106 protein-coding genes and 2 pseudogenes (1 of these 108 running past the window's edge) are annotated in these 113023 nt (G+C 71.6%); 47 read left to right on the top strand and 61 right to left on the bottom strand.

Annotated features, from left to right (window positions below; genetic code table 11):
- The 4 genes from AB0M43_RS25380 to AB0M43_RS25365 all read right to left on the bottom strand — a co-directional run.
- Positions 1-107: the 5' end (the start) of an NAD-glutamate dehydrogenase gene (locus AB0M43_RS25380; protein ID WP_363728256.1), read on the bottom strand. Its footprint begins 4765 nt before the window's first position; the window shows 107 of its 4872 coding nt (coding positions 1-107); the start codon lies at positions 105-107; its stop codon lies off the left edge, out of view.
- Positions 108-337: 230 nt separating this feature from the next.
- The gene (locus tag AB0M43_RS25375) at positions 338-1405 is read right to left on the bottom strand and encodes an arginase family protein (protein WP_363728255.1); all 1068 of its coding nucleotides are present in this window, start codon (positions 1403-1405) and stop codon (positions 338-340) included.
- Between the two features lie 10 nt (positions 1406-1415).
- A complete protein-coding gene (locus tag AB0M43_RS25370) occupies positions 1416-2336 on the bottom strand; it encodes a tetratricopeptide repeat protein (protein ID WP_363728254.1) in 921 nt (306 codons plus the stop codon).
- A gap of 13 nt (positions 2337-2349) precedes the next feature.
- Entirely contained in the window at positions 2350-4023 is a 1674-nt protein-coding gene (locus AB0M43_RS25365; RefSeq protein ID WP_363728253.1) for a methylmalonyl-CoA mutase family protein, read from the bottom strand.
- A 192-nt stretch (positions 4024-4215) separates the two neighbouring features.
- Between AB0M43_RS25365 and AB0M43_RS25360 the strand changes: the two genes are divergently transcribed.
- A complete protein-coding gene (locus AB0M43_RS25360) occupies positions 4216-4899 on the top strand; it encodes an Asp23/Gls24 family envelope stress response protein (RefSeq protein WP_363728252.1) in 684 nt (227 codons plus the stop codon).
- Between the two features lie 41 nt (positions 4900-4940).
- On the opposite strand, the gene AB0M43_RS25355 is transcribed toward AB0M43_RS25360, so the two are convergent.
- From AB0M43_RS25355 to AB0M43_RS25330, 6 genes are read right to left on the bottom strand one after another with little or no spacing between them, the layout of a single operon-like run.
- Positions 4941-5591, bottom strand: a complete 651-nt coding sequence (locus tag AB0M43_RS25355) for an ATP-binding cassette domain-containing protein (protein ID WP_363728251.1) — start codon at positions 5589-5591, stop codon at positions 4941-4943.
- On the bottom strand, positions 5588-6955 hold the full coding sequence (locus tag AB0M43_RS25350) for an ATP-binding cassette domain-containing protein (protein WP_363728250.1): 1368 nt from the start codon (positions 6953-6955) through the stop codon (positions 5588-5590). Before AB0M43_RS25350 ends, AB0M43_RS25355 begins: the two co-directional genes overlap by 4 nt.
- Positions 6952-9999: a hypothetical protein gene (locus AB0M43_RS25345; RefSeq protein ID WP_363728249.1), complete on the bottom strand. Its 3048-nt coding sequence runs from the start codon at positions 9997-9999 to the stop codon at positions 6952-6954. The genes AB0M43_RS25350 and AB0M43_RS25345 overlap by 4 nt, the downstream gene beginning before the upstream one ends.
- Positions 10000-10059: 60 nt before the next feature.
- Positions 10060-11049 (bottom strand): methylmalonyl Co-A mutase-associated GTPase MeaB, encoded by a 990-nt coding sequence (meaB, locus tag AB0M43_RS25340; protein ID WP_363728248.1) that lies wholly within the window; start codon positions 11047-11049, stop codon positions 10060-10062.
- Complete coding sequence (locus AB0M43_RS25335; RefSeq protein ID WP_363728247.1) at positions 11046-11432, bottom strand: hypothetical protein; 387 nt, start codon at positions 11430-11432, stop codon at positions 11046-11048. Before AB0M43_RS25335 ends, meaB begins: the two co-directional genes overlap by 4 nt.
- Positions 11432-12616 (bottom strand): acetyl-CoA C-acetyltransferase, encoded by a 1185-nt coding sequence (locus AB0M43_RS25330; protein WP_363728563.1) that lies wholly within the window; start codon positions 12614-12616, stop codon positions 11432-11434. Before AB0M43_RS25330 ends, AB0M43_RS25335 begins: the two co-directional genes overlap by 1 nt.
- A gap of 37 nt (positions 12617-12653) precedes the next feature.
- On the opposite strand from AB0M43_RS25330, the gene mce reads away from it, so the two are divergent.
- From mce to AB0M43_RS25310, 4 genes are all read left to right on the top strand, one after another.
- A complete protein-coding gene (mce, locus tag AB0M43_RS25325) occupies positions 12654-13124 on the top strand; it encodes a methylmalonyl-CoA epimerase (RefSeq protein ID WP_363728246.1) in 471 nt (156 codons plus the stop codon).
- Between the two features lie 146 nt (positions 13125-13270).
- Complete coding sequence (gene ccrA / locus AB0M43_RS25320) at positions 13271-14596, top strand: crotonyl-CoA carboxylase/reductase (protein ID WP_363728245.1); 1326 nt, start codon at positions 13271-13273, stop codon at positions 14594-14596.
- Positions 14597-14715: 119 nt separating this feature from the next.
- A complete protein-coding gene (locus AB0M43_RS25315) occupies positions 14716-15966 on the top strand; it encodes a DivIVA domain-containing protein (RefSeq protein WP_363728244.1) in 1251 nt (416 codons plus the stop codon).
- 111 nt (positions 15967-16077) lie between these two features.
- A complete protein-coding gene (locus AB0M43_RS25310) occupies positions 16078-18255 on the top strand; it encodes a hypothetical protein (protein ID WP_363728243.1) in 2178 nt (725 codons plus the stop codon).
- A 488-nt stretch (positions 18256-18743) separates the two neighbouring features.
- Here the strand turns inward: AB0M43_RS25310 and AB0M43_RS25305 are convergent, their stop codons facing one another.
- Together AB0M43_RS25305 and AB0M43_RS25300 are read right to left on the bottom strand one after the other, a co-directional pair.
- Positions 18744-19883 (bottom strand): AI-2E family transporter, encoded by a 1140-nt coding sequence (locus AB0M43_RS25305; protein WP_363728242.1) that lies wholly within the window; start codon positions 19881-19883, stop codon positions 18744-18746.
- Between the two features lie 9 nt (positions 19884-19892).
- The gene (locus AB0M43_RS25300) at positions 19893-20606 is read right to left on the bottom strand and encodes an alpha/beta fold hydrolase (RefSeq protein ID WP_363728241.1); all 714 of its coding nucleotides are present in this window, start codon (positions 20604-20606) and stop codon (positions 19893-19895) included.
- Between the two features lie 269 nt (positions 20607-20875).
- On the opposite strand from AB0M43_RS25300, the gene AB0M43_RS25295 reads away from it, so the two are divergent.
- From AB0M43_RS25295 to AB0M43_RS25285, 3 genes are all read left to right on the top strand, one after another.
- Positions 20876-21589, top strand: a complete 714-nt coding sequence (locus tag AB0M43_RS25295) for a hypothetical protein (RefSeq protein ID WP_363728240.1) — start codon at positions 20876-20878, stop codon at positions 21587-21589.
- Between the two features lie 81 nt (positions 21590-21670).
- On the top strand, positions 21671-22378 hold the full coding sequence (locus AB0M43_RS25290) for a hypothetical protein (protein WP_363728239.1): 708 nt from the start codon (positions 21671-21673) through the stop codon (positions 22376-22378).
- Between the two features lie 190 nt (positions 22379-22568).
- A complete protein-coding gene (locus tag AB0M43_RS25285; RefSeq protein WP_363728238.1) occupies positions 22569-24191 on the top strand; it encodes a hypothetical protein in 1623 nt (540 codons plus the stop codon).
- A gap of 183 nt (positions 24192-24374) precedes the next feature.
- Here the strand turns inward: AB0M43_RS25285 and AB0M43_RS25280 are convergent, their stop codons facing one another.
- The 6 genes from AB0M43_RS25280 to AB0M43_RS25255 are packed head-to-tail and all read right to left on the bottom strand — an operon-like array spanning position 24375 to position 30172.
- Positions 24375-25616 (bottom strand): Coenzyme F420 hydrogenase/dehydrogenase, beta subunit C-terminal domain, encoded by a 1242-nt coding sequence (locus tag AB0M43_RS25280; RefSeq protein ID WP_363728237.1) that lies wholly within the window; start codon positions 25614-25616, stop codon positions 24375-24377.
- On the bottom strand, positions 25603-26835 hold the full coding sequence (locus AB0M43_RS25275) for a polysaccharide pyruvyl transferase family protein (RefSeq protein ID WP_363728236.1): 1233 nt from the start codon (positions 26833-26835) through the stop codon (positions 25603-25605). The genes AB0M43_RS25280 and AB0M43_RS25275 overlap by 14 nt, the downstream gene beginning before the upstream one ends.
- Positions 26832-27521: an acyltransferase gene (locus AB0M43_RS25270; RefSeq protein WP_363728235.1), complete on the bottom strand. Its 690-nt coding sequence runs from the start codon at positions 27519-27521 to the stop codon at positions 26832-26834. The genes AB0M43_RS25275 and AB0M43_RS25270 overlap by 4 nt, the downstream gene beginning before the upstream one ends.
- Positions 27518-28138, bottom strand: coding sequence for a PIG-L family deacetylase (locus AB0M43_RS25265; protein ID WP_363728234.1), 621 nt, complete (start codon positions 28136-28138; stop codon positions 27518-27520). Before AB0M43_RS25265 ends, AB0M43_RS25270 begins: the two co-directional genes overlap by 4 nt.
- Positions 28125-28958 carry a sugar phosphate nucleotidyltransferase gene (locus tag AB0M43_RS25260; protein WP_363728233.1) on the bottom strand — a complete coding sequence of 278 codons (834 nt, stop codon included), beginning with the start codon at positions 28956-28958 and terminating at the stop codon, positions 28125-28127. Before AB0M43_RS25260 ends, AB0M43_RS25265 begins: the two co-directional genes overlap by 14 nt.
- Positions 28955-30172, bottom strand: coding sequence for a class I SAM-dependent methyltransferase (locus AB0M43_RS25255; protein WP_363728562.1), 1218 nt, complete (start codon positions 30170-30172; stop codon positions 28955-28957). Before AB0M43_RS25255 ends, AB0M43_RS25260 begins: the two co-directional genes overlap by 4 nt.
- 139 nt (positions 30173-30311) lie before the next feature.
- Here AB0M43_RS25255 and AB0M43_RS25250 point away from each other — a divergent pair, with 139 nt between their 5' ends.
- Genes AB0M43_RS25250 through AB0M43_RS25235 form a run of 4 tightly spaced genes read left to right on the top strand, consistent with a single transcriptional unit; the run spans position 30312 to position 34775 of the window.
- A complete protein-coding gene (locus AB0M43_RS25250; RefSeq protein WP_363728232.1) occupies positions 30312-31337 on the top strand; it encodes an NAD(P)-dependent oxidoreductase in 1026 nt (341 codons plus the stop codon).
- A complete protein-coding gene (locus AB0M43_RS25245; protein WP_363728231.1) occupies positions 31334-32479 on the top strand; it encodes a methyltransferase domain-containing protein in 1146 nt (381 codons plus the stop codon). The genes AB0M43_RS25250 and AB0M43_RS25245 overlap by 4 nt, the downstream gene beginning before the upstream one ends.
- Positions 32476-33321, top strand: coding sequence for a glycosyltransferase (locus AB0M43_RS25240; RefSeq protein ID WP_363728230.1), 846 nt, complete (start codon positions 32476-32478; stop codon positions 33319-33321). The genes AB0M43_RS25245 and AB0M43_RS25240 overlap by 4 nt, the downstream gene beginning before the upstream one ends.
- Entirely contained in the window at positions 33318-34775 is a 1458-nt protein-coding gene (locus tag AB0M43_RS25235) for an oligosaccharide flippase family protein (protein WP_363728229.1), read from the top strand. The genes AB0M43_RS25240 and AB0M43_RS25235 overlap by 4 nt, the downstream gene beginning before the upstream one ends.
- A gap of 106 nt (positions 34776-34881) precedes the next feature.
- Here AB0M43_RS25235 and AB0M43_RS25230 read toward each other — a convergent pair whose 3' ends face one another.
- Entirely contained in the window at positions 34882-35412 is a 531-nt protein-coding gene (locus AB0M43_RS25230) for a dTDP-4-dehydrorhamnose 3,5-epimerase family protein (RefSeq protein WP_363728228.1), read from the bottom strand.
- 361 nt (positions 35413-35773) lie between these two features.
- On the opposite strand from AB0M43_RS25230, the gene AB0M43_RS25225 reads away from it, so the two are divergent.
- Genes AB0M43_RS25225 through AB0M43_RS25180 form a run of 10 tightly spaced genes read left to right on the top strand, consistent with a single transcriptional unit; the run spans position 35774 to position 45956 of the window.
- Positions 35774-36784, top strand: a complete 1011-nt coding sequence (locus AB0M43_RS25225) for a Gfo/Idh/MocA family oxidoreductase (RefSeq protein WP_363728227.1) — start codon at positions 35774-35776, stop codon at positions 36782-36784.
- Positions 36781-37869, top strand: a complete 1089-nt coding sequence (locus AB0M43_RS25220; RefSeq protein WP_363728226.1) for a DegT/DnrJ/EryC1/StrS family aminotransferase — start codon at positions 36781-36783, stop codon at positions 37867-37869. The genes AB0M43_RS25225 and AB0M43_RS25220 overlap by 4 nt, the downstream gene beginning before the upstream one ends.
- Positions 37866-38570, top strand: a complete 705-nt coding sequence (locus AB0M43_RS25215) for a sugar transferase (protein WP_363728225.1) — start codon at positions 37866-37868, stop codon at positions 38568-38570. The genes AB0M43_RS25220 and AB0M43_RS25215 overlap by 4 nt, the downstream gene beginning before the upstream one ends.
- Positions 38570-39823 carry a glycosyltransferase family 4 protein gene (locus tag AB0M43_RS25210; RefSeq protein WP_363728224.1) on the top strand — a complete coding sequence of 418 codons (1254 nt, stop codon included), beginning with the start codon at positions 38570-38572 and terminating at the stop codon, positions 39821-39823. The genes AB0M43_RS25215 and AB0M43_RS25210 overlap by 1 nt, the downstream gene beginning before the upstream one ends.
- A 9-nt stretch (positions 39824-39832) precedes the next feature.
- Complete coding sequence (locus tag AB0M43_RS25205) at positions 39833-40669, top strand: hypothetical protein (protein ID WP_363728223.1); 837 nt, start codon at positions 39833-39835, stop codon at positions 40667-40669.
- Position 40670: 1 nt separating this feature from the next.
- The gene (locus tag AB0M43_RS25200; RefSeq protein ID WP_363728222.1) at positions 40671-42035 is read left to right on the top strand and encodes an O-antigen ligase family protein; all 1365 of its coding nucleotides are present in this window, start codon (positions 40671-40673) and stop codon (positions 42033-42035) included.
- Positions 42022-42864, top strand: coding sequence for a glycosyltransferase (locus AB0M43_RS25195; protein WP_363728221.1), 843 nt, complete (start codon positions 42022-42024; stop codon positions 42862-42864). The genes AB0M43_RS25200 and AB0M43_RS25195 overlap by 14 nt, the downstream gene beginning before the upstream one ends.
- Positions 42858-43625 carry a glycosyltransferase family 2 protein gene (locus AB0M43_RS25190; RefSeq protein ID WP_363728220.1) on the top strand — a complete coding sequence of 256 codons (768 nt, stop codon included), beginning with the start codon at positions 42858-42860 and terminating at the stop codon, positions 43623-43625. Before AB0M43_RS25195 ends, AB0M43_RS25190 begins: the two co-directional genes overlap by 7 nt.
- Positions 43622-44740 (top strand): glycosyltransferase family 2 protein, encoded by a 1119-nt coding sequence (locus tag AB0M43_RS25185; protein WP_363728219.1) that lies wholly within the window; start codon positions 43622-43624, stop codon positions 44738-44740. Before AB0M43_RS25190 ends, AB0M43_RS25185 begins: the two co-directional genes overlap by 4 nt.
- 10 nt (positions 44741-44750) lie before the next feature.
- On the top strand, positions 44751-45956 hold the full coding sequence (locus AB0M43_RS25180; protein ID WP_363728218.1) for a right-handed parallel beta-helix repeat-containing protein: 1206 nt from the start codon (positions 44751-44753) through the stop codon (positions 45954-45956).
- Here the strand turns inward: AB0M43_RS25180 and AB0M43_RS25175 are convergent.
- Genes AB0M43_RS25175 through AB0M43_RS25160 form a run of 4 tightly spaced genes read right to left on the bottom strand, consistent with a single transcriptional unit; the run spans position 45908 to position 49328 of the window.
- Complete coding sequence (locus tag AB0M43_RS25175) at positions 45908-46687, bottom strand: alpha/beta hydrolase (protein WP_363728217.1); 780 nt, start codon at positions 46685-46687, stop codon at positions 45908-45910. The two genes, AB0M43_RS25180 and AB0M43_RS25175, sit on opposite strands and share 49 nt — an antisense overlap.
- Before the next feature lie 10 nt (positions 46688-46697).
- Positions 46698-47018 (bottom strand): ATP/GTP-binding protein, encoded by a 321-nt coding sequence (locus AB0M43_RS25170; RefSeq protein ID WP_363728216.1) that lies wholly within the window; start codon positions 47016-47018, stop codon positions 46698-46700.
- A 52-nt stretch (positions 47019-47070) separates the two neighbouring features.
- Positions 47071-47526 (bottom strand): hypothetical protein, encoded by a 456-nt coding sequence (locus tag AB0M43_RS25165; RefSeq protein ID WP_363728215.1) that lies wholly within the window; start codon positions 47524-47526, stop codon positions 47071-47073.
- A 26-nt stretch (positions 47527-47552) separates the two neighbouring features.
- A complete protein-coding gene (locus AB0M43_RS25160; RefSeq protein ID WP_363728214.1) occupies positions 47553-49328 on the bottom strand; it encodes a 3-hydroxybutyryl-CoA dehydrogenase in 1776 nt (591 codons plus the stop codon).
- A gap of 233 nt (positions 49329-49561) precedes the next feature.
- On the opposite strand from AB0M43_RS25160, the gene AB0M43_RS25155 reads away from it, so the two are divergent.
- Entirely contained in the window at positions 49562-51067 is a 1506-nt protein-coding gene (locus tag AB0M43_RS25155; RefSeq protein ID WP_363728213.1) for an aldehyde dehydrogenase family protein, read from the top strand.
- A gap of 159 nt (positions 51068-51226) precedes the next feature.
- Here the strand turns inward: AB0M43_RS25155 and AB0M43_RS25150 are convergent, their stop codons facing one another.
- The 3 genes from AB0M43_RS25150 to AB0M43_RS25140 form a co-directional block, all read right to left on the bottom strand.
- Positions 51227-52048 (bottom strand): oxygenase MpaB family protein, encoded by an 822-nt coding sequence (locus tag AB0M43_RS25150; protein ID WP_363728212.1) that lies wholly within the window; start codon positions 52046-52048, stop codon positions 51227-51229.
- Between the two features lie 185 nt (positions 52049-52233).
- A complete protein-coding gene (locus AB0M43_RS25145) occupies positions 52234-53010 on the bottom strand; it encodes a methyltransferase domain-containing protein (protein WP_363728211.1) in 777 nt (258 codons plus the stop codon).
- Between the two features lie 58 nt (positions 53011-53068).
- A complete protein-coding gene (locus tag AB0M43_RS25140; RefSeq protein ID WP_363728210.1) occupies positions 53069-54232 on the bottom strand; it encodes an NPCBM/NEW2 domain-containing protein in 1164 nt (387 codons plus the stop codon).
- 124 nt (positions 54233-54356) lie between these two features.
- Here AB0M43_RS25140 and nucS point away from each other — a divergent pair, with 124 nt between their 5' ends.
- From nucS to AB0M43_RS25095, 9 genes are all read left to right on the top strand, one after another.
- Positions 54357-55016 (top strand): endonuclease NucS, encoded by a 660-nt coding sequence (gene nucS / locus AB0M43_RS25135; RefSeq protein ID WP_363728209.1) that lies wholly within the window; start codon positions 54357-54359, stop codon positions 55014-55016.
- 69 nt (positions 55017-55085) lie between these two features.
- On the top strand, positions 55086-55673 hold the full coding sequence (locus AB0M43_RS25130) for a DUF4126 domain-containing protein (protein WP_363728208.1): 588 nt from the start codon (positions 55086-55088) through the stop codon (positions 55671-55673).
- 9 nt (positions 55674-55682) lie between these two features.
- Positions 55683-56525, top strand: coding sequence for a polysaccharide deacetylase family protein (locus AB0M43_RS25125; protein WP_363728207.1), 843 nt, complete (start codon positions 55683-55685; stop codon positions 56523-56525).
- Between the two features lie 89 nt (positions 56526-56614).
- Positions 56615-56875, top strand: a complete 261-nt coding sequence (locus tag AB0M43_RS25120; RefSeq protein WP_363728206.1) for a hypothetical protein — start codon at positions 56615-56617, stop codon at positions 56873-56875.
- Between the two features lie 6 nt (positions 56876-56881).
- Entirely contained in the window at positions 56882-57730 is an 849-nt protein-coding gene (locus AB0M43_RS25115) for a hypothetical protein (RefSeq protein WP_363728205.1), read from the top strand.
- Between the two features lie 3 nt (positions 57731-57733).
- Positions 57734-60346: an FtsK/SpoIIIE domain-containing protein gene (locus AB0M43_RS25110; protein ID WP_363728204.1), complete on the top strand. Its 2613-nt coding sequence runs from the start codon at positions 57734-57736 to the stop codon at positions 60344-60346.
- A 1-nt stretch (position 60347) separates the two neighbouring features.
- Positions 60348-61010, top strand: a complete 663-nt coding sequence (locus tag AB0M43_RS25105; RefSeq protein ID WP_363728203.1) for a hypothetical protein — start codon at positions 60348-60350, stop codon at positions 61008-61010.
- Positions 61011-61077: 67 nt separating this feature from the next.
- The gene (locus tag AB0M43_RS25100; RefSeq protein WP_363728202.1) at positions 61078-61962 is read left to right on the top strand and encodes a helix-turn-helix transcriptional regulator; all 885 of its coding nucleotides are present in this window, start codon (positions 61078-61080) and stop codon (positions 61960-61962) included.
- Between the two features lie 105 nt (positions 61963-62067).
- Entirely contained in the window at positions 62068-64689 is a 2622-nt protein-coding gene (locus AB0M43_RS25095; RefSeq protein ID WP_363728201.1) for a hypothetical protein, read from the top strand.
- Between the two features lie 84 nt (positions 64690-64773).
- Here the strand turns inward: AB0M43_RS25095 and AB0M43_RS25090 are convergent, their stop codons facing one another.
- From AB0M43_RS25090 to AB0M43_RS25075, 4 genes are all read right to left on the bottom strand, one after another.
- Positions 64774-65337 carry a peptide deformylase gene (locus AB0M43_RS25090; protein WP_363728200.1) on the bottom strand — a complete coding sequence of 188 codons (564 nt, stop codon included), beginning with the start codon at positions 65335-65337 and terminating at the stop codon, positions 64774-64776.
- 109 nt (positions 65338-65446) lie between these two features.
- Complete coding sequence (locus AB0M43_RS25085) at positions 65447-66058, bottom strand: HAD family phosphatase (RefSeq protein ID WP_363728561.1); 612 nt, start codon at positions 66056-66058, stop codon at positions 65447-65449.
- A gap of 81 nt (positions 66059-66139) precedes the next feature.
- A complete protein-coding gene (locus tag AB0M43_RS25080; RefSeq protein WP_363728199.1) occupies positions 66140-68086 on the bottom strand; it encodes a methylmalonyl-CoA mutase family protein in 1947 nt (648 codons plus the stop codon).
- A 47-nt stretch (positions 68087-68133) separates the two neighbouring features.
- Positions 68134-68445, bottom strand: a complete 312-nt coding sequence (locus tag AB0M43_RS25075) for an STAS domain-containing protein (RefSeq protein ID WP_363728198.1) — start codon at positions 68443-68445, stop codon at positions 68134-68136.
- Between the two features lie 330 nt (positions 68446-68775).
- On the opposite strand from AB0M43_RS25075, the gene AB0M43_RS25070 reads away from it, so the two are divergent.
- The 3 genes from AB0M43_RS25070 (at position 68776) to AB0M43_RS25060 (ending at position 71919) form a co-directional block, all read left to right on the top strand.
- Positions 68776-69552: an ABC transporter ATP-binding protein gene (locus tag AB0M43_RS25070; RefSeq protein WP_363728560.1), complete on the top strand. Its 777-nt coding sequence runs from the start codon at positions 68776-68778 to the stop codon at positions 69550-69552.
- Positions 69549-70340, top strand: coding sequence for an ABC transporter permease (locus tag AB0M43_RS25065; protein WP_363728197.1), 792 nt, complete (start codon positions 69549-69551; stop codon positions 70338-70340). Before AB0M43_RS25070 ends, AB0M43_RS25065 begins: the two co-directional genes overlap by 4 nt.
- Before the next feature lie 172 nt (positions 70341-70512).
- Positions 70513-71919 carry an MFS transporter gene (locus tag AB0M43_RS25060; protein ID WP_363728196.1) on the top strand — a complete coding sequence of 469 codons (1407 nt, stop codon included), beginning with the start codon at positions 70513-70515 and terminating at the stop codon, positions 71917-71919.
- A gap of 120 nt (positions 71920-72039) precedes the next feature.
- Here the strand turns inward: AB0M43_RS25060 and AB0M43_RS25055 are convergent, their stop codons facing one another.
- Entirely contained in the window at positions 72040-72891 is an 852-nt protein-coding gene (locus AB0M43_RS25055; protein WP_363728195.1) for a 3-hydroxyacyl-CoA dehydrogenase family protein, read from the bottom strand.
- A gap of 147 nt (positions 72892-73038) precedes the next feature.
- On the opposite strand from AB0M43_RS25055, the gene AB0M43_RS25050 reads away from it, so the two are divergent.
- A complete protein-coding gene (locus AB0M43_RS25050) occupies positions 73039-73386 on the top strand; it encodes a hypothetical protein (protein ID WP_363728194.1) in 348 nt (115 codons plus the stop codon).
- Positions 73387-73454: 68 nt separating this feature from the next.
- Here the strand turns inward: AB0M43_RS25050 and murA are convergent, their stop codons facing one another.
- Positions 73455-74747, bottom strand: coding sequence for a UDP-N-acetylglucosamine 1-carboxyvinyltransferase (gene murA, locus AB0M43_RS25045; RefSeq protein WP_363728193.1), 1293 nt, complete (start codon positions 74745-74747; stop codon positions 73455-73457).
- A 26-nt stretch (positions 74748-74773) separates the two neighbouring features.
- Between murA and AB0M43_RS25040 the strand changes: the two genes are divergently transcribed.
- On the top strand, positions 74774-75349 hold the full coding sequence (locus tag AB0M43_RS25040) for a cob(I)yrinic acid a,c-diamide adenosyltransferase (RefSeq protein WP_363728192.1): 576 nt from the start codon (positions 74774-74776) through the stop codon (positions 75347-75349).
- A 21-nt stretch (positions 75350-75370) separates the two neighbouring features.
- Here the strand turns inward: AB0M43_RS25040 and AB0M43_RS25035 are convergent, their stop codons facing one another.
- Positions 75371-76279, bottom strand: a complete 909-nt coding sequence (locus AB0M43_RS25035) for a GNAT family N-acetyltransferase (protein WP_363728191.1) — start codon at positions 76277-76279, stop codon at positions 75371-75373.
- 32 nt (positions 76280-76311) lie between these two features.
- Here AB0M43_RS25035 and AB0M43_RS25030 point away from each other — a divergent pair, with 32 nt between their 5' ends.
- Positions 76312-77274, top strand: a complete 963-nt coding sequence (locus AB0M43_RS25030; RefSeq protein ID WP_363728190.1) for an ATP-binding cassette domain-containing protein — start codon at positions 76312-76314, stop codon at positions 77272-77274.
- Positions 77271-78068, top strand: coding sequence for an ABC transporter permease (locus tag AB0M43_RS25025; protein ID WP_363728189.1), 798 nt, complete (start codon positions 77271-77273; stop codon positions 78066-78068). The genes AB0M43_RS25030 and AB0M43_RS25025 overlap by 4 nt, the downstream gene beginning before the upstream one ends.
- A 71-nt stretch (positions 78069-78139) precedes the next feature.
- On the opposite strand, the gene AB0M43_RS25020 is transcribed toward AB0M43_RS25025, so the two are convergent.
- From AB0M43_RS25020 to prmC, 16 genes are all read right to left on the bottom strand, one after another.
- Entirely contained in the window at positions 78140-78559 is a 420-nt protein-coding gene (locus tag AB0M43_RS25020) for a DUF2550 domain-containing protein (protein WP_363728188.1), read from the bottom strand.
- A 17-nt stretch (positions 78560-78576) separates the two neighbouring features.
- On the bottom strand, positions 78577-78864 hold the full coding sequence (locus AB0M43_RS25015) for a F0F1 ATP synthase subunit epsilon (protein ID WP_363728187.1): 288 nt from the start codon (positions 78862-78864) through the stop codon (positions 78577-78579).
- Positions 78865-78956: 92 nt separating this feature from the next.
- Positions 78957-79562: a hypothetical protein gene (locus AB0M43_RS25010; RefSeq protein ID WP_363728186.1), complete on the bottom strand. Its 606-nt coding sequence runs from the start codon at positions 79560-79562 to the stop codon at positions 78957-78959.
- A 105-nt stretch (positions 79563-79667) separates the two neighbouring features.
- Positions 79668-81092 carry a F0F1 ATP synthase subunit beta gene (gene atpD, locus AB0M43_RS25005; protein ID WP_363728185.1) on the bottom strand — a complete coding sequence of 475 codons (1425 nt, stop codon included), beginning with the start codon at positions 81090-81092 and terminating at the stop codon, positions 79668-79670.
- The gene (locus tag AB0M43_RS25000) at positions 81092-82030 is read right to left on the bottom strand and encodes a F0F1 ATP synthase subunit gamma (RefSeq protein WP_363728184.1); all 939 of its coding nucleotides are present in this window, start codon (positions 82028-82030) and stop codon (positions 81092-81094) included. The genes atpD and AB0M43_RS25000 overlap by 1 nt, the downstream gene beginning before the upstream one ends.
- A gap of 9 nt (positions 82031-82039) precedes the next feature.
- The gene (gene atpA, locus AB0M43_RS24995) at positions 82040-83689 is read right to left on the bottom strand and encodes a F0F1 ATP synthase subunit alpha (RefSeq protein ID WP_363728183.1); all 1650 of its coding nucleotides are present in this window, start codon (positions 83687-83689) and stop codon (positions 82040-82042) included.
- A 74-nt stretch (positions 83690-83763) separates the two neighbouring features.
- Complete coding sequence (locus tag AB0M43_RS24990; RefSeq protein WP_363728182.1) at positions 83764-84588, bottom strand: F0F1 ATP synthase subunit delta; 825 nt, start codon at positions 84586-84588, stop codon at positions 83764-83766.
- The gene (locus AB0M43_RS24985; RefSeq protein ID WP_363728181.1) at positions 84588-85127 is read right to left on the bottom strand and encodes a F0F1 ATP synthase subunit B; all 540 of its coding nucleotides are present in this window, start codon (positions 85125-85127) and stop codon (positions 84588-84590) included. Before AB0M43_RS24985 ends, AB0M43_RS24990 begins: the two co-directional genes overlap by 1 nt.
- A 30-nt stretch (positions 85128-85157) precedes the next feature.
- Positions 85158-85391, bottom strand: coding sequence for an ATP synthase F0 subunit C (gene atpE, locus AB0M43_RS24980; protein ID WP_363728180.1), 234 nt, complete (start codon positions 85389-85391; stop codon positions 85158-85160).
- A gap of 69 nt (positions 85392-85460) precedes the next feature.
- Positions 85461-86243, bottom strand: coding sequence for a F0F1 ATP synthase subunit A (gene atpB, locus AB0M43_RS24975; RefSeq protein WP_363728179.1), 783 nt, complete (start codon positions 86241-86243; stop codon positions 85461-85463).
- A gap of 32 nt (positions 86244-86275) precedes the next feature.
- Positions 86276-86500, bottom strand: coding sequence for a hypothetical protein (locus AB0M43_RS24970; protein ID WP_363728178.1), 225 nt, complete (start codon positions 86498-86500; stop codon positions 86276-86278).
- Between the two features lie 132 nt (positions 86501-86632).
- Positions 86633-87049, bottom strand: coding sequence for a hypothetical protein (locus tag AB0M43_RS24965; protein WP_363728177.1), 417 nt, complete (start codon positions 87047-87049; stop codon positions 86633-86635).
- Positions 87050-87059: 10 nt separating this feature from the next.
- A complete protein-coding gene (locus tag AB0M43_RS24960; protein WP_363728176.1) occupies positions 87060-87644 on the bottom strand; it encodes a phosphotyrosine protein phosphatase in 585 nt (194 codons plus the stop codon).
- Complete coding sequence (locus tag AB0M43_RS24955) at positions 87641-88288, bottom strand: L-threonylcarbamoyladenylate synthase (RefSeq protein WP_363728559.1); 648 nt, start codon at positions 88286-88288, stop codon at positions 87641-87643. The genes AB0M43_RS24960 and AB0M43_RS24955 overlap by 4 nt, the downstream gene beginning before the upstream one ends.
- On the bottom strand, positions 88288-88935 hold the full coding sequence (locus AB0M43_RS24950) for an L-threonylcarbamoyladenylate synthase (protein WP_363728175.1): 648 nt from the start codon (positions 88933-88935) through the stop codon (positions 88288-88290). Before AB0M43_RS24950 ends, AB0M43_RS24955 begins: the two co-directional genes overlap by 1 nt.
- Positions 88936-88979: 44 nt before the next feature.
- Positions 88980-89798 carry a peptide chain release factor N(5)-glutamine methyltransferase gene (prmC, locus tag AB0M43_RS24945; RefSeq protein WP_363728174.1) on the bottom strand — a complete coding sequence of 273 codons (819 nt, stop codon included), beginning with the start codon at positions 89796-89798 and terminating at the stop codon, positions 88980-88982.
- 72 nt (positions 89799-89870) lie between these two features.
- Between prmC and AB0M43_RS24940 the strand changes: the two genes are divergently transcribed.
- Complete coding sequence (locus tag AB0M43_RS24940) at positions 89871-91400, top strand: GGDEF domain-containing protein (RefSeq protein WP_363728173.1); 1530 nt, start codon at positions 89871-89873, stop codon at positions 91398-91400.
- A 3-nt stretch (positions 91401-91403) separates the two neighbouring features.
- Here the strand turns inward: AB0M43_RS24940 and prfA are convergent, their stop codons facing one another.
- Positions 91404-92489 (bottom strand): peptide chain release factor 1, encoded by a 1086-nt coding sequence (gene prfA, locus AB0M43_RS24935; RefSeq protein ID WP_363728172.1) that lies wholly within the window; start codon positions 92487-92489, stop codon positions 91404-91406.
- 99 nt (positions 92490-92588) lie between these two features.
- Entirely contained in the window at positions 92589-92804 is a 216-nt protein-coding gene (gene rpmE / locus AB0M43_RS24930; RefSeq protein WP_197007320.1) for a 50S ribosomal protein L31, read from the bottom strand.
- 304 nt (positions 92805-93108) lie between these two features.
- Between rpmE and AB0M43_RS24925 the strand changes: the two genes are divergently transcribed.
- The 4 genes and pseudogenes from AB0M43_RS24925 to AB0M43_RS24910 all read left to right on the top strand — a co-directional run bounded on the left by AB0M43_RS24925 (position 93109) and on the right by AB0M43_RS24910 (position 95894).
- On the top strand, positions 93109-94188 hold the full coding sequence (locus AB0M43_RS24925; RefSeq protein WP_363728171.1) for a 2'-5' RNA ligase: 1080 nt from the start codon (positions 93109-93111) through the stop codon (positions 94186-94188).
- Positions 94185-95102 (top strand): AAA family ATPase, encoded by a 918-nt coding sequence (locus tag AB0M43_RS24920; RefSeq protein WP_363728170.1) that lies wholly within the window; start codon positions 94185-94187, stop codon positions 95100-95102. Before AB0M43_RS24925 ends, AB0M43_RS24920 begins: the two co-directional genes overlap by 4 nt.
- A gap of 3 nt (positions 95103-95105) precedes the next feature.
- Positions 95106-95216, top strand: a pseudogene (locus tag AB0M43_RS24915) (helix-turn-helix domain-containing protein); the annotation flags it as partial.
- A gap of 345 nt (positions 95217-95561) precedes the next feature.
- Entirely contained in the window at positions 95562-95894 is a 333-nt protein-coding gene (locus tag AB0M43_RS24910; RefSeq protein ID WP_363728587.1) for a hypothetical protein, read from the top strand.
- Positions 95895-95992: 98 nt separating this feature from the next.
- Here the strand turns inward: AB0M43_RS24910 and rho are convergent, their stop codons facing one another.
- A complete protein-coding gene (gene rho, locus AB0M43_RS24905) occupies positions 95993-98104 on the bottom strand; it encodes a transcription termination factor Rho (protein WP_363728169.1) in 2112 nt (703 codons plus the stop codon).
- 324 nt (positions 98105-98428) lie between these two features.
- A complete protein-coding gene (gene thrB / locus AB0M43_RS24900; protein WP_363728168.1) occupies positions 98429-99301 on the bottom strand; it encodes a homoserine kinase in 873 nt (290 codons plus the stop codon).
- Positions 99302-99394: 93 nt separating this feature from the next.
- Here thrB and AB0M43_RS24895 point away from each other — a divergent pair, with 93 nt between their 5' ends.
- Positions 99395-100012, top strand: a complete 618-nt coding sequence (locus tag AB0M43_RS24895) for a hypothetical protein (protein ID WP_363728167.1) — start codon at positions 99395-99397, stop codon at positions 100010-100012.
- Positions 100013-100259: 247 nt separating this feature from the next.
- Here the strand turns inward: AB0M43_RS24895 and AB0M43_RS24890 are convergent, their stop codons facing one another.
- From AB0M43_RS24890 to argS, 5 genes are all read right to left on the bottom strand, one after another.
- Positions 100260-101483: an MFS transporter gene (locus AB0M43_RS24890; protein WP_363728166.1), complete on the bottom strand. Its 1224-nt coding sequence runs from the start codon at positions 101481-101483 to the stop codon at positions 100260-100262.
- Between the two features lie 388 nt (positions 101484-101871).
- A complete protein-coding gene (gene thrC, locus AB0M43_RS24885; RefSeq protein WP_363728165.1) occupies positions 101872-102927 on the bottom strand; it encodes a threonine synthase in 1056 nt (351 codons plus the stop codon).
- A 75-nt stretch (positions 102928-103002) separates the two neighbouring features.
- Positions 103003-104277 carry a homoserine dehydrogenase gene (locus AB0M43_RS24880; RefSeq protein ID WP_363728558.1) on the bottom strand — a complete coding sequence of 425 codons (1275 nt, stop codon included), beginning with the start codon at positions 104275-104277 and terminating at the stop codon, positions 103003-103005.
- 38 nt (positions 104278-104315) lie between these two features.
- A complete protein-coding gene (lysA, locus tag AB0M43_RS24875; RefSeq protein WP_363728164.1) occupies positions 104316-105701 on the bottom strand; it encodes a diaminopimelate decarboxylase in 1386 nt (461 codons plus the stop codon).
- A gap of 4 nt (positions 105702-105705) precedes the next feature.
- Positions 105706-107343, bottom strand: a complete 1638-nt coding sequence (argS, locus tag AB0M43_RS24870) for an arginine--tRNA ligase (RefSeq protein ID WP_363728163.1) — start codon at positions 107341-107343, stop codon at positions 105706-105708.
- A gap of 110 nt (positions 107344-107453) precedes the next feature.
- On the opposite strand from argS, the gene AB0M43_RS24865 reads away from it, so the two are divergent.
- Together AB0M43_RS24865 and AB0M43_RS24860 are read left to right on the top strand one after the other, a co-directional pair.
- A complete protein-coding gene (locus AB0M43_RS24865) occupies positions 107454-108356 on the top strand; it encodes a DUF3105 domain-containing protein (protein WP_363728162.1) in 903 nt (300 codons plus the stop codon).
- 286 nt (positions 108357-108642) lie between these two features.
- Entirely contained in the window at positions 108643-109266 is a 624-nt protein-coding gene (locus AB0M43_RS24860; RefSeq protein ID WP_363728161.1) for a DUF305 domain-containing protein, read from the top strand.
- 83 nt (positions 109267-109349) lie between these two features.
- Here the strand turns inward: AB0M43_RS24860 and AB0M43_RS24855 are convergent, their stop codons facing one another.
- The 3 genes and pseudogenes from AB0M43_RS24855 to AB0M43_RS24845 form a co-directional block, all read right to left on the bottom strand.
- Complete coding sequence (locus tag AB0M43_RS24855) at positions 109350-109841, bottom strand: hypothetical protein (RefSeq protein ID WP_363728160.1); 492 nt, start codon at positions 109839-109841, stop codon at positions 109350-109352.
- Positions 109838-110806, bottom strand: coding sequence for a DNA polymerase III subunit delta (holA, locus tag AB0M43_RS24850; RefSeq protein ID WP_363728159.1), 969 nt, complete (start codon positions 110804-110806; stop codon positions 109838-109840). Before holA ends, AB0M43_RS24855 begins: the two co-directional genes overlap by 4 nt.
- Positions 110807-110904: 98 nt before the next feature.
- Positions 110905-112764 (bottom strand): annotated as a pseudogene (locus AB0M43_RS24845) (ComEC/Rec2 family competence protein); the annotation flags it as partial.
- Positions 112765-113023 lie beyond the last annotated feature (259 nt).

The raw sequence follows: 113023 nt of genomic DNA, 5'->3' as shown, positions 1-113023 counted from the left end.
AAACGATCGCGGTTCGGTACCGGCTCTGCGAGCTCGGCCTCGTCATCGACACCGATCCCAGACAGACTCTCTATGGTGTCTGTCACGGTCGCCGGACGCCGTTCCATATGGGTCCACTCCCCTTCGCCCACCGCGCTGTGTGCTGGATCCCAGCCTATGCGCTGCCCGGTCCCGACTGAACGGCCAGTCGGGTTTGGTCCACCCGGATGCCGTGTGCTGGCCGGATAGCCGATGACACATCATGGCGTACCGGACAATCACGCTTCCCCACCCTGGTACAACGCGCACGGAGCGTGATTGAATCGCACTCAGTGTGTGGTAACTCTCGGTGATCAACCTAGACTCCGAGCCCGTTGACCAGCAGCTGGACCAGCTCCTCGGCGTAGGTCCCGGTCGGGTCGTAGTCGGGGTCGAACACGGAGATGTGCAGGCCCAGGCACTCGGGCGCGTCCGTTAGACCCGCGATCAGCAGCTCCAGCTCCCCGTAGGCGATGCCGCCCGGGTCCGGGGCGTCCACGGCGGGCATCACCGACGGGTCGAGGATGTCGACGTCCACGTGCACCCAGTAGCCGGCGCAGTCGGCCAGCACCTCCCGGGCCCACGCGGCGCTGCGGGACGCCCCCTCGGCGCGCAGCGCCGGCACCGTGCGGTGCTCGATCCCCGCCGCGCGCAGGTCCATCCGGTGCTCGTCGTGCTGGCGGATGCCGAGCACCACGACGTCCTGGTCGTGCAGGTACGGCTTCAGGTCGTCGATGTCCGTCAGCGCCAACTGGCCCCGTCCGGTCGCCAACGCCAGGTTCTCCCCCGCCGCCGCCCCCACGAACGGCGCGTTGCCCTCGTGCCGGAAGTCGGAGTGCCCGTCGAGGTACACCAGGCCGTAGCGGGGGCCCTCGGGCAACTGGGGCGGCAGGACGGTGGCCCGCACGGCGGCGGCGACCTCCGCCGCGTACCGCTCCGGGTCCGTGTTCGACTCCGCCACCCGGGCCGCCTCCCGGGCCGCGTGCGCCGCCTCCTCGGCCGCCATGGCCAGCGACCGCCGGCGGAGCGCCAGGGCCACCCCCAGGGTGATCGAGCAGTCCCCGCCCAGGACCACCGGGAAGTAGTCCTGGTCGAGGAGGCCGCCGATCCGGGCCGCGAGGAGTTTCGAGTACACCGCGACGGAGCCCGCCTGGGCCACGCCGTCGCCGGGGCGCCACTCCCCGGGGTCGTACCGGGGCGGGGTGACGCACCCGGCGTCGTACGCCTTCAGCCGGTCCACGATCCGGGCGTCACGCAGCGCGCCGGGAGCCTTGCCGCAGCCCGGGACCGACCCGATGGTCGGCGGGCGGAGGCCGAGGTTCGACGGCGCGTCGAGCACCGCGATCCTGCGCGCGGTGCTCGGGTCGTCCGGTGGGCCGGAGGGCATGGCGGTCCTGTCAGAACAGCGCGCTGGCCAGGGCCCGGCGCGCCTTCGCGACGACCGGGTCCTCGGGCGCCGCGAGGGCGAGGAGGGAGATCAGGTGCAGCCTGGCCTGGTCGCGCTCGGCCCCGGAGGTGCGCCGGACGAGCCCGACGAGCCGACTGTAGCCCTGCTCGGCGTTTCCGGACAGCACCTCGATGTCGGCGGCCAGGGTCTGGGCGGCCACGTCGTCGGGGGCGGCCTCGGCGGCGGCCAGGGCCGCGTGCGGGTCGACCCCGGCGATCCGGCGGAGGAGCTCCACCTGCGCGAGCCCGGCCTGGGCCACCGCGTCCCCCGGGTTCTCCGCCAGGAGCTCGCCGTACGCCGCCGCGGCGGTGTCCAGCTCCCCGTCCATCAGCGCGTCCTCGGCCGCCAGCAGGCGCGGGTCCTCCGGCGCCTCGGCCGGTTCGCCGCCGCCCGCCTTGATCACGGCGTCCACGAACTGCTTCAGCTGGGCGTTGTCGATCACGCCCTCGAAGCCGGGGGTGGGCTGGCCGCCGATCACGGCGTACACCGTGGGGACGCTCTGGACCCGGAAGGCCTGGGTGACCCGTGCCTCCTTCTCGGCGTCGACCCGACCGAGGACGAACGCGCCCTCGGCCTCGGTGGCGAGGCGTTCCAGTTCGGCCCGGAGTTCGGCGGCCTCGGTCGCCCACTCGGTGCTGAACAGCAACAGGACGGGGACCGTCAGCGACCGCTCCATCACCTCCTGGAACGTCGCCTCGGTCACGTCGATGATCGAGCCGCCCGCCGGGGCGGGTTCCGGGGCCGCCGGAGCACCGGCCGCGGCGGCGGCTTCGGCTTTCGCCTGGGCCGCCGCCCGGTCCCGGATCGCGCCGAGGTCGACGGCGCCACGGGTGAACATCGATGGTGCGTTGCGCGGATCGAGCTGCTTCATGGGAGAAAGTCTGTCAGAAGCGGGCCGGCTCCCGGTACTCTCCCCACTCCGCCCGCAGGACGTCACAGATCTCGCCCAGGGTCGCCTCCGCGCGGCAGGCCTCCAGCATCGGCGGGACCATGTTCCCGTCGGTGCGCGCGACCGCCACGAGGTCGGCCAGCGCCGCCTGGACCCGGGCGTCGTCGCGCGCCGCCTTGCGGTCGGCCAGCAGCTTCTTCTGCTCGACCTCGACCTCGTGCGAGACGCGGAGGATCTCCAGCTCGTGGCTGATCGTCTCCGTGTGGCAGTTGACCCCGACGATCCGCTTGTCCCCGGACTCCAGGGCCTTCTGGTACACGAAGGCGCTCTCGGCGATCTCCGCCATGAAGTACCCGTCCTCGATGCCCTTGAGCAGGCCCGTGGTGATCGTGCCGTCGCCGCCGATCTCCAGGATCTTCGCGAAGATCCGCTCCGCCTCGGCCTCGACCTGGTCGGTGAGCGCCTCCACGTACCACGAGCCGCCGAGCGGGTCGGCCACGTTCGTCAGGCCCATCTCCTCCATGAGGACGGCCTGGGTGCGCATCGCGATCTCGGCCGAGGAGTCCGTCGGCAGCGCCAGGGTCTCGTCCAGGGCGTTCGTGTGCAGCGAGTTCGTGCCGCCCAGGACGGCCGCCAGGGCCTCGACGGCGGTGCGGACCACGTTGTTGTACGGCTGCTGCGCCGTCAGCGACACGCCGGCCGTCTGGGTGTGGAACTTCAGCCAGAGCGCCTTCTCGCTGGTCGCGCCGTAGGTGTCCCGCAGCCAGCGGGCCCAGATCCGCCGGGCCGCGCGGAACTTGGCGATCTCCTCGAAGAAGTCCACGTGCGCGTCGAAGAAGAACGACAGGCCCGGGGCGAACCGGTTGATGTCCATGCCGCGCGACAGGCCCAGCTCGACGTAGCCGAAGCCGTCCGCCAGGGTGTACGCCAGCTCCTGCGCGGCGGTCGCCCCGGCCTCGCGGATGTGGTACCCCGACACCGACAGCGGCTTGTACTTGGGGATCTCCGCCGCGCAGTACTCCATCAGGTCGCCGATCAGGCGCAGGTGCGGCTGGGGCGGGAACAGCCACTCCTTCTGCGCGATGTACTCCTTGAAGATGTCCGTCTGCAGCGTGCCGTCCAGCCCGTGGATGTCCACGCCCTGGCGCTCGGCCGCCACCAGGTACATGCAGAACACCGGGACGGCGGGGCCCGAGATCGTCATCGAGGTCGTGATGTCGCCGAGCGGGATGCCCTGGAACAGGGTCTCCATGTCGGCGGCGGAGTCGATCGCCACCCCGCAGTGCCCGACCTCGCCCAGCGCCTTCGGGTCGTCGGAGTCGCGGCCCATCAGGGTCGGCATGTCGAACGCGACGGACAGGCCGCCGGTGCCCGAGTTGAGCAGCAGGTGGTAGCGCTCGTTGGTCTGCTGGGCGTTGCCGAAGCCGGCGAACTGCCGGATCGTCCACGTCCGGCCCCGGTACCCGGTCGGGTAGAGGCCCCGGGTGTACGGGAACTCGCCCGGCCAGCCGATCCGCTCGAACCCGGGGTAGTCGACCCCCTCGGGCGGCCCGTAGGCCGGTTCGACGGTCTCGCCGGACAAGGTGGTGAAGTCCGCGTCGCGGACCCTCGACTTCTCGTACCGCTCCTGCCACCGGGCCCGGCCTGCGGCGATCTGCTCGGCGTCCACGACATCCCCCTGGGTTTGGGTCTGTACTCACAACAGGCGCGGTGGCGCCCCGCTCCGAATAGTAGGCCGGGCACCTTAACGATCGCTAGGGAGCCTCACCGTGTCCGCCAGTCGGGATTCGCCACCCGGCGCCCCGGCGGTTCGCCACCCGGCGCCCCGGCGACGGTTGACACCGGCCATAGGCTGCGAACTATGACGGAGCAGCCTGACGCGTCGGCCCCCCGCCTGGGTGGTTATGTCCCGGTCCCGGAGGAGTACGCACCGGTGAACACCAACAACTACCCCGTCGGCTACGTGCCCCCGGTGGTCGTCGAGCCCCCCACGGGGCAACACTCGCTGAGCGCCTTTCGCCGCGCCGAGCAGCAGCAGCTCGAACAGATCCCGGAGCAGCGCACCGAACCCCAGCGCGTCGACCCACCGCGCGCCGAGCGCCGGGCGGCCGCCGACACCACCCCGGAGCGCCGCGCCGGCGGGGCCCCGGACCGCCGGGGTACCGCCGAGATCCCGGCGAGCAGGGGCGTGACCCGGGTGGCCGACGAGGTGGTCGAGAAGGTCGCGGCGATCGCGGCCCGCGAGGTCGAGGGCGTGCACGACCTCGGTGGCGACGTGTCGCGGATGTTCCAGTCGGTCCGCGAACGGATCGGGCTCGGCACGACGGACGCCTCGGCGACCCGGGGCGTGGCCGTCGAGCTGACCGGCGGGCAGGCGGAGGTGCGCCTGACCCTGGTGGTCGAGTACGGGCACGTGGTGCTGACCGTGTGCGACGCCGTGCGGGCCAACGTGATCGAGGCCGTCGAGCGGATGCTGGGCGTGGCCGTGTCCGAGGTGAACATCCTCGTGGACGACATCCACACCCCGGAGTACGAGGAGAACTGACCGGGAGGCGGGGGCCGGCGCGGCCCCCGTACCCGTCGTCTCTAACCCCGGACGAGTTCCGCGCGGCCGTCGACCAGGTGCAGCTCCGCGTCGCACGCGGCCGCCGCCTCCGGGTCGTGGGTGGCGAACACGACCGCCGCGCCCCGCCGGGCCTCGGCCTGGAGCAGCTCGATCACCCGCTGCCGGTTCTGCGCGTCCAGCTCGCTGGTGATCTCGTCGGCCAGCACGATCGTGCCGTGCATGGCCAGGCCCCGGGCGATGGACGCCCGCTGCTGCTGGCCGCCGGACATCTCCTCGACCAGCTGCTCGGCCTGGCCGGTGAGGCCCAGCTTCTCCAGGCTGTCGGCGGTGCGCTGCGCGGCGTCGTTCGGGCTGACCCCACCCGCGAGCAGCGCGACCTGCACGTTCTCGTTGGCCGTCAGGATCGCGGCCAGCCCGTTGTCCTGCGGCATCAGCACCACGCCCTCGGACACCGCGTGGTCGCGGTCCCGCAGCGCCGCGCCGTCCACGGTGACCGCGCCGGCAGCGGGCTTCAGCAGCCCCGCCATCGCCCACAGCAGGGTGGTCTTGCCGGCCCCCGACGTGCCGGTCACCGCGAGGAGCTGGCCGGGCGCCGCGACGACGGACACATCGGTCAGCACGGCGTGGTCGTCGTACCTGACGGTCAGTCCGTCGACTACAAGGGTCTTCACTGGTCCTCCTGGGGCGGGGTCATCGCGTTCAGTCGTACCGTTCCGTCCGGTTGCAACTCAACCCGCATCAAGGTTCCAGGTGCATAAACCTCGAGTACCTCTGGGGGCAAATGGAGCGAACCGTCGCGCCCGATCACGGCGAAGTCCTCGCCGCGCAGCCCCTCGGCGCCGACCCGGCCGTCGCGGATCGTGACCGTGCGGCCCATCTGCGCGCCGACCTCGGGGTCGTGGGTGACCACCACGACGGTGGTACCCGCCCGGTTGACCGCGTCGAGGGCCCGGAGCATCTCGTCCCGGGACCGGGCGTCGAGCTGGCTGGTCGGCTCGTCGGCGAGCAGCAGGCCCGCGCCGTTGGCGATCCCGACGGCCAGGGCGAGGCGCTGGCGCTCCCCCGGGGTCATCTCCGACGGCCGGAGCCGGGCGCGCCGGCCGCTCATCCCGACGAGGCTGAGCAGCTCCTTCGGCTTGGGCAGGCCGCTGCGGTCCCGGCGGGCCGCGCCGCCCTGGGCGAAGTGGATGTTCTGCTCCGCCGTCAGGTACGGCAGCAGGTTGCGGCCCGCGCCCTGCAGGATCACGCCGATGTCGGCGGCCCGCATCCGCTGGAGTTCGACCTCGGTGGCCTTGGCCAGGTCATGCGGGCCGACCTCCAGCCGGCCGGCCGCCGGCGAGATCAGACCCGCGAGCAGGGACAGCAGCGTCGACTTGCCGGCGCCCGACGGGCCGACGAGGGCCACGGACTCGCCCGGGGCGATGTCGAGGTCCACGCCGGACAGGGCGACGACGTCGTAGCCCTCCAGGCGGTAGATGTACACCAGGCCCCGGCAGGTGACCGCCGCGCCGGCGACCCGGCGCACCAGGGGCACGCCCGAGGTGGTGTAGCCGGTGACGTCGCGGCGGGTCAGGGGGCGGTCGAGGTCGGTCAGGGCGGGAGCCGGGGTGGCGGGGGCGTGGTCGCGGAGCCAGGTGGGCTCGGGGGCGGCCGGAGCCTGTTCGCGCGGCCAGGTGGCCTCCGCGGGCGGCGGCAGGGCCTCGGGGCGGCGGACCGGGTTCCACAGGTCCTGGTCGGGCTCGCGGGCCGGGGCGGTCCACTGCTCGACGGGAGGCGCGGCGGGCCACGGCTCGCGGGCCGGGGGCTCGGCGGCGGGCGGCCACGGCTCGCGGACCGGCGCGGGGGTCTCCTGCGCGGCGGCGGGCGGCCAGGGCTCCCGGTCCGGGGCGGCGGGCTCGGCGGCCGGCCAGGGCTCCCGGGCGGGCGCGGCCGGAGCCCACTGCTCGGTCACCTGCTCCGCCTCCGGTTCCGGATCTGCCAACCAACCCCGGAACTCATGGGCCCCACCGTTCTGGTCGTGTCGGGGCTCGGTCATCGCTCACCCTCCCGCAGTCGGTGCGGGGACGCGCCCGCGAACATCCGGAGCACCACGGCGACGGCCAACCCGAGGCCGCACACCACGGCCACGAGCGCCACCGGCAGCCAGCCCGCGCCGAACGCGTCGGCCATCGTGCCCAGGCCGGCGGGGTCGCGGACCGAGACGAGTTGCAGGCCGGGCAGCATCAGGGCCGCCCCGCCGATCCCGGTCACCGCGCCGACGAGCAGCGGGATCCCGAGCAGCGCGCGGTACTCGCGCAGCACCCCCCGGCGCAGCGTGCGCGCGGGCACCCCGGCGAGCCGGAGCGCGGCGAGTTCGTTGAGCCGGGTGGTCGCGCCGACGTACGCGGTCAGCAGCACCGCGCCGACCGCGAGGAGGACGGCGGCGGCGCCCGCGAGCAGGTACAGCCGCAGGGACAGCGCCGGGGCCAGCCGTTCGAGCCGGGTCACCGTGCCGTCGATCGACTCGGTGCCGACCACCCGGGCGCCGGCCGCCGTGAGCCGGGCGCCCAGGTCGGCGGGGGCCTTCGGGGAGGCCCAGACCTCGTACCGCAGGGTGTCGGTGTCCGCGAGGCTCGTGGTCCGCTCGGCGGAGCGCACCGCGTAGTCCAGGTCGAACAGCAGCCCCCGGTCGCCGGCGCGGGGCAGCAGGTCGCCCCGGGCCGCGACGCCGAACTGCTGGGGCTTCTCGGTGAGCGCCGGGAACGAGAACGCGTCGCCCTTGGGCACGGCCCCGACGGCCACGGCCGGGATCACGTCGGGGGCGGACACGTGTTCGGCGATCACGTCGCCGGCGTCGCCGCTGCGGACGCTGAGGCCCAGGGCGGGGCCGGCGCGGACGGTCAGCTCGGCCTGCGGGGCGCGGGCGGCGAGCCTGCGCCACCGGCCCTCCGCGTCGAAGCCGGCGTCGACCGGACCGTCGGCGCCCCGGACGGCGTTGACCGCGAGGTCGACCGTGAACACGTCGGTACTGCCCGGGGTGCGCGACACGCCCAGCCCGAGCAGCCGGCAGCCGGTGGCGCAGCCGGGCAGCGGGGCGCCGTAGGTGTGCGGGCCGGTGCTGAGCACGCCGAGGCCCACGGTGCGGGGCGGTTCCCCGGCGGCGCTGACGACGGCGACCAGCCGCAGCGGCCTGTCCTTCTCCGTCTTCAGCCCGTAGATGACGGCGTCGACGTCGATCCGGTCCTTGACCACGACCGGGGCGACCGCGCCGGGGCGCAGCTTGCCGGCGAGCGCCGGGAGGTCCCGGCCGGCCCAGTTGGCGACGGCGGGGAGTTTGGCGGACTCGACGGCGAGGAGTTCGACGGAGCCGTCGCCGTAGTGGGCCTGGCCCCGGACGACGGCCATCGAACTGCCCGACGGGTCGGCCCGGGCGACGGCGGCGACGAGCGCGTCGGGGTGGGCGACGTCGACGGTGTAGACCCGGTCGGCGCCGACGGTCTGCCGGGCCCGTTCGGCCCGCGCCCCGGCGGCCACGTCCCAGGAGGTGGCGGCGAAGGTGAGCAGCGCGACGGCGACGGTGAGGACGACGACGATCCGGTGTCCGGCGGGGCGGCGGGCGAGCTGCGCGGCGGACAGCAGGGCGGCGAGCCGGCCCCGGCGGCCGGCGCGGCGGAGCGAGCTGCGGGCGTAGCCGGTGAGCAGCCGGGCGACGGCCATGCCCGCGACCAGGGCCAACAGGGGCGCGGCGACCAGGGCGAGCGCGGAGGACCGGTCCCGGAAGGCCTGGAACAGGGCCACCGCCGCCAACGTCGCCGCCGCCACCTCCAGCATCGTCGCCCGCCACTTCGCCCGGTTGGGTACCCGGCGGAGCAGGGCCAGTACCGGCCGGCCCAGGGTGCGCCAGCCGGCCCCGAGGGCGGCGAGCACGGCCCCCGCGACGGCGGCCAGGGCGGTGAGCAGCACGGCGCCCGACAGGTCGACGGAGGTGCCCGGCGCGAGGACCAGGGACGCGGCGGCCCGGACCAGCAGCATGCCGGCGACGAGCCCGAGCGGGGCGGCCAGCACGATCAGGACCAGGGTCTCGGCGAGCCCGAACCGGCCGGCGCGGGCCAGCGGGTAGCCGCGCAGCTTGGCCAGGGCCAGCTCGGGTGAGCGTTCCTCGGTCACGGCGGCGACCAGCAGGAACAGCACGAACAGGCTGAGCAGGACGAGCGGAATGGCCACGACGGGTACGTTGCGCGCGACCGCCTCCTGCTCCACCACGATGTCGTCGAGGACGCCGGGCAGCGCGGAGGTGACCTGCAGCCCGCCGGCCGACGGCAGGGCGCGGCTGAGGAGTTTGAGATCCTCGCGGGCGCCGGCCACGTTGTCGAGGTTCAGGGCGGTGGCCTTCAGCGGGTACTCGACCCGGACCCGCGCGTCGGTGCCGAGCGCCCGGACGTCGTCCTCGACGGAGGTGAACAGGGTGTCGGTCCGGGTGCTCGCGCCGTCGGGGCCGGGGACACCGGCGGTGAAGTAGGCGGTGCGGCCCCAGTAGCTCTCGGAGGCGTTCGTCGGGGTGTAGGTACCCGTGATGGTCAGGGTCCGGGCCTTGCCGGGCTTGCCGCGCAGGGTGACCTGCTGGCCGACCGCCAGGCCGTTGTCCTTGGCGGACCGGTCGCTGACCAGTACCTGGCCCTCGGTGGCCGGGCAGGCCCCGGTGACGACGAGGTGCTCGCAGACCCCGTCGCGGTACGCGAGCCGCGCGGCCAGCGCGTCGGACGGGTCACCGAACAGTGACTCGGCCTCCACGGACGCGACCGGCACGCCGAACGCGGCCTTCAGGGTCGGGTACCGCAGCAGCGCGTTGCCGATCGCGAGCTTGGTACCCGTCGTCGGGGCCGCCGCCGCGTCCGCCGGGGTGGCCGCGGCGACCAGCAGGCCGGTGGCGGTCGGGGGCGCGTTGGTCAGGCCGTCGAGGAGGACGGACTGCTGGGCGGCCCGCGCGTACGCCGGGGCCAGGACCGCGGCGGTCACGGCCACGGTGGCCAACAGCAGCACGGCGAGAGAGCGGCCCCAGCGGTACCTGATCCCACGCAGCGTGACGGTCCAAGCCGTCAACGTAGCCTCCCCTGATTCCGCGCCCGAGCCACATCGCAGGGGACCGCGCAGGGAGCTTAGCTACTGCGAAAGGCCAGCGAGAAGCGCGTCCGCGGCTGTGAACGGATCGAGACCTCCCGTGGCCACCTTTGCCGCCAGATCGGGCAATGCGGCCTCACCGCGCAGGTTGCCCAGCTTTGCCCGCAGAGTGGATAGTGCGAGGGCCTCGATCTCGGCCGATGCGCGGGCGGTACGACGCCGGTCGAGTTCACCGTGCGTGATCAGCCATTCGCGGTGGTTGTCGATCGCGCCGAGTACCAGATCGATGCCCTCGTTCTTCGAGGCCACGGTCTTGACCAGCTCCGGCCGCCAGGCCCCCGGACCGGGCGCGCTCAGGGCGACCATGCCCCGGATGTCGCGCGCGGTGCTGTCCGCGCCGTCCCGGTCGGCCTTGTTGACCACGAAGATGTCGGCGATCTCCAGGATGCCGGCCTTGACGGCCTGGATCCCGTCGCCCATCCCCGGGGCGAGCAGCACGAGCGTGGTGTCCGCGAGGGAGGCGATCTCGACCTCGGCCTGGCCGACGCCGACCGTCTCGATGATGATCACGTCGCAGCCGGCGCCCTCCAGGACCCGGACGGCCTGCGGGGTGGTCGCCGACAGCCCGCCGAGGTGGCCCCGGCTGGACATCGAGCGGATGTACACCCCGGGGTCGGTGGCGTGGTCCTGCATCCGGACCCGGTCGCCGAGGATCGCGCCGCCGGAGAACGGGCTCGACGGGTCCACGGCGAGCACCCCGACCCGTTTGCCGGCCAGGCGGTAGGCCGTGACCAGCGCGGACGTCGTCGTGGACTTGCCGACCCCCGGCGAGCCGGTCATGCCGATCACCGGCGCGCGGCCGGTGTGCGGGGCGAGTTCGGCGGCGATCTCCCGGGACAGCGGGCTGGCGTTCTCCACCAGGGTGATCAGCCGGGCCACGGCGCGCGGGTCGCCCTCGCGGGCCAGGCCGACCAGGGTCGGGACGTCGGCGTCGCGGAGTCGGAACCGGGCCGGGGCCTCGTCCTGCGTCATGCCACGACTTCCTCACCCAGTGTCCGCTGTAGGCCTTTTCGTACGATCTCGGTCTGGTCCGGGGCGAACGCGATCCGGAACGTCCGGGGCACATCCAGCTCGGCGGCGTTCCCGGGGGCCAGATCGAACTCGACCTGGCCCTCGGTCACGGTCACCGCGCGGACGCCGCCGTACGTCGTCCCCTCCTGCTCGCCCCAGACCAGGCAGTACGGCTCGTCGGGCACCATCGGCTCGTCCTCGCGCATGACGATCAGCGCCCCGCCGGTGCCGTTCGCGTCGGCCCCCAGCCAGAACTCGTAACCGTCGTAGCCGTCAGCCGCCTCGGTGGCCGGTTGGCCGCCGAGGAGCTGGGCGAAGAACGCCAGTGGTACCCCTCCGCGCATCAGCTACGCGGCACGCGGAGAAGCAACGCGTCACCCTGGCCGCCACCACCGCAGAGCGCGGCCGCGCCGACCCCGCCACCCCGGCGCTTGAGCTCCAGCGCGAGGGTCAGCGCCAGCCGGGCGCCGGACATGCCGATCGGGTGGCCGAGCGCGATCGCCCCGCCGTTGACGTTGACGATCTCGTCGCTGACGCCCAGGTCGCGCATCGACTGGATGCCCACGGCCGCGAACGCCTCGTTGATCTCGATCAGGTCCAGGTCCGCGACCGTCAGGCCCTCCTTGTCGAGGGCGTGCTTGATCGCGTTGGACGGCTGGGAGTGCAGCGAGTTGTCCGGACCCGCGACGTTGCCGTGCGCGCCGATCTCCGCGATCCACTCCAGGCCGAGCTCCTCGGCCTTGGCCTTGCTCATCACGATCACGGCGGCGGCGCCGTCGGAGATCGGGGACGAGGTGCCGGCCGTGATGGTGCCGTTCTTGTCGAACGCCGGGCGCAGCTTCGCCAGGGTCTCGACCGTGGTGTCCGGGCGGATGCCCTCGTCCTCGGACAGCACGACCGGGTCGCCCTTGCGCTGCGGCACGCTGACCGGCGCGATCTCGTCGGCGAACACGCCGTTGCTCTGCGCCTTGGCCGCCCGCTGGTGGCTGCGGGCCGCGAACGCGTCCTGCTCCTCGCGGGAGATGTTCAGCTTGCCGACGAACCGCTCGGTCGACTCGCCCATCGGGATGTTGTCGTACGCGTCGGTCAGGCCGTCGAGGGCCATGTGGTCCTTGATCACCACGTCGCCGTACTTGTACCCGGCGCGCTGGCCGACGAGCAGGTGCGGCGCGTTGGTCATGGACTCCATGCCGCCGGCGACGACGATGTCGACCTCACCGGCGCGGATCAGCTGGTCGGCCAGCGCGATCGCGTCGAGCCCGGAGAGGCAGACCTTGTTGATGGTCAGCGCGGGGACGTTGAGCGGGATGCCCGCCCCGATGGCCGCCTGGCGGGCGGGGATCTGCCCCGCGCCGGCCTGCAGCACCTGACCCATGATCACGTACTGGACCTGCTCCGGCGCGACCCCGGCCCGCTCGAGAGCGGCCTTGATCGCGACGGATCCCAGCTGGGTGGCCGAGAAGTCCTTGAGGTTGCCGAGCAGCCGCCCCATCGGGGTACGCGCGCCGTTGACGATCACCGAGCCCATGTCGCCTCCACGATTGAAGTTCGTCCAGACTAGGGGCATGACCACATCCGCAGCCCCGGGGGCAGCACCCCGTTCCGACGGTATCGGCCTGCTCCGCATCGACCACGTCGGGGTGGCCGTAGCCGACCTCGACGTCGCCATCGCGTTCTATGAGAACACCTTCGGCATGCGCTGTGTCCACACCGAGACCAACGAGGAACAGGGGGTACGCGAGGCGATGCTCGCCGTCGGGCCCACCGCCGAGGGCGGCTGCGTCCAGCTTCTCGCCCCGCTGTCCCCGGAGTCCACGATCGCGAAGTTCCTCGACCGCTCCGGCCCGGGCGTCCAGCAGGTCGCCTACACGGTGGCCGACATCGACGTCGCCTGCGCCAAGCTGCGCGAACGCGGCGTCCGGCTCCTCTACGACGCCCCCCGCCGGGGCACCTCGGACTCCCGGATCAACTTCGTGCACCCCAAGGACGCCGGGGGCGTACTGGTCGAACTCGTCGAGCCCGCAGCCGGCCACTGAGGCCGGAATTTCTTCCCGGAAGGGCTTCCTTAACGATCGTTCATGTGACAACGTATGACCGGAGTGCGGTATCTCACAGAGTGCTGCGCGCACCCTGCTACCCATGAGTAACATGCGGGCAGAGACGCCGGTCACAGGAGGCACCCATGGACGACATCCGCACCGCGATCGACGCGGGCGACCGCGAGGCACTGGCCGCCATCAAGATCCCGGAGACCTACCGGGGCGTCGTCGTCCGCAAGGAGGACGAGCGGATGTTCGAGGGCGTCGCGCACCGCGACAAGGACCCCCGGCAGTCCATGCGGGTCCAGGAGGTGCCGACCCCCGAGGTCGGCCCCGGCGAGGCGCTGATCGCCGTCATGGCCAGCGCGGTCAACTACAACACCGTCTGGACCTCGATCTTCGAGCCGGTGTCGACGTTCAAGTTCCTGGAGAAGTACGGGAAGCTGTCGGAGCTGACCAAGCGGCACGACCTGCCGTACCACGTGATCGGCTCCGACGCCGCCGGTGTCGTGCTCGCCGTCGGCGCGGGCGTCACCAAGTGGAAGGTCGGCGACGAGGTCGTCGCGCACTGCCTGAACGTGGAACTCGAGGAGCACCAGGGCCACGACGACACGATGCTCGACCCGCAGCAGCGGATCTGGGGCTTCGAGACCAACTTCGGCGGGCTCGCCGAACTGGCCCTCGTCAAGGCGAACCAGCTGATGCCGAAGCCCGACCACCTCACCTGGGAGGAGGCGGCGAGCCCCGGGCTGGTCAACTCCACCGCGTACCGGCAGCTGGTCTCCAAGAACGGCGCCGACATGAAGCAGGGCGACATCGTCCTGATCTGGGGCGCGTCCGGCGGCCTCGGCTCCTACGCCACCCAGATGGCACTCAACGGTGGCGCGATCCCGATCTGCGTGGTCTCCAGCGAGGAGAAGGCCGAGATCTGCCGGAAGATGGGCGCCGAGCTCATCATCGACCGCCGGGACTACCAGTTCTGGAAGGACGAGAACACCCAGGACGAGCGCGAGTGGCGCCGGTTCGGGGCGAAGATCCGCGAGCTCACCGGCGGCGAGGACCCCGACATCGTCTTCGAGCACCCGGGCCGCGAGACGTTCGGCGCCTCCGTCTACGTCGCCAAGCGCGGCGGCACCATCGTCACGTGCGCGTCGACGTCGGGATATTGGCACACCTACGACAACCGGTACCTGTGGATGAGTCTCAAGCGGATCGTCGGCAGCCACTTCGCGAACTACCGCGAGGCGTGGGAGGCCAACCGGCTGGTCGCGCTGGGCCGTATCCACCCGACGCTGTCCAGCGTTTACTCCCTTGAGCAGGCAGGTCAGGCCGCCTTCGAAGTACACCGCAACCTGCACCAGGGCAAGGTCGGCGTGCTCTGTCTCGCCACTGAGGAAGGAACAGGCGTACGGAACCCGGAACTGCGGGCCAAGCACCTGGCCGAAATCAACCGGTTCCGAGGACAGTAGTTTTTGACAGAGCGTGTTCTCGAGCCTACGGTTAGAAACCGTTCGTATACGTATTTATCGGTCTACGTAAAGGGCTTCCACCCTTGGCGAGACCCCTGCCGGTCTGCGAGTATGTGCCAATGCCCCAGCAGCCCTCCATGACATTCTTCGAGCAAGCGAACAGTCAACCCGATTTCACGGTCGTTCTGCGTGGTTATGACCGCGCGCAGGTCGACGACTTCGTCCAGCGGCTCAACGCCGCCCTGGCCCAGTCCGAAGGTGCCCGTTCCGAGGCCGAGCAGCGGATGACCGACGCCCAGCGTCGACTCCGCCAGTCCGAACAGCGGATGGGCTCGCTGGAACAGAAGGTCACCGAGCAGACCAAGGCCATCGAGGAGAACTCACGGCCCACGCTCTCGGGGCTCGGCACCCGGGTGGAGCAGATCCTCCGCCTCGCCGAGGAGCAGGCCAACGAGCACCGCGCCGAGGCGAAGCGGGAGGCGGAGGGCATCCTCTCCACCGCCCGGCTGGAGGCTCGCGAGATCACCGACAAGTCCCGCGCCGAGGCGGCCGCCATGAAGGCGACCACCGAGCGCGAGGCGAGCGGCCTGAAGACGGCCGCCGAGCGCGAGGCCGCCGAGCTGCGGGTGCAGGCGCGTCGCGAGGCCGACACCCTGCGGGCCGACGCCGACCGCGAGACCAAGCAGCTGCGTACCTCCGCCGCCCACGAGGTGGCCGAGCTGCGCGCGACGGTCGAGCGCGAGGTCGCCACCCTGCGGGCCACCGCCGAGCGGGAGATCACCCAGCTCCGCGCCAAGGCGGCCCGCGAGGCCGAGGAGAAGCGCGCCGAGGCCACCAAGCTGTACGCCGAGGCCAAGGAGAAGCGGGACAAGGACCTCCAGTCCCTCGCCCTCGAACTCGCGGAACGTCGCGAGACCTCCGAGCGTGAGGAGTCCGAGCGGCACAACTCCGCCGTCGCCTCCACCGCCAAACTCGTCACCGAGGCGGAGCAGCGTGCCCGCACCGCCGACGAGCGGGCCAAGGAGACCGAGCAGCGGGCCGAGTCGCGGCGGATCGAGGCCGACCGCACCGCGAACGACACGGTCGAGAAGGCCAAGGCGCTCGCCGAGAAGACCACGGCGGACGCCCGGTCCGAGGCCGCGCGGGCCACGGCCGACGCCCGCAGCGAGGCCGAGCTCACCACCACCGCGGCGCGCCGCGAGGTCGAGGAGCTCACCCGCCAGCGGGACTCCGTCACCGCGCAGCTCAGCCAGCTCCGCGAGATGCTGGGCGGGCTCGCCAACATCGGCGGCGGCGCGCTCGGGGCCGTGCTCGGCGCCACCCCGGAGAAGTCCGAGGAGAAGGCCGAAGTCAAGAAGGACGACAAGTAACAGCAGTTCCCACCAGCGGTGCCCGGCGTGTCACGCGCCGGGCACCGCTGTTTTTCGCGGGCTTGTGCTCCTCACACCGGCCTCACATACCTTCTGGCTAGTATTAGGTGCATGGGTCAGCAGGGTGATGTGTTCACATTGGGCAATTCCTCCACCGAGACAACCTTCGAAACCACGCTGCGGGGGTACGACCGCAAACAGGTCGACCGCTACGTGACACAGATCGAGGGCTTCGTCGCCGGGCTCGCAGCCGAGCGGGAAGAGGCCTTCGCCCAGGCCCAGTCCTACGCTGCCCAGCTCACACAGCTCCAGAGCGAGGTCGCCGAGCTGCGCAACCGGACAGTGGTGGGCGACAAGGCCGAGTACCGGCACCTGGGCCCCCGCGTGGAGCAGATCCTCGCCCTCGCCGAGGAGGAGGCCCGCCTGATCACCAGCCGGGCCACCCAGGCGATCACCGAGCACCGCACCGCCGCCGAGCGCACGCTCACCGAGGCCCGCAGCCAGGCCGAGCAGACCGTCGGACAGGCCCGCGCGCAGGCCGAGCAGGCGACCAAGGACTTCCAGACGGCCCTCAACGCCCGCCGGGTGAGCGCCGAGGCCGAAGAGACCGCCCGCCGGACCGCGCTGGAGAAGCAGGTCAACGAGGCCACCGCCAACGCGCAGCGCACCCTCGCCGAGGCCCGCGCCGAGGCCGAGCGCCTCGTGACGACCGCCCGGAGCCAGGCCGACCAGCTGACCGCCGAGACCCAGCGGTCCGTCGAGACGCTGAAGACGGAGAGCCAGGTCCAGTCCGAGCAGATGCTCACCCAGGCCCGGACCCAGGCCGAGCAGACCCACGCCGAGACCCAGCAGCTGCGCGCCACCACCAAGCAGCAGATCACCGAGCTGCACCAGCAGCTCCAGCGCGAGGTCGCCGAGCGGCGCGCCACCGCGCAGCGCGAGATCGAGGAACTCCGGGCCGAGGCCCAGCGCAAGGCCGCCGAGGACCGGGCCGAGGGCGAGAAGGCCCTGGCCAAGGCCCAGTCGGACGCCGACACGCTGCGCTCCGTCGCCCAGCGCGAGACGACGGCCCTGCGCGCCGAGGTGAAGTCGGAGACCGAGCGCACGGTCGGCGAGGCGCACACCAAGGCCGAGACCCTGCAGAAGTCCGCCCAGGCCGCCGCCGAGCAGGCCCGCACCGAGGCCCAGCGCCTCGTCGCCGAGGCCAAGGCCCACGCGGAGCAGGCCCTGACCGCCGCCCGGTCCACCGCCGACGAGCACACCACCAAGGCCGTCGACGCGGCCCAGCAGACCGCCGCCGCCACCCTGTCCGCCGCGCACGCCGAGGCGCAGTCGATCGTCGGCGACGCCCACCGCAAGATCGCGGAGCTGGCGGACAAGCGGCAGGAGATCCGGGAGGACCTCGCCCAGCTCCGGGAGACCTTCGCCCGGCTCACTGGGAAGTCGGCCGCGTTGTTCGCGACCGTGGACGGGGACGACGACCTGGTGAAGCGGCCGGCGGGTGCGGCTGTGGTGCCGGCTGCGGCGATGGCGCCGGTGGCGGGGGCTGCCGGTCAGGCGACTGAGGCTGATCGGGGGGCTTCCGCTCGGGGTGGCGGGGATGAGGACGGGGTGGATGCCGGGTCCGGTGCTGCCGTCGGGTCTGCCGCAGGGTCGGCGGCTGCTGGGTCGGGCGCTGCTTCTGGTTCGAGTGGGTCCGGGTCGGGCGCTGCCGGGTCGGGTGGGGCCGGTTCGAGTGCGGCCGGTTCGAGTGCAGCCGGTTCGGGGGGAAGCTCTGGTTCCGCCGGTGCGACGGGGGCCGCCGTTGCCGGGGGCGCTGCCGGGTCGGCCGCCGTGAAGGGTGCCGGCGATTCCGAGCGGGGCAAGGCTGTCGGGAGCGCGAAGGTCCAGAGTCCGGGCGGGACCGCTGAGGCCGACCGGAAGGACACCACCGGTGGGGCCGACTCCGCCGCGAAGGACTCCGGTGCTCCGAAGGCCGCAGACACCAAGGCCGGGGCTACCGCGTCCGCGTCCGGGACCGCCGGGACCTCCACATCCGGGACCGCTGGTACCTCCGCATCCGGAACCTCCGCGTCAGGGGCCCCGACGTCCGGAGCCTCGACGTCCGGGGCGGACAAGGAAGAGGCCGCGAAGCCGGACTCCACGGTGAAGTCCGGTGGCGAGTCCGGGCAGGCAGCGGGCACGAAGGAGGCTGGGGAGGCCGACAAGGCGGAGGCGCCCAAGGCGACCGTCGGTCCGGCGAAGACCGAGCCCGGGACGCACCCGAAGTCACCGGCCTCCGCGAAGTAGCCCGACACCCGAACTGACGACGCCGCCCCCGCTCCGTGCACTCGGAGCTGGGGCGGCGTTTCATTTCCAGGTGAGAGGCAGCCCAGGTGAGGGGCGGGCGGTCCCGGCCGTCCTGGCTGGCCGTCCTGGCCGGGTGGTCCTGGCCGGGTGGCGGTATCCGACAGGCCACGCCCGGGTGAGCGGCCGGAACCCGCTCTCGAACTCGGTCCGGGGTGCTGCGGGCGGCGCGGGGTCCGTGAGGCAATGACCTGGGCCAGGCTCCGACCTCGACTGATCACCGGGACTCGGGCCGGGCAATGACCGGAGTGCCGGGCGAGCACAGGTCCGCGCCGGTGGGAAGAAGAGGCCGCGTCCAGGCCAACGCGGGACGGAGCGGGCAGCCTGCGGCAGAGCGGGGCAGGCTGGGGCGGGGCTGGAGCGGGCCAGGGCAAGACGGGATCGGGTAGGGACCGGGGCCGGGCGCCGGGAGAGCCCCGGCCGTCAGGGGGTCAGGACTGGTCCTGGCGGGGCATGACCACCTCGCGGATGATCAGCTGCATGGCCGCCACGGCCGGTACCGCGATCAGCGCGCCGATGACCCCGAGCAGCGCTACCCCGACGAGTACCCCGATGATGGCCGCCAGGTCGGTCACCGCCACGGCCCGGTTCATCACCTTGGGGTAGATGATCCAGTTCTCCAGTTGCTGGTAGACCACGAAGAAGACGACGCAGGCGATGCCGACCCCGAGGGAGCCGGCCGCGAAGCCGACGATGCACACGACGACCGCGCCGAGGGTGGCGCCGACCTGCGGGATCAGGTCGAGGACGGCGACGAGGAGGGCGAGGGCGTACGCGTACGGGATACCGACGATCAGCATGAAGATGTACGAGGTGATCCCGGCGCAGGCCGCGATGCCGATGGCCCCGATCATGTACCCGCCGACCTTGGCGAGGATCTCGTCGCCGAGCCGCTCGGCGCGCACCCGGCGCGAGGCGGGCACCAGCTTGTAGGCCCCGGACTTGAGCCGGTCGAACGCGGCCAGGAAGTAGAAGGTCAGCACGACGGCCATCAGCGCGTTGAACATGGTGCCGAACACGGTGCTGACCCCGCCGAGCACGCCGCCGAACAGGTTGCTGATGTTCGTGGCGGTCGCGGCGCCCTTGACCTTGGTGATGATGTCGTACTTCTTGTCCAGGTCGTTCAGCCACTGGTTGTGGGTCAGCTGCTGGAGGTAGTCGGGGAACTTCTCGATCACCTGGTCGCCCTGCTGGACCAGGGGCGGGATGAGGGCCGCGATGCCGCCGCAGAACACGAGCACCATGCCCAGGCCGACGATCGCGACGGCGACGCCCCGGTTCAGCCCCCAGGAGCGCAGTCTGACGACGGCCGGGTTGAGCCCGACGGCCAGGAACGCGGCCACGAAGATCAGGAGCAGCATCGACCAGACGCTGACGACGGCCTGGTAGGCCACGTACGCCATGATCAGGCCCGCGCCGCCCACCAGCCCGGTGATGAACGGGGAACGGGAGAAGGGCTTGCCGGGCGCGCCGAACCGGGAGACCTCCTCGGCGGCGTGGTCGGCGGCGTCCGCCAGCTCTTCGAGGGCCTCGGCGGGCTCTTCGGGGTGCGCGGGTTCCTGGCCGGTCATGGGCCGAGCCTAGCGGTCCCCCACCAGTTGGCTGGTGAACGCCCGGACGGCGGCGGTGAACTCGGCGGGACGTTCCCATGGCGGCAGGTGTCCGGCGCCGGGGATCGTGACGAGCCGGGCGCCCGGTACCGCGTCGGCGATCTTGTGCGCCTCGGCCGGCGGGGTGGTGGTGTCGAGCTCCCCGACGAGCACCAGGGTCGGCACGGTGACCTGGCGCAACGTGTCGAAGGAGTCGGGGCGGGCGGCCATGGCGCGCTGGGCCCACGCGACGGCGGCGGGGTTCGCGGCGCGTACCCCCCGCTGGACCTCCTCGATGACCGGGGACCCGGGGGCCAGCATCCGGGCGGCGAGCGGCTCGGTGTCGTCGCCCCCGGCCAGGACCGATTCGGCCATCCTCAGCCGGTTGGCGGCGGCGTCGGGCGCGTCGGCACCGGCCTTGGTGTCGGCGAGGATCAGAGCACCGATCCTTTCCGGGTACCGCCGGAGCACCGCCATCGTCACGTAGCCCCCCATCGACACCCCGCCGAGGACGACCCGGTCGAGCCCGCGCCGGTCGAGTTCGGCGACCACGTCGTCGGCGAGGGTGTCCAGGGTGGGTTCGCCGGTGGGCACGGTCGAGGTGCCGAAGCCGGCCAGGTCGGGGGTGATCAGGTCGGGCAGGTCGACGGCGGCGAACATGGCCGAGGACAACGGGAACGCGTGCAGCAACACGATGGGATCCACCCGACCATGATCCCAGGTCCGGGGCCGGCCGGCGGGGTGGACACCGCACGTGGGCGGATCCAGGGGAGCCGGCGGCCCGGTGGACGGCCTAGCATCCGGGATGCCGGGAAGACAGGGTTGCCTGGGGGCGGCCCGCGTCCGGGTGCCGGGGAAACGGGGATGCCTGGGGGCGGCCTCGCCTCCGGGGAAACGGGGCTGCCCGGCGGGCCCGGGACGGGTTAGGCTCCGCCGGCATCCCAGCACTCTGACCATCACGGGGAACCACACACATGACCCTCCGCCGGGCATCCCTCGCCCTGAGCACGCTTCTCCTGCTGGGCGCCGTCGCGGCGTGCGGCCAGACTCCGGAAAAGAAGCCGGCCGCCGCGCCGAGCACCGGCGCCCCGAGCCCGAGTGCCGTGAAGCTGACCGATCCCGAGATGTTCGCGATGGCCACGAAGGCGCTCCTGCCGGAGGACGCTCTGGCTGAGATCTCGTTTCCGGGGCCGAGCAAGCCGGCCTCCGTGGAGATGACCCAGGCGTTGCTCGCCAACTGCCACCCTGGGCTGAGCAGCGAAAATCTCATCACCGGGCGGGCGACCCGGATCTGGCCCCTCACGAAGGGACAGTGGGCGATGAGCTCCGCGTTCGGCTTCCAGGAGACGACGGCGGCTCAGGTCATCGACGAGATTCGCCGGACGATCCCCGAGAAGTGCCGTGACTGGAAGGCCACGACGCCGAACGTCGACCGCTCCTCCGACTACTCGTCCGACGTGGTGCTGCCGGAGCTCCCCGGCATCTCGGCCAGCTACGGCTACTGCGAAACCCTCACCTTCCTTCCGTCGCGCGACCAGAAGAGCGCGTGCGTCGTGTTCATCGGGCGCAAGGCGGCAGGCATGGACATGGTCGCGTCGTTCCATTTCTCGGTCGAGAACGAGGCCATCGCCAAGGCCGCCGTCGCCCAGATCGCCCCGAAGGTCGCCGAGCGGCTGCTCAAGGTCTGAGCCAGCGGCCACCCGCGCGACAGCTGGAGGTGGCGCGGGCTGGCTACCGTGTCGGCACCAGCTCACCTCACGGGGACACACATGACTCTTCGATGGATCCCGCTCGCCCTCGTCGCGGCCCTCGCGCTGACGGCCAGCTGCGACGGCGACGCCAAGCCCGCCGCGCAGGCCCCGGCCCCCACCTCGGCGGCCCCGAGCCCCACCCCACCGGCGAGCCCGACCCGGTCGGGGGCCGACAAGATCGACCAGATCAAGCGGGGGGTACTGGTCAACGACGACGTCACCACCTACTCCGGCGGCGCCCCGGCGACGGAGTCACGGACGGAGACCCTGTTCGGCCCGTGCTCGCCGCCGGTGATCGCGCTGACCGGTGTCCAGTTCACGTGGGGGCAGGTCTGGAAGGACAAGGACAGGTTCTACTTCGTGACCAGCGTGGTGCAGGGCGCCGCCACCGGTGACCCGCAGGCGGTGGTCGCCGAGATCCGCACGACGCTGCCCGGGCTGTGCGTCAACTACTCGGCCGCCGGCCGGATCGTGGACTTCAAGAAGGAACTCACGGTGCCGGCGCTGGCCGGGGTGGCCGCGCAGTACGGCTGGTGCCTTCGGTACCAGTTCGACGACGGCGACAAGGCCAAGTTCAACACCCTGTGCGGGGTGATCATGGTCCGCAAGGTCGCCGACCTGACCCTGGTGGCCAACGTGCGGGTCAGCGCCTTCGATCCGGGCGACGCCGAGAAGGCGGTGCTGGACCTGGCCCCGAAGGCGGCGGCCCGGTTGATGGCCGCCTGATCCACGCGGGTGGGCCGCCCGGCCCCGGTTCCCCGGTGGTCCACGCCCGGGAGCCGAACGGCGAATCACCCACGGGGAACCAACGCGTGATCCACGCGCAGGGGGCCGAACGGGTGGGAAACGCGTGACCGTTACCCGACTGACAGTCCCGCGTGGCAGCGGGCAGGATGAGGGCGTGCACCTTCTCGCCGTGAGTCATGCCGATCCCTCCCAACCCGACCGGGTCGAGCTGCCCGACGGCACCCTCGCCGAGGGCGGCTTCACGGTCCTGCTGAACCGCGAGCCCCGCGCCCCGGGCGGCGATGTCACCCCCGCCGACGTGGCCGGCTGGCTGATCACCGGCCCGGAGGCGTTCGGGCTGGTCACGCCGCCGTTCGCCGCCGCGCACCGGGCCGCCGAGGCGGAGCCGATCGTCGCGGTGACCGACTACCTGGGCTTCCGCCAGGTGTACTGGTGGCAGGGCTCCGGCGTCGCCGGCCTCGGCACGAGCGCGCCCGAGCTGGCCCGGGTCGCCGGCGCGGCCCTGGACCACGACGCGCTCGGCGTGCAGAGCCTCCTCGGCTGGCAGCTGGGCGACGCCACCCCGTTCGCGGGCGTGTCCAAGGTGCCGGCCGGTCACTACGCGCGGCTGCACCGGGGCACGGTGCAGCTGGTCCGGTACGACGTGGACCGCGCCGAGGAGCCCCGGGGGAAGCAGGCGACGGCCGTCGAGGCGGCGGGGCTGCTCCGCGACTGGCTGGTGCGGTACCTGGACGAGCACGAGGACCCGGTGCTCCAGCTGACCGGCGGGCACGACTCGCGGATCCTGCTGGGCGCGATCCCCAGCAACCGGCGGCGCGGCCTGGACACGTTGACGCTGGACTCGCCGGGCGGGCGGGACGCGCCGATCGCGCGGGCGCTGTCGGCCCGGTACAAGATGAAGCACCAGGTCTTCGACACCAGCTCGCTGACCGGCCTGACGGCGGCCGAGGGCTACGCGCTGGCGACGACCGCCGCGCTGCGCCTGGACTGCTCGGCCAACCCGCTCGCGCTCGCCCCGCTGTCGGCGGCCGAGAGCCAGCTCCCGCAGGGCCGGCGGCTGTCCGGGCTGGGCGGCGAGGTGGCCCGCGGCTTCTACTACGGCGCGCAGCCCTCGGGCGCGACCACCGCGCACCTGGCGGAGCGGTTCGCCCGGTGGCGGCTGTTCACCAACGAGGCCGTGGACCGCGACGCGCTGGTGCCGGAGTTCTCGGAGGCGGCGGAGAAGTACACGATCGGCCTGGTCACGGCCCAGCTGACGGGCTACGGCGACCAGTGGCTGCGTTCCCTGGACGAGTTCTATCTGTGGCAGCGGATGCAGCGCTGGGGCGGGGTGCACGGCACGGTCGCGGCCGTCGACCGGGTGTTCCTGAACCCGATGTTCGACCGGCGCTTCATCGAGCTGGCCCGCGCCGCCGACCCGGCCGACAAGCGCGACTCGCGCCTGCTCGCCGCGATCATGCGCGAACTCGACCTGGAGCTGGCCGTGATCCGCCTCGACAGCGGCCGCAGCCCCAACCAGCTCGCCAAGGGCCGGGGCAACTGGCGGGCCACGGCGCGCAAGGCCGTCGGCAAGGTGGCCCAGCGGGTGTCGGGCAGCCGGCGGGCCTCGCTGGGCGCGGCGCTGCTGTCCCGGCTGGTCGTGGAGCACTGGCGGGCGAACCCGGATCTGCTGGACGGGCTGCCGGACCTGGTGCGGCCGTCGTACGTGGCGGAGCTGCTGGACGGGCGGCGGCCGGGCGACCAGGCGACGGTGGCGTTCCTGCTCAACGTCCTGGCGGTCCCGACCCGCTGACCCGCCCGGCACGCATCTGACCGGGCAGGTCGGCACGCTCCTGACCGCTTCGGCCGGAACGGTCCCGCCCCGGCCGACCGGCACACTCCTGACCGGGTCGGCCGGCACCCCGGGCTCCCACCTGGGCGAAGCTGGCCGCCGAGCCCCGGGGAGGCGACGCGTCCCCTCCCCGGCCGGCCACCCCTAGCGCGGGGTGTACTCCTCGATCTTCGACCGGGTGCGCAGCCCCCGCCGGCCGATCCGCCGCACCGTGCCCACCGTCGAGCGCAGCTTGTCCTTGACGGTCAGCTTCCGGAGCCAGATCCCGAACATCGGCATTCCCCGGTACCGGGGCGCGGGCAGCCCCGACAGCCGCAGTGCGACGGTCCGGCCCCAGACGGCGCCCCGGACCTTGAGCAGCCCCGCCTGGGACGCCGGCAGGGTGGAGTTCGGGACGGGGGTGGCGACGAGTACCCCGGCGGCGATGGCGGCGAGCACGACCTCGACGCCCCGGGCGGTGCGGGCCACGATCAGCGAGCGGCCCGGGTCGCCGGCGGTCGGGCGGTGCCACGGGTCGCCCACGGACACGTCGGCGAACTCGCCGGTGTGGTCGGCGCACAGGTAGCAGCGCCACTGGCGGTGTTTCTCCAGGATGCCGCCCCAGGAGGCGTCGTAGCTGAGCTGGCGTTCGCCCGGTTCGGCGCGGGCCTCCCCCGGCCAGCCGTCGCCCCGGTAGTGCAGGGACTTGAGGTTCTCCGGGTCGGAGCCCAGGGCCTTGATCAGCTCCAGCGTCCCGCGCGTGGACGGGGTGCCGGCGCAGAAGATCGCGATGGTCAGGCCCAGGTTCGCGTCCAGTGCCGGGCGCAGGGCGCGGGCCTTGTGCGAGGCGGCCACGTCGCAGGGCTTGCCGATGAACACGCTGGGCGCGTCGGCGGCCTCGACCAGGCCGAGGCCCTCGGCGGGGCTGGCCGGCGCGTACCGGGAACCGACGTGTTCGAGCAGCTCGTCGGGGGTGCGGCTGAACTTCACCTCGTTGAGGTACGGGATGTCGGCGCGCGCGCCGGTGTGCAGTACCCCGCTGAAGTTCCGGTGTTCGAGGCAGAACGAGGCCAGGGCGGTGGCGGCCCCGCCGGAGGAGGCGGAGTGCCGCAGCGAGGACGAGGAGGCGTAGCCCTCCCACATCCCGAGGACCGGGCCCCAGCCGTCGAGCTGGGGGCGGTCGTCGACATCGGCGGTGAGGCCGACCCCGGGGCAGGCCTTCAGCGCGTCGGCCTCGTGACCCGCGCAGCCCGGAGCCTGGGGCGCGGCGCCCACGGGGCGGATCGGCAGCGGCCGCCGCCCCTCCGCCAGCACGTCCACCATCCGGTACGACTCGGGCGCGAGGTACGCGCACACCCCGCACCCGGTGCACAGCTTCCGCTCCGCCACGTCCTCAATGCTGCGCACGGATCAGCTCCACCAGGTCGTCGAGCTGCTGCCCGGCGGCCGTCCGGGCCCGCGCCGAGCCGGTGACGAGCTCCTCGCGGGTGACCGCCCGGGCCTGCCACGAGTCCCACAGCTCGGAGAGCAGGGTGTCGGTGTCCAGGGTGCGGGCGTCGGCGACCCGGTGGCCCTGGCCGGCGGTGGCGAACACGCCCCGGGCCTTGTCGGAGTACGCGACGCAGGCCGCAGGCACCCCGGAGGACAGGGCCGCGATGGTCGCGTGCATCCGCATCCCGCACAGCCAGTCCCCGCGTCCGATGAGCCACTTGGACTCCTGGCAGTCGAGCCCGGTCGGCGCGGCGGCGACCCGGTCGGGGCCGTACTCGGCCGAGAGCCGGGCGACCAGGGTCTGGGTGATCGCGTCGTCGTCGTCGCGTGCGCCCGGGGTGGACACGTGCGGGACGAACAGCAGCCGGGCGCCGTCGTCGAGCAGCCGCCGGGTGAGGACCTCGACGACCTTGACGAGGTCGGCCGACAGCCCGAAGCGGGTCTCGGCGGGGTCGAGGAGCAGACCGGACACGTTGAGTACGGCGACCTCGCCGCCCCCCTTGGCCAGCCACTCCTCCAGCTCGTCGGACTCGAACGGCCGGGTGGGCAGCGCGAACGCCACGTCCACGCCCTGCCGGTGCTTGGCCGGGTCGAAGCCCCCGCCGACGAGCTCCTTGAGGCGCGCGAAGCTGTCGGGGTCACGGGCCCAGGCCCCGGCGGCGGCGAGCACGAGTTCGCGGGCCTCGCGGCGGGTCGCGGCGCCCCGGAACGGGCCGTACGTCTGGGGCAGGAAGATCAGCGGGCGGCTGCGGGCCACGGCGAGCTTCTTGGGCCAGTTGACGAGCCGCCAGCGGACCGGGCTGTACAGGTCGGTGAAGCTGTCGCCGCCCGAGGTGTCCAGGACGGCGTCGGCGGCGTTGAGCCGGGCGGCCCCCGGGTTGGCGATGCCGCCGAGCGCGGCGGAGACGGCCATGTGGTGGTAGGACTCGGGGCGGTGGTAGCGCCGGGTGAGGCGCGCGCCGACCCGGGTCACGCCGGGCAGCTTGGGGTCGGGGCGCACGCCCCAGCCGTCGTCGTACCAGGTGACCTCGGCGTCGGGCACCCTGCTGAGGATGCCGGTGGCGGTGGCGGTGGCCAGGGCGGCGACGCCCCGGTTGCGGGCCTCGCCGTTGGAGCCGAACAGGGCGACCTTCACGCGGCACCGCCCGACACGGTCGCACCGTCGAACCCGAGGGACGCGGCGCCGAAGCCGAGCGCGGGACGGTCCTCGCGGGGTGCGCAGACCATGTCCCCGTTGCCCAGGAACACCAGCCGCAGCACCCCGGACTCCTCGACGAACCGCTCACCGGTCGCGGGGCACTTCCACCCACCGGGCTCGGCCACGAGCCGTTCGCCGGAGCGGCCCACCCAGCCGACCCAGCGCGCCGGGTTCCCGACCACGAGCGCGTGCGCCGGCACGTCCTTGGTGACCACGGACCCGGCCCCGACCAGGGCGTACGACCCGATCGTGACGCCCGCGACGACGACGCTGCGCGCCCCGACCGAGGCCCCGGTCCGCACGGTCACCGGATCGGCGTGCCAGTCGTCGGCACCCTTCAACTCGCCGTCGAGGTCGATCGAGCGCGGGTACCGGTCGTTGGTGAGGATCACGCCGGGCCCGAGGAACACCCCGTCCTCGACCACGGCGGGCTCGAAGACCATCGCGTAGTTGTGCACCTTGCACCGGTCGCCGACGGTCACGCCGGGGCCGATGTACGCGCCCCGGCCGATGTTGCAGTCCGCGCCGATCACCGTCCCGGAACGGACCTGGGCGAGGTGCCAGACCCGGGTACCGGCACCGATGGTGACGCCCTCATCGATGTCGGCGGAATCCTGAATCACGAGAGCTCCAGAGTCATCTTCGTCGCGGTGAAGGCCTCGGCGTACCGGTGGCGGCACTCGGCGCCGCGCAGCCGGGCCAGGGCCAGGAAGAACTCGTCGTCCCACCAGTCCCGGGCGTGCTGGGAGGGGTAGGACTTGTGCAGCAGTTCGACCTTGCGGCGGGCCACGTCGTCGGGCAGCGGCACGTACACGTTGGGCCGGCCCAGGTCCCCGTCCCACTTGGGGATCTCGTAGTGCAGGATCTGGGCGTCGCGGAACGCGGTGGGGGCCAGTTCGGCGAGCAGCCGGTGGTCCTGGTGCGCGTCGTAGAGCGCGGGGGCGAGCACGAGGTCGGCGGGCACGGTGGCCGCGGCCTGCACCGCCGCCTTGGCCTCCGCCCAGTGCGCCGGCAGCCGGCCGTCGGGCAGGGCCGAGAACGCGAACGTGATCTGCGCGTCGGGCAGGAACGCGGCGGCGGCGGCCCGGGCTTCGGCGAGGCGGGCCGGGGACCCCGTCAGCAGTACGTAGTGCACCGTTCTGGGGGTCAGGGACAGCAGCAGGCCGCCGGCGGCGATCTCGATGTCGTCGGGGTGCGCGCCGAGCAGCGTCAGCCGCTCGACCTTCTCAAGCCGCACCATGCGGTGCCCTCAGCTCCTCCGCGTCGGCGGGGACGGAGCCGTGCAGCTCGTCCCACAGCATCCACGGGGCGGTGCCGTGGTTGTAGAGGGCCTCCAGCTCGGCCCGCTCCTTGAGCGTGTCGGCCGGACACCAGAACCCGTGATAGGGGTACGCGAGCAGCTCCTTGCGTTCCGCCAGCCGCGCGAACGCCTCCACGACCAGCTCCTCGCCCTCGTGCAGCACGTCGAACACGCTGGGCCGCAGGACGAAGTAGCCGCCGTTCTCGTAGGCGAGCATCTCCCGCATGGGGCGCAGCCGCTCGACGTGCCCCTCCTCGGTGAACTCGACCATGTGGTGCGAGGACTGCGGCGGCACGGCCAGCAGGGACGCCTGCGCCCCGGTGCTGCGGACCCGCTCGATCATCTCCGGCAGGGGCGCGTCGGTGAGGGTGTCGGCGTAGTTGGCCAGGAACAGCTCCTCGCCCTCCACGTGCTTGCGCACCGCGAGCAGCCGTTCACCGATCGTGGCCTTGAGGCCGGTGTCGACGAAGGTGATCGTCCAGTCCTCGATGTCGCTGGAGGCCAGCTCGATCTTCCGGCCGCCCTCGGAGAGGGTGAAGTCGTTCGACCGGGTCTCGTCGTAGTTCAGGAAGAAGTCCTTCACCGCCGACGCGCCGTAGCCGAGGCAGAGGATGAAATCGGTGTGCCCGAAATGCGCGTAGTAGCGCATCACGTGCCAGAGCAGCGGGCGGTCGCCCACCATCACCATGGGCTTCGGGGCGTCGGACGTGCCGTCGCGCATCCGCATCCCGTAACCGCCACAGAACAGAACTACCTTCACGACACTTCCAAGGCCGGAATGGGGTAAACGAGCTTGCCGCCCCAGTCGCGCACATAGGCCAACTGGGCGTCCAGCTCGATCTTCAGGTTCCACGGCAGGACGAGGACATAGTCCGGTCGGTCCTTTTCGATCCGATCAGGGGCGAAGATCGGAATATGGGTACCGGGGAGGAACTTCCCGTGCTTGTGCGGGCTCCGGTCGACCGTGTACGCGAGCAGGTCCTCGCGGATGCCGCACTGGTTGAGCAGGGTGTTGCCCTTGCCCGGGGCGCCGTAGCCGACGACGGTCTTGCCCTCGCGCCGCGCGGTGATCAGGAAGTCCAACAGGTCGAACTTCACCTTGTCGACCTCCGCCGCGAACCCCTTGTGCCCCGCCACGTCGTGCAGGCCGGCCTCAGCCTCGCGGGCGAGGAGGTCCTGGGCGCGGGCGGAGAGCGGCTCCGGGGTGAGCCGGGCGTGAACTCTCAGCGAACCGCCGTGGGTGTCGAGCTCCTCGACGTCGACCAGGTGCAGGCCGCCGCTGAGCAGGGCGCGCTGGGCGGTGAGCAGGGTGTAGTACTGGTAGTGCTCGTGGTAGATCGTGTCGTACTGCCGCCGTTCGATCAGGCGCAGCAGGTGCGGGAACTCCAGCGTGACCAGCCCGGTCTCCTTCACCAGGGCGGCGAGCCCCTTCGTGAAGCCGGTGATGTCCGGAATGTGCGCGTAGACGTTGTTGCCGCAGACCAGGTCGGCCCGGCCGTGCTTCGCGGCGACCGCGGCACCCGTCTCCGGCCCGAGGAACTCGACCTCCGTGCGGATGCCCTTCGCCCGGGCCACCTCGGCGACGTTGGCCGCGGGCTCGACCCCGACGACGGGGACCCCGCGCGCGACGAAGTGCTGGAGCAGGTAGCCGTCGTTGCTGGCCACCTCCGTTACCAGACTGTCGCCGTCCAGCCCGAGGCTGTCGACCATCGTGTCGGCGTACCGCTTGGCGTGCGCGACCCAGGAGTCCGAGTACGACGAGAAGTAGGCGTAGTCGGAGAAGATGTCCTCGCCGGCCACATAGGCGGGCAGCTGGACGAGCAGACAACTCGGGCAGACCCGGACATGCAAGGGGTAGAAAGATTCCCTTTCATCAAGTTTGTCCGCAGCGAGAAAGGACTCGCACAGGGGGGACATCCCCAGATTGACGAAGGTTTCGGTCAAATCCGCGCCGCACAGACGGCACTCAGGCACGATCACCGGGCTAGTCAATGATCTCTCCACACGTGCGGTCCAGTAGTCAGTAAAAAACCCGTCAGAGGGTATGGGACACAATACTTATCGCTTACAGTCGCGGCGTATCACTCTGCCTGGGGCCTGGGGGTCAAAGAACATGCGCGTGCTCGTCACCGGTCACCACGGATACATCGGAAGTGTCCTCACACCCCTGCTCAAGTCTGCCGGGCACGACGTGGTTGGCCTGGACACGGACTTCTTCAAGGCCTGCCTGCTCGGCTCCGACGTCGACGAGGTGCCCTCGGTCGAGGTCGACATCCGGGACGTCACGCCAGCGCACTGCGAGGGCTTCGACGCCGTCCTGCACCTCGCCGCGCTGTCCAACGACCCGCTGGGCAACCTGTCCCCTCAGATCACATATGACATCAACCAGCATGCCTCGGTCCGGCTCGCCGCCGCCGCGAAGGCCGCCGGGGTGCGCCGTTTCCTGTTCTCGTCCTCCTGCAGCCTGTACGGCGCGGGCGGCGAGGCCCCCGTCACCGAGGACGCCCCGTTCTACCCGGTGACCCCGTACGGCGAGTCCAAGGTGCTGGCCGAGCAGGAGATCAGCAAGCTCGCCGACACGGACTTCGTGCCCACGTACCTGCGCAACGCCACGGCCTACGGCGTCTCCCCCCGGCTGCGCGGCGACATCGTGGTGAACAACCTGGTCGCGCACGCGGTGACCACGGGCAAGGTGCTGCTCCAGTCCGACGGCACCCCGTGGCGGCCCCTGGTGCACTGCGAGGACATCGCCCGCGCGTTCGTGGCACTGCTCGACGCCGACGCCGACCTGATCCGCGACCGCGCGTACAACGTGGGCCTGACCAGCGAGAACTACCGGATCCGCGAGGTCGCCGAGCTGGTGGGCGCCGCCGTCGAGGGCAGCGTGGTCAGCTTCGCCGAGGGCGCGTCCTCCGACAAGCGGGACTACCGGGTCGACTGCGAGCGGATCAAGAACGAGATCCCCGGGTTCCAGCCGCAGTGGACCGTGCCGACCGGCATCGCGCAGCTCGTGGCCGCGTACCGGGAGAACGGGCTGACCGCGGAGGAGTTCGCCGGGGCCAAGTACCAGCGGATCGCCCGGATCCGGGAGCTGCTGGACGGCGGCCTGCTGGGTCCCGACCTGCGCCCCGCGTCGTGACCCGGCAGCACATCTCCGAGCTGGACTGCGAGGCCTGCGGGGCGCCGGATCCGAGGCCGTGCGCGGACCTGGGGCTGTTCCCCGCCTCCTGCGGGGTGACCTGGCCCGCGCCGCCGGCGGACCCGGCGATGGGCCGGATGGACCTCTGGTACTGCCCCGAGTGCGCGCACGTGCTCAACCGGGGCTTCCGGGACGACCACCGGGCCGCCGACGGCCTGTTCGACAACAGCATGCTGTCCTCGGCCTCGTACCGGACGCACGTGGCGAGCGTGGCCCAGCGGGTGACGGGCTGGACCGGGGACACCCCCGACCGCCCCGCGCCGACCCGCGTCCTGGAGCTCGGCTGCGGCGAGGGCGAACTCCTGGAGCTGCTGCCCGGCGAGCGGACCGGCTGGAGCCGGCACGTCCCCGAGACGGTCAGCCGCGACGGTTACACCCTCAACGCGGGCACCTGGCGGCCGGGGACGCAGACCTACGACCTCGTGGTCGCCCGGCACGTCCTCGAACACGTCAGCGACCCCCTCGGCCTGCTGAGACAGCTCCGGAGCGTCACCGACGGCCGGGGCTACTTCGAGGTCCCCGACGCCGGGTACGACCTGGGCGCCGCCGGCTGGGACGTGATCTACCCGCACGCGCAGTACTTCCACGCCGGGTCCCTGGTCGCGATGTGCGAGCGGGCCGGGTTCACGGTCACGAACTACGGGCTGACCTTCCACGACCAGTACCTGTTCGTCGAGGTCAGCACCGATCCGGCGGCCGAGAACGCCGAGGGCTGCGTGGACTGCGGCCCGCTGAACAACGACCACCAGCGGGCCATCGTGCAGAACTTCGGCAACCGGTTCGGCGCGCTCGTCGACCGGTGGCAGGGCGTGCTGAAGAGCCACCACAGGCCGGCGCTGTGGGGCGCGGGCGCCCGGGGCGTGACGTTCCTGGCCACCGTGGACCCCGGGCACACCATGACCGTGGTCGACCTCAACGCGGGCAAACACGGGCGTTTCCTGCCGACCGGCCACCGGGTGGACGCGCCGTCCAGCCTGCCCCTGGACACCGATGTGGTGATCATCACGAACCCGGCGTACCAGAAGGAGATCGCCCTTTCCGTCGCCGAACTGGGCATCACCTGCGAGGTGCTGGTCGCATGAGGGTGACCGTCGGGATGCCGGTCTACAACGGCGAGAAGTACGTCGCGGAGACCATCGCGGCGCTGCTCGCCCAGGACTACGACGACTTCGAGCTCCTGATCAGCGACAACTGCTCCACGGACAGCACGCCGGAGATCGTGCGGTCGTTCGACGACCCGCGGATCCGGTACAGCCGGACGGACCGCAACATCGGCGGGGTGCACAACTTCAACCGGGTCGTGGCCCTCGCCGAGGGCGAACTGTTCAAGTGGACCGGCTACGACGACATGTGCGCCCCCACGATGCTCAGCCGGTGCGTCGAGGCCCTGGACGCCGCGCCCGGGGCCGTCCTGGCCTACCCGCGCACCGTGCTGATCGACGGGGCCGGCAACCGGACCCGCTCGCACCGCGACCACCTCGACCTGCGGGCGCCGTCCCCGTGGCGGCGGGTGGCCCGCTACGCCCGCAAGATCAGCCTGGTGAACCCGATGTACGGCGTGATCCGCACCGCCGCCCTCCGCCGCACCGGCATCCTGCGCACCTACGTGTCCAGCGACTACACAATGCTCGCGGAACTGGCCGCGCTGGGCGAGTTCCACGAGGTACCCGAGGAGTTGTTCTTCCGCCGGGTGCACGAGGACTCCACGGCCCTGGCCCCGGAGCGCAAGCTCGCCGACCTGGCCCGGTGGTGGAACCCCGACGGCCCGGCCCGGGCCCGCGCGCCCCGGCTGCGGATGCAGGCGGAGACCGCGCGCGCCCTGCTGGCGATCGACCCCCGGGCCGCGGTGGCCTGGACGCTCAACTGGAACGCGCGCAAGACCAAGGACCGGCTCAGCAGGCTCAAGCGAAGGGTGATCCGGTGAAGAGCGCCGTCGGCTGGTCGTACATCCTCACCGGCGGGCGCCTCGCCGTCACCATGATCGTGATGCTGCTGCTGGCCCGGTTGCTCGGCCCGGCCGCGCTCGGCGTGCTCACCCTGGCCCTGGTGCTGGTCAACCTCGTGCAGGCGGTGCTGCAACAGGGCCTGATGGCCGCGATCATCCAGCGGTCCGAGCTGCGCGACGAGCACCTGAACGCGGCGTTCTGGCTGCTCCTGGTTCTCAGCGTGGTGCTCGCCCTGGCCCTGGCCGCCATCACCCCGCTGTACGCGTCCGTGGCCGGCTCCAAGTCCCTGACCGGGGTCTGTCTGGCCCTGACCCCGCTGCTGCCGCTGCTCGCGCTGTCCCTGATCCCGGAGGCGCTGCTCCGCCGGGAGCTGCAGTTCAAGACCCTGACCGTGCGGTCCCTGGCCTCGGTGGTCCTCGGCGGCGTCGTCGGCGTGAGCATGGCCTTCCTCGGGTACGGCGTCTGGGCCCTCGTCTTCCAGCAGCTCATCACGGCCGGCGTCGGGGTGGCCGTCCTGTGGTGGACCACCGCCTGGCGGCCCAGCCGGCCCCGGATCCGCCCCGCCATGGAGCTGTGGAGCTTCTCCTCCAAGTCCGCGCTGGCCAGCGTGGGTCTGCTCGTCGGCACCCGGGGCTACGTCCTGATCACCGGCGCGTTCTTCGGCCCGGTGGCCGTGGGTCTGCTCCGGCTGGCCTCCCGGCTGTCGGAGACCCTGGTGGACGTGGCCGCCCGGTCGCTGCAACAGGTGTCCCTGCCCGAGTTGTCGCGGTTGCAGGACGACAAGCCGGCGTTCGCGGCCCGGCTCGGCGCGCTCCAGCACCTCGGCGCGCTGCTCGGCCTACCGGCGCTCGGCATCCTGGCCGGGATCGCGCACCCGTTCATGGTGTTCCTCGGCCCGTCGTGGTCCCCGGCCGCCAACGCGCTGCAACTGCTGTGCCTGGTCGGCGCGGTCAACGTCTACGGGGTACTGCTCGGCCCGGCCCTCCAGGCCGCCGGACGGCCCGGAACCCTGTCGGTGGTGGTCTGGAGCCAGGCCGGCCTCTCCCTGGTCGGCTACGCGGCCGTGGGGTACTTCGCCGACGGCATGACGGTCTCCGAGCAGGTGTTCGGGATCGCCCTGACCACGCTGATCTCCGAGGTGGTCGTGGTGGCCGCCGCCCTGTGGTGGACGCTGCGCCGGGTGCTGGGCGTGCCGTGGTGGCCGACCCTGGCCCCGACCGTGCCGGCGGCGCTGGCCGGGGTGGCCGGTTTCCTGGTGGCGGCGTTCGTGGACCAGTACGACCGGCACCTGCCGCCCGTGGTGGCGGTCCTGTTGCAGGGCGTGGTCGGGGTACTGGTGGCCGGCGGGCTGCTGCTCGTCCTGGACGCCAAGGCGCGGGAGCTGCTGCGCCGGTTGGGTCGGAAGCTGCGGCTGACCCCGGCGAGGGTCTGACGTGCGCGGTCTGACGTGCGCGGTCTGACCTGCGGGATCTGACCTGCGCGGTCCACCTGGGCGGCGCTCTACCCGCGCGGTGCGGCCCGCCCGGTCGTGCCCGCCGTCAGCGGGGGAAGTCCGGGTAGGTCGCGTCACGCTCGGCGATCACGACCGGCTCCCCCGGCCACGCGATCCCGAACGCCGGGTCGTTCCACCGCGCGCCCCGGTACGCGTCCGGGGTGTAGCGCTCCGACATCTGGTACGTGATCTCGACGTCGTCGGTCAGCGTGAGGTAACCGTGCGCAAAACCGGCCGGCACGTAGAGTGTCGCCCGGTTCGTCGCGGACAGTTCCACGGCCGCGTGCCGCAGGTAGGTCGGGGAATCGGGGCGCACGTCCACGACCACGTCCCAGATCGCGCCGGCCGTGACCCGGACGAGCTTCACCTCGGCGTGCGGCGCGACCTGCCAGTGCATGCCGCGCAGCGTGCCCGCGCGCGGGTTCGTGGCGACACTTCCCTGGACGAAAGCCGTGACGAGGCCGTGTCCGGCGAACTCGTCGACGCAGAACACCCGGGCGAACAGACCGCGGTGGTCGCCGACCGGTTCCGGGGTGATGAGATAGGCCCCCTCGGGGGCCAGCGGCGTGAACTGCACCCGCCCAGCGTAGCGGTCCCAGAGTTCACCACTGCGCAGCGTGAGGGTCAGGTTCGGGCCATGTCAATCACGTCTCATCAACACGCGCATACTGCCCAAGATATGGCGACAGCTGTATCCCTCACGAAAGCTGTCTACATCGGACCATATACCGACTCATTCCGATGAGTGCGTATGTCACATAGCGGTCGTATCCGATTAATCCAGCCAGTATTCATCGGAGTTACGAGGGAGTAAGGAAGGCGACACCGACTATGGCCACTACTCCACTTGCGCGGGTGCCGGCCCCTCCGGGAAGCTTTCCCGACAACCTATGTGACCGGTCATATACGTTTAGTAGCGAGCTTGGGGAGATCCGGTAATGCGCGTTGGTGTCATCGGTTGTGGGTACTGGGGAGCCAAACACCTCCGCGTTCTCACGCAGATTCCGGACGTCGATCTCGTGGTGGCGATCGACCGCCGCGACGACCAGCTCCGGCAGATCAAGCAGCAGTTCCCCGGGGTGCTCTGCGTGTCCGACCTCGACGAGTCGCTGGACCTGGTGGACGCCGTCATCGTCGCGACCCCGCCCCGGACCCACGGGCCGATCGCGAAGACGCTGCTGGCCGCCGGCAAGCACGTGCTCGTGGAGAAGCCGATGACGGCCTCCACCGCCGAGGCGCTGGAGCTGATCGCGCTCGCCGAGCAGGGCAACCTGACCCTGATGACCGGACACACCTTCGCCTACAACGCGGCCGTGATCGCGCTGCGCGACCTGGTGGCCTCGGGGGAACTCGGCTCCATCTACTACCTCGACTCCGCTCGGCTGAACCTCGGCCTGTACCAGCCCGACGTCAACGTCGTCTGGGACCTGGCCCCGCACGACATCTCCATCATCAACACTGTTCTCGACGCGGAGCCCACTTCCGTTACAGCGTTCGGCTCCAAGCACGCGGGGTCACCGTTCGAGGACGTGGCGTATCTGCGGCTGGACTACGGCACCATCGGCGCGACCGCCAACCTGCACGTCAGCTGGCTGCACCCGTCGAAGGTCCGGCAGACCACGGTCGTGGGCAGCCAGCGGATGGCCGTCTACGACGACATGCTCGACGAGGGCCGGCTCCGCATCTACGACAAGGGCGTCCAGGCCCAGCCGTCCAACGACGGCGCGGTGCCGATGACCTACCGGTACGGCGGTATCGTCTCCCCGCACATCGCGTTCACAGAGCCGCTGATGAGCGAGGACAAGCACTTCGTGGAGTGCATCCAGACCGGGGCCCGGCCGAAGACCGACGGGTACGCGGGCCTGTCCGTCGTCCGCGTGCTCGAGGCCGCGAACGAGTCCATCGAGACCGGTCGGACGGTCGAACTGCTGGAGGTTACGAAGGCATGAAGGTTCCCTTCATGGACCTGGGGGCGATGCACGCCCCGATCGAGGCGCAGGTCCTCGACCTGGTCCGCGAGCTCGCCGGCACGTCGGCGTTCATCGGCGGCCGGCACGTCGCGGAGTTCGAGAGCGCCTGGGCCGCGTACTGCGGGGTCGAGCACGCCGTGGGCGTCGCCAACGGCACCGACGCGATCGTCCTGACCCTGCGCGCCCTGGGCGTCGGCCCGGGCGACGAGGTGCTGGTCCCGGCCAACACGTTCATCGCGAGCGCGGCGGCCGTGTCGGCCACGGGCGCGACGCCGGTGTTCGTGGACGTGGACCCGGTACACCTCCAGGTCACACCGGACACACTCGACGCCGGGCGGACGGAGCGGACGAAAGCGATCCTGCTAGTACACCTCTATGGGCATATTGTCGTTCCTGGCCCCATTCTGGCCTTCGCCCGCGCGCACGACCTGCTCGTGGTCGAGGACGCCGCGCAGGCGCACGGCGCGCTCTGGGAGGGCAGGCGGGCCGGCTCCTTCGGTGTCGCGGCCTGCTTCAGCTTCTACCCGGGCAAGAACCTGGGCGCGTGGGGCGACGGCGGCGCGGTCGTGACCGACGACCCGGCGCTCGCGGCCCGGGTCCGGACCCTGGCCAACCACGGCCGAGCCGGCGGCGACCACTACCGGCACGCCGAGATCGGCATCAACAGCCGGTTGGACGCGTTGCAGGCCGGCGTCCTGTCCGCCAAGCTCCCCCTTCTGGACGGATGGAACGCCCAGAAGGATGACATCGTCGACCTCTACCGCAACAAGCTCGGTGGGATGATCGTTGAGCCGCCAGACGGGGTGACGTCCGCCTGGCACCTCCTGGTCGTGCGGGTCGCCGACCGGGACGCCGTACGGGCCGAGCTGGACCGCAAGGAGATCCAGACCGGCGTGCACTACCCGATTCCGTGCCACCAGCAGCCCGCCTACAACGTCGCGGCCCTCGCGCCGATCGCCGAGGCCGCAGCACCCGAGCTGCTGTCGTTGCCGTTGTTCCCGACCATGACGGAGGCCCAGGTGGAATACGTGTCCGCCGCCCTTACGGGGGCGCTGCGAGGATGAGCGTCGAGCAGGCTGCCGCACGAGGTTTCGCCGCGGAGTCGAGCGCGCCGAAGGGCGCGGTGCGGATCGCGCCGCGCGGGATGAGCGCACGTCAGCTCGTCGAGGCCGCGGCGGCGATCGTGCTGCTGTTTCTGCTGTCCCCGTTGCTGATCGCCGTGGCCATCGCGGTGAAGGCGACGAGTCCGGGTCCGGTGCTGTTCCGACAGAACCGGCTCGGGCTGCACCGGGAGGAGTTCCCGGTGATCAAGTTCCGCACGATGAGCCACAACAACGACGACCGGCAGCACCGGGAGTACGTGTCGAGCATGCTCACCTCCGAGAAGGCCGCGCACGGCGGCGAGGAGGGGGTGTTCAAGCTGACCAAGGATGCCCGGATCACCCCGATCGGTGGCTTCCTGCGCCGGACCAGCCTGGACGAGCTGCCCCAGCTGTGGAACGTCCTCAAGGGCGAGATGTCCCTGGTGGGCCCGCGTCCGGTCCTGGAGTGGGAGGCCGCGCTGTTCCCGCCCGGCGCGGAGCAGCGGTTCGCCGCCCGGCCCGGAATGACCGGTTTGTGGCAGGTGAGCGGTCGGTCCACCGTGGACTACAAGGCCGCGCTGGAACTCGACGTCATCTACGTCCGCAACAAGTCGCTGTGGTTCGACCTGAAGATCCTGGTCAAGACGGTGAAGGTCATCTTCGACCGCTCGGTGGCCCGCTGATGCCCGGACCCCACGTGGTGATCGCCGTGGCCAACCTGCCGGTCGAGCGTGACCGCCGGGTGATCCGGGAGTGCCGCGCACTGGAGAGCGCCGGCTACCGGGTCTCGGTGATCTGCCCCCGGGGTACGAAGGGGCTGCGGGTCGTCCCGGGCACCGCCGACACCCGGATCCTGGCGTACCCGCAGCCGTTCGCCGGCGGTGGACTGCTGTCCTTCGCCGTCGAGTTCGCCTGGTCGTTCTTCTGGATCGCGCTCCGGCTGGCCCAGGCAGTGCTGTTCCAGCGCGCCCGGGCCGCCCAGGCGTGCAACCCGCCGGACGTGTTCTGGCCGCTGGCGCTCGTGATGCGGGCCCTGCGCCGGCCGTTCGTGTTCGACCACCACGACCTGTCCCCCGAGGTGTACGAGAGCCGGGGCGGCAACCCGACCGGCCTCGTGCACCGGGTGCTGCGGGTCCTGGAGTGGCTGTCGCTGCGGTGCTCCTCGGCCGTGGTATCGACCAACGAGTCGTACAAGCAGATGGCCATCGACCGGGGCCGGGTGAGGCCGGACCGGATCACGGTGGTGCGCAACGGGCCAGCGCTGGGCGAGATCGTCGTCCGCCCGGTGCACAAATCTGACAAACACACCATTGTGTACCTCGGCGTCCTCGGCGCCCAGGACGGCGTCGACGCGGCCGTCCTCGCCGCCGCCGAACTCCGGCACTCCCGCACCGACTGGCGACTGGTGATCGCCGGTGACGGTGAGTGCCTGGCCGACCTCAAGGCGTTGACAACAGCCCAGGGCCTCGACGATGTGGTCGAATTCACCGGCTGGCTCGGCGCGGAGGAGGTGGACGAGCTGCTGTCCCGGGCGACCGTGGCCGTGCAGCCCGACCCGCCGACCCCGCACGCGGAGCGGTCCACGATGGCGAAGACCGTGGAATACCTCGGTCGCGGCGTACCCGTCGTCGCGGTGGACCTGATCGAGACCCGGCGCAGCGCCGGCGACGCCGCCGTCTACGTGCCGACCGGCTCCCCCAAGGAGCTCGCGGCAGCCCTCGACGAACTCCTGTCCGACCCGGAACGCCGTGCCACAATGTCCGGTTTAGGAAGATCCCGCTTTGTCGAGGAGCTCGCCTGGGAACATCAGGCGTCCCGCTACATCGCCCTGTGGGATAGGTTACTGGCACGGTACGGTGCCGATAAGGTGCCCGCTCCCCGCCCAGCTCCACACGACCAGGTGACCACTGGGCGTGCACGCGCAGAAACTTCGTGAGGCCCCATTATGGATCTTTGGGACATCGGTCGGCTCCTTCTGCGCCGCTGGTTCGTGTTCGTGCCCCTGCTGCTGATCACGGCCGTGGCCACCCTGCAGACCTCGAACTACGTCAAGCCGGAGTTCACCGCCACCGGCTCGCTGCTGCTCGTCCCGCCGAACGGCAAGGCCGCGCCCGTGCCGGCCGGCAAGCAGGCCCCGCCCGGTAACCCGTGGGCGGAGCTCGGCCCGGTGCAGATGGCCCAGGCCGTCACGATCATCCTGGAAAGCCAGAAGATGCGGCAGGCCGCCGCCGCCGAGGGCGTCGAGCCCGGGTACACGCTGAAGATCGTCACCCGGAGCGCGATCATCGAGGCCGCCGTGACCTCGAAGAGCACCGCCAAGGCCCAGGCCACCGTGCAGTGGGTGCTCAAGACGATCACCAACGAGATCAACGACAAGCAGAAGGCGTTCGCCGAGCAGCCCACCCTGAAGATCAACACGGAGACGCTGGACGGCGCCGGCACCGTCGTGCCCGTGACCACCGGCGTGCGCCGGGCCCAGATCGGCATCGCCGGGGTCGGCTTCCTGCTCACGATCGTCGCCACCATCATCGTCGACGCGCTGATCACCATGATCCGCCGCCGCCGGGAGAAGATGGTCCGCGGCGCGGTGCGCGGCGTCGCCCCCGCCGGGCAGACCACGGCGCACACCAGCCTGTTCAGCGCGCGGGACGCCAAGACCAAGTCGATCACCAGCGCCGACACGATGGTGATGAGCGTGATCTCCGCCGAGGACGAGCCGACCGTGCGGCAGGTCGGGCAGGGCGCGGGACCGAGCGCGCAAGACGGCACGCCGCAGCAGTGACATGACGTCCGTACCCCTCAGTGCGGCCCCCCGTCCGGCGGAGCAGCCCCAGCTGTCCCAGTCGTCCGGGTTCACCCTCGTCAGGATCGCCGCCAACCCTGTCGGACTGCTGGCCGCCGTCGTCTTCCTGATCTACTGGCTGCCCGCGCGCGTCATCGTGCCCGGCCTCACCAGCATCGGCCGGCCCGGCACCCTGCTCGCCCTCATGCTGATGCTGCTCTGGCTGCTGGCACACCTGCACCCCGACCACACGGTCGGCGGCCGGCAACCGATGCGGTGGGGCGTGCTGGCCTACTTCCTGGCCCTGTCCGCCTCCTACATCTCGGGCGAGCTGCGCGGTCTCAGCGTGCTGGAGTCGAACAACGCCGACCGCACGATGCTGGCCGCCGGAGCGATGATCGGCGTGGCCCTGATGGCCGCCGACGGGCTGCGCAGCCGGCGGCAGCTCGGGCTGATGCTGCGGGTGCTGTTCTGGTCGGGCGCGTTCATGTCGATCGTGGGGATCCTCCAGTTCGCGCTGCGCAAGGACATCACGATCTACATCCAGCCGCCCGGCCTGGTGTTCCAGGCCCCGCCGGTCGGCTTCTCCAACCGGGGCGCGGGCGGGCTGGTCCGGGTGGCCGGCACCGTGGGGCACTACATCGAGTTCAGCACGCTGGTCGCGGCCGTGGTGGTGCCGCTGGGCCTGCACTTCAGCAGGTACGCGGTCCGGTCCCTGGAGCGCCAGCTCATCGCCGTCGCCACGGTGATCAGCGCCTGCGCCATCCCGCTGGCCCTGTCCCGGACGGGCATCCTCGCCCTGTTCATCTCCATGATCGTGGTCGGGATCGCGTGGCCGTGGAAGCGCCGGATCACCATCGGGCTGGCGACGCTGGCCACGACGGCGGCGTTCAGCGTGATCAGACCGGGCCTGCTCGGGACCCTGCGCGCGCTGTTCTTCAACTCCGAGAACGACCCGAGCCTGTCGGGCCGCACCGACGACTACGCCCGGGTGTTCCCGCTGATCTACGAGCGGATCTGGCTCGGCCGGGGCACGGGCACCTTCATCCCGGAGCAGTACTTCCTGCTGGACAACCAGTGGCTGCTGACCCTGGTCAGTTCGGGCATCATCGGGGTCGCCGGCCTGACGGTGCTGTTCTGCACGGGGATCGGCCAGGGCATCGCGGTGTGGCGGCGCGCGGCCCGGGAGTCCGACCGGCACCTGGCCGCCTGCCTGGTCGGCGGCCTGGCGGCCTTCATGTTTTCGGCGTTCACGTTCGATGCCCTGTTCTTCACCACGTTCGTGGTGACGCTCGGGCTGCTGCTGGGCGCCGTCGGGGCGCTCTGGCGGATCAGCGGGTCGGGGAGAGCTCATGACCGGTACTGACATCCTGATGATCACCTACGAGCGGCCGGAGTACGTGCGCCTGTCGCTGCCGAGGCTGCTGGAGACGTGCGGGCCGGACGACCGCGTGTGGCTCTGGCACAACGGTGGTCATGAGGAGACCCTGGCGGTGACCCGGGAGTACGCGGAGCACCCCAAGGTGGCCCGCTTCCACCACAGCCCGGACAACGTCGGACTGCGGATCCCCACGAACTGGTTGTGGGCCGAGTCCGACGGATCTTATCTGTCCAAAGTGGATGACGATTGCCTCGTATCGCCCGGATGGATCGAGAAGCTCCGCAAGGCGCACGAGGACGTACCCGAGTTCGGCGTCATCTGCAGCTGGCGGTTCCTGGACGAGGACTACCGCCCCGACCTAGCCTCGAAGAAGACCGTCGAGTACAACGGCGGGCACCAGCTGCTGCGCAACCACTGGGTGCAGGGCTCCGGCTACCTGGCCAAACGCGCCGTGCTGGAGGGCGTCGGGCCGCTGACGGACGGGCACTCGTTCACGAGCTGGTGTCTGGAGGCCGCGCGGGCCGGCTGGGTCAACGGGTGGTACTTCCCGTTCATCCCCGAGGACCACATGGACGACCCGCGCAGCCCGCACACCGTGTACACCAACGACGAGGAACTGCGGGCCCGGCTCCCGCTGTCGGCCAAGACGACCGGCGTGAACACCCTGGCCGACTGGACCGCGCAGATGAAGCGCTCCGCCGTGGTGGCCCAGACCGCCTCGCTGGACCTGCGGGACTACTTCGGCTGGCGCAAGACCCGCAAGTCGGTGATCCGGCGGATCCGGCGGACCCTGACCGGGAAGGCGCCATGGTAGAAGGCTGCTCCGTCCTGATCCCCGCGCACAACGACGCCGCCGGCCTCGCCCGGCTGTTGCCGCAGCTCGCGGGTCTGGACGTCACCGTGATCGCCAACGGGTGCACCGACGACACGGCCGAGGTGGCCCGCGCCGCCGGGGTCCGGGTGATCGAGCTGGCCGAGGCGTCCAAGGCCGCCGCGCTCAACGCCGGGGACGCCGCCGCGACCGGCTTCCCCCGGATCTACCTCGACGCCGACGTCCAGGTCACGGCCGAGGGCATGAAGGCCCTGATCACAACCTTCGAGGACCCGGGGGTGTACGCCGCCACCCTGCGCCGGAAACTCGCGGTCGACGGCCGCCCGGCGGCCCTGCGCGGGTACTTCGCGATCCAGGCCCGGCTCCCCCTCTACCGGCGGGCGCTGTTCGGCCGGGGTGTGGTGGCGGTGAGCGAGAAGGGGCGGGCGCGGTTCGACACCTTCGGAGGCCTGATCGCCGACGACCTCTTGCTCGACCGGTTGTTCACCGACGCCGAGAAGGCCGTCGCGCCCGCCGACAGCGTCGTGGACACCGCGCGCAGCACCGCCGAGCTGGTCGCCCGGCTGTCCCGGGTCCGGGCCGGCACCGCCCAGCAGGGTGCGACGGGCAGCCGGACGGCCTGGCTGAAGCTGGCGGCCCCGCGACCGTGGCTGTGGCCGGCGGCCCTGTGCTACGCCGGGATCACGCTGGCCGCCGAGCGCCGGCGCCGCACGTCCCCGACGACCTGGGAGGTGGCCCGGTGAGCGCCGACCCGACGGGAACGACCCCGGACGGCTCCCCTGCGACCGGGGTGGCCCCCGACCAGTTGGCCATGACCGGCGCATCCCGGCACGGGCAGGTCACCGTGGTGCTGGTGGCCTACAAGACGCCCGAGCTGATCCTGAAGTGTCTGGCCGGGTTGCCCGCCGGGTGCCCCGTCATCGTGGTGGACAACGCGTCCGGGGACGGCACGGCGGAGGCCATCGCGGCGGCGTACCCGAAAATCGATCTTGTCCGGTCCCCGGAGAACCTGGGCTTCGCCCGGGCCGTGAACCTGGCCGCCGCGCGGGTCCGCACCCCCTACCTGATGCTGCTCAACCCGGACGCCGAGCCGGTCGGCGACCCGGTCGGCGCGCTGCTCGACCACGCCCTCGCGCACCCCGCCCCCGGGATCTACGCCGGCCGGACCCTGCGCCGGGACGGCAGCGACGACGGCCGGTCCGTCTTCGGCCTGCCCTCGCTGTGGGGCTACCTGTGCTTCGCCACCGGCCTGTCCTCGGTGTTCCGGCGCTCGCGGCTGTGCAATCCCGAGGAGCACAACGGGCTGGACCGCGCGGTCGGCGGGCCGGCCCCGGCGGTGTCCGGCTGCGTCGTGCTGTTCGAGCGGGCCCTGTTCGAGGAGCTGGGCGGCTTCGACCCGCGCTACTTCATGTACTCCGAGGACGTCGACCTCAGCTGGCGCGCCGCCCGGCTCGGCCGGCACCCGGTGCTGGTCGCGGGCGCGACGGTCACGCACGAGAACGGCGCCTCCTCCAGCGCCACCCAGAAGCGGGTCATGGTGCTGCGCGGCAAGGTCACGTTCGTGCGGCTGCGCTGGTCGCCGGTGCGGGCCCGGGTCGGGCTCGGGCTGATCGGGCTCGGCGTGTGGCTGCGGTCGCGGGTCGGCACGGGCTGGGCGGAGGTGTGGGGGCGGCGGGCCGAGTGGAAGGCGGGCTGGGCGGCACCCGCGTCGACGGCCGGCGCCCCGGCCACCGCGTCCCCGGCGGCGGCCCCGGCCCCGGCCCCGACCTCGGTCCCGGTCCCGGTCCCGGTCCAGGCTGCTTCGGTCCCCGCTCAGCAGGCGGCCGAGCCGCAGGTCCCCGCCCCGGAATCGGTCTAGGGCCACGGGGATGGCCGCGCCGATCGACGGGCACCCGCCGGATCTGCTCAACTCCCCGGCCCACCCGCCCCGGCGGCGCGAACGCCAGCCGCTCGGCCTCGTCCTGTTCGTCGTCGGGCTGTGCGTGGTGTTCCTGGCCGCGATCGGGACCCTCGCCCTCGGCCCGCGCGACCACCCCGCCACCGACCGCCCCGCGCCCGCCATCGTCGAGCCCGACGACGACCCGGGCGACCCGACCGGGCCCGTGCCGACCCGGTCCGGGCGGGTGGCCCCCGACAACTCGCGGCAGACCACCGGGCCGCGGACCGACATCACCGGCTGGCCGGGCCCGGACACCACGGGGGTACGGCCGGGCACGGTGCTGCGGCCGATGGCGGGTACCACGATCACGGTCCCGGGCACCGTGCTCGACGGCGTGGACATCGCCGGCTGCGTCATGGTGAAGGCCGACGACGTGACGATCCGCAACAGCCGGATCCGGGGCGCGTGCTCCGTGGGCACGGTGCGCACCGACATCGACGGGCGGACCCGCAACACCGTCCTGGAGAACGTGGAGGTCGACGGGCAGCGCCGCGCCCCGACCTGGCCGCTGATCGTCGGCTCCAACTACACCTGCCACCGGTGCGACCTGCACGGCGGCGGCTCGCAGCTGCACTTCACCGACAACGTGACGGTGACCGAGTCCTGGCTGCACGACCCGTACGAGGCCGGCAGCAGCCACAACAGCGCGATGGCCAGCCACGGCGGCGGGAACAACGTGATCCGGGGCAACACGCTCGACTGCGGGACCACGGGGAACTGCTCGGCGGCCCTGGCGCTGTACGGCAACTTCGGGCCCATCCACGACGTCCTGGTGGAGGGCAACCTGTTCTCGGGCGGCAGCTACTGCCTGTACGCGGGCAGCCTGGCCTCGAAGCCGTTCCCGGTGGCCACGAACGTCCGGATCGTCGGCAACGCGTTCGCCCGGACCCCGTACGCGAAGTGCGGGCACTACGGGCCGGCCACCTCGTGGACCCGGGAGTCCAACGAGTGGCGCGGGAACTACTGGAACGAGCCGGGCCGGCCGGAGGTGGTCGACCCGGTGACGGAGGCGGAGCAGCGGGCGGCCCGCAAACGCCCGAGGGCGCTGGCGGTGGCCGCCCCGGGGGCGACGTCGCGGACCGTGCGCTACGGGCGCGGCACGTCGTTGAACGCCGCCACGGTCCGGTCCGCGTAGGCGCTCGCGTCGCCCACGCCCATCTCGCCGTCCCACTCCCGGGGCAGCGGGAAACTGGCCGGCGCGACCCGGCGGACGATCTCGTCCAGCACGGTCTCGGCGTCCCCGACCCACAGGTGCTTGGCCCCGGGCACCCCGACGACCTCGGCCTGTGGGATGACCGAGAACCGCTCGGCGGCCTCGGCCGGGCGCAGGTAGTCGTCGAACTCGGGCACCAGCGCGGTCAGCGGCTTGCCGTCGGCGGCCCAGGCGGCCAGGTCGGCCGGCTCGGAGAACCGGAGCGGCGGGGACAGCAGGACCGCGCCCCGCACGCCCGGGTCCAGGCCGTACTTGAGCACCAGGTCGGTGCCGAACGACCAGCCGACCAGCCAGATGGCCGGCAGCTCGGCGAACTCCGCGTACTCCAGGGCGGCGGCCACGTCGTAGCGCTCCGCGTCGCCGCCGTCGAACTCGCCGCCGCTCGTGCCCCGCACGCTGGACGTGCCCCGGGAGTTGAACCGCAGCACCGCCAGGTCGGCGAGCGCGGGCAGCCGCCAGGCCGCCTTGCGGTACACGTGGCTGTCCATCATGCCGCCGTGGGTGGGCAGCGGGTGCAGGCAGACCAGGGTCGCGACCGGCGGCCGGTCGGCGGGGAGCGCCAGTTCGCCCACGAGGACGTGCCCGTCGGCGGTGTGCAGCTCGATGTCCTCCCGGCGGGCCGGCAGGATCGAGTTCGCCCGGATCGGGGGCATGGCGTGACTCCTAGTGCTTCGGTGCGGAACGGCCGCGCTGGATGTTCGGCAGTCGGTGGCCCCGGGACCGCCAGCACGACGTGTGCCAGTGCCGCCGGTCGTCGCCGTCGCTGTCGAGCCGCCACGCCACGATGTGCCCCTGGCTGGCCGGGACCTCCTGGTCGCAGCCCGGACACCGGTAGGTCTTCCCCGTGGTGGGGTTCGCGGGGAGGGTACGGACCATCCAGTCGCCCTCGACGGCCTGGGAGGCCCGTCGCATCGCGCCGTCTTCGTCCTCGTCTCCGCGCGCAACCGGGCCGGAGTGCTGGCGACGGTTATGGCGTGGGCTCACGGCTCCCAGAATACGGGCCGATCACTGTCCGCCATATCCCTTGCGGTGGGGATCACTTCAGGGTGAGAGTGACGGTTTTGCCGACCACAGCGGGTTTGCAGCCCGACTTGTCACACGTCTGGTATCCAACCTTGACAATGGCTTTGCCGGGTTTGTCCGAGGCGCGCTGCACCTTGACCTCGACCCGGGCGGCCCCCGCCGCGAACACCGGCACCGGCACGTCCGCCTTGGTGAGCGCCCGGGGCAGCCGCGCGGGCGCGGTGGGCGTCAGGTCGCCGGAGACCTCCACGGTGACCGCCGCGGCCACGTACCCGTCGAGGGCCTCGGGTTTCAGGGTCACCTTGACCCGGTCGCCGACCAGGCCGGTGTCCAGGAACTCGACCCGGACATCCACCCCGCCCTCGGTGAACGTGACCGGCTCGCTCTTGCCGCTGTTGCCGAACAGCAGCACGGCGACCAGCACGACGCCGAGGGCGGCGGCGGCGATGATGGCGACCCGCTTGACCACAACGCGCTCCGAGGGGGTGGAGGCTGCTAGGGGGTGCTGTAGTCCCGGAAGCCCCGGCCAGCCTTGCGGCCCAGGTAACCAGCGGTCACCAGGTGCTCCAGCAGGGGCGCTGGTGCGAAGCCCGGCTCACGGAACTCCAGGTACAGCTGCCGCTGGATGGCCAGCGACACGTCCAGCCCGACCACGTCCAGAAGCTCGAACGGCCCCATCGGGTAACCGCAGCCCAGCTTCATCGCGTAGTCGATGTCGTCCGCCGTCGCGTAGCTGGCTTCGAGCATCTTGACCGCGTCGTTCAGGTACGGGAACAGGAGCGCGTTCACCACGAAACCGGCCCGGTCGGCGCACACCACCGGACGCTTCCCAACAGCCTCGCACACCGCGACCGCAGTCGCCAGCGCCGCAGGTGAGGTCCTGATCGTCCGGACCACCTCGACCAGCTTCATGACCGGGGCGGGGTTGAAGAAGTGCAGTCCCACAACGTCTTCGGGCCGACCGGAGGCCATCGCGCACTCGATCACCGGGAGGCTCGACGTCGTGGTGGCCAGCACCGTACCCGGCTTGCAGATCTCCGCCACGGCCTCGAAGAGGGCCTTCTTGACGCTGACCTCCTCGACCACGGCCTCGACGACCAGGTCCACATCGGCCAGATCGTCCAGCTTGTGCGCGCCGGTGATCCGGGCCCGGGCCGCGTCGCGGTCCTCCTCGGTCAGCTTGCCGCGCACCACGGCCTTGTTCAGGGACTGCTCGATCCGGTCCAGCGCGCGGGCGGCCTGCTCGGCGCCCCGGGCCACGAACACCGTCTCGTAGCCCGCCTTGGCCAGCACCTCGACGATGCCGGTGGCCATCGTGCCCGAGCCGACCACGCCGATCCGGGACACCGGGCGGGCGCCCTCCTCCGGGACCGGGGCCGGCTCCGGGTCGCTCACGACGACCGGGGAGCTCGGCTTCTCGTACGTGTAGAAGCCCCGGCCCGACTTGCGGCCCAGGAGACCGGCCGTGACCATCTGCTTGATCAGCGGAACCGGGGCGTGCCGGCGGTCGCGGCCACCCCGCTTGTACATGGTGTCGAGGATCTCGTACGCGGTGTCGATGCCGATCAGGTCCATCAGCGCGAGGGGGCCCATCGGCAGGCCGCAGCCCTGGCGCATCGCCGCGTCGATGTCCTCCCGGCTCGCGTACTTCGACTCGTACAGCGAGACCGCGTGGTTCAGGTACCCGAACAGCAGGGCGTTGGCGATGAAGCCGGCCCGGTCGTTGATCGTGACGTCGACCTTGCCGAGCCGGGTGCACAGCGCCTCGATGTCGTCGACCACGGACTGCTCGGTCACGACGGTCCGGACGATCTCGACCAGCTTCATGATCGGGGCCGGGTTGAAGAAGTGCATCCCGATCACCCGGTTGGGGCGGTGGGTCGCCACGGAGATCTCGGTGACCGACAGGGAGGAGGTGTTGGTGGCCAGGATCGCGGTCGGCTTGCAGACCTGGTCCAGCTCGGCGAAGATCGCCCGCTTGAGCTCCAGGCGCTCCGGCACGGCCTCGATCACCAGGTCGACGTCCGACAGCGCGGGCAGGCCCACGGCGAACGTGACCCGCTCGTGCAGGGCGTCGCGGTCGGCCTCGGACAGCTTGCCCTTGGCCACGGCCCGGTCGGTGGACGCCTTCAGGGTCACCCGGCCGCGCTCCAGCGCCGCCTCGGTGATCTCGACGCCGAGGACCTCGACGCCGTTGCGGGCGAAGACCTCGACGATGCCGGCCCCCATGGTGCCGAGCCCGACCACGCCGACCTTGTTGATGCCCGTCACGCCGTGCCTCCTGCTGTCGCCGACCCGGGTCGCCCGGCGACGCGCCGGTGCCCCCTGTGCTGAGCTGCCTGATCCCACCGGCCGGTCGGCGCTGGCGCCTCGCGTCCTGCTGACTGATCGTTCAGGCCAACTTAGCAGTGCGCAACACGCGTGCGTAATGCAGTCCGTCACAGGGTTACTTGCGAGTAGTAAGAGGTCTAGACTCGGGGACACCACCGGCGAGGAGATAGAAGATGACCCCTGGCGTCAGCGTTTCCGGCAGCCCCGTCGTGGACGGCGGCCGGCTCGTCTCCACCAGCCCCGCGACCGGCGAGGAGGTCGGCCGGTTCCCCGTCGCCGACCCCGCCGAGGTCGCCGCCGCCGTGTCCCGGGCCCGGGCCGCCGCCGACTGGTGGCGCGAGCTCGGCTTCGACGGCCGCCGCCGCCGGCTGTACGCGTGGCGGGCCCTCATCACCACCCGGCTCGACGAGCTGACCGGGATCATGCACCGCGAGGGCGGCAAGCCGACCGTGGACGCCACCGCCGAGGCCGCCGGGGCGATCGACCACATCCACTGGGCCGCGAAGCACGCCAAGCGGGTGCTGAAGCTGCGCCGGGTGGGCGGCACGCTGATGCAGTCGGAGTACTCGGCGCACGTCGAGTACCAGCCCTACGGGGTGATCGGCGTCATCGGCCCGTGGAACTACCCCATCTTCACCCCCGTCGGGTCGATCGCCTACGCGCTGGCGGCCGGCAACACCGTCGTGTTCAAGCCGAGCGAGTACACCCCGGCGGTCGGGCAGTTCCTCGTCGACACGTTCGCCGAGGTGGTGCCCGAGCACCCGGTGCTCCAGGTCGTGCACGGGCTCGGGGACACCGGGGCGGCCCTGGTCACCTCGGGCGTGGACAAGATCGCGTTCACCGGGTCCACCCGGACCGGGAAGAAGGTCATGGCCGCCGCCGCCGGGACCCTGACCCCCGTGCTGCTGGAGTGCGGCGGCAAGGACGCCCTGATCGTGGACTCCGACGCCGACCTCGACGCCGCCGCAGAGGCCACGGTGTGGGGCGGCCTGTTCAACGCCGGCCAGACCTGCATCGGCATCGAGCGGGTGTACGCCGTCGACTCCGTCTACGACGCCTTCCTCGCCAAGGTCGTCGCCAAGGCCGCCGCGCTGTCCGTCGGGGCCGAGCCCGGCGCCGACATCGGCCCGATGACCATGCCCAGCCAGATCGACGTGGTCCGCCGGCACATCGCCGCCGCCCTCGCCGACGGCGGCCGGGCCGTGCTGGGCGGCCCCGAGGCGGTCCGGCCGCCGTTCGTGCACCCGACGATCCTGGTCGACGTCCCCGAGACGTCCGAGGCGGTGCGGGAGGAGACCTTCGGGCCGACCCTGACGATCGCCCGGGTCCGCGACGTCGACGAGGCCGTGGCCCGGGCCAACGCCCTGTCCTACGGCCTCGCGGGCGCCGTGTTCGGCAAGGCGCGCGCCATGGACACCGCCCGGCGGCTCCGGTCCGGGATGACGTCGATCAACTCGACGCTGTCGTTCGCGGGCATCCCCTCGCTGCCGTTCGGCGGGGTCGGCGACTCCGGGTTCGGCCGGATCCACGGCGCCGACGGGCTGCGGGAGTTCGCCCGGCCGAAGGCGATCGCGAAGCGGTGGATGCCCTCGCTGGTCAAGGTGCTGACGTTCGAGAAGGGCGCCCGGGACACGAAGCTCACCCGGCTCGCGCTGCGGGTCCTGCACGGCCGCCGCTAACCCCGGATCAAGGGCATCATCTGGTTACGGAGGGACGTGACCGGCGACGGAGGCACTACCCACCTCGCCGACCGGGGCGGCCCGGGTGCCGGTGCTCGCGCCGGAGCGCTCCGGCGAGGCGGGCCCCCGGAGCCGGGGTCGTGCGGTCGGAGCACCTGGTCAGGGCAGGTTCTTCGGGGACGGGGTCGCGGCGGGGCCCAGGCGGTCGATCGCGCGGAGGACGTTGCCCGTCGGGACCCGCCAGCGGAGCCGGTCCGGGATCAGCTTCGCGGTCCGGCGCAGGGCGCGCAGCCGGCGCTCCGCCTGGGCGGGGCTCCACGCCGGCCGGCCGTACATCGCGACGGCCCACGGCGGCAGCAGCCCGTACGCCACCCGGGCCACCGGCCACCAGCCCGCGCGCATCGGCGGGTTGACCGGCGGGGTGGTGAGGAAGTCGTAGATCTCGTCGGATTCCTTCGTGCGCGCCAACTGGGGGCGCATCCCGTCGAGGTAGGCCGTGATGTCGGCCCAGGTGCCGGGCACCGACTCCGGATCGAGCCCGACCAGGGCCGCCGACCGGCGCTGCTCGGTCAGGTAGAGGTCCACGTGCGCCGGACTCAGCGGGAACCCGGCCCGACGCACCACGTCCACATAGGACGCGACCTCGGCGCAATGTACCCATCGCAGGAGTTCCGGATCGTCGACCGGGTGTTGCGTGCCGTCCGGCAGCCGGAGCTTCAGGGCCGCGTGGATCCGGCGGACCCGGGCCCCGGCCTGCTCCGCCTCGGCGGCCGTGCCGTAGGTGGAGACGCTGACGAAGCCCGCGGTCCGCCGGAGCCGGCCGAGCGGGTCGTGCCGGAAGTCGGAGAGCTGCACGACGCCCCGGACCGCCAGGGGGTGCAGGGCCTGGAGGAAGAGGGCGCTCACGCCGGCGACCCACATCGCGGGGTCGGCGTGCACCTGCCAGGTGACGCTGTGGGGGCCGAACAGTTCGGAGGTCACCCTCCGAGGGTGCCACGACCGGGCCGCCGGCGCCGGGCGGGCGACCGAGTGGCCCCGGGGGGGGTGGGCCAGCGTGCGCGGCAGCCGGTCCGGCATGTCGCGATGCCAGCGCTGAGGTACCCGGCGGGTCGGAAACGCCCATCGACGCCCGACGCCCGGGGCGTTGGGCGGCCGCGCCCCGCCGGTCAGTTCCAGGCGAGGATCTCGCCGTGCGGGACCAGGAACCAGCCGTCCGGGGACGCCGCCCACTCCCGCCAGCCGTCGGCGATCGTCGCCAGGTCCCCGGCGGTCGCGAAGCCCCGGTCCACGGCCTGGCGGGCCATGGCCGAGTCGCGGATCCGGTCGGCCCACATGCCGCCCCACCAGGCCCGGTCCTCCGGGGTCGCGTAGCACCAGACCGACGCGCCGGGCGTGACCCGCGCGAACCCGGCCGCCCGCGCCCAGGACAGCAACCGGCGGCCGGCGTCGGGTTCGCCGCCGTTGCTCCGGGCCACCCGCTGGTACAGGGCCAGCCAGGCGTCGAGGGCGGGGACCTGCGGGTACCAGGTCATGGCCGCGTAGTCGGCGTCCCGGGCCGCGACCAGGCCCCGGCTGACCCGGCGCAGCTCGCGGAGCGCCCCGACCGGGTCGGCGACGTGCTGGAGCACCTGGTGGGCGTGCACGACGTCGAAGGAGGAGTCGTCGAAGTCCAAGGCCATCACGTCGCCGACGACGAAGGAGACCTGTGGGCCCTCGGCCAGTGCCCGCGCCTCCGCCAGGACGTCGGCCGACGCGTCCACTCCGACGACCCGGCCGGGTGCGACCCGGGCCGCCAGGTCGACCGTGATGGTGCCGGGACCGCAGCCGACATCCAGAAGGGACTGTCCGGGAGCGAGGTGCGGCAACAGATACCCGGCGGAGTTCTCGGCCGTGCGCCACCGGTGCGACCGGAGCACGGAGTCGTGGTGCCCATGCGTGTACATGGGCACCACGCTAACCATCGTTCCCAATCAGCGGGAAGTTGTTCTCATACTGTGGACTTCAGGAGCAGGTCAGCACCGGTCCGCCCCAGTCCGCGTGGTCGTAGTCCACGCTGTCCCCGCCGTTGGTGACGACGAGCCGCAGTTCCTGTCCCCCGGTCAGGTCGGCCGTGAGCCGGACCGCGCCCCCGACGCCCCGGACCACCCCGCTGTCGGCGACCTTCACCGCGTCCCGGTACACCTGGAACGCCACCGAGCCGTTGGAGCCGGACTCGTCGTCGACGCCGACGTCCACGACGAGGGTGGAGCAGCGCCCGGCCAGGTAGTACCCGATGTCGCTGGTCGCGTGGACCCCCAGGCCCTTCGCGTAGGTGGTCCCCTGGACGGTCAGGGTCCGGCCGTCGCCGGCCGCCTGCTCGCCGTTGCTGCGGTCCCGCTCGACCGGGCCCCAGCCGTTGATCGCGCTGCGCCAGGACAGGTCGCCGAGCTGGGAGATCCCGGTGGGCGGTGGCACGGGACCGCCGGGGGTGACCCGGTAGACGACGGTGCCGTGCGCGGGGACCGTGGCGCTGAACGTGCCGGTACTCGTGCTGGTCGCCTTCGACCACAGATCCTTTACCGCGTACGAGGTCGCGCCGCCGATCCCGACCGCCGCGGCCGTCGTACCCATCGTCTTCGCGGTGTTGCTCTCGTTGAACAGGGCGACGCCCCGGTCCCGGTTGGCGAGCGGTTTGGCGTAGACGCCGGGGGCCACGACGGTCGCCTGCCGGCCGAGCGGGTCCTGGTCGAGGGCGATGACGTCGGCGTTCTTCAGGATGGTCATCGTCTCGGGACTCGCGGTCCGCAGGTCCGAGCCGATGAGCAGCGGCGCGGCCATCATGGCCCAGAGGCTGAAGTGCGACCGGTACTCGGCGTCCGTCATCCCGCCGTTGCCGACCTCCAGCATGTCGGGGTCGTTCCACGCGCCGATCCGGGCGTAGGGGGCCAGCGACTCGTTCTGGTGCAGGATCGACACCATGCTCGACCAGTTGTCGGAGATGTCACCGGTGGTGCGCCACGAGTTGCCGACGTCCTGGGCCCAGTTCCACGGCTGGTTGGCGCCCCATTCGCAGATGCTGTAGAGGATGGGCCGGCCGGTGGCCTTGAGCGCGTCCCGCATCTTCGGCCCGACCAGCCCCGCGAGGAGCCCCAGCACGGCCAGTTTCCGGAGGTGCATGGCAATCATTCCCATCATGGTTGAACATGAATCCCCAGGATCAAACAGCATTCCCCACAGCAGACACCTCGATGACTATCGATGCCAAGGACGTGAAGTGCCTGTTTCGCCGGGTCTCCGTTACCCTCAGCGGGTGCGTCTTGTCATCGCTCGGTGCTCGGTCGACTACGTCGGCCGCCTCACCGCACACCTCCCGATGGCCACGCGACTGCTGCTGATCAAGGCGGACGGTTCCGTGTCCATTCACGCCGACGACCGGGCCTACAAGCCACTCAACTGGATGTCCCCGCCGTGCAGGGTCGAGGAGGCCCCCGGCGCGTGGAAGGTGATCAACAAGGCCGGCGAGGAGCTGCGGATCACCATCGAGGAGGTCCTGCACGACACCTCGCACGAGCTGGGCGTCGACCCCGGGCTGCGCAAGGACGGCGTCGAGGCGCACCTCCAGGTCCTGCTCGCCGAGAACCCGACCGCGATGGGCAGGGACTTCACCCTGGTCCGGCGGGAGTACCCGACCGCGATCGGCCCCGTCGACCTGATGTGCCGGGACGCCAACGGCGCGCACGTGGCCGTCGAGGTCAAGCGGCGCGGCGAGATCGACGGCGTGGAGCAGCTGACCAGGTACCTCGAACTCCTCAACCGCGACCCGCTGCTGGCCCCCGTGTCCGGCCTGTTCGTGGCCCAGGAGATCAAGCCGCAGGCCCGGGTGCTGGCCAACGACCGGGGCATCCGGTGCGTGACCGTCGACTACGACCGGCTCCGCGGCATCGAGAAGGACGAGCTGACCCTGTTCTAGCCGACGGCACCGGCGGCGAATTGCACCGAGGACCGGGGACCACGGCCCTCCAGGGGGTACCGTCGACCCATGCTCGAAGCGCTCACCGGTACGGGGCTCGCGGCTTCGGCCGGGCTGAACGCGTACATCCCGTTGCTGTTGATGGGGTTGCTCGGGCGCTACACCGACCTGATCAACCTGCCGCAGGGCTGGAGCTGGCTGTCCAACGGCTGGGTCCTGATCATCCTCGGCGTCCTGCTGCTGATCGAGGTCGTCGCCGACAAGGTGCCGGTGGTCGACAGCGTCAACGACGTGGTGCAGACCGTGGTCCGGCCCACGGCCGGCGGGCTGGCCTTCGGGGCCGCGTCCACCTCGGAGACCGTGAGCGTGCAGGACCCGGGCTCGTTCTTCAGCGGGCACCAGTGGGTGTCCATCGTGCTGGGCATCGTGGTCGCCCTCGTGGTGCACGGCGTGAAGGCGCTGGCCCGGCCCATCCTGAACACGATGTCGATCGGGGTCGCCGCGCCCGTGGTGTCCACGGCGGAGGACTTCACCAGCGTGGTGATGTCGCTCGTGGCGATCATCGTGCCGATCCTGGTGCTGCTCTGCCTGGCCGGGTTGTTCGTCGCGGCGTGGTGGCTGCTGAACCGCCGCCGGCGCCGTCGAATGTCTGGTTAGAGTAAACGGGTGCGAGCACCCCTCACCGTCGTGGCCCTGCTGTCCTGCGCGCTCCTGGCCGGCTGCGGTGCCGCCGCCGCGCCGGCCGCCGAACCGAGCCGGGTGTCCGCCACCACCCCGCAGGCCAGCCCCTCCCCCACCCCGTCGCCGAGCGCCCGGCCGACGCCCGGGGCCGCGCCGTCCGGTCGGCCCGCGCCGGTCGTCAACTTCGGCAGGCGCACCGGCAACCGGGTCGCGCTCACCTTCGACGCCGACCTGACCGCCGACATGCGGGCCAAGCTGCGGGCCGGCTCCGTGAAGTCGTACGCGAACACCCGCGTCCTCGACGTCCTCGAACGCGAGAAGGTGCCCGGCACGTTCTTCATGTCGGGCATGTTCGTGGAGGAGTACCCGGCGTTCACCCGCCGACTGGCCGCGAACCCGACATTCGAGCTGGCCAACCACTCCTACAGCCACCGGGGCTTCACGCCGCGCTGCTACACCCTGGGCCAGGTGCCGCCGCCGGAGATGACCGCCGACGTGGCGAGGACCTTCACGGCCCTGGAGGCGTACGGCGGCCGCCAGACCCGGTTCTTCCGCTTCCCCGGCCTGTGCCACGACCCGGCCGCGCTCGCCGCCGTCGGCCAGCTCGGCGTGACCGTCGTGGACGGTGACGTGGTGAGCGGGGACCCGTTCGCCACCAACCCGCAGGCGGTGTCCACTGCGGTGCTGAGCACCGTACGGGCCGGCTCTATCGTGATCATGCACTGCACGGACGTGAACGCACCGGTCACGGACCAGGCCCTGCCGGCCATCATCGCGGGCCTGCGCGCGAAGGGGCTGGAGCCCGTGGTGCTGTCCGACCTGTTCTAGCTCTTCATTCAAGCCCCGGACCGGCGCGGTTACTAGCGGTGGTCCGTTCATTTTGGGACAGTTGACTCTCACACCTCAGGAGGTGCCGCTTGGCAAGCGTTGCCGAGGTCAAGGCCGCGATCAACACCGCGATGGAGCATGTCCTCGAGGGTCAGGAGGTCGTGGCCGCCGCCGGGGAGAAACTCTCCGAGGCGCAGGGCGCCCTGGCCGTGGCCCTCGACGGCAGCGGCCACGACGCGGTGCTGGCCTGCCACGCCGCGCTCGCCCAGGCCGCGCTGGAGCTCGACGAGTGCCTCGCCGCGACGGCGGCGGCGGTCGAGCAGGCCGAGCAGTACGTCGCGACGTTGTAGCCGGCCATGTCCGTCATCCAGGAACTCGGCGCGACCCTCAACGGCGTGTCCGCCGGGCTCCCCCTCAACGAACTGCGCCAGGCCGCCGACCGGGTGCAGGCCGCCACGGGGCTGCTCGGCTACGTCCTGCACACCTCGGGGCGCTCCATCGGCCTGAGCCAGCTCGCCGCCGCCACCACGAACCTGGAGCAGGCGTTCGCGACGCTGGCCCGGGCCCAGGAGACCCTCGCGGAGTACCAGCGAGCGATCGGTCTGGGGGTCGCCGGCCCCGCCCCCACGGTGCTGCCCGCCCGCCAGGAGGAACAGGAACGCCCGAAACCGAAGGTGGAGCCGAAGCAGGCCCCCGCCCTCGACGACTGGTGGGAGACCCGGGTCGACGTCGTGACCGGGCTCGACGATCCGGTGGACAAGAAAGAGGACGAGAAGCCGCCGCCGGCCGCCGAGCTGCTCCGCCGGGTCGCGGCCCTGGTCCGCAAGGAGGAGCCGAAGCCGCTCCGGGTCCAGCTGTGGAAGGCCGGTCCGGCGATCGGGCTGCGGCTGACCGCCCTGTGCGCCCCGCTGATCCAGGAGCTGTCCGGCGAGCTGCTGGGCCGCAAACCCGGCCCGGCGGACGTGCCGGAGCTGCGCAGGCGGCTCGACAAACTGACCCTGAAGGCGCTGCCCGGCCTGCCGCCGCAGCTGCCCGACATCCTGCTGGGCCGCGCCTGCCACGCCGAGCCGACGCACGGCAACCACGGGGTGCCCGAGCACCCGGTGGACTCCGCGACCGGCAGCGCCGTGCTCGTGGGGGCCCTGCTGGCCACGCTGCGCCGGCCGCCGGAGTCGTTGTCCCTGCCCGAGACCGAGGAAAAGTAGAACATGCGCAGTCCACGGACGGCGGTGGCCGCCGAGGTCGGTCGGGCGCTCGGTCAGGCCAGGGGCGCGGCGCGCGCCGCCGCCGCGGCCGCCGCCGACGCGCTGACCGACAGCGAACTGCGGCTGCGCGGCACGGAGGACGACGTGCTGCGGCTGCGCGACGAGCTGGCCGTGGGGCTGAGCGCGGCCCGCGCGGCGAGTACGGACGTGGCGGGCACCGAGCTGGCCGCCCGGACGAACGCGATCCGCGAGCTGGTGGTCACGGCCGCCCCCGGTGCGGCGAGCGCGCCGTGGGAGGGCTGGACCCCGACCCGACCGGAACGGGGTACGGCCCCGGCGCTGTACCGGATCGGCGCGGTCTCCCCCGACATCCCCGCCCTGCTGCCCCTCCTCGACCACGCGCATCTGGCGGTCGAGGGCGACCCGTCGCGCGCAGTGGGCGTGGTGGCGACCCTGCTGCTGCGCGCGCTGGGCGCCACGGCCCCGGGCGGCCTGCGGCTGAGCGTGTACGACCCGGAGCAGCTCGGCGGCTCCCTGGCCGGGTTCGCGGCGCTCAGCCCCGCCGGGCTGGCCAACTTCTACGGCCCGGGCGCGCTGACCGGCCTGCTGGACGAGCTGGTGGAGGAGATCCGCCGGATCCACGAGACGGTGCTGGCGGGCGAGTTCACGTCGCTGCGGGAGCTGGCGGCGACCACCGGCCGGCGGCCGGAGCCGTGGCGGGTGGCGGTGCTGCTGGGCGACGGGAGCATCGGGGACGCGGTCGACGACCTGTCGGACCGGCAGCGCGCGCAGCTGGACCGGATCGCGCGGACGGGCGCGGCGTGCGGCGTGCACCTGATCACGGTGGGGGTGCCGACGTCGCCGGCCGAGACGGTCGACCTGGACAAGCTGACGACGAGTGTCACCGGCCCGATGCGGATCTCGTTGGATCCGGCGCCGCCGGCCGAGCTGATCACGCGGACGTGCCGGGGGATCGCGGAGGTCGTGGCGGCCGGTCCGGCGCCGGGCCTGTTCGCGGACCTGTTGCCGGAGAAGCTGTGGACGGAGTCCTCGGCGACGGGCCTGGTCGCCCCGATCGGGGAGGCGGCCGACGGGCGGCTGGTGGACCTGGCGCTGGGCGACGCGCCGCCGCACGCGCTGATCGGCGGGCCTTCGGGTTCGGGCAAGACGAATCTGCTGTACGCGTGGCTGGGCGCCCTGTGCAGCCGGTACTCCCCGGATGAACTGGAGTTGTATCTTCTCGACTTCAAGGAGGGCGTGTCGTTCGCCCGGTTCGCCCGGGGCCGGCGGGATCCGAGCTGGCTGCCGCACGTGCGCCTGGTCGGGGTGAACGTCAACTCCGACCGGGAGTTCGGGCTGGCCCTGCTGCGCTTCCTCGCCGAGGAGCTGCGCCGGCGGGCGGAGGCGGCCAAGCGGCACGAGGCGACGAAGCTGGAGGAGCTGCGCACGGAGGACCCGGGTGGCCGGTGGCCCCGGATCGTGGCCGTGATCGACGAGTTCCAGGTGCTGCTGACCACGATGCGCGACCCGGTGTCGGCGGAGGCCACGGACCTGATGGAGGACCTGGCCCGGCGCGGCCGGTCGCAGGGCATCCACCTGGTGCTGGCCAGCCAGGACATCGGCGGCATCGAGGCGCTGTGGGGGCGTTCGGCGCTGGTCTCGCAGTTCACGCTGCGGATCGCGTTGCCGAAGGCCCGGCGGATGATGGCCGACAACAACCTGGTCTCCGACGTGATCCCGCGCTACCACGCGGTGGTGAACCCCGATTCGGGCGTGCTGCCGGCCAACCGGGTGGTCCGGGTGCCGGACGCGGGCAGCCGGGCGGTCTGGGAGGACCTGCAGAAGCGGCTGTGGTCCCGGCGGGATCCCGACGCGCCGGAGCCGATCCTGTTCGACGGCAGCCACGTGCCGCCGCTGCCCCGGCACACGCCGGACGGCGGCCGGGACCCGATCGCGTGGGTGGGTCAGACCATCGACGTGGCCGCGAAGCCCGCGCACGTGCGGCTGGGCCGGTCCCCCGGCCGCAACCTGGCGGTGCTCGGCACGACGGTGGGTCAGGCGTGCGCGGTGCTGGGCGCGGCGGTGCTGTCCCTGGCCCGCCAGCACGCCCCGGGCACCGCGCGGTTCACCGTGGTCTGCCTGGAGCCCGACGCGGTGGACGCCGCGTCCACGGTGATCGGGCACCTGTGGGGCGCCGGGCACGCCGACGCGGCGCTGCGCGACGACCTGGCCGAGGTGCTGCGGGAGGCGGCGGCCGACGACTCGGGCGCCCCGCACTACCTCATCGTGTACGCGGTGGACGCCGCCGCCTCGCAGCTCGCCGGTCCGGGGCACGTCAACCTGCGCCGGGTGATGCAGTCCGGCCCGGAGCGGCGCACGCACGTGCTGGGCTGGTGGCGTTCGGTGTCCCGGCTGAAGGACGACCTGGGGGGTACGGCGGCCCGGCTGGACGTGGTGGGCGCGTGGGTGGCCCTGGACGTGCACGGCAACGAGCTGGCCTCGCTGTACCCGGGCCAGGGCGGCCCGGCCTGGTATCCGCGCGAGAACCGGGCCCTGTTCTTCGACCGGGCGCACCACCGGGTGCCCGAGATCATGATCCCGTACGAGGTGCACTGATATGTCAGCCGTGGCGGAGTACCGGGCGCTGGTCGGCCATGTCGCCGGCGCCCTGGAGCGCGCGAACGCCGAGGCCCGCCGGGCGGGTCAGGAGCACGACGCGGCGGCCCGGCGGGTCGAGGACCGGCTGGAGGCGGCCCGGGCGGCGCTGGTCAGCCGGCAGGAGGAGCTGGCCCGCGCGCAGGAGGACGTGGAGCGGGCGGACAGTACGGCGGAGCGGGTGTGGCGCGACGTCCGGTCGTACGTGGGCCGGCGGATGGCCAAGCGGATGGGTGAGATGCCCGAGGTGCTGGTGCCGCCGGCCGGTACCGACATGGAGGAACGGCTGTCCTCGGCGAAGGATCTGATGGCCCGCGCCCGGCGGGGTGAGTGGTCGCCGGATCCCATGAAGTACAGCGGGATTGTAGCGGTCCTTATTGGAGCAATTGTTGCTGCGTCAATTTTCGGACTCGCCCGGCTGGTGCTGGGGTTCGGGGACGAGGAGACCCTGCTGTCGAACCTGCTCGCCCAGTTGGCGGTGTTCCTGTCGCCGTTCGCGGGGATTCCGCTGGTGGTCTGGGGAATGGCACGGTTCCGGGGGCAGCGCACCGGGGTCGGCACCGTGGCCCTCACGGTTCTCGGTGGTCTGGTGGTGAGTTGTTCGTTGACTTTTCTCATCCGCTGAAGCGGGGTAGCGCGATCACCGCCCGCCAGACAAGCTGGAGTATGTGGAGTTGTCGGCCCAGGAGGCTATGGGTACCTTCCGTCGGGAGTTAACAGCCTGGCGGGAGCGCAGAGGTCTGTCCAAAAAGCAGCTCGGCGCCCTGATGTTGTTCGACCCGTCCTATGTGAGCCATATCGAGAGCGGCCGGCACCGACCCACGGAGGACTTCGCCCGCCGCGCCGACGACGTGTTACGCGCCGAGGGGGAACTCCTCGGCCTCTGGCGGCTGTACGACGGCTCCCGCCCCCGCCGCTCCACCACCCCGGCCCCGCCGCCCGTCGAGCGGGGTACCGCCACCGACCTCACGGTGGAGCACGAAGAGGCGCTGATGCGCTACGACGGCGAGCGGTACTGGGTGACCATCCGCCGCCAGCTCTTCAACGGCCAGGCCGACCCGGTCGCCCGGTACTTCATCAAGATCGCCGCCGACCAGGAGGCGACGGCCCCCCTGACGTGGCCGGAGCTGGACCTGCGGGCGACGTGCCGCGGCCTGACGATGGAGTGCGTGCCGAACCTGGACCTCCCGACGCTGAAGGAGGTGTGGCTGCTGTTCGAGAACGCGCTCGGCCGGTTCCCGCTGTATCCGGGCGAGCGGACCTGGATCGAGTACTCCTACAGCGTCGAGCGGGAGAAGTGGGGTTCCTGGTTCCAGCGCGCGATCCGGCACCCCACGGACCGGTTGTCGGTGCGGATGCGTTTCCCGGAGGAGCTGCTGCCCGAGGTGTGGGGGGTGGAGATCCTGATGACCAGTTCGGACCGGGGCGAGTTGAGTCCGATCCTCCAGGCGACGGAGGACGGCGTGGTGGAGTACTGCTGGGAGACCGACGCGCCGCCGCTGCACGCGCGGTACCGGCTGGAGTGGTCCTTCGCCGAGCCGGGGCACGCCTCGCGGCAGGTCGACAGTCGAGAGTAGACGGACGTCAAGTCATCAGCTCAGATGAATATCTGACAGTCTCCCCGTGTAACGGTATGGATAAGCTCCGCTCTGACACACCTTCCCGATGTGTCAGGAGGAAACGTGAAGAAGCGTTATCTGGCCGTTCTCGTCCCCCTAGTTCTGGCCGTGCCCCTGGGTCCGACGGCGGCGTCGGCCGCCCCGGCGGTCACCGTCGACCGCACCGGCACGCCCGCGTTCGCCGTCAACCCGGGCGAACTGCGCACCGCCGAGGCCCAGGACCGGCTGGTCTTCAGCCTGCCCGGCACCGACTACACGCCCAACGCGCACGGCGACGTGCTCGTCGGCTTCTCCGTCGAGGCCCCGGCCGGCAGCGGACTCAACCCGGGCATCATCCGGGTCCGCAAGACCACCGAGACCACCGACATCCTCGGCGCGCACACCATCAACTCCCCCGGCGAGGCCTCCGACTACGGGCTGGCCACGCTGTGCACGGGCATCAACTACGAGATCCAGATCAAGGGCAACTTCGGCACCACCGGCGGGTACGAGCTGGTGAAGACCCTCGTCGGCGACGCGAACGGCGACTTCGTGGTCGACGCGGCTGACCTGTCCGCCATCGCGGGCCTGCACGGGAAGCACACCGGCGACCCGGGCTACTCCCCCTGGGCGGACACCGACCGCAACGGCGTGATCGACAGCGCCGACTCGACCCGCGCGAACCGCAACCTGGGCGCGGCGACCAGCCTGCGGCTCGCCAGCGACAACCCGCTCGACCAGGTGCTGCCCGACGGCGCGCTGGCCCTGGCGGGGCTGTCCGCGTCCGCGTTCAACCCGACGTCAGCCGAGGTGGCCTACACGCTGACCGGGGCGGCCTTCGACGCCGACCAGTCCGGCGGTTCGTTCACCGTCAACGGGGCCTCGGTGCCGACCACGGTGGCGGCGGGGAAGATCTCGGCGGGTACCAACCGCCTGGTGTCCGGCAAGAACGTCATCTCCTTCAAGGGGTACGACACGGTCGGCCGCCCCCTCTACCGCACCGACACCGTCTGGGCCGGCAGCACCACGGTCAACGTCCGGGTGGTCGACGACGTCACCAAGCAGCCGGTGACCGACCCGGTGACCGTGCGGGTCAGCCTCTCCGACAACCAGTCGGTGTACACCGAGGCGACCACGACCACCGGCGTCCTGGCCATCCCGAACGTGTCGGCCCGCACGGTCCTGGTGAAGGCCACCGCCAGCGGCAACCGGCTCGGCGTGCTGGGCGACTTCTCGTCCCGGCCGCAGTTCGTGGTCGAGCTGCACGGGTTCAAGGCCCCGAGTCCGGTGAAGAACAACGACTTCAGCCAGGGCACCGCCGGCTGGAACACCGGGAGCGCGCCGGTCCAGGTGAAGGACCACGTGGAGGGCATCCCGTACTTCGCCGGCCTGGGCGCCCCGCCGGCCCTGCCCCAGCACGCGCAGCCGCCGCTGATGACCCCGGCCGCCCAGGGCGGCACGGGCCAGCCGCCCGCCGGCCTGATGGATCCGGTCGTGGACAAGGACCTCACGCTGGGCACGTCCGGGCAGGGTGAGCAGTCCGTGTCGCGGGCCTTCACCACCGACCCGGACGTGGTGGCCGTGAAGATCCGGTTCCGGTTCATCACGAGCGAGGTGCCCGGCGGGTACTTCGGCAGCGAGTACAACGACTACTACCGGGTGTCGATCCGCAGCCAGCAGGGCGGCGACTCCACGGTGGAGACGAACAGCATGAACGGCCTCGGCCTCGGCGCGTTCGACTACGGCAGCGGCGCGACCCAGTGGCGCGAGCTGAAGCTGAAGGTGGACAAGAAGGGCGACACCATCCAGGTCGACCTCGGGGTGGCCAACGTCGCCGACGGCATCCTGGACTCCCAGGTCGTCGTCGACTTCGTCGAGGAGATCAAGGACCAGGTCGAGCCGCGCCTGGCGTGGAACAACACCCAGGGCGGGCTGGACCTGCGCTTCGAGGTCAAGGACCACGACCTGGAGCAGGCCGGCACCATCGACGTGTACTGGGCCAGCGGCACCGGTTACGACAACCGGATCGGCGCGGCCCTGCTCAGCCACCCGGTACCGGCGGGCACCACCGTCGGCCAGCACGGCCCGGTCCGGGTCGCCGGCAACCTGTTGCAGAACCCGCCGGCGGGCGCGACGCACCTGATCGCGGCGAGCAGCAGGAACCAGGTCGGCGCGATCGCGGATGTGACCGTGGGCTTCGGCGCGCAGGCCAACCAGGCGTCGGTCGACGGCCGGATGATCACCGCGATCAAGAACGGGCTCCGCGCGGCCGGCCAGCCGACGGCCACGATCACCAGCACGGCGCGGACCCCGGCCGACCAGGCGCGGGCGATGTTCAACAACCTGGTGAACCCGGCGCGCACGGTCGCGCAGAACACGGCCAACCAGCTGGCGCTGTACCAGGCGCCGGGCCGCGCGGTCGTCAACCGGTTCACGACCGCCACGGCGGGCATGACCCTCGCGCAGATCAACGCCAACGCGGCCACCGTGCGGGCCGCGATGGAGGCGGAGATCGTCGCGCAGGGACCGTCCAATGTGTCCCGGCACTGCGCCGACCCGGCCGTCCTCAACGTCGTGGACGTCGGGGCGGGCGTGTTCAACGCCACCAATGGTCCGCTGTTCGTGGCCTCGGTCACCGGCCAGGTGACCCGGGTGCTCGACGAGCGGGCGACGAACAGCTGCTACCACCTGGAGTTGCAGCTCTAGCCACGGTGGCCCGTGGTCGACACAGGTCGACCACGGGCCACCGCCGCGGACGCGGCGCCGGGAGCCGGGCCGCCCCCGGCGCCGCTAGTTCCCCCCGTAGTCCCAGTCGCGGCGGATCTGGCGGTACTCCTCCACGGGCATCACGGGCGTGCGCAGGTGGGCCGTGTACAGCCGGCCCTCCAGGTGGTCGAGTTCGTGGCCGACGAGGCGGGCCAGGCCGGCCGTGAACTCCGACTTGAGCGCCACCCCGTCGATCCCGGTGTGCGCGACGACGATCCGCAGCGGGCGCGGTACGAGGCCCCGGACGTCGAAGAAGCTCAGGCACCCCTCGTACTGCTCGTCGTGCTCCACCGAGCGCTCGATGATCCGGGGGTTGAAGAAGGTCAGGTAGCCGCCCTCGCGCGGTCGGACGACGGCGACGGCCTCGGCGTACCCGAGCTGGTTGGCCGCGACCCCGAGCCCGTTGGCGAACGGGTGGTGCAGCTGGACGCGTTCCGCGGCGAGGAGGAGTGCCTCCTCGACCTGTTCCGCGCGGGCCCGTTCCGTTGGTAGCGTGAGGCGCCGGGCGACCCTGGTCAGTTGCGGGTCTCCCATCTGGGCGATCCCCAACGAGGCCATCGTGGAGCACGGGTCCTGGACGATCGTCACCGGGCAGGGTCCATTCTGCTTCGAGCATGGAACGCCCGGCCGTACCCGGCCGGGCGAGATGATCCTATGCTGCCCGCCCTTCGGTCATGTCGGACTCACGAGCATCCCATCAGGCGGGACACGGGAGGAGTTTCCGCAGGTACTCAGCGTTCACGCCGTGTAGACTCTCCGTCCACGTGTACCCGGGCACCGGTTCCTCGGCCGCCAACAGCACCGCGCACCCGGCCCCGGCGGCGCTCGTCGCCCCGATCACGGTGTCTTCCACGGCCACGCACGCCCCGGCCGGCACCCCCAACGAACGGATCGCCGCCCGGTACGGCTCCGGGTGCGGCTTGGACCGGGTGACATCGTCGCCGCACACCACGACGGTGAAGCCGACCAGACCGGGAATCCGGGACACCACGCAGCGGCGGGTGGCCGTGACCAGCGCGGTCGGCACCCCGGCGGCGCGCAGCTCGGCCAGCAGTTCGACGGCCCCGGGCCGCCACCGGGTGCCGGTGGACAACAGCTCGGCCACCCGGCGCTCCACCCATACCGCGCTGGCGGGCGCGGTACGCAGTGGCCAGCCGAGATCCGCGTGCAGGAGCCGCATCGCGGCGGTGACGCCGAGCCCGTCGGTACGGGCCAGCAGCTCGGCGGGCAGGGCCCGACCGGCGAGTTCACAGAAGACCTCGTCCCAGACCGACTCACTGTCGACGAGGGTTCCGTCGAGGTCGAACAGGACGGCAGCTAGCGCAGGACCATACTTCCGCAGTGTCCGGCATCCACCCGGGCCTTGTCTCCATCCATAGGCATGAGTGAATTAATCCCGTAAATTGTTCGCCTGTCGAATCACGGTGACCAGCTCGTCGATGATGTCGGTCAGCGCGTAGTCCTTCGGGGTGAACACCCGGGAGACGCCGTTGGCGAGCAGGGTGGCCTCGTCCTCGGGCGGGATGATGCCGCCGACGATGACCGGGATCTCCGCGTCGCCGAGCCCCGCCAGCACGTCGGCGACGGCCTGCAGGTGCGCTCCGGACAGGATGGACAGTCCGACGAGGTCGACGTCCTCCTCGATCGCGGCGGCGGCCACCTGGCCGGGCGTGAGCCGGATGCCCTGGTAGATGACCTCGAACCCGCAGTCGCGGGCCCGGACGGCGATCTGCTCGACGCCGTTGGAGTGCCCGTCGAGGCCCGGCTTGCCGAGCAGCAGCCGCAGCTTGCGCCCGCCCAGCTCGGCGGAGGTTGCCTGGACCCGGGCCCGGACCTCCGACAGCCCGCCGCCGTCGGCGGAGACCCCGGCGATCCCGGTCGGCGCCCGGTACTCGCCGAACTCCTCGCGCAGCGCCTGGGCCCACTCGCCCGTGGTCACCCCGGCCAGCGCGCACGCGATGCTCACGTCGACCAGGTTCTCGTCGGTGCGGCAGGCGCGGCGCAGCTCGGCCAGCGCGGCGTCCACGGCCGGCTGCGAGCGGTCCTGGCGCCACTCCTTCAGCGAGGCGATGGCCGCGGCCTCCACCGCCGGGTCGACCTGCTCGATCGGGGCGGCCCCGGCGGCGGTCAGCGGGCTGGGCTCCGTCTCCGCGTACTTGTTGACCCCGACGACGGTCTCCTCGCCGGACTCGACCCGGCGGCGGCGCTCGGCGTGCGAGGACACCAGGGCGCTCTTGAGGTAACCGGACTCGACGGCCGCCACCACGCCGCCCATCTCCAGCACCCGGTCCAACTCGGCGCGCGCCCCGTCGGCGATCTCGGCGGTCTTCGCCTCCACGACGTGCGAACCGGCGAACAGGTCCTCGTAGTGCAGCAGGTCCGACTCGAAGGCCAGGATCTGCTGGATCCGCAGGCTCCACTGCTGGTCCCAGGGCCGGGGCAGGCCGAGCGCCTCGTTCCAGGCGGGCAGCTGCACGGCGCGGGCCCGGGCGTCCTTGGACAGGGTGACGCCGAGCAGCTCCAGGACGATCCGGGCGACGTTGTTCTCCGGCTGCGCCTCGGTGAGGCCGAGGGAGTTGACCTGCACCCCGTACCGCAGGCGGCGGGCCTTCGGCTCGGAGATGCCGTACCGCTCCCGGGTGATCTCATCCCAGAGCTGGGTGAACGCCCGCATCTTGCACATCTCCTCGACGAACCGCACCCCGGCGTTGACGAAGAAGGAGATCCGCTGCACGACGGCCGCGAAGTCGGTGACCTCGGCGCGGGCCCGCACCTCGTCCAGGATGGCGATCGCGGTGGCCAGCGCGAACGCGACCTCCTGCACGGGGGTCGCCCCGGCCTCCTGGAGGTGGTACGAGCAGACGTTCACCGGGTTCCACTTGGGCGCGTGCTTCACCGACCACGCGACCAGGTCGGCGGTCAGGCGCAGCGACGGGCCGGGCGGGAAGATGTGGGTGCCCCGGGACAGGTACTCCTTGATGATGTCGTTCTGGGTCGTGCCCGAAAGGCGGGTGGCGTCACCGCCGGCGGCCGACACGTAGAGCGCGAACAGCCACATGGCCGGCGCGTTGATGGTCATCGAGGTGTTGGCGGCGGCCAGGTCGATCCCGTCGAACAGGGTCCGCATGTCGCCGAGGTGCGCGACGGGCACCCCGACCCGGCCGACCTCGCCGCGGGCGAGCTCGTGGTCCGGGTCGTATCCGGTCTGGGTCGGCAGGTCGAAGGCGACCGAGAGCCCGGTCTGCCCCTTCGACAGGTTGCGCCGGAACAGCTCGTTACTCCGGGCCGGCGAGGAGTGCCCCGCGTAGGTCCGCATCAGCCAGGGACGGTCTGCCATGGCCTGACTCTACTTAACGGTAACTAAGTCTGTTCCCGTGATGCTGGTCACGCCGCCAATAGTGCACCCTCGTCGGGCAGGACGCGGTCGAGCCGGGTGGCCCGCAACAGCCGGGCGAACCGGGCCGGGGTGCCCCGCAACACGATCCGACGCCCGGCCCGGACAGCCTTCTGCTGAGCGGCGACCAGCATTCCCAGCCCCGCCGCGTCGATGATGTCCACCGCCGAGAGTTCCACGACGAGCGGACCATGTCCCTCGGCGAGCGCGGCGTGCAGCTGCTCGCGGATGCCCGCGACCGTCTGTCCGTCCAACCGCCCGACGAGCGTGACCCGCTCGCCCCCGTCTACCAGTCTCAGCATGATCGCCCCCCGATCCTCATCGCGTGCTCCGCGCTTTCCGCTGCTCCTCTAGGTGACGCTAACCGCCCGCCGAAGGTTGCGCCTCCGGTCTCGCCCCTGAACTCTCTCAGGGCATTCCCCTGGGTACGTCATCCCCGGAACCGATTCACGCCTCCACCCGAAGTAGCAGGAAGACGTTCAGGCATAGTGTCTGACGTGCTCGTTGATGCCGCAATACATGTGCAAGATCTGCGAAAAACATATAAATCGACGGCGGCGGCCGACGAGTCGACCGGGCGGAGTCCGGGACGAGGGGGCCGCCCGAGGTTCGTCGCGGTCGACAGTCTCGACCTGACGGTCCACACCGGCGAGATCTTCGCCCTTCTCGGGCCGAACGGCGCGGGGAAGACCACAACCGTCGAAATCCTCGAAGGCTTCCGCCAGCGGGACGCCGGCCAGGTCAGCGTGCTCGGCACCGACCCGGCGAAGCCCACCGCCGCGTGGCGCGCCCGGATCGGGGTCGTACTGCAGAGCACCGGGGAGTTCGAGGAGCTGACCGTCGAGGAGGTGCTCCGGCACTTCTCCGGTTACTACCCGAACCCGGACGACCCGGACAAGCTTATCGAACTGGTGGGACTCTCCGACAAGCGGAAGGCCCGGGCCCGCACCCTCTCGGGCGGCCAGCGCCGCCGGCTCGACGTGGCGCTCGGCGTGATCGGCCGCCCCGAGCTGCTCTTCCTCGACGAGCCGACCACCGGCTTCGACCCGCAGGCCCGCCAGGAGTTCTGGGGACTGATCAAGGGCCTCTCACAGGCCGGTACGACGATCGTCCTCACCACGCACTACCTGGAGGAGGCCGAGGCGCTCGCCGACCGGGTGGGCGTGATCAGCGCCGGCCGGCTCGTGGCCGTCGACACCCCGGCGGCCCTGGGCAGGCGCGCCGACCGGCCGGCCACGGTGCACTGGGGCACCCCGGACGGCCCGCGCAGCGCGGAGACCGCCGAGCCCACCGCCTACGTGGCGGCGCTGGCCACCGAGCTGGGCGGGGAGATCCCGCAGCTGCGGGTGACCCGCCCGACGCTGGAGGACGTGTACCTGGAAATGATCTCGACGGGAGCCCGGTCATGAACGTCCTCACCCTCGGGGTGCGCCGGGGCCGGCTGGAGATCAAGCAGTTCCTCCGCAGCCGCGAGTCCGTGGTGTTCACCCTCGCGTTCCCGATCATCATGGTGACGATCTTCAGCCTGATCTACCCCGGCGAGCTGGACTCCGGGGTGCGCTACAGCCAGTACATCGTGACGGGCATGATCGCCGCCGGGCTGCTGGCGACCGGGTTCCAGGGGCTCGGCATGCAGATCCCGATGGAACGCGACAAGGGGGTACTGAAGCGGCTCGCGGGCACGCCGATGCCCAAGGCGTCGTACTTCCTGGGCAAGATCCTCATGGTGCTGGCGATCGGCGCGATCTGCACCGCGCTCCTGCTCGTCTACGCCGTGCTGTTCGTCGGGGTCACGCTGCCCACCGACCCGGCGAAGTGGCTGACGTTCGCGTGGGTGTTCGTGCTGGGCATCACGGGCTGCACGCTGCTCGGCATCGCGGCGTCGTCCCTGGTCAGCACCGGGCGCGGGGCGTCGGCCGTGGTCACCCCGATCGCGCTGGTGTTCCAGTTCATCTCCGGGGTGTACTTCGTCTTCACCTCCCTGCCGGGCTGGATGCAGCAGGTCGCGGCACTGTTCCCGCTGAAGTGGATGTGTCAGGGCATGCGGTCGGTGTTCCTGCCGGAGGCGCAGGCCGCGTTCGAACCGGCCGGCAGCTGGGAGCTGGGCCGGGTGGCGCTGGTGCTGGTGGCGTGGGTGGTGATCGGGCTCGGGCTGTGCATGCTGACGTTCCGGTGGACGAGCCGGCGGGACGGGTAGCGGCGGGCGGGATCCCTCGGCGGCCCGCCCCACCGGGGACGACGCGGAGGCCGGAGCGGGGCCGGGCGACCGGGCACCGAGAGGGTCCGGCGGCACTCTGACGTCAAGTCGACGAGCACTGACACCAAAGAGGGTCTTGCGTGACATCACTTGATGGTGTCACGATGACGCCATGCAAACGGGCTCCCTCTCCCTGTTCCGCCAGCGCGGCTTCGCCCTGCTCTGGACCTCCGGGCTGATCTCCTTCACCGGCACCTGGCTGCTCATGATCGCCCTGCCGATCTACGTGTTCCAGCTGACCGGCTCCGCGGCCGCGATGGCCGGCTCGGTGGTCGCGAGCGTGTCGGCCCGCCTGCTGTTCGGCACGTTCGCCGGCGTGTACGTGGACCGGTGGGACCGCAAGACGGTCATGATCGTCGGCAACCTGCTCCAGGCGGCGGTGATGGTCCCGCTGGCCCTGGTGCACAGCGGCAACGCCGTACCCGTCGTGTACTGCGTGATCTTCCTGCAGGGCGCGATCAGCCAGTTCACCCAGCCGGCCGAGGGCGCGATGCTGCCCCGACTGGTCGACGCGACCGACCTGACCGCCGCGAACTCGCTCAACCAGCTCAACAACAACCTCGCCCGGCTCGTCGGCCCGGCGCTCGGCGGCCTGTCGTCGGTCTACCTGGGCCTGGCCGGCTCGGCGCTGATCAACGGGGCCACGTTCCTGGCCGCCGCCGGCCTCGTCGCCGCGATCCCGGGCCGGCACCGCGCGGAGGTGGTCCTCGACAGCGAGACGGGCGCGGCACCGGAGCGGCACTTCGGCCGGGAGTTCGTCGGCGGACTCCGCCTGATCCGCGGCAGCCGGGTGCTCAGCGTCCTGCTCCTGGTGCTCACCGTGGGCGCGATCGGCGAGGGCATCATCATGGCGACGTTCGCCATCTTCGTCGACCGGGGCCTGCACGGCGGGGCCCAGGAGTTCGGCCTGCTGATGTCCGCGCAGGCCGTCGGGGGCATCCTGGGCGGGCTGACCGGCGGCTGGTTCGCCGCCCGGTTCTCGACGCTCCGGCTCCTCATCACCGGCCTGATCGTCTTCGGACTGGTCGACCTGGCGATCTTCACCCTGCCCCGGTTCACCCCGGCGATCGCCCCGCAGCTCGGCCTGTGGGTGCTCGTCGGCGTGCCGGCCGCCGTGGCCATGGCCGCCCTGATGACGATCATCCAGCGGGAGACGCCCGACGCGTTCATGGGGCGGGTGTTCGCGGTCATCGGGGTGCTGATGTCCGCCGGGTCGCTGGTCGGTGCCGGGCTGTCCGGGGCGTTCACGGAGCGGATCGGCGTGATCAACATCCTGACGGTGCAGGCGTTCGCCTGGACGCTGGCGGGCGTGCTCGTCGCGGTGTTCCTCCGGGGACTGCCGGAGCCCGCCGCCAGCGGGGACGAGGTCACCGCTCCGGCCACCGGAGGCGAACTGCCCGCTGAGCAGGAGCTGCCTACCGCACAGGCCACCGAGCGGAAGCATCCCTCCGCACTGGCCACTGATGACCGGGCGTTGCCCGCCGCGCAGACCACCGAGAGGTCCGCCAGCCCGGTCTGACCCGCTCGACCGGCGACGCACGACGTCACCAGCTGTGGACCGGCGACAGCCCGCCGCCCGGTCCGGGAAACACGCCGCGGGCCGCACCCCGTCGGAGGAGGTGCGGCCCGCGGCGGCGCGCTACTCGTACTCGTAGAAGCCCTTGCCCGTCTTGCGGCCCAGGTCACCGGCCGCGATCATGCGCAGGAGCAGCTCCGGCGGGAAGAACTTCGGGTCGTTGGTCTCCGCGAAGATGTTCCGGGTCGCGTTGGTGAGGATGTCCACCCCGGTCAGGTCCGTGGTCGCCAGCGGGCCCATCGCGTGCCCGAAGCCCAGCTTGCAGGCGACGTCGAGGTCCTCGGCGGACACGACCCCGGTCTCGACCAGCTTCACGGCCTCCATCACCAGGGCGGTGATCAGGCGGGTGGTGACGAAGCCGGCGATGTCGCGGTTCACCACGATGCAGGTCTTGCCGATCTCCTCGGCGAAGGCCCGCGCGGTCGCCAGCGCCTCGTCGGAGGTCTTGAAACCCCGGACCAGTTCGCAGAGCTTCATCATGGGTACCGGCGAGAAGAAGTGCGTCCCCACCACCCACTCGGGCCGCTCGGTGACCGCCGCGATCTGGGTGATCGGGATGGCCGAGGTGTTGGTGGCCAGCACCGCGCCCGGCTTGCAGATCTTGTCGAGGGCCCGGAAGATCTCCTGCTTGACCTCGAGCTGCTCGAAGACGGCCTCCACCACGATGTCGGCGTCGGCGGCGTCGCCGAGGTCCGTCGTCGTGGAGATCCGGCCGAGCGCGGCGTGCGCGTCGTTCTCGGAGATCTTGCCCTTCGCCGCGAACCTGGTCAGCGAGGCCTCGATCCCGGCCAGTCCGCGCGCCGTCGCCTGGTCGGTGAGGTCGCGGAGCGTCACCTGCCAGCCGGCCTGAGCCGCCACCTGCGCGATGCCGGAACCCATCAGGCCCGCACCGATCACCGCGAGTCGCCCCGCCATGTCCGTACCCCTCTCGTCAGCGTGTCCCGGGGTAGCCGTGGGCCCGTGCCCGGGTGCCCCCTGACCCTATTGTGCCCACGTACTGAACGGTCACTCAGGTGGGCCGAGTAGCTGCGCGGTGAGTACGTGAAATGTCACACTGAGTGTGTGCCTGGGTCGGAGAGTCTATCCCTGGTCGCGGGCCCGCTGATCGCCTTCTCGGTACTCGGCGGCCTCGCGCTGATACTGCGCTGGGCGTTCCGGGCGGAGCAGCGGACCGCCCCGCAGGACGTCGACTGGATCGCCTGGGACGACGCGCCGTGGCCGCCGGGAACCCGGGACTACGGGCTGCTGCGCGACGTCGCGATCGTGAACGGACCGGCCGCGGCGGACACCCTGCGTGACGCCCTGGCGCTGGTCAACATCCGCACGACCGTGGTGATCGAACCGGACGGCCGGGTACGGGTGCTCGTCTTCGACGACGAACTGGACCAGGCCCGACGGGTACTGGGCTAGGCCGCCCCGGGGGGTGCCGACCCGCGCCGGGAGACCGTGCCGCCGGAGCGCGCGGGCCGTCGTACCCGTCAGATGTCGAACTCGGCGTCGGCCGGGGCCACCCCGCGCTCCACCGTCACGCCCAGACCGCGCAGGTCGGTGAGGAACCCCGGGTACCCCCGGTCGATGTGGTGGCTCTGCCCCACCTCCGTGATCCCGTCGGCGCACAGCCCCGCCAGCACCAGCCCCGCGCCGGCCCGGATGTCCGTCGCCCGCACCGGGGCGCCCGACAGCCGCTCCCGGCCCCGGACCACCGCGTGGTGGCCGTCCGTCCGGATGTCCGCGCCCAGCCGGGACATCTCGTTCACGAACATGAACCGGCCGTCGAAGATGTTCTCCGTGATCAGGGACGCGCCGTCGCTGACCGCCGCGAGCCCCATCGCCATTGGCAGCAGGTCCGTGGCGAACCCCGGGAACGGCAGGGTCCGCACGTCCACGGCGCGCGGCCGGTCGGACATCGCGACCCGGAAACCGTCGGCGACCCCGGTGACCTCCGCGCCGGCCTGGCCGAGCTTGTCCAGGGCCAACTCCAGGAACGTCGGGTCGATGCCGTGCACCGTCACGTCGCCCCGGGTCATCGCGGCCCCGAACGCCCAGGTACCGGCCACGATCCGGTCGCCGATCGTGTGGTGCACGACCGGGGACAGCGCGTCGACCCCCTCGACGACCAGCGTCGCCGTACCCGCGCCGTCGATCTTCGCGCCCATCGCGGTGAGCATCGCGCACAGGTCGACGATCTCCGGCTCCCGGGCGGCGTTGTCGATCTGGGTGGAACCCTGGGCCAGCACGGCCGCCGTCAGCAGGTTCTCCGTCGCGCCGACGCTCGGGAAGTCCAGCCAGATCATCGCCCCGCGCAGCCGGGTGGCCTTGGCGATCACGTAGCCGTGCTCGTTGGTGATCGTCGCGCCCATCCGGGCCAGCCCGGACACGTGCATGTCGAGCCCGCGCGAACCGATCTCGTCCCCGCCCGGGTGCGCCACCCGGACATGCCCCCGGCGGGCCAGCAGCGGCCCCAGGACGCAGATGGAGGCCCGCAGGCGGCGGACCAGGTCGTAGTCGGCCTCGACGCCCAGTTCGGCCGGAGAGTCGATCGTGACGGCGCACGACCGGTCGTCGACGGTCACCAGTTCCACGGCACAGCCGAGCCTGCGGAGCACCTCGGCCATGATCGCGACATCGGTGATCCGGGGGACGTTGTGCAGGACGGTGCGGCCCTCGGCGAGCAGGGCGGCGGCCATCAGTTTCAGCGCGGAGTTCTTCGCGCCGACCACGGACACGTCGCCGGACAGCCGGACCCCGCCGTGCACTCTGATCAGATCCACCCGCCCAGACTACGTATGCTGGCCGCATGTCTGGAGTCCACCTCACCCGCATCTACACGAAGACCGGCGACGCGGGGAGCACCGGCCTCGGTGACTTCTCCCGGGTGCCCAAGACCGACCCCCGGATCGAGGCGTACGCCGACACGGACGAGACCAACGCCGTCATCGGCCTGGTGCTCACGCTCGGCAACCCGGCCGACGACGTGCGCGCCGTCCTGACGCAGGTCAACAACGACCTGTTCGACGTGGGCGCCGACCTGTGCAACCCGATCACCGAGAACCCGTCGTACCCCCCGCTGCGCGTCACCGAGGCCTACGTCACCCGGCTGGAGGGCTGGTGCGACGAGTTCAACGGGCGGCTGGCGAAGCTCGACTCCTTCATCCTGCCCGGCGGCACCCCGGCCGCCGCGCTGCTGCACCAGGCGCGCACCGTGTCCCGCCGGGCCGAGCGCCGGGTGTGGGCGCTGATCGAGGTCGACCCGGAGCGGACGAACGTGCTGGCCGCGAAGTACCTGAACAGGCTGTCGGATCTGCTCTTCATCCTCGGCCGGGTGGCCAACCCCGACGGGGACGTGAAGTGGGTGCCGGGCGGCGGACTGTAGCCCGCCCGGCACGGCACCACTCTAGGACGACCCGGCGCTCGGCTCCGTCGAGCGGGACTGGTCGAGCACGACGTAGCCGAGGCTGTCGTACAGGTTGATGGCGACCCGGTTGTGGCCGAACACGTTGAGCAGCAACGCCTCGTCCCCGGCCTCCAGGGTCGCCCGCTCGCCGAGCAGCATCGCCGCCCGGCCGTAGCCCTTGCCGCGGTGGGCGGGGGACGCGGACACCGAGTACACGAAGCTCTGGCCGGCGGACGTGTGGTGCTTCAGCCAGATGAAGGCCACGCCCTCCCCGCCCGCCTCGACCGTCCACAGGGTGTTGTCCGGAGTGTCCAGACCCTGCGGGAGCAGCGCCGCGAAGTCCTCGTCGGCCTTGCGCCGGGCCGCCTCGGGCTCCATGCTGCCGGAGTTCACGATGTCGGCCAGGTAGCCGAGGATGTCGACCTCCAGCCACGCCGGGTACTCCTCCGCCGTCATCGGCCGCCCCAGCACCCCGGCCGGCAGCTCCGGCGCCGCGCCCAGCGCCTTCGCCATCGTCTGCGCGCGCAGCGGAATGTCGTCGAACAGCCGGGTGACCTCCAGCGCCTGCACGAAGACCCGGTCGGCGCCCTGTTCGCGCGCCCAGTTCTCCGCCCACTCCCGGGCCGCCCGGCCCAGGCCCCGGCCCCGGTGGTCGGGATCGATCCAGATGTCGTCGATCCGGGCGTTGTCGCCGTTCAGCCCGACGGCCACGTACCCGACGGGCGTCCGACCATCGTGCACCGCCGCGACCACGGGCCGCAGCGCGCGGTCCCGGTGCGCCCGCACCCAGGTGACCCGCTGTTCCCGCGAGGCCGCCGGCAGGCCCGCCTCAGCGTGCCGTGCCGCGACCCGCTGCTCCCAATGCGCACGCCAGACGGAGTCGTCGGCGAGAATATGAAATTCGGTCATCGGGTCACCTTAGCCGGCATACGCTTACCCGCATGACCCCGACGATCATGGCTGAGGGGCTGGTCAAGACCTATGGGCAGCTCACGGCACTCGATGGCCTGGACCTGGCCGTCCCGGAGGGCACCGTGTTCGGGCTGCTCGGCCCGAACGGCGCCGGCAAGACGACGGCCGTCCGTATTCTGACCACCCTGCTACGCCCCGACGCGGGAACCGTCTCCGTCGCGGGCATCGACGTTCTCGCGCACCCCCAGCAGGTGCGGCGGATCATGGGACTGTCCGGACAGTACGCGGCCGTGGACGAGTACCTGACCGGTTACGAGAACCTGGAGATGATCGGCCGCCTCTACCACCTGGGCAAGAAGACGGCCAAGGCCCGCGCCCTGGAGCTGCTCGAACGGTTCGACCTCACCGACGCCGCCAACCGTCCCGTGAAGACCTACTCCGGGGGCATGCGCCGCCGACTCGACCTGGCCGGCGCGCTGGTCGCCCGGCCGCCGGTCATCTTCATGGACGAGCCCACCACCGGGCTCGACCCGCGCAGCCGGCTGGGCATGTGGGACGTGATCGGGGAGCGGGTGAAGCAGGGCGCGACGGTGCTGCTGACGACGCAGTACCTGGAGGAGGCCGACCAGCTCTGCGACGACATCGTGGTGATCGACCACGGCCGCTCCATCGCGCACGGCACCCCGGACGAACTGAAGCGCGCGGTCGGCGGCGAACGCCTGGCGCTCACGCTGCGCAACGCGACCGACCTCAACCTGGCAGTGCCGATCATGCGCGGGGTGGGCAACGGCGAACCGCGGATCGACACGGAGACCCACCAGGTCTCCGTCTCCGTCACCCGGGGCGCGCCGGCCCTGGTCGCCGCCGTCCGCGAACTCGACGCCACCGGGGTCGAACCCGTGGACCTGGCCGTGCACCGGCCGACCCTGGACGACGTGTTCATGCAGCTCACCGGCGAACGGGCCACGACCGAGGAGGAGGTGACCGCGTGAACCCGGTGGTCATGGCGCTCACCGACGGCTGGGTCGTCGCGAAACGCAACCTGATCAAGTTCCGGCGGATCCCGGACCTGGTGATCTTCTCGACGATCCAGCCGATCATGTTCGTGCTGCTGTTCGCCTACGTGTTCGGCGGGGCGATCAAGGTCGAGGGGGTGAACTACAAGGAATACCTGATGGCCGGCATCTTCACCCAGACCGTGGCCTTCGGGGCCGCCATCACCGCCATCGGGCTCGCCGAGGACCTGCAGAAGGGCACCATCGACCGGTTCCGGTCCCTGCCCATGTCCCGGGCCGCCGTGCTCATCGGCCGGACGACGTCCGACCTGCTCAACAACGTCTTCGTGGTACTGGTCATGTCCCTGTGCGGGCTGCTCGTCGGCTGGCGGATCCACGACGGCATCCTGCGCGGCCTCGCCGGCTTCGCGATCCTGTTCGGCTTCGGCTACGCCATGAGCTGGGTGTCCGCGCTGATCGGCCTGTCGGTGAAGACCGTCGAGGTGGCCCAGAGCGCCGGGTTCATCTGGATGTTCCCGCTGACGTTCCTGTCCAACGCGTTCATCCCGACGGCGACGTTGCCGAAGGTGCTGCAGTACGTGGCGGACTGGAACCCGATCAGCTCCATCGTGCTGGCGCTGCGGGACCTGTGGGGCAACGCGGGGCTCCAGCGGCCGCCCGGGTTCACCGGGGAGCACCCCGTACTCCTGGCCGTGGGCTGGATCCTGCTGATCCTGGTCGTCTTCGTGCCGCTGTCGATCCGCAAGTACCGGCAGTCGGCGTCGCGTTAGCCGATCGTCCGAGGCCCCGCGCGGTCGCCCCAGGGCGGCGGTACGGGGCCTCTCGCTGTCGCCCCCGGGGCTCAGCCCCGGCCCGGACCCGCCGCTTCCAACCAGCTCAGGAAGCCCGTGAGCGCCGCGTCCGCGATGGCGATCTCCACCGGGCCCCGGCCGCTGTTCAGCTGGAGGATGACGCTGTCGGCCGGCATCGCGAGCTGCTCGGAGTCGTCCGGCGCCCGCTTGGACACCACGGTCAGCTCGGGGCGGAGCAGGATCCGGCGCGGGTTGGGGGCCAGGCTGAACAGCCGGTACCACCGGAGTTCCTTGCCCGCGAACTGGCCCATCCCGACCGCCCAGCCCCGGCCCGCCACGCTGGACGTGAGCCGGATCGACATGTCGACAGTTCCGCCGCCCCGGGAGATCACGAGGCGGCGGAGGAAGAGCAGGGCGAGCAGACACAGCAGGGCCAGGACGCCGATCCCGATCGCTATGACCACTCGCATCGGCGTCCGGCCCGGGGTTAGTGCGCGGCCGACTTGGCAGCGGCGGGGGCACACGACTCCGCGAGGACCGTGACCCCCTCGGACGTGACCGAGAGGAAGCCGCCGTTGACCGTGAACACCAGGTCGCCGGTCTCCGTGCCCTTGATCACTACCTCGCCCGGCTCGGCCAGCTGACCGAGGAGGGGGGCGTGCCCCGGGAGAACTCCGAGTTCACCCTCGGTCGTCCGGGCGCTGACCATCTCGGCCTCGCCGGTCCAGACCTTCTCTTCAACGGCCACAAGCTCTACGTGCAGCTTCTTCGCCACTTGACGACACTCCTACGCGCGAAGACGGGGAACGAGGTCGATCCTACTGGGCGGCGGGCGCTTTCGCAGAATCGGGTCGGCCTGCGGAAAGGCTAGATGTGAGCGCTGCCACCGCCCACGGCCAGCGCCGCCGCTATCTTCCGGTTCGTCTCGTGCCATTCCTCGACGGGTACGACCGGGAGGACGTCGTCCCAGAGCGGCAGGCACGTACCCCGCAGCTGCACCATGCCCTCGGGCCGGCCGAAGAACCACCAGTGCAGGTGCGCCCCGCCGTCGCCCCACTTGTTGACGTGCACCCGGGCGATGCCGCCCAGCCCCATGACCGCCTTCTCGACCCGCTGCATGACCGGACCCAGCTCGGCGGACAGGTGCGCCGGCAGGTCGTCGAGGTCGTGGTGCGCGACCGGCTTGAGCATCACGATCGCCGGCAGCGACGGGGCCTCCCACATCCGGAGCACCACCCAGTTGCCGTCCGACCAGATCGCGTTCTCCGGCAGGCCGGCGGCGCACCGGCAGTCGGCCGGGACCTCACCGTGCCGGGGCGGCTCCGGCAGCACCGGCGGCTCCAGCGACTTGACCCGGAGCTCCCCCTCGAACGGGAAGATGTCCCAGTTCGGGATGCCCTCGGCCGGGAACGGGATGGGCTCGCCGATCGGGAGCCGCCGGACATAGGCGCTGGGGGTGGGCGTCTCAGTCATGATCAGCAGCCTAGTGGCCGGCGCCGGGCGGGGCCGCCCCGTCGCGTACCCGTCGAAAAAGGGCCCGACCACCAACGGCGGCCGGGCCCTTCTCGGGTGAAACAGTTACTTCATCAGCTCAGCGGCGTTGCGCTCGAGGTCCTCGAGGCCACCGCACATGAAGAACGCCTGCTCCGGGAAGTGGTCGAACTCGCCAGCGGCGATCCGCTTGAACGCGTCGACCGTCTCCTTGATCGGGACGTAGGACCCGTCGACGCCGGTGAACTGCTTGGCGACGAAGGTGTTCTGCGACAGGAAGCGCTCGATCCGACGGGCGCGACCGACCACGATCTTGTCCTCTTCGGACAGCTCGTCCATACCGAGGATGGCGATGATGTCCTGCAGGTCCTTGTACCGCTGGAGGATCTGCTTGACCTCGGCCGCCACCGCGTAGTGCTCGGCGCCGACGATCTCCGGGGCGAGGATCCGCGACGAGGACGCCAGCGGGTCCACGGCCGGGTAGATGCCCTTGTCGGAGATCGACCGCTCGAGGTTGGTGGTCGCGTCCAGGTGCGTGAACGCGGTCGCCGGAGCGGGGTCGGTGTAGTCGTCGGCGGGCACGTAGATCGCCTGCATCGACGTGATGGCCTTGCCCCGGACGGAGGTGATCCGCTCCTGGAGCTCGCCCATCTCGTCCGCCAGGGTGGGCTGGTAACCCACGGCCGACGGCATCCGGCCCAGCAGGGTCGAGACCTCGGAACCCGCCTGGGTGAACCGGAAGATGTTGTCGATGAAGAGCAGCACCTCCTGGTTCGCGACGTCCCGGAAGTACTCGGCCATCGTCAGAGCCGACAGGGCCACCCGCAGACGGGTACCCGGCGGCTCGTCCATCTGGCCGAAGACCAGGGCGGTCTTGTCGATGACCTCGGACTCGGTCATCTCGGCGATCAGGTCGTTACCCTCACGGGTGCGCTCGCCGACACCGGCGAACACCGAGGTGCCACCGAAGTTGTTGGCGACCCGGACGATCATCTCCTGGATCAGAACGGTCTTGCCGACACCGGCACCACCGAACAGGCCGATCTTGCCACCCTTGACGTACGGGGCGAGCAGGTCGAGCACCTTGATGCCGGTCTCCAGCATCTCGGTCTTCGGCTCGAGGTCCTTGAAGGCCGGGGCCTTGCGGTGGATGCCCCAACGCTCGCCGAACTCGGCCTCGGGCTGGTTCATGCACTCGCCGATGGCGTTGAAGACCTTGCCCTTGGTGACGTCGCCGACGGGCACCGAGATCATCGAGCCCGTGTCGCGCACCTCGGCGCCCCGGACCAGACCATCGGTCGGCTGCATCGAGATGGCCCGGACCATGCCGTCACCCAGGTGCAGGGCGACCTCGAGGGTCAGGGTCTTCTTGCCGCCGGCCAGCTCCACGTCGATGTGCAGAGCGTTGAAGATCTCCGGCATCTCGTTGCGCGGGAACTCGGCGTCGACGACCGGGCCGATGACCCGGACAACGCGGCCGAGGCCGGTCTTGCTCTCTACAGCAGTGGTCATCACACTTCACTCCCTGCCGCCGCTAGCGCGTTGGCGCCGCCGACGATCTCACTGATCTCCTGGGTGATCGCAGCCTGTCGCGCGGAGTTACGGATCCGCGTCAGGTTCTGGACCATGTCATCGGCGTTGTCCGTGGCGGCCTTGCAGGCCTTCCGCCGGGCCGCCGACTCGCTCGCCGCCGCGTCGAGCAGCGCCGCGTAGATCCGGGTGTTGATGTACTTCGGCAGCAAAGCGTCCAGAAGCACCTCCGCCTCCGGCTCGAACTCGTACGCCGGCAGCAGCTCGGCCTCCGCGTCGCGCGGCTTCTCCTGGACCTCCATCGGGCCAATGATCTTGGCCTCCGGAACCTGGGTCATGAGCGACTTGAACTGCGTGTAGACGATGTGCAACTCGTCGACACCCAGCACGCCGTCGCTGCCCGCGTGGTCGTCGCCGTCGTCCGCGCCGTGGGTGAACGCCTGGATCAGCGTCACCCCGATCTCGCGGGCGTCGGCGAACGTGGGCTGCTCGGAGAAACCGGACCAGCTCGCGTTCACCGGGCGGTTGCGGAACTTGTAGTACGCGAGGCCCTTGCGGCCCGTCACGTACAGCACCGGCTCCTTGCCCTCCGACCGGAGCTTCGTCATCAGCTGCTCCGCGGTCCGGATCGCGTTGGCGTTGTAGCCACCGCACAGACCACGGTCACTCGTGACGACGAGCACCCCCGCCCGCCGAACCCGCGGCCGCGGGGTCAGCAGGGGGTTGTCGATGTTGCTGGTGTTGGTGGCCAGCGCGGTCAGCACCCCGGTGATGGACCGGGCGTACGGCAGCGAAGCCGCCACCCGGGCCTGCGCCTTGGCGATCCGGCTGGTGGCGACGAGCTCCTGCGCCTTGGTGATCTTCTTCGTCGCCTTGACCGAACGGATCCGGCGATTCAGAGCACCGACATTGGCAGCCATCGCGCAGCCCTACTTCTTCTCGACCGGGGCGGCCGTGTAGCGCGTGACGGACTCGCTGAGCTCGTTCTCCAGCGCCGCCTGGGCCTCCGCAGCCGCGTTCGGCGTGATGGCGTCGTCGGCGGCGAGGAACATCTGCTTGAAGCGCTCGATGGCCTTCTCCAGCTCCGCGACGGCGTCGTCGGACAGCAGCTTCGTGGTGGCGATGCCGCTCAGGAGGTCCTTGTGCGAGTGCCGCAGGTACTGGATGAACTCGGTCTCGAACCGACGGACCTCGGAGACCGAGATGTCGTCGAGCTTGTTCGTCGTACCCGACCAGATCGAGACGACCTGCTCCTCGACGGCGACCGGCTGACCGACGCCCTGCTTGAGCAGCTCGACCAGGCGGACGCCCTTGTCCAGCAGCGCGCGGGACGCCTTGTCCAGGTCGGAGGCGAAGGCCGAGAAGGCCTCCAGCTCACGGAACTGGGCGAGGTCGACGCGCAGTCGGCCGGAGACGCCACGGATGGCCTTCACCTGGGCCGAACCACCGACGCGGGACACCGAGGTACCGACGTTGATGGCGGGGCGGACGCCCTGGTTGAACAGGTCCTGCTCGAGGAAGATCTGACCGTCGGTGATCGAGATCACGTTGGTCGGGATGTACGCCGAGATGTCGTTGCCCTTGGTCTCGATGATCGGCAGACCGGTCATCGAACCGCCGCCGAGCTCGTCGGACAGCTTCGCGCACCGCTCGAGCAGACGCGAGTGCAGGTAGAAGACGTCACCCGGGTACGCCTCACGGCCCGGCGGGCGGCGGAGGAGCAGGGACACCGAGCGGTACGCCTCAGCCTGCTTCGACAGGTCGTCGAACACGATGAGGACGTGCTTGCCGGCGTACATCCAGTGCTGGCCGATGGCCGAGCCGGTGTACGGCGACAGGTACTTGAAGCCCGCCGAGTCCGACGCCGGGGAGGCCACGATCGTCGTGTACTCCATGGCCCCGGCCGCCTCGAGCGCGCCCTTGATGGAGGCGATCGTGGAGGCCTTCTGGCCGGTGGCGACGTAGACGCAGCGGACCTGCTGCTTCGGGTCGTTGGTCAGCCAGTTGGCGCGCTGGTTCATGATCGTGTCGAGCGCGACCGTGGTCTTACCGGTCTTGCGGTCGCCGATGATGAGCTGGCGCTGGCCCCGGCCGATCGGGATCATGGCGTCGATCGCCTTGATGCCGGTCTGCATCGGCTCCTTGACGGACTGCCGCTGCATGACGGTCGGAGCCTGCAGCTCCAGCTCGCGGTAGCCCTCGGCCTCGATGTCGCCGAGTCCGTCGATCGGGTTGCCCAGCGGGTCGACGACCCGGCCGAGGAACGCGTCACCGACGGGGACCGAGAGGACGCGGCCGGTGCGCTTGACCGGCTGCCCCTCCTCGATGCCCTCAGCGTTACCGAGGATAACGGTGCCGATCTCGCGCACGTCGAGGTTCAGCGCGAGGCCCAGGGAGCCGTTCGCGAACTCGAGGAGCTCGTTGGCCATGGTCGACGGGAGACCGGCGACGCGGGCGATGCCGTCGCCAGCCTCGGCGACGGTGCCGACCTCCTCGCGGGAGATCTCCGGCTTGTAGGAGGAGACGTAGCGCTCCAGAGCGCCCCGGATCTCCTCCGACGAGATGGTCAGCTCGGCCATCTTCAGGTTCCTCTATTCATCGGGTCGTTAGCGACTCGGCGTTCAACGGCCCAGACGCTAGGCGTGAAGGTCGCTTAGTTGCGCCCAGCGAGGGCGTTGCGGGTCTCGGCGAGCCGCCGGAGGATGGTGCCGTCGTACAGGTCGTGACCGACCCGCACGCTGATGCCACCCAGGATCTCCGGATCGACGGTCACCTTGGCGGTGATCTCCCGGCCGTACCGGCGGGCCAGCTCGGCGACGAGGCGCCGCTCCTGCTCGTCGGTCAGGGGGACGGCGACCGTGACGTACGCCACGGACCGGTTCCGCCGCTCGGCGGCCAGCTCGACGAGCCTGGTCACCGAACCGTCGAAGTTCCGACCCTCGAACCCGGCCACGGCCAGTTCCGCGAGGCGGGCCGTCACCGACGTCGCCCGGCCCGCCAGCAGGTCGCTGACGAGCTGGACCCGGCGGGACAGCTCTGCGGTGGTGTCCCCGACGGCCGCGGCGAGCCGCGAGTCACCGGCGACGACCTGGCCGAGCCGGAACAGCTCGTCCTCGACGTCGGCCAGCTGCCCGGACTTCTCGGCGCTGGCCAGCAGCGTCTCGGCGCCGAGGCGCTCCGTCGCGTTGACCAGGTCGGTCGGCCGCGACCAGAGGCCGGAGACGAGTGCCCCGAGCAGCGTCGTCGCACCCGCGCCGACCTTGCCGGCGAGGATCTGGTTCAGCAGCCCGGAGCGCTCGGTGCCGGTCCGGTTGGCGTCGGACAGGGCCCGGCGCAGGCCCGGCTCACGGCCGAGCAGCGCGGCGACCCCGAGCACGTCACCAGCGTTCGCGGCCACGTCCTCCGCCGAGGCGGAGGGGACGTAGCTGTCGAGCTGGGCGCGGGCGGTCGCGTACGACTCCCGGCTGGCGGCCTGCATCAGCGCCGCCCGGCCGGAGTCGCGTCGCTGTTCTCCAGCTCGGTCAGGAACCGGTCGACGGTGCCCTTCTTGCGGGCCTCGTCCGCGAGGGACTCACCGACGATGCGGCTGGCCAGCTCGACGGACAGCGTGCCCAGCTCGCCCCGCAGCTCGTGCAGGAGCGACTGGCGGTCAGCGGCGAGCTGCTCGCGCCCGACCGTGATGATCCGGTCGCGCTCCTCCTGCGCCGCGGCGAGGATGTCGTCCTTGATCGAACCGGCGTCGGCGCGGGCCTCGTCGCGAATGCTCGCGGCCTCGGTCCGAGCCTCGGCGAGCTGCTGACGGTACTGCTCGAGCAGGCCGTTGGCCTCCGCCTGGGCGACCTCGGCGCGCTTGATGCCGCCTTCGATCGCCTCGACCCGGGCCTCGTACGCCTGGTTCATCTTGGGGAAGACGAACTTCATCAGCACAAAGCAGAGCAGCGCGAAACCGATGGAACCGATGACGATCTCTTGCCAGATCGGGATCAGCGGGTTGTGCGCGGATTCAGCGAGAAACATGGAAACTCCCGTTCCCTTGCGGAGCGGTTGTTAGGCCGGCGGGTTCGAGAAGACGAACGCGAGCGCGAGGCCGAACAGCGCCAGCGCCTCGGAGAGCGCGAAGCCCATGAACAGGTAGGCGCGGGTCAGGCCAGCGGACTCGGGCTGACGGGCCGTCGCCTGGATGTAGGCGGCGAACACGATGCCTACACCGATACCGGGGCCGATGGCAGCGAGGCCGTAGCCGATCGAGCTGATGTCACCGGTGAGTTCGGCAAGCGTCATTTCGGTATTCCTCCTGGAGTATCTCGCGTGACTCTCACGCGAAACAGCTAACGGGGGTCTAGCTGAGTCCTAGTGCTCGTCGGCGAGGGCGCCCTGGAGCCAGGTGCCGGTCAGCAGGACGAACACGTACGCCTGCAGCAGCGCGACGAAGAACTCGAACAGCGTCATCGCGATGGCCATCGCGAAGGAGACGACGGACACGCCGTAGGTGAAGGCGGTGCCGGCGTTGATCAGCATGAAGCCGCCGAGTGTGAACACCAGCAGGATCAGGTGGCCGGCGAACATGTTCGCGAACAGACGCACCGAGAGCGTGACCGGCCGGACGATGAAGTTCTGGAAGAACTCGATCGGGATCAGCAGCGGCTGCAGGTACCACGGCGCGGGCAGGATCAGGTGGTTCTTGAAGAACTTGCCCGGGCCCTGCGCCTGGATGCCGACGAAGATGTACATGACGTACGAGATGATCGCGAGGACCACCGGGAACGCGATGTGGGTCATCGGCGAGATCTGCGCCAGCGGGATGATGCCGAACAGGTTCATGAAGACGATGAAGCAGAACAGCACCGTCAGGTACGGCACGAACCGGTCGCCCTTCGAGCCGATGATCTCCCGGCCGATGCCACCGCGGACGAAGTCCATCACGGACTCGGCGATCCACTGGCCCTTGGTGGGGACGACCTTCGGCTTACGCAGTGCGACAGCGAACAGCACGATCAGGCCCGCGACCGCGATCCACATCATGATCGTGAACTTCGTGACCCACGGGTCGGTGCCCACGAGCGGGTCGAGGTAGAAGTCTTCGACCTTCGGCGGCCACGGAAGATCTTCCTTGGCGAGGATCGAGACGCTCACCGCACCATCCTTCGTTGTCGGGACAGAAGCGCTTACGCGCCAAGCTTCTTGACGACCAGGTAGATCGCCCCGGCCATACCGATCAACATGCCGATCATCATGCCGAAGTGCTTGGGCACATCCAGCCAGCGATCGACGATCCAGCCGAGGAAGCCCCAGATCCCGATTCCGGAGATCAGGTACCCGACGGCGGCCCAGCCGACGTTCGCGCCATCAGCTGAGCTGGGACGCTTCGGCGGCTCTGGGTTGTCGGTCATGACGCGCAGACGATATCAGCCGAGGGTCGGATGAGTGACATCGACCCCCGGCGAACTGCCGGTACGCAGAATCCCACCGTAACCCCGCTCACACCGCGGGCTCATGCGGGTTGCGTAAACACGAACAGTCTACTAACTCGGTTCGATTTCGACGTACGGGATGCGGGCCTTCCACGTCCAGACGGCCTGCGCGGTGGTCCACACGATGACCGCGCCGACCATGCTGAACGCCATGGCGTTGAGCCCCGCCCAATGTGTGTCCTTCAACGCCGCCAGCCAGATACCCAGGAGGATGAACTTCACCGAGTAGACCGTGAGCCCGACGGGCAGCAGCATCTTGCGGTTCACCGCGTCCGTCCAGGCGATGACCAGGTGCGACAGCACGTAGCCGACGCTGACCAGGCCCACGCCGGCGGCGGCGCCGGCCGCGCCGACGGGGCCCTGGAAGACCAGGCCGGCGAGGGCGGCGACGGCGAGGGCCGCGCCGCTGGCTGCGAGGGCGGTCGGCAGATGCCGGAGGCGCCGGGACAGCGCGGCACGGGTAATCATGCCGGCGATTCTACGCGGAGCCTCCGAGGAGGGCCCCGGCCAGCGGCCGGAGCGTGGACTCGATCTCATCGGCGGTGCGGGCGTAGGTGCGGTCGTCCAGGCCGTAGGGGTCGGCGAGATCGTCGGCGGGTACCGGCCGGGAGGTCCCGCGCAGCGCGTCCACGGCGGTGACGAGCGCCACTCCCCTGGTGTACAGCGACTCCGCGTCCCCGGTGAAGTCCGGAAGGTCCCCCGCGCGCCCCGCGAGCAGCCGGCCGAACTGTCCGAGGACGAATGTCCGGTTCGCGGCGGTCGGGCTGAGGTTCAGCACGTGGTCGTACTGCTCGACAGTCGCCGTCAGCACCAGGTCGGAGCCCTCGACGTGCCCGACGGTGAGCTGCCGGGCCCCGAAGCCGTCGGTGTCCGCGCCCCGGGCCAGCACCTGGCGGGCGGCGGGCGGGTTCATCGGCTCGCCCCGGTGCCAGCCGCCGGTGCCGGCGCTGTGGCTGTAGACCAGGCCGGCGTGCGGGCCGAGGGCCAGCAGGAGCAGCCGTTCGGCCATCGGGGAGCGGCAGATGTTGCCGACGCACACGTGGAGTACCGAGAAGGGGGTCATTCCCGCTCTTCGTCCGCCAGGTCGGGGGCCACCTCGCGGAGCTGGTCCAGCGACAGCGCGCCGACCCGCAGGATCCGCGGCGTCGTGCTGGTGCAGTCGATGATCGTGGAGGTGAGCTGCTCGGGGGCGACGCCCGACTCCAGGTACACGCTGACCTCGTAGCCGAACTGGGTGCGCGCCTCGTCGGCGGTCACCGCGGCCGGGTCGGACGGCTTGTTCGCGCTGGACACGGCCATCGGACCGGTCTCGCGGAGCAGCTCCAGGGCCACCGGGTGCAGCGGCATCCGGACCTGGATCACGCCGTCGGTGTCGCCGAGGTCCCAGTCCAGGCTGGGCGCGTGCTCGACGAGGATCGTCAGCGGGCCGGGCCAGAACGCCTCGACCAGGTCCCGGGCGGAGGACGGCAGGCCGTAGACCAGGCCGTCGAGCATCTGCCGGGAGCCGACCATCACCGGGGGCGGCACGTCGCGGCCCCGGCCCTTGGCGCGCAGCAGGGTGCCGACGGACCAGGACTTGAAGGCGTCGCAGCCCAGCCCGTAGACCGTGTCGGTGGGGAAGACGACGAGGTCGCCGCGCTTCACCGCCTCGACGGCCGCCGTCAGTCCACGGTCCCGCTCGGCCAGCTTGGCGCAGTCGTAGAGCATCACGTGCGCAAGTCTCGCACGACGGCCGCGATCTCCTCCACGGTCACGGCCCCGAGTCTCAGCACCTCGTAGGAGTCACCGACGCAGCGGACGATGGTCGAGGGGGTGCCGATGGCCGCCGGGCCGCTGTCGACGTAGACCGCCGCCCGGGTCCCGAGCTGGCGCCGGGCCTCCTCCGCCGTGGTCGCGGCGGGCTCGCCGTGCAGGTTGGCGCTGGACACGGCCAGGGGGCCGGCGAGGGTGAGCAGTTCGCGGGCCACCGGGTCGGCGGGCATCCGGACCATGACCGTGCCGCCGGTCTCGCCGAGGTCCCAGCCGAGGTCCTCGGCCTGCGGGACGACCAGGGACAGCGCGCCGGGCCAGAAGTGCTCCGCCAGCGCCCGGGCGACCGGGGCGAGCGGGGCGACGACCAGGTCGAGCTGGTCCCAGGTGCCGATCAGCACCCCGGAGGGCTTCTCCCGGCCCCTGCCCTTCGCGGTCAGCAGCCGGTCGACGGCGGCCTTGTCGAAGGGGTCGGCGGCCAGGCCGTAGACCGTGTCCGTCGGCATGACCACGAGTTCGCCGCGCAGCAGCGCCCCGACCGCCTCGGCGTGCGGCGGCCCGTCGTCGTCCGCCCGGTGCCGGCCCGCGTCCGTCGTCCCCGTCATACCCGTCTCCCCGTGTGCCCCGGTGGCGTCCGCCCCGCCGTGTGTCATGCCCGCCTGCCCGTCGCGAAGCGCGGCCGGCCGGCCAGGTCGCGGTGCGCCGTGATCTCTTCCCAGTCGCCCGAGGCCCGCATCAGCTCCGGTACCGACTCGCCGTGCTGGTCGTCGTGTTCCATTCCAAACCATCCGCCGGGACGCAGCAGACGCGCCGCGCGCACCAACAGCGGACGGATGACCGACAGTCCGTCCGCTCCGCCGAACAGGGCGACGGCCGGATCGTGGTCGATCACCTCGGGCGGCAGGGCCTCTGTGGTGGGCACATACGGCGGATTCGTCAGCAGAAGGTCCACTGTGCCGTCCAGTTCGGCCAGGGTGGACGGATCGGTCGCGTCACCCGGTACCACCGTGACCGATGTATTTTGGGTGTTGCGGTGGAGCCACGGCAACGCGTCGGGGTCACGCTCCACGGCGTAGACGACAGGGACCGTCCGTGCAATGGCGCACGCGATGGCCCCGGACCCCGAACACAGGTCCACGGCGATCCCCGTCCGGACCTTGGACAGTCCCCACTCGACCAGCAGCTCGGTCTCGGGGCGCGGCACGAAGACGCCGGGCCCGACCGCGAGCTCCAGCCCGGCGAAGTCCGCCAGGCCGGTGAGATGCTGGAGCGGTATCCGCTCGGCCCGCCGGGCGACCAGTTCCTCGAAACGCGCGACCAACGAGGGAGGGAACTCGTCGACGAGTACCAGTCTGCCCCTCGGGACATCCAGTACATAAGCCGCAAGTAGCTCCGCATCCACCCTGGCTGACGGCACCCCGGCAGCCTTCAGACGTGAAGTCGCTTCCGCGATCAGCCGTCTGGGCATGTCCTTACCCGCTCCGTACACCCCATAATCATCACTGCAGCCCCAAGAGCCGGACCGGAAGGGGGGTATAGCGTGGCCTCCACCATCGAGCGCATCCGCAGACTGCTGCGCGCGAACCGGTCCGCCGAGGCCTCGACCCTCGCGGAACGCCTCGCCAACAGCACCCTCGACCCCGAGGAGCGGGCCAGCGCCCTGGTGCTCCGCCTGTCAGCTCTGGTGAATCTCGGCCGGACCGTCGAGTGCGCCCAGGCGGTCGACGCGGTGTTCGCCGCCCTCAAGGACTGGTACGACCCCACGCTGTACGGCCGCGCCCACGCCATCGCCGCGATAGTCGCCCACGTGCAGGGCTCCCTCGACAACTGCGTCACGCACCTCGTGCGCAGCGCCCGCGCCCTGTCCTCGGTCGCGCCCGCCAACGTCGACACCGCCCTCGGCTGGCACAACCTCGCCATGGCGTACTCCTACATCGGCTTCCACGGCCACGCCCTCGGCGCCATCGAACGCTCCCGCGAGGTCGGCGCCGAGGTCGGCGTGCCCGAGGAGGAGCTGGCCACGCCCAGGGTGCGGCTGCGGCTCGCCGTGGCGCTCGACCACACCGGGGACACCGACGGCTGCCTGCGCGTCCTGCGCGACGTGTACGCGGAGCTGTGGCGGTACGTGGAGTCCGGCGCCGTCCCCCGGCTGCGCCCCACCATCCAGGGCAACTTCGGGTACGCGGCGGCCCGGCTCGCCGCCCTCGGCGAACCCATCGAGGTGGACGCCGCCCGGCTGCTCCGGCACGTCGGCGACAGCGTCCGCTCACGTGAGCTGCGTCACCTCGGCGACGTCTGCCTGACCATCGCCGACGGCCGGCCCATCGAGGCCCTCGTCCGGCTCGGCACCCTGGAGGTCTCCCCCGACACCCTCGGCCCCGCCGAGCCCCGTCGGCTGCGCGCCCTGGCCCACCTGCGGGCCAACGACCCGGCCGCCGCGTACCGGGAGGACCGGCACGCCTTCCGGCTCGCCTCCTCGCACCACGACAAGATCCGCGACCTGTTCGTCGACGGGGTCGCCGCCTGGCTGGACCACGCGGACCTGCGCCGCACCGTCGCCCAGTACCACGGGCAGGCGCTCACCGACCCGCTCACCGGCCTGCCGAACCGCCGGCACCTGGAGCACTACGTCACGACCATGGCCCAGCGCGGCCAGCCGGCCATCCTCGGCGTCGTGGACCTCGACAAGTTCAAGGCCATCAACACCAACCACGGGCACCTCGCGGGCGACGCCGTGCTCCAGCGGATCGCCGGGATCCTGCACAAGGTGATCCGGCGCGGGGACTTCGTGGCCCGGTACGGCGGCGACGAGTTCGTGCTGGTGCTGCCCGAGACCCAGATCGCCGAGGCGCACGAGATCGCCGCCCGGGTGGCCGCCGCGATCACCGCCGAGGACTGGGACGCGCTGGTGCCCGGGACGCCGGTCGGCGTGACCATCGGCTGGTCGGAGACGAACGGGGTGGACACCGTCGCCTCGGCGTTCACCAGCGCGGACGTGGCGATGCTGCGGGCCAAGGAGAAGCCGGCCGAGGGTGTCGCAGCCAGGGAGTGGCTGCGACACTCGGCGTAGCCGCTACTTGCGGCCGAACTCCTCGCCCGCGATCCGCGCCTCCCGGTCGGCCGTCGACAGCGCGTCCAGCACCCCGTCGAGCTCCCCGTTGAGGACCAGGTCGAGGTTGTACGCCGTGAAGCCGATCCGGTGGTCGGAGATCCGGTTCTGCGGGTAGTTGTAGGTCCGGATCCGCTCGGAGCGGTCCATCGTGCGGACCTGCGACTTGCGCACGTCGGACGCCTCCGCGTTGGCCTGCTCCTGCGCGTGCAGCAGCAGCCGGGCGCGCAGCACCCGCATCGCCGACTCCTTGTTCTGGAGCTGGGACTTCTCGTTCTGGCAGCTCACGACCACCCCGGTCGGGATGTGCGTGATCCGCACCGCCGAGTCGGTGGTGTTGACGGACTGGCCGCCGGGGCCACCGGACCGGTACACGTCGATCCGCAGGTCGCCCTGGTTGATCTCGATGTCCACCTCCTCGGCCTCCGGGAGGACCAGGACGCCGGCCGCGCTGGTGTGGATCCGGCCCTGCGACTCGGTCGCCGGCACCCGCTGCACCCGGTGCACGCCGCCCTCGTACTTCAGCCGGGACCACACGCCCCGGCCGTCCTCGGGCACGCCCTTGGTCTTCACGGCCACGGAGACGTCCTTGAAGCCGCCCAGGTCGGTGTTCTCGGCGTCGATGACCTCCGCGACCCAGCCGTGCTTCTCCGCGTACCTCAGGTACATCCGCAGCAGGTCCCCGGCGAACAGGGCCGCCTCCTCGCCGCCCTCGCCGCCCTTGATCTCGATGATCACGTCCTTGGCGTCGTTCGGGTCGCGCGGCAGGAGCAGCTCGGACAGCTTCTCCTCGATCCCCGGGATCCGCTCGGCCAGCTCGGCGGCCTCGAGCGCGAACGCCTCGTCCTCGCCGGCCAGCTCGCTCGCGGCCTGGAGGTCCTCGCGGACCTGCTCCAGTTCCTTGGCGGCGGCGGCGATGCCGTTGAGCTCCGCGTACCGGCGGCCGACGCGGCGCGCGAGGGCCTGGTCGGCGTGGATCGCCGGGTCGGAGAGCTGCTTTTCCAGGTCGGCGTGCTCGGCGAGCAGCGAGGAAAGCCTGTCCGTGCTCATGCGTGACTCCTGTGACGGCTGGGGCGGGACTTTTCCGACATCGGGGGATAAGAGAACGCCGCCCACCCCGAATACACGGGATGGGCGGCGTCGGTGAAGCTACTTGGCGGCGGTCTTCGCGTACTTCTTCTGGAACTTCGCGATCCGACCACCGGTGTCGAGGATCCGCTGCTTGCCGGTGTAGAACGGGTGGCAGGCCGAGCACGTCTCGACGTGCAGCGAGCCGCCCTTGACGGTGCTGCGGGTGGAGAAGGTGCTGCCACAGGAGCACACGACCTCGGTCGCGACGTACTCCGGGTGAATGTCCTTACGCATAGCGCGGGTCCTCTCAACGTGGTCGCCGGGTCGTCTCGCGGGTTCGCAAGGCGGGAACCGGTACCTGGTCGGTGTAACAGTCTGCCACGGCGCGCGTATTCCACGCCCCGAGGGGTGGCCTAATGCACTCGCCTCCGACGGCGGTGATCAGGCAGACTCCTGCACCATGAGTAGCCGGCGGTGCGGGGTGTTCCCGCGACAAAGAAGGCAGTGTTCGAAACGTCTCTAGGCGTTTCGCCCCTTCCGGCTCTCTCCTCGGCACCGCACTCCGGTGACCGGAATCACCCCTCCCTAAGGACTTCCCATGATCCACCTCGACGAGGTGGTGGACCCGGTGCTGCTCGCGACCATGGTCGCCGAGGGGTACATCCGGGTCCGCCCGCACCCGACCCTGCCGCTGACCATCCACAACTACAGCGAGAAGGCCCAGTACGAGAGCGTCTGGAACGCCGCGACCCTCGCCTGCCGGGGCCTGGTAAGCCACGCCGGTACCGGCGAGGTGCTGGCCCGGCCGTTCCCGAAGTTCTTCACCTACGGCCAGGTCCAGGTGGGGCCGCTCGACCTGTCCGCGCCGGTGTCCGTCACCGACAAGGCCGACGGGTCCCTCGGCGTGCTGTACCCGGCCGGGAACGGCCACCAGATCGCCACCCGGGGCTCGTTCGCCAGCGACCAGGCCCTGCACGCCACCGCGCTGTGGCGGGAGCGCTACGGGGCCTACACGCCGCCGGCGGGGCTGACGCTGCTGTTCGAGATCGTGTACCCGGCGAACCGGATCGTGGTGGACTACGCCGGCCTCGACGACCTGATCCTGCTCGGCGCGGTCTCCACCGCGACCGGCCTGTCGCTGTCCCCCGACGACCTGGCGTGGCCGGGCCCCCGGGTGGAGTCGTTCGGCTATCCGACGCTGGGCGCGGCCCTGGCCGCCGAGCCCCGGGCGGGGCGCGAGGGGCTGGTCGTGCGGTTCACGGGCTCCGAGCGCCGAATCAAGATCAAATATGAGGAGTACGTGGCCCTGCACCGCGTCGTCACCGGCCTCAACGCCCGGGTGGTGTGGGAGGCGCTGGTCGCCGACGCGTTCGCCGACCTGGTCGAGCGGCTGCCCGACGAGTTCCACGACTGGGCGCGGGCGGTGGCCGCGGAACTGACCACGCTCGTCGACGCCGAGGTCACCCGGGTCGAGGAGGTCTACGACGGGATCGTCGCCGGGCTGCCCGACGGCTGGACCCGGAAGGACTTCGCGCTGGTCGCGGGCCGGCACCCCGACCGGGGCTGCCTGTTCAGCCGGCTCGACGGGCGCGACTACCGGCCATTCCTGTGGCAGACGGCCAAGCCGGCGGCAGACTGGACCCCCACGGGTCGAGTATTCGATGAGGAGAACGCATGACCGAGCGGGTGACGCTCACTGTGACGCGCGGGCTTCCGGCCTCCGGGAAGTCCACCTGGGCCCGGTCCGAGGAGGGGGTCCGGGCCGGGGTCCGGGTCAACCGGGACGACCTGCGGCGGATGCTGCACGGCTCGCACCTCGGGACCGGGTGGGCCGAGAAGCAGGTCACCGTCGCGCAGAAGGCCGCCGTCGAGGGGCTGCTGCGCGCCGGTACCAGCGTGATCTGCGACGACACGAACCTGCGGGCCCGGGTGGTGCGCGAGTTCGCCGAGCTGGCCGCCTCCTGCGGGGCCGGGTTCGTGGTCCGCGACTTCACCGATGTGGACGTCGCCGAGTGCGTGCGGCGCGACGCGGGGCGGGACAGGTCCGAACAGGTCGGCGAGTACGTGATCCGGAGCATGTACGAGCGCTACCTCGCCGGCAAGAAGCTGCCGTTGCCCCTGCCGGAGCTGGCCACGGCCCCGGCGGACCCGGAGCGGCCCTACACCGCGCCGGTCGGCGGGGCCGACGTCATCCTCGTCGACATCGACGGGACGGTGGCGCTGATGGGCGACCGCAGCCCGTACGACTGGGCCCGGGTCGGCATCGACCAGCCCAACCGGCCCGTGATCAGCGCCGTGCGGGCCATGTACGCCGCCGGCCACCAGGTCGTCTACTGCTCCGGGCGCGACGAGGCGTGCCGGGCGGAGACGGAGGCGTGGCTGGACAAGTACGTCGGGCTGCCGTACTTGGGGCTGTTCATGCGGCCGGCCGGGGACCAGCGGAAGGACTCCATCGTGAAGAAGGAGATCTTCAACCGCGAGATCCGGGACAGGTACACGGTGACCTGTGTTTTCGACGATCGAGCCCAGGTTGTCCGCACTTGGAGGAGTCTCGGCCTCACCGTCCTCCAAGTTGCGGAAGGTAACTTTTGAGGGGTGCCTCAACACTCCCGCTTCAAGCAGGCAATCCAACAGGCTCACGCGGCCGGCCTCGGCAATCGAGAGATCGCCGAGGCCGTCGGATGCCACCATCGCACCGTCGCCGACCACCTCCGACGGCTTGGCCTGAGGTCCAACAATCCCCGAGGCCGGCCGCCAGAGGCGTTGGGCGAAGGGCTCTTTCGTTGTCGGGTGTGCGGCGTCGCCGCCCCCGCAACGGAATTCGCACTCGTCAGAAGTCGTGCCGACGGCAGGCGGTTGTCGTCCTGCCACGGATGTCGGGCAGCTCAGATGCGGGCGGCACTCGCCAAGCCCTACGCCTACTTCTCCGATCGCGGGCGTCGGCTCGTTACCCGGTGCAGGACCTTGGGGGTCCCGCATGACCTGCCACGCGGATATTTGGCAGGTCTCTGGACCGCCCAGCACGGTCGGTGTTTCTACACGGATACCGCCATGACGCTGACCCTCGGGAACGGTGTCGACCAGGCCCAGGCTTCGGTCGACCGGATCTGCCCGGAGTTGGGCTACACAATGGGCAACGTGGTCCTGTGTACATTTCGGGCCAATTCCGTGAAGCGCGACGTCACACTAGACGAATTGGCCGCATGGATGCCTGGATGGGCCCATCGAGTAGCACTCGTTCTGCCAGCACTGCTCACCCGGGTCACCCCGATGGACCCTCCCCGCAGTGCTTCCGGGGTTCGAATCGCCCAGTTCAGGATTGATCGCCACAAGAGGGTGGCTGACTGGGCCAACGCCCGCCCCATAGACACAGAAAGCGCCTGACGGGCTGTGGCCCCGGCGTACCCATCTGGTGGGTCTGATCTGGTCCGGGAACGACTGTGGCCCGCCGGAGAACCGGCGGGCCACAGTCGGGTCGGGGACTACTCCCCGGGCGTCGACTTCGCGATCTGCATCAGGAACTCGACGTTCGTGCTCGTCTTCTTGAGCCGGTCCAGCAGCAGCTCCAGAGCCTGCTGCTGGTCGAGCCCGTGCAGCACCTTGCGGAGCTTGTGGACGATCGCCATCTCCTCGCCCGACATGAGGATCTCCTCGCGCCGGGTGCTCGACGCGATCACGTCGACGGCCGGGAAGACCCGCTTGTCGGCGAGCTTGCGGTCGAGCTTGAGCTCGGCGTTGCCGGTGCCCTTGAACTCCTCGAAGATGACCGTGTCACCAGTCGAGCCGGTCTCCACGAGCGCCGTGGCGAGGATGGTCAGCGAGCCGCCGTTCTCGACGTTGCGGGCCGCGCCGAGGAACCGCTTCGGCGGGTACAGCGCGGTCGAGTCGATACCGCCGGACAGGATCCGACCGCTGGCCGGCGACGCGTTGTTGTACGCGCGGCCGAGGCGGGTGATCGAGTCCAGCAGGACGACGACGTCGTGCCCGAGCTCCACGAGCCGCTTGGCCCGCTCGATCGCGAGCTCCGCGACCGTGGTGTGGTCCGACGGCGGCCGGTCGAAGGTGGAGGCGATGACCTCACCCTTCACCGAACGCTGCATGTCGGTGACCTCTTCGGGCCGCTCGTCCACGAGGACGACCATGAGGTGGCATTCCGGGTTGTTCGTGGTGATCGCGTTGGCCACGGCCTGCATCACCAGCGTCTTACCGGCCTTGGGCGGCGACACGATCAGGGCGCGCTGGCCCTTGCCGATCGGCATCACCAGGTCGATGACCCGGGTGGTGAGCACGTTCTGGTCGGTCTCGAGCCGCAGACGCTCCTGCGGGTACAGCGGGGTCAGCTTGTAGAACTCGGGGCGGTTGCGCGCCGCGTCCGGCTCCATGCCGTTGACCGTGTCGAGCCGGGCCAGCGGGTTGTACTTGTCCCGCCGCTGCTCGCCGTCCTTCGCCTGCCGGACGGCACCGGTGACCGCGTCGCCGCGCCGCAGCCCGTACTTGCGGACCTGCGACATCGAGACGTAGACGTCGTTCGGGCCGGACAGGTAGCCGGTGGTGCGGATGAACGCGTAGCTGTCGAGCACGTCGACGATGCCGGCCACCGGGACCAGGACGTCGTCGTCGTTGAACTGCTGCTGCGGCTCGCGCTCGTTGCCGCCGGCCTCGCCACGGTCGTTGCGACGGCCCCGGCGGTCGCGGAACCGGCTGCGCCGACCCCGACGGTCGCCGTCGTCGTCCCCGTCGTCGTCGCGGTCCGGACCCCGGTCCTCGTTGCGGGCCTGGCCACGGTTGTTGGCCTGGTCCGCGTCGCGGGCCGGACGCTCGGAGCGCTGGTTGTTCCGCTGGCCCCGGTCGGCCTCGTCGGCCCGGCCGGCGCCACGCTCGCGGCGCTCGCCGCGCTCGCGGTTGCCCTGCTCCTCGGTCCGCTCGGTGCGTTCCGTGCGCTCGCCGCGCTCCGTGGTCCGCTCGTTGCGGCCCTGCGAGTCCTGGGCACGCTCCCCGCGCGCCGGACGGCGCTCGTTGCGGGCCTCGTCGGTGCGGGTGCTCCGGGTGGCGGGCTCGGCGTTGGTCCGCTCCGCGCCGGTGCGCTCGGCGGCGGGCCGCTCGGCGTCGGCGCGCTCGGTGCGCGCGGGCGCCTCGGTCTGGCCGGCGGGCTCGTCCGCGGGGGCCTCGGCGGCGGCACGGCCGCCACGGGGCTGCGGCGGGCCGGCCGGGCGGGTGGCCCGGCGGGCGCGCGGCTCGGAGCGGGAGTCGTCCCCCTGTTCGGTGCCGGGCAGGCTGGGCTGCTCAGCAGCGGCAGCGGCCGGCTTCTCCGGGGCGCTGCGCCGCGTCGTCGCGGGCGCCTCGCTGGTCGTTCCAGCGGCGCCCGTGACCGGCACACCCTGGTTGGTCTGAATGGCTGCGATCAACTCGCCCTTACGCATGCGCGCCGTCCCCGAAATGCCGAGCGACGAGGCCATGGTCTGCAGCTCCGGCAGGAGCATGGCCTGCAGGCCGGTGCCCGTACGCCGACGCCGAGAGGTGCCAGCGGTCTCCGGCTTGTCGGCCGGCGCTGCGGTGTCGGTGACATCCGACTTCTGGTCGGTGATGTCGCTCAATGGTTTCCTTCCATCGATTGGCCCGGGTGTTCGCCACGAAGATCTGACGGTGACACCGAACGGCCCGTGAAACCCCGCGTCAAGATGCTCGCGGGTCTAGAACAGCCAGAAGACGCGGCCGAATGGTGACTGGCGGCGCTTGCCGTCGGACCCGCGATCCGTTCGGGGTGTGTGGGGGTGTCATAGCGATGTGCATCGAGATGACTTTATCCACGGAAGAACGGGGCACAAGCCCCGCCTGATCGCGCGCTTCGGGCGACTGTTCTCGCTTAAGCGTAGTCAACGTTGCCTAGCTGCGGCAACAGGGTCACCCCCCGCGTGTCGCTAATGAGATATCCGAGCCCCGGTCGTGTCAACTCGAAGGGGCCAGGAAGCGAAGTTATGACCGGTTATATCCGGTATAACACCGTTGTCGGGGACAAACGCTAGCACGCTCGGTCCGGCCCCGCTCACCACCGCCGGCACTCCCCTCGACCGCAGGTCAGCCACCAGTTCGGCCGTGGCCGGGGCGCCGGCCGCCCGGTAGCCCTGGTGCAGCCGGTCCTCGGTCGCCGCGAACAGCAGTTCCGGCGCGCGGGTCAGCGCGTGCACGAGCAGCGCCGAGCGGCCGGCGTTGAACGACGCGTCGACGTGCGGCACGGTCTGCGGCAACGCGGCGCGCGCCTCCTTCGTCAGACCGCGGTCCTGCGGCACGAAGATCACCGGTTGTATAGCCGGATGCGGCGCCACGGACACCGCGCGTGCACCCTCGGCCCCCGTCCAGGCGATCGTGAACCCGCCCAGCAGGCACGGCGCGACGTTGTCGGGATGCCCCTCCAACTGGTCGGCGAGCCGCAGCGCCTCCACCCGGTCGTCGGGCGCGCCCGCCAGCGCGCGGGCCGCGAGCACCCCGGCGACGATCGCGGCCGAACTGGAGCCCAGGCCGCGGGCGTGCGGGATCCGGTTCACGCAGGTCAGGGCCAGGCCGGCGGGGCGGGGGTGGCCAAGGTCGTCGAAGGTGGCGTACATGGCGCGGACGATCAGGTGCGACTCGTCGGTGGGTACCTGGTCCGCGCCCTCGCCGGTGACCTCGACCGTGACGCCGGGTGTGTCCGTGAGGGTGGCGGTCACGTCGTCGTACAGGTCGAGGGCGAGGCCCAACGCGTCGAAGCCCGGACCGAGGTTCGCGCTGGTGGCGGGCGCGTGGATGGTGACCATCCGGGCAGCCTACAAAGGGCACCCGGAAAAGTCGCACGGGTGTGGCAGTATGTCCGCCATCCGGACCACCGGCGTAGAAGGGCTCCGATACATATGCACGGTATCCAGATTGTGGGCTGGGTGTTCTCGGCCCTGACCGCGTTGGTGCTGATTGCCGGGCTCATCTTCGCCGGCGTCACCCTCAGGCGCAACGGCCGGGCGTCGGTCCTGGCGCTGGTCGCGTGCGTGGTGCTGCTCCTCGGGAGTCTGGTCTACGCGTTCGGCTACCAGGTCACCTACTCCTCGGAGGGCGGCTACATGGCGGTCTCCGGGCTCGGCGGGCTGCTGCACCTGATCGGGATCGTGTTGTTGCTGGCCGCGGCGTTGTTCCCCGGCAAGCCGGGCGCGCCGAAGCCCGACGGGTGGGGGCCCTCGCAGCAGGGACCCGGCGGGTGGAGCCCGCAGCCGCCGGACCACGGCGGCGGCTGGAACCCGCAGGCCCAGCAGGTCCCCGGCCAGGTTCCCGGGCAGGGTGGCTGGGCGCCGCAGCAGGAGCAGGGGTGGAGCCCGCAGGGTGGCTGGGGGCCCGCCGCCCCCGGTGGCTACGAACCCGGGGTTCAGCAGCAGGGCGGGCCGGGGTTCCAGGCCGGGACGGCTCCGCAGTCCGGGCCGCCGTATCAGCAGCCGCAGCAGCCCGGGCAGCCCTACCAGCAGCCTTATCCGCCGCAGTAGGGGCGGTTCGGGCGCCCGGTGAGTCGGGCGGCCGGTCGGAGGGTTCCGGGTCGACGGGCAGCCGCCGGGCCGGTGGAGAGGCGTCGGCCGGCACGGGCCGGGGGCGATGACCGGTCGGAGCCCAGGGATGACGATCGGGCTGGGCGACTAGTCGGGGCCCGGGGCGGGCGACCGATCAGGACCGGAGATCGGCGACAGGGCGGTGACCGGTCCGAGCGGCCGCGATCGGCGGGCGGGCTCGGGGCGGTCAGGCCGGGACGGGTTGGGCCCGGCGGAGCTTCGCCGTCGCGACGTACCAGCAGATCGCGTAGGTCAGGGTCAGCGCGCCGCCGACGGCCACGATCACCCGCGCGGGCACGTGGTCGGACAGCACGCCCGCCGTGCCCTGGCTCAGGGACACCGCCAGGAACGCGATCATGACGTCGGCGCTGAACACCCGGCCGCGCAGTTCGTCGGGCACCTCGCGTTGCAGGGCCAGGCTGGACATCGCCCAGTTCCCGCCGCCGGCCATGTGCGCGACGGCCACCAGGATCAGGGCCAGCCAGAACCAGGGCGTCAGACCCACCATCAGGTACGCGACGCCGTAGGTCGCCATCGACACCGCCAGGCCGGGCAGCAGCCAGCTCTGCCGGCGCAGTACCACGCCGCGCAGTAGCACCGGCCCGAACAGGGCGCCCAGGCCCCGCGCGGCGAACAGCGCGCCGAGGCCGAGCGGTCCGACGTGGAACACGGTGGCCGCGAGGATCGGGAACACGGCGAGCACGCCGTTGCCCACGCCCACCGCGCACTTGACGGTGATCAGGGCGCGGACCCGGGGGCGGACCCGCAGGTACCCCATGGACTCGCGCAGCGCCGCCCACGCCGAGACCGCGACGGTCGTCCTGGCCGCCTGGAACGGCCGGCGCACCCGCAGTTGCAGGACGATCGCGACCACCAGGCACAGCGCGCCGCCGACGAAGGACCAGTACGGCCCGAAGGCGGCGCTGGACATCCCGCCCAGGGAGGCGCCGAGCACGGCCATCGTGCCCCAGGCGCTGCCGGTGAGCACGCTCGCGGCCGGCAGGTCCTTCTCGTCGAGCAGGTTCGGCAGCGCGGCCTGGGCCGCCGGGGAGTAGAACGCCTTCGCCACGGCCATCGAGCCCATCGCGACCAGCGCCAGCCAGGCCAGACCCGGGGTGCGCACCAGGAGCAGGAGGAGCACCGCCAGGATGCTGACCGCGTTGGCCCACAGCACGATCTTCTTGCGGTCGAGCCGGTCGGCGAGCGTGCCCGTGTACGGCAACAGCAGCGCCATGCAGCCCGTGTCCACGGCGAGCATCAGGCCGCCCCAGACCCCCGAGCCCGTGAGCTGCTGCAGCAGGACCAGCAGCGGGACCATCACGAACCAGTCGCCGCCGAACATGATGAGTTCGGCGCCGAGCATTCTCCGGAAGTCGGCGTTGCTGGTAAGGAGCTTGAGGGGGGCGGACACGTTACGACCCTAGCGTATGGGGGTACGTGTGGGGATGTGGTGGATCCCGGGGAGTGGTGGGGGGTACTTCGGGGCGCGGGGTCGCGGTGGTGCGGAGTGGTGGGCTGGTGGGGGACGCGGGGGACGCGGACGGGGCCCGGAGGCGACAGGCAACGCGGGGAGCGCGGACAAGACACGGAGCCGGTGGGCAACGCGCGGAGCGCGGACAAGACACGGAGCCGGTGGGCAACGCGCGGAGCGCGGACAAGACACGGAGCCGGTGGGCAACGCGCGGAGCGCGGACAGGGCACGGAGCCGGTGGGCAACGCGCGGAGCGCGGGTGGGGCGCGGGGCTCGTAATCAGAGGGAAGGGTTTCCGGGAGGTCTGTGGGGACCTCCCGGAAACGTGTTACGCCAGGCCGAGCTCGTGGGCGGCGCGCGGCGCGTCCACCGGGATGGTGATCGGGGCCGGGGCCGAGGCGACCGCCCAGTCGGGGTCCTTCAGGCCGTGGCCGGTCACCGTGCAGACGATCCGCGAGCCGCGCGGGAACAGGCCCTCGGCCGCGCTGGCCAGCAGGCCCGCGACGCTCGCCGCGCTGCCCAGTTCCACGAACACGCCCTCGGTGCGGGCCAGCAGCTTGTACGCCGCCAGGATGTCGCGGTCCGTCACCGAACGGATCAGGCCCCCGGAGGCGTCGCGGGCGTCGAGCGCCTTCGTCCACGAGGCCGGGTTGCCGATCCGGATCGCGGTCGCGATGGTCGACGGGTGCAGCACGACCTCGCCGCGCACGATCGGGTCCGCGCCGGCCGCCTGGACGCCGATCATCTTCGGCTTCCGGGTGCTGTTGCCGGCGTCGAAGTCCTCGCAGTAGCCCATCCAGTACGCACTGATGTTGCCCGCGTTGCCGACCGGGAGGCAGTGGAAGTCCGGGGCGTCGCCGAGCGCGTCCACCACCTCGAACGCGGCGGTCTTCTGGCCCTGGAGGCGGTCCGGGTTCACCGAGTTGACCAGGGCGACCGGGTAGTCCTGGGACAGCTTCGAGGCCAGCGCGAGGCAGTCGTCGAAGTTGCCGTCGACCTGGAGCAGGCGCGCGCCGTGCACGAGGGCCTGGGCCAGCTTGCCGAGCGCGATCTTGCCCTGGGGCACGAGGACGGCGCACGTGATGCCGGCCCGGGCGGCATAGGCGGCGGCGGACGCCGAGGTGTTGCCCGTCGAGGCGCAGATGATCGCCTTCGCCCCGGACTCGACGGCCTTGGACACGGCCATCGTCATGCCCCGGTCCTTGAAGGAACCGGTCGGGTTGGCCCCCTCGACCTTGAGGAACACCTCGCAGCCCGTCCGCTCGGACAGGCCCGGGGCGGCCACCAGCGGCGTGCCACCCTCGTGCAGCGTGATCACCGGCGTCGTGGCGGTGACCGGCAGCCGGTCCCGGAATTCTTCGATCAGTCCACGCCAAGCGGCCATGCCGTACTCCTCAGTTTCCGCCCGCACGGCGGGGGACGCCGTGCGGGCCCGGTGCGCCACGCGCCCCGGTTCGTGTCAGCTCTCCACCCGCATCACGCTGGCGACCTCGCGGACCATGTCCATGCCGCGCAGTTCCGCCACGGTCGCGGCCAGGGCCGCGTCGGTCGCCGCGTGCGTCACGACCACGAGCACGGCGTCGTTGCCGCGTCCGGACTGCTTGACCGTCGAGATGCTCACCGAGTGCTGGGCGAACACCCCCGCGACGGCCGCCAGGACGCCGGCCTTGTCGGCCACGTCGAGACTGATGTGGTACCGGGTGACAACCTCACCCATCGGCTGTACCCGCAGGTCAGCGTAGCTGGATTCGCCGCGCGCCACAGTCCCCGAGATCCGGTTGCGCGCGACGGCCACCACGTCGCCGAGCACCGCGGACGCCGTGGGCGCGCCACCGGCCCCCCGGCCGTAGAACATCAGCTGGCCGGCGGCCTCCGCCTCGACGAACACGGCGTTGAACGCGTCGCCGACGCTCGCGAGCGGGTGGCTGGTCGGGATCATCGCCGGGTGCACCCGGGCGGTCACGCCGCCGTCGGCGGTGCGGTCGGCGATGCAGAGCAGCTTCACGACGCAGCCCATCGCGGCGGCGCTGGCCACGTCGGCGGCGGTCACCTCGGTGATGCCCTCGCGGTACACGTCGGCGGCGGTCACCCGGGTGTGGAACGCGAGGCTGGCCAGGATCGCGGCCTTCGCGGCGGCGTCGAAGCCCTCGACGTCGGCGGTCGGGTCGGCCTCCGCGTAGCCGAGCGCGGTCGCCTCGTCGAGCGCCTCACCGAACCCGGCGCCGGTGGTACACATCTTGGACAGAATGAAGTTGGTCGTGCCGTTCACGATGCCGGTGACCCGGGTGATCCGGTCCCCGTGCAGGGACTCCCGCAGCGGGCGGAGCAGCGGGATGGCCCCGGCGACGGCGGCCTCGTAGTACAGGTCGGCGCCGCCGTCGGCCGCCGCGGCGTGCAGGGTCGCGCCGTCCTCGGCCAGCAGCGCCTTGTTGGCGGTCACGACGCTCTTGCCGGAGCGCAGCGCCTCGACCAGCCAGGTCCGGGCGGGCTCGATGCCGCCGACGACCTCGATGACGATGTCCACGTCGTCGCGCTTGACCAGGCCCAGCGGGTCCGTGGTGTAGATGTGGTCGGGGACCGGCAGGCCGCCCCGGTCCCGGGACGGGCGGCGCACGGCGATGCCGACGATCTCCAGGGGCGCCCCGATCCGGGCCGTCAGGTCGTCAGCCTGCTCGTGCAGCAGCCGGACGACCTCGGCGCCCACGACGCCGCAGCCCAGCAGGGCGATCCGCAGCGGTTTGCCCGCCCGGACACTGTTCTCGGTACGCTCGCTCATCCCACGTCCAACCGCAGTAGGTCATCCTCGGTCTCCCGGCGCACGATCACGCGGGAGGCCCCGTCACGTACGGCGACCACGGGCGGGCGGACCGCGTGGTTGTAGTTGCTCGCCATGCTCCGGCAGTATGCCCCGGTGCCGGGTACGGCGAGAAGATCTCCGGGACCGATGTCACCGGGCAGGAATTCATCCTTCACCACGATGTCCCCCGACTCGCAGTGCTTTCCCACCACTCGGGCGAGCATCGGCGGGGACTGTGACGCACGCGACGCCAGGGTGGCGCTGTAGGCGGCGTCGTACAGGGCCGGGCGGATGTTGTCGCTCATCCCGCCGTCGACCGACACGTACGTGCGGATGCCGTCCACGTCCTTCGTCGTGCCGACCTCGTAGAGGGTGCACATCGAGGAGCCGATCAGGGCGCGGCCCGGCTCGACGGACAGGTGCGGGACCGTCAGGCCGTAGCCGGCGCACTCGTGGTCCACGATCTTGCGGAGGTTGCGGGCCAGGTCGGCCGGGGGCAGCGGGTCGTCCTGGGAGGTGTACGCGATGCCGTAGCCGCCGCCGAGGTCGAGTTCGGGCAGCTCCCGCCCGTACCCCTCGAAGATCTCGCTCTGGAAGCCCAGCAGCCGGCGGGCGGAGACCTCGAAGCCGGACGTGTCGAAGATCTGCGAGCCGATGTGCGAGTGCAGCCCGCGCAGTTCGAGGACGTCGTCGGCGAGGATCTGGTCCACGGCCTGCCGGGCGGCGCCGCCGGACAGCGAGAAGCCGAACTTCTGGTCCTCGTGCGCCGTCGAGATGTACTCGTGCGTGTGCGCCTCGACACCCACCGTCACGCGCACCATGACCCGGGGCCGGACCCCGTGGCTGCGCGCGATGGCCTTGAGCCGGTCGATCTCGGCGAACGAGTCGACCACGATCCGGCCCACCCCCGCCTCGACGGCCCGGGTCAGCTCGGCGACCGACTTGTTGTTGCCGTGCAGCGCGATCCGCTCCGGGGGCATGCCGGCGGCCAGGGCCACGGCCAGCTCGCCGCCCGAGCAGGTGTCCAGGGACAGGCCCTCCTCGGCGACGATCCGGATCACGGCCTTGGAGCAGAACGCCTTGCCGGCGTAGTAGACCTCCGCGCCGGTGAAAGCCTCCTTGAACGCGCGGCAGCGGGCCCGGAAGTCGTCCTCGTCGAACAGGTACGCCGGAGTGCCGTGCTCGGCCGCCAGCTTGCGGACGTCCACGCCGCCGAAGCTCAGCGAGCCCTCGTCGGTGCGGAACACCGTCGACGACCACAGCTTCGGCATCAGGGCGTTGACGTCGGACGGGGGGCGCAGCCACTCGGGGCCGTGGTGGCCCGCCTCGGCGTGCAGGGCGCCGGCCTCGTGGGAACTCATGCGACTACATCCGCTCGGGTGCGGTCACGCCCAGCAGGCCGAGGCCGTTGGCGATGACGGTACGGGTGGCGTCGTTCAGCCAGAGCCTGGCCCGGTTCGTGTCCGTGGCCGGCTCGTCGCCCATCGGCAGCACCCGGCACAGGTCGTAGAACCGGTGGTACGTGCCCGCCAGCTCCTCCAGGTAGTGCGAGAGCAGGTGCGGGGAACGGTGCGCGGCGGCCCGGGCGACCGTCTCCGGGTAGTCGCCGAGCGCCTTGAGCAGCTCGTGCTCCTTCTCGTGGGTCAGCAGCGCCGGGTCCAGCTCGCCCCGCGCGAGGCCCAGCTCGGCGGCGTTGCGGGCCACACTGGCGGTCCGGGCGGCGACGTACTGCACCCGGTACACCGGGTTCTCCCGGCTCGCGCTCGTCCACAGGTCGATGTCCAGGTCGATGTTCGAGTCGCTGGAGTACCGGGCCAGGGCGTAGCGCGACGCGTCCACGCCCAGCGCCTCCACCAGGTCCGCGAGCAGCACGATCGTGCCCGCCCGCTTGGACATCCGGACCGGCTGGCCGTCCCGGACCAGGTTCACCATCTGGCCGATCATGACCTCGAGGGTCTCGTCCGGGTTGTCGCCGAAGCAGGACACCATGGCGCGGAGCCGGCCCACGTACCCGTGGTGGTCGGCGCCGAGCATGATCACGACCTTGGTGAAGCCCCGCTCGCGCTTGTCGAGGTAGTAGGCGCAGTCGGCGGCGAAGTACGTCCAGTCGCCGTCGGACTTGCGGATCACCCGGTCCTTGTCGTCGCCGTAGTGGCTCGTGCGGACCCAGACCGCGCCGTCCCGTTCGAACGTGTTGCCCTGGTCGGAGAGCCGCTTGAGCGCCGCGTCCAGTTCGCCCTTGTCGTGGAGGTCCTTCTCGTTGAAGTACACGTCGAAGTGCACTCCGAAGTCCGCCAGGGACTGCTTGATCTCGGTGAACATCAACTCGACGCCGTGGGTGCGGAACGTCTCCACGTCGTTCGCGTCGGGGTGCTGCGCCCGGATCGTGTCCGCGATGTCGGTGATGTACTCCCCGACGTACCCGTCCTCCGGAATGTCCGTGCCGTTCGCGGCGGCCAGCAGGGACCGGGCGAACCGGTCGATCTGGGAACCGGCGTCGTTGAAGTAGTACTCGTTCGTCACATCCGCGCCGGCGGCCCGCAGCAGCCTCGACAGCGCGTCGCCCACGGCCGCCCACCGGACCGCGCCGATGTGCACCGGGCCCGTCGGGTTCGCCGAGACGAACTCCAGGTTGATGTTCTGGCCCCGCAGCGTCGTACTCGTGCCGTAGTCCGCGCCGGCCGTCACGATCGTCCGGGCCAGCTCGCCCACCGCCGCCGCGTCCACCCGGATGTTGATGAACCCCGGGCCGGCGATCTCCGCACCCGCGACGCCGTCGACCTTTACCAATTCGTTAACAAGGTCGGTCGCCAGGTCGCGCGGGTTCACCCCGGCCTTCTTCGCCACCTGCATCGCCAGATTCGAGGCGTAATCCCCGTGCTCAGGACTCCTCGGTCGCTCCACCGTGGCCGTCGTCGGCAGCAACGACACGTCGAGCCCACGGGCGGCGAAAACGGCGTGGGCGGCGGTCAGGACAGCTTCGGCTAGCTTTGCGGGAGTCACCCGAACATGATACGGGGGGTAAGCTTCGACCTTCGACGGCGACCTGTCCGGCGGTACCACCTGCTGGGAAAGCCGACGACCACCCCTTCGACACCCTGACGAGGAACTCGATGAGCATCACCACCCCGTCCGGCGAGCCGCGCAAGCCCGGCGACAAGTTACCCGCCAAGAGCACGGGCGAGCCGGCCAAGTCCCCCGCGGCCAGCACACCCAAGTCGGCGGCGGCGCCCAAGCGGTCGGCCGGAGCCCCCAAGAAGGGCGCCCAGCGCCCACCGGTCAAAGCAGCCGGTAAGGGGACGAAGGGCGCGAAGGGCAAGTCTTTCGCCCCGGTGAAGGTCAACCAGCAGAAGAACTGGGGCAGCATCGCGATGTTCACCATCGTGGGCCTCATCGTCGTCGGCATCATCGGGTACGGCACCGTGCAGGCCATCCAGGGCTCCAAGACCTGGGAGGAGAAGGCGGTCGCCATCGACGGGATCGTCGACTGGAAGAAGACCAACGAGAAGGAACTGGCGGCCGGCAACGGCAACCACGTCCAGGGCACCGTCAAGTACTTCGCCACCCCCTCCGTCGGCGGCAACCACAACGGCGCGTGGCAGAACTGCATGGGCGACATCTACGCCCAGCAGATCGCCAGCGAGCACGCCACCCACAGCCTCGAGCACGGCGCCGTCTGGGTCACCTACGACCCGGCCGTCGTGTCGAAGGACGACGTCAAGAAGCTGGAAGAGAAGGTCGAGGGGAACGAGTACACCTTCCTCAGCCCCTTCCCGAACCAGGGCAGCCCGATCTCGCTGCAGGCCTGGGGCTGGCAGCTCAAGGTGAACTCCGCCAGCGACGAGCGGGTCGGCGAGTTCATCAAGGTGCTGCGGAAGAACGCGTCCGTCGAGCCCGGGGCCGTGTGCTCCGGCGGGGTCACGGCGACCGGGACCACGCCGCAGGGCGGGCAGGCTCCGGAGCCGGTGCCGAGCGCGGCCCCGTCGGCCACGCCGCCGGCCTCCACCACGCCGTAGGTAGTTCCCGGTACTGCCGGCCGCCGTTCCTTCCGATCAGGGGCGGCGGCCGGATCTTGTGTCGGGCGGGGTGCCGTTGGGGCTCGGGTGCCGCTCGGGCCTCGCCGCTCGGGCCTGTGCCGCTCGGGCCTGTGCCGCTCGGGCCTGTGCCGCTCGGGCTTCTGCTGTTCGGGCGGGGCGCACGGGTTCGTGACCGGGTGCCGCCCGTACCCCCGGAATGTCGCTCTTCGTCCCCGCCGCCCGACTCGGCCGCGGTGGCCTTCGACCAGGAACCTAAGGTGGATACATGAGTGACGTGACCGCGCCGCCCCCGCAGGCCCGCCGCTGGCCGCTCGTCGTCCTGGCGGCCGTCCTCGCGCTGGCCACCGGCTTCGCGCTCGCCCAGCTGTGGCCCGGCAAACCCGGCGACGACTCCGCCGAGGCCGGCTTCGCCCGCGACATGTCCAGCCACCACGCCCAGGCCGTCGAGATCGCGATGCTCGCCTACGACCGCGCGCAGACCCCCGACCTGAAGAACCTCGGCTACGACGTCGCGCTCACCCAGGAAGCCCAGATCGGCACCATGAGCGCCTGGCTCGTCGAGTGGGACCTGCTGCCCACCGGGGACCAGCGCCGGATGGCCTGGATGCCCGACGGCTCCGGCCTGCTCGTCAACGGCCTGATGCCCGGCATGGCCACCCCCGCCGAACTCGCCGAACTCCGCGCCGCCACCGGGTCCGCCTTCGACATCCTGGCGTGCCAGCTGATGCTGCGGCACCACCTCGGCGGCATCCACATGGTCGACGGGGTCCTGAAGGCCACCGACAACTCTGAGGTCACCCGGCTGGCCACCGCGATGAAGGCCGGCCAGCAGAAGGAGATCGTGACGTTGCGCGAGATCCTCACGACCCTCGGTGCGAAACCTTTGTAATTCGAGGGTTACGGAGATTTCTGGGCCGGGTCGTGAAGGCCGGGGCCCGGGTTGGCCCGCGTGGGTGTACCGCGGGTGGGCGGTCAGTCGAAGCGGCGGGCGTCGGAGCGACGGGCCGCCCGGACGTTCTCCGGCTCGCGGGGACGCGCGGGGCGCACCCTCCCCTGGTCGCCGGGGCGCACGTCCGGTTCGCTGGGCCGTTCCGTCGGGCCACCCCGGCGGGGGATCGAGCGGTCGCCGCGCCACTGGGCGGGCACCTCCCCCGAACCGGACAGCCCCGGGACGGTCTGCGCCTCCTGGAGCTGCGGGTCGCCGTCGACCCGGGCGAGTCCGACCGCGGCGGGCGGCTGCGGGCCCCGGTTCGCGCCGGCCACCACGTCGTTGACCTTGACCATGACCGCGACGACGAACGGCAGGACGAGGACGGACCACCAGCTGACCAGTTCGGCCATGGACAGCAGGACGGCCAGCAGGACCGAGCCCTCCAGGAGCAGGAAGCACATCAACCCGCCCGGGTGGACGTGCCGGAGCCGGAGGACCCGCGCGTACAGCGGACGGTGGGGCTGTGGGGTCACCGGCCACCGCCCCGGCGGGCCTGCGCGACGGCGAGGACGGCTCTCTCCAGCGCGTACACCCGGTCGTCGGCCCCGCCCTTCACGTCCGAGTTGACCCGGGCGGCGGCGCGCATCGCCACGACCAGGCCCTCCGGGGTCCAGCCCCGGGCCTGGCGCTGGGCGCGCTCGACCTTCCACGGCGGCATCCCCAGCGAACTGGCCAGCTGGAAACCGCTGCCGGTGGCACCCGCGACCCGGGCCACGGACCGCACCCCGTCGGCGAGCGCGTCGGCGATCGGCACCGGGTCGACCCCGACAGCGAGCGCCCACCGTAGCGCCTCCAGTGCGCCGGGCGCGTCCCCGACCACGGCGGCGTCGGCGACCGTGAAGCCGCTGACCTCCGCCCGACCCCGGTAATAGCGGTGCACGACATCGAGCGTGATCTTGCCGCCGGTGTCCGCGACGAGCTGCGAGCACGCGGAGGCGAGTTCCCGCAGGTCGTTGCCGACGGCGGACAGCAGCGCGTCGGCCGCGTCCTCCGGGCACGAACCGCCGGCCCGCCGGATCTCGTCCCGCACGAACGCCAGCCGCTCCCGGGGCTTCGTCACCTTCGCGGCGGGCACGATCTCCGCCCCGGCGGCCTTCAGCCCGTCCGCGAGCGCCTTGCCCTTGGCCCCGCCCAGGTGGGTGACCACGAGACACACCTCGGGGTCGGGGTTCTTCGCGTACGCGAGCAGGGTCGCGATCAGGTCCTTCTTGGCGTCCTGGCCGTTGCGGAGCACCAGCACCCGCCGGCCGCCGAACAGGGACGGGCTGACCGCCTCGGCGAGCGCGCCCGGCGCGAGGTCACCGGCGTCGTACTCCCGGATGTCCGCGTCCGGCTCGCCCTCCCGGGCGGCGCGCACGGTGGCGGAGACCGCCCGGGACGCCAGGAACTCTTCGTCGCCGAGGATCAGCCTGAGGGTGCCGCTAGCCGCAGTGCTCACCCGGCCATCGTCCCATGGACGGCGCGGGTCCGCCGAGTACCGGGCGTGCCGATAGCCGACTTCCCCGCCCCTGCCCTCCCCCTCCCCGGCCAGCCCGGTCACGGCGGCTTCCCGGTGCGCCTGGTCACCGCCAACCCCGCCCGCCCGGCCGACACCGCCACATCCCCGTCCCGGTCGGTCCGCGACACCTGCGCCCCGCCGCCGCCCAACCTGTCGAGCAGCCCCTGGTTCGGATGCCCGTACCCGTTGCCGGCCCCCACGGACACCACCGCCACGGCGGGCCCGACAGCCGCCAGGAACGCCCAGTCCTGGTACGCGCTGCCGTGGTGCGCCACCTTGAGCACGTCCGCGCGTACGTCGAGCCCGGCCAGCACGTGCTGCTCCTCCGTCTCGGCGTCCCCGGCGAGCAGGATCCGGACGCCGCCGACGGTCGCGAGGACGACGAGGGAGTTCTCGTTGGGGTCGCTGCGGGTGCCGACGAGCCGGCGGGTGGGGCCCAGTACCCGTAGGCGCACGTCCCCCACCTGGTACTCCGCACCGGCCGCCGGGCTGCTCACCTCCGCCCCGGCGCGCCCGGCCGCGTCACGCACCGCCTGCGCCCCGGCCCCGGGCTCGGCGAACTCGGGGGCCAGGACCGCGCCGAGCCGCCGCCCGGAGAGGGCGCCGGGCAGGCCGTCGACGTGGTCCGCGTGGAAGTGGCTGACGACCAGCAGGGACACGGTGTGCACCCCGAGCCGGCGCAGGCACGCGTCGACCCGGTTCGGGTCGGGTCCGGCGTCGACGAGGACCGCCTCGCCGTCCCCAGCCCGCAGGACGAGCGCGTCGCCCTGTCCGACGTCGCACGCGACGAACACCCAGCCGGGCGGCGGCCAGCCGGGGGCGAGCAGCCGGACGTGTACGGCCCCGAGGGCGATGCCGAGCACGGCGACGGCGACGACCCGGCGGACCAGGCGGTACCGGCCGGCGCACAGCAGCGCCAGCGTCAGCCCGCCGAGCAGCAGGCCACCGGTGGCGCCGCCCGGCCACGGCAGCGCGCCGGCCGGCACGTCGGCCCCGGTCCGGGCGACGAGGACCAGCCACCGGGCGGCCCAGCCGGCGAGCCAGGCCAGGAATCCGGCCCCGTCCGGCCAGAGCGGGGACAGCAGGGCCGCGGCGACGCCCAGGATGGTGGCCGGGGCGACGGCGGGTTCCGCGAACAGGTTCGCCGGGACCGCGACGAGGCTCACCGACGAGGACAGCACGGCGATCAGCGGCCCGCAGGCGACCTGGGCGGCGGCGGGCACCGCGAGCGCCTCGGCGAGTCCTCGGGGGACTCCGCGCCGCCGGAGCGCGTCCCGCCAGGCCGGGGCGAGGAACAGCAGCCCGGCGGTGGCGGTGACCGACAGGGCGAAGCCCATGTCCCCGGCGAGCTCGGGGTCGAGGACGACCAGGCCCAGTACCCCGGCGGCGAGTGCCGGCACCGCCGCCCGGGGCCGTCCGGAGGCCAGACCGACCAGGCCGACGGTACCCATCGCGGCGGCGCGCAGCACGCTGGGCGAGGGCCGGGCGAGCAGGACGAAGCCGACCAGCGCCAGCGCGCCGAGCACCGCGGTCGTCCTCGGACCGGCCCGGCACCACCCGGCCACGAACAACACACAGCCGATCACGATCGCGCAGTTCGCCCCGGAAACAGCCACTAAGTGGGTCATCCCGGTGGTCTTGAAGTCCTCGGCGAGCCCCGGATCGAGCCGACTGGTGTCCCAGACGACCAGACCGGGGAGCAGGCCGCCGGCGGGCCCGGAGACGGACCGGCTGGCCCGCTGCAGGCCGGCGCGCAGGCCGCCGGTGCCCCGCTGGTACCACGGGGGTGTGCCCACCAGCTCCGGCGTCCCGGACACCGAGAGGGTCGCCGCGCGCAGGTCACCGCCCCGGGGCGGCGCGAACCTGGCCACAGCCCGCACCCGCTGGCCGGGCAGCAACCCGGCCCAGCCGGCACCGTTCGCGAGCACCGTGACCCGCACGTCGAGGGTCACCTCGTCGCCCCCTGCCAGCCCACGCACACCGACACCCCGGTTCAGCCCACGCACGGCGCCGCCGCTGTTCGGCCCACTAACGCCGACACCATCGTTCAGCCCACGCGCAGCGCCGCCGCTGTTCGGCCCACTAACGCCGACACCATCGTTCAGCCCACGCGCAGCGCCGCCGCTGTTCGGCCCACTAACGCCGACACCATCGTTC

Origin of the sequence: Longispora sp. NPDC051575 (genome assembly GCF_040681875.1) — a bacterium.
Lineage (GTDB): Bacteria > Actinomycetota > Actinomycetes > Mycobacteriales > Micromonosporaceae > Longispora.
Note: the sequence above shows the minus strand (reverse complement) of the source record. Positions and strands in the feature narration are given on the sequence as shown.

Coding starts and splice junctions, on each gene's coding strand:
- prmC (WP_363728174.1), bottom strand. CDS start 89,798: ATGCCCAGACGGCTGATCGCGGAAGCGACTTCACGTCTGAAGGCTGCC.
- AB0M43_RS25075 (WP_363728198.1), bottom strand. CDS start 68,445: ATGCTGAGACTGGTAGACGGGGGCGAGCGGGTCACGCTCGTCGGGCGG.
- AB0M43_RS25330 (WP_363728563.1), bottom strand. CDS start 12,616: ATGGGCTCGGTGATCGTCAACGGCGCGCGTACCCCGATGGGGCGGCTG.
- AB0M43_RS25040 (WP_363728192.1), top strand. CDS start 74,774: ATGTCTGGAGTCCACCTCACCCGCATCTACACGAAGACCGGCGACGCG.
- AB0M43_RS25190 (WP_363728220.1), top strand. CDS start 42,858: ATGGTAGAAGGCTGCTCCGTCCTGATCCCCGCGCACAACGACGCCGCC.
- AB0M43_RS25200 (WP_363728222.1), top strand. CDS start 40,671: ATGACGTCCGTACCCCTCAGTGCGGCCCCCCGTCCGGCGGAGCAGCCC.
- AB0M43_RS25305 (WP_363728242.1), bottom strand. CDS start 19,883: ATGACCGGCCAGGAACCCGCGCACCCCGAAGAGCCCGCCGAGGCCCTC.
- AB0M43_RS25250 (WP_363728232.1), top strand. CDS start 30,312: ATGCGCGTGCTCGTCACCGGTCACCACGGATACATCGGAAGTGTCCTC.
- AB0M43_RS25030 (WP_363728190.1), top strand. CDS start 76,312: ATGACCCCGACGATCATGGCTGAGGGGCTGGTCAAGACCTATGGGCAG.
- AB0M43_RS25035 (WP_363728191.1), bottom strand. CDS start 76,279: ATGACCGAATTTCATATTCTCGCCGACGACTCCGTCTGGCGTGCGCAT.
- AB0M43_RS25220 (WP_363728226.1), top strand. CDS start 36,781: ATGAAGGTTCCCTTCATGGACCTGGGGGCGATGCACGCCCCGATCGAG.
- atpD (WP_363728185.1), bottom strand. CDS start 81,092: ATGACCACTGCTGTAGAGAGCAAGACCGGCCTCGGCCGCGTTGTCCGG.
- AB0M43_RS25105 (WP_363728203.1), top strand. CDS start 60,348: ATGTCAGCCGTGGCGGAGTACCGGGCGCTGGTCGGCCATGTCGCCGGC.
- AB0M43_RS25215 (WP_363728225.1), top strand. CDS start 37,866: ATGAGCGTCGAGCAGGCTGCCGCACGAGGTTTCGCCGCGGAGTCGAGC.
- AB0M43_RS25110 (WP_363728204.1), top strand. CDS start 57,734: ATGCGCAGTCCACGGACGGCGGTGGCCGCCGAGGTCGGTCGGGCGCTC.
- AB0M43_RS25060 (WP_363728196.1), top strand. CDS start 70,513: ATGCAAACGGGCTCCCTCTCCCTGTTCCGCCAGCGCGGCTTCGCCCTG.
- AB0M43_RS24955 (WP_363728559.1), bottom strand. CDS start 88,288: ATGCTCTACGACTGCGCCAAGCTGGCCGAGCGGGACCGTGGACTGACG.
- AB0M43_RS24965 (WP_363728177.1), bottom strand. CDS start 87,049: ATGATTACCCGTGCCGCGCTGTCCCGGCGCCTCCGGCATCTGCCGACC.
- AB0M43_RS25155 (WP_363728213.1), top strand. CDS start 49,562: ATGACCCCTGGCGTCAGCGTTTCCGGCAGCCCCGTCGTGGACGGCGGC.
- AB0M43_RS25350 (WP_363728250.1), bottom strand. CDS start 6,955: ATGACCGAGCCCCGACACGACCAGAACGGTGGGGCCCATGAGTTCCGG.
- AB0M43_RS25205 (WP_363728223.1), top strand. CDS start 39,833: ATGGATCTTTGGGACATCGGTCGGCTCCTTCTGCGCCGCTGGTTCGTG.
- AB0M43_RS25115 (WP_363728205.1), top strand. CDS start 56,882: ATGTCCGTCATCCAGGAACTCGGCGCGACCCTCAACGGCGTGTCCGCC.
- AB0M43_RS25020 (WP_363728188.1), bottom strand. CDS start 78,559: ATGCGAGTGGTCATAGCGATCGGGATCGGCGTCCTGGCCCTGCTGTGT.
- AB0M43_RS24925 (WP_363728171.1), top strand. CDS start 93,109: ATGATCCACCTCGACGAGGTGGTGGACCCGGTGCTGCTCGCGACCATG.
- AB0M43_RS25375 (WP_363728255.1), bottom strand. CDS start 1,405: ATGCCCTCCGGCCCACCGGACGACCCGAGCACCGCGCGCAGGATCGCG.
- atpE (WP_363728180.1), bottom strand. CDS start 85,391: ATGACGCTTGCCGAACTCACCGGTGACATCAGCTCGATCGGCTACGGC.
- AB0M43_RS25265 (WP_363728234.1), bottom strand. CDS start 28,138: ATGGTGCGGCTTGAGAAGGTCGAGCGGCTGACGCTGCTCGGCGCGCAC.
- AB0M43_RS25240 (WP_363728230.1), top strand. CDS start 32,476: ATGAGGGTGACCGTCGGGATGCCGGTCTACAACGGCGAGAAGTACGTC.
- AB0M43_RS25055 (WP_363728195.1), bottom strand. CDS start 72,891: ATGGCGGGGCGACTCGCGGTGATCGGTGCGGGCCTGATGGGTTCCGGC.
- AB0M43_RS25370 (WP_363728254.1), bottom strand. CDS start 2,336: ATGAAGCAGCTCGATCCGCGCAACGCACCATCGATGTTCACCCGTGGC.
- AB0M43_RS25080 (WP_363728199.1), bottom strand. CDS start 68,086: ATGGCAGACCGTCCCTGGCTGATGCGGACCTACGCGGGGCACTCCTCG.
- AB0M43_RS25140 (WP_363728210.1), bottom strand. CDS start 54,232: ATGATTGCCATGCACCTCCGGAAACTGGCCGTGCTGGGGCTCCTCGCG.
- AB0M43_RS24960 (WP_363728176.1), bottom strand. CDS start 87,644: ATGACCCCCTTCTCGGTACTCCACGTGTGCGTCGGCAACATCTGCCGC.
- meaB (WP_363728248.1), bottom strand. CDS start 11,049: ATGACGCAGGACGAGGCCCCGGCCCGGTTCCGACTCCGCGACGCCGAC.
- AB0M43_RS24990 (WP_363728182.1), bottom strand. CDS start 84,588: ATGCAGGCCGCCAGCCGGGAGTCGTACGCGACCGCCCGCGCCCAGCTC.
- AB0M43_RS24895 (WP_363728167.1), top strand. CDS start 99,395: ATGCACGGTATCCAGATTGTGGGCTGGGTGTTCTCGGCCCTGACCGCG.
- prfA (WP_363728172.1), bottom strand. CDS start 92,489: ATGAGCACGGACAGGCTTTCCTCGCTGCTCGCCGAGCACGCCGACCTG.
- AB0M43_RS25010 (WP_363728186.1), bottom strand. CDS start 79,562: ATGACTGAGACGCCCACCCCCAGCGCCTATGTCCGGCGGCTCCCGATC.
- AB0M43_RS25180 (WP_363728218.1), top strand. CDS start 44,751: ATGGCCGCGCCGATCGACGGGCACCCGCCGGATCTGCTCAACTCCCCG.
- AB0M43_RS25100 (WP_363728202.1), top strand. CDS start 61,078: ATGGGTACCTTCCGTCGGGAGTTAACAGCCTGGCGGGAGCGCAGAGGT.
- AB0M43_RS25315 (WP_363728244.1), top strand. CDS start 14,716: ATGCCCCAGCAGCCCTCCATGACATTCTTCGAGCAAGCGAACAGTCAA.
- AB0M43_RS25130 (WP_363728208.1), top strand. CDS start 55,086: ATGCTCGAAGCGCTCACCGGTACGGGGCTCGCGGCTTCGGCCGGGCTG.
- AB0M43_RS24950 (WP_363728175.1), bottom strand. CDS start 88,935: ATGACGGGGACGACGGACGCGGGCCGGCACCGGGCGGACGACGACGGG.
- thrC (WP_363728165.1), bottom strand. CDS start 102,927: ATGGCCGCTTGGCGTGGACTGATCGAAGAATTCCGGGACCGGCTGCCG.
- AB0M43_RS25295 (WP_363728240.1), top strand. CDS start 20,876: ATGACCCTCCGCCGGGCATCCCTCGCCCTGAGCACGCTTCTCCTGCTG.
- AB0M43_RS25145 (WP_363728211.1), bottom strand. CDS start 53,010: ATGTACACGCATGGGCACCACGACTCCGTGCTCCGGTCGCACCGGTGG.
- AB0M43_RS24985 (WP_363728181.1), bottom strand. CDS start 85,127: ATGTTTCTCGCTGAATCCGCGCACAACCCGCTGATCCCGATCTGGCAA.
- AB0M43_RS25310 (WP_363728243.1), top strand. CDS start 16,078: ATGGGTCAGCAGGGTGATGTGTTCACATTGGGCAATTCCTCCACCGAG.
- AB0M43_RS24970 (WP_363728178.1), bottom strand. CDS start 86,500: ATGACCGACAACCCAGAGCCGCCGAAGCGTCCCAGCTCAGCTGATGGC.
- ccrA (WP_363728245.1), top strand. CDS start 13,271: ATGGACGACATCCGCACCGCGATCGACGCGGGCGACCGCGAGGCACTG.
- atpA (WP_363728183.1), bottom strand. CDS start 83,689: ATGGCCGAGCTGACCATCTCGTCGGAGGAGATCCGGGGCGCTCTGGAG.
- AB0M43_RS25225 (WP_363728227.1), top strand. CDS start 35,774: ATGCGCGTTGGTGTCATCGGTTGTGGGTACTGGGGAGCCAAACACCTC.
- AB0M43_RS25175 (WP_363728217.1), bottom strand. CDS start 46,687: ATGCCCCCGATCCGGGCGAACTCGATCCTGCCGGCCCGCCGGGAGGAC.
- lysA (WP_363728164.1), bottom strand. CDS start 105,701: ATGAGTTCCCACGAGGCCGGCGCCCTGCACGCCGAGGCGGGCCACCAC.
- AB0M43_RS25195 (WP_363728221.1), top strand. CDS start 42,022: ATGACCGGTACTGACATCCTGATGATCACCTACGAGCGGCCGGAGTAC.
- AB0M43_RS25065 (WP_363728197.1), top strand. CDS start 69,549: ATGAACGTCCTCACCCTCGGGGTGCGCCGGGGCCGGCTGGAGATCAAG.
- AB0M43_RS24910 (WP_363728587.1), top strand. CDS start 95,562: ATGACGCTGACCCTCGGGAACGGTGTCGACCAGGCCCAGGCTTCGGTC.
- AB0M43_RS24920 (WP_363728170.1), top strand. CDS start 94,185: ATGACCGAGCGGGTGACGCTCACTGTGACGCGCGGGCTTCCGGCCTCC.
- AB0M43_RS25360 (WP_363728252.1), top strand. CDS start 4,216: ATGACGGAGCAGCCTGACGCGTCGGCCCCCCGCCTGGGTGGTTATGTC.
- rpmE (WP_197007320.1), bottom strand. CDS start 92,804: ATGCGTAAGGACATTCACCCGGAGTACGTCGCGACCGAGGTCGTGTGC.
- AB0M43_RS25335 (WP_363728247.1), bottom strand. CDS start 11,432: ATGCGCGGAGGGGTACCACTGGCGTTCTTCGCCCAGCTCCTCGGCGGC.
- AB0M43_RS25210 (WP_363728224.1), top strand. CDS start 38,570: ATGCCCGGACCCCACGTGGTGATCGCCGTGGCCAACCTGCCGGTCGAG.
- AB0M43_RS25290 (WP_363728239.1), top strand. CDS start 21,671: ATGACTCTTCGATGGATCCCGCTCGCCCTCGTCGCGGCCCTCGCGCTG.
- thrB (WP_363728168.1), bottom strand. CDS start 99,301: ATGGTCACCATCCACGCGCCCGCCACCAGCGCGAACCTCGGTCCGGGC.
- AB0M43_RS24865 (WP_363728162.1), top strand. CDS start 107,454: ATGAGCATCACCACCCCGTCCGGCGAGCCGCGCAAGCCCGGCGACAAG.
- mce (WP_363728246.1), top strand. CDS start 12,654: ATGACCACATCCGCAGCCCCGGGGGCAGCACCCCGTTCCGACGGTATC.
- AB0M43_RS24860 (WP_363728161.1), top strand. CDS start 108,643: ATGAGTGACGTGACCGCGCCGCCCCCGCAGGCCCGCCGCTGGCCGCTC.
- AB0M43_RS25000 (WP_363728184.1), bottom strand. CDS start 82,030: ATGGCTGCCAATGTCGGTGCTCTGAATCGCCGGATCCGTTCGGTCAAG.